Origin of the sequence: Pedobacter sp., from assembly GCF_039594775.1 — a bacterium.
Lineage (GTDB): Bacteria > Bacteroidota > Bacteroidia > Sphingobacteriales > Sphingobacteriaceae > Pedobacter.
This window is the reverse complement of the sequence record NZ_JBCNMT010000006.1, coordinates 57,672-173,014: the sequence shown is the minus strand read 5'-3', so window position 1 is coordinate 173,014 and position 115,343 is coordinate 57,672. Positions and strand designations below refer to the sequence as shown.

Genomic DNA, 115,343 nt, shown 5'->3' with positions numbered 1-115,343 from the left:
TTTGGGGATTGTAGAGAGAGGTGTAGAGAATTTTATATTTGAAGCTTTAGAGATTAAAACGTCAAGTATAGATGTTTCAATCTCTAAAAATGGTGAGACCATTACTACAGAGCTTTTAGATGGAGGTACAAGTATTTACAAAATACAGGAAAAAAATACATATTCGTCGCTATATGATATACATGTTAAGATTTTCTATTTAAATAAATCAGCAAAGTTGACATTCAGTCATAGAATGGGAGTTAATACTAAAGATTATGGTTCTATATTTCTCTACAAAAACAACATAAGAATTTATCCATTTGGAGAATCGGATGAAGATACATTAGGACTGGATTCAAGAAAGGCTCAAAAACCTACCCTTTATATTGGAAATAAAGATGTCATAGGTCGAATTGAAATTAATGGAGATAACAAAGGTTTTGTTGAGACATCAAGTAGAGGTAGCGGGTTTATTATAAATGATGTGTATTTGTTGTTTAAAGAGTTTGTTTGGGATAAGGCAATTGTTCGATTGGAGAAGTATGTCATTGATGTGCAAAAATGGGGTAATGGTTTATTCTTAAGTGTTGAGGACAATTTAAACACAAACGATAAGGAAATAGTTAATAACAGGATTACTACACTTGTTTCTAAATTAACTAACAATAGTGATATTATAGATATTGAATATAATGAGAATTTTTTAAGTATAATAAATGACAGCCAAAAAGATAGCGTAACTTCATTAATTAAAAATCTTTTTAAGATGGCAAAGGATACTGGGAATGATAAAATTCTTAGTGTTGCTAATACAACTGAAAAAAGAGTGGAGGAGCTATTGTTTGCATTGGAACAATCTAGAATAGCAGAGGATAAAGCCAAGGAGGCTTTGGAAGAGAAGGAAAGCGAAAATCTATTTTTGAAATCTATTAAATCTCAAGATCATGAAGAGGTCGTTAGTTTGTTGCATCATGCCGGTATATCTTCAAAAAATATAGATAACGAATTAAAATATGCATTTAAAAGATATAAAAAGGGAGACTTAAATATTGATTCTGAATTGTATTCTATTTTAGAATATATTTTGTTTGAAAACAAAAAAATTCTTTCTATATCTAGATTTGCATCTAAAGCAAATTTTAAATTATATACTGAGGAAATCGATTTGGATGTTGTTGAATATATTATAGAGTATATTAAAAATATACTGGGTTTGGTTTCTAACCAAAAACCTAATATTATATTTACAAACGATAGAAGAACGAAGTTTAATAGTAGAATAAAACCTTTAGAACTCAATATCGTAATTGATAACTTAATAAGCAATTCAAGAAGAGCTTCTGCGGAAAATATTTATATTTCGTTTTTGATAAAAGAGGGAAGCCTTTTTATCTCATTTTCGGATGATGGAAATGGAATTAAAGAAGAACATATTGGAAATTTGTTTAATTTTGGATTTACAACTACTGTAGGCTCAGGCATAGGCTTGTATCATATAAAAAAGATGTTGAATCAGTCTGGTAATGATATATTGTATAATTCTGATAATAAGCAGCTTACTGAATTTATTGTTAAACTAAACTAATTATATTAATGCTTATACACGACATACTGTGGATTGAAGATGATACGAAGTTTGTAGAAGGGATATTGAAAAATTTTGATGTAGATTCAGTTGACTTGGGTTATAAAATAAATCCATTTCATTATGTTAGCCTACAGGACTTTGAAAATGAGGCTGGTCTCGAGCTTTCTGCTTTAGCTTTAAAACTTGTTTGCGTCGACTATAATCTACCTAATGTAAATGGGGACGAAATAATCGAAAAAATACGCTCTTTCGAAGCTAATAAAACCATCAGGATTGTGTTCTACTCTTATGCAAAGAACGAAAAAGAATTAAGAGAAATATTATTGGAAAGGCTACCTAATTTAGATAATATCCACTTTATACATAAGTCTGAATTAGAAGATGCTATTATTGCGCATCTAAAATAGATTATATTTAAATCTTAAAATAATCTAAGTCCCCGTTAGTGTTTAGTTCATTTAATGCATTTCTTAAATCATTGCGTAAGTTTGTCCGTGAGCCGGAAGAATAGTTGTTGTTAAAAATTTCTTTAATAGATCTGGCAACCCCAAGAGTAGTTGCCTTTCCCCAGTAGTTCCCACCTGATAAATTAGTTACTCGTTTTACTGCGACAGATTGAGGGTTATAATTAGCTCTTGAATTAGATGGTACAGTTACAAATGAGTAAGTAAAATTTGGTGCATTCTGTATACTAAAGTTATTGCGGCCTATTGTTATATTTCTTCCTCTAAAGCCTCCAGCAGAATATATCATGTCCCAAAGCATTGGTATTTGGGCATTGTCATTCCAGTTAGTTTTACATTGAATTATACCTATTTCTGTTTGTGCGAAATCTCTTTCTGTTAAAAAATCTAAAATAGAGTTATTAAGTTTCCCTTGCTTTGTAATTGGAATCGGGATTCCGGAGGCATCATTTATTACTAGATGATTTATATCAGTATTATAGTCATAAGCATCAGGAAAGATAACTACTGTAATATCTGACTCGGTATTACAGGCAAAGTTTGAGTAATTTATTGTGGTTGCATCTTGTATAGGTTTGGGGACCATGCTCATGGTTTTTATAGCAACCACTCTACTCCCAACTGTGCATAAATTGATATACCAGCATACAAGAGATTCCCATGCAGTACCACCACTTGAAAGAGCTGCTTGGTCTCTCCCTGTCACGGAAGTAGATTGAAAAATTTCTGCAAGATGATCACCCAAATTAATTATATCATTTTCAGTATAATTATTTCCAAGTTTATTTTGAATTATATTTAACCATGTAGGCCAAGCAGCATTCATGGTATTGGTATTGAAAATAGCTTGAACAGCTTTTCTTCTTAATAAATCAGGTATAGTATTGTATGTCATTTTAAGAGTTTTAATTATAAATAGGTGATTACAATAAGAGATGTTATTTTCTTTTTATTCTCTTGAATAAAGTCTGATTAAGGGCTTTTGTATTTAAATCTTTTCTGAATGCATCTACAAGTATGCCAGCTTGTTCATAAAATGTGTCTAATGATTTTTCGTAAATTGGGATTTCGTATTTTTCTAAATCAATTAAAGGCTTAACATCAAATAGCTCAAAAACTAAGTAGTCCAATTTGTTTAAAATTTTGTTGGGAAGAATCGAGGAGTTAGCTTTTACCACATTGTCAAATTCATTTACTTTATCGTCTATTTCATCTGTAAATTCACTTATTTCTTCTATATCCTCCTCTTTTAGGGCTTTTTGCTTTATTTTTTCCTCGGTTAATTGAAGATATAATTGTATGGTATTCAGTAAATCGCTTAAAGAATACATTATGTCCTTGTAAGCATTTATTTTTTCTTGGTAAAGAATGTTTTCATTATTGATTTTGTGAGACTGCTTGTATGATCTAATTGAATATACCAAAGCTACTACTGATATAGCTATTGTAATTATACCGAATACTAATGGGCTTAATTCCTGTAGCATAGTTTTAATTGGAGAGAGTTTATTTCTTATATTTAGTTTATTCTATCTACCATGGAAACATTAAGAAAAATTCTTTCTGACTTATTTTCTCTAGTTGCTTCGAAGGAAAACAACGCCTATTACACTTGGGGTGAAATAGCTATTGCTTTGGTGATAAGTTGTTTTTTAGGTTTTGCTATTAGTTTGTTGCTTAGATAATATTAATTCTAAGTCTTGTTTATTCAGAAATCCAGTAATTCTTTAGGGTGAACACCTAGGCCTTTTGCAATCTCTAACAGCGTCGTAAAATTAAAATCCTTGTTACCGTTTTCAATATTACTTAAGTTTCCTTTGGTAACATCACAATTAGCAACTACTTGGTCTTGACTTAGTTTAAGCCTTTCCCTTATTTTTCTAACATTTTCGCCAAAGGCCTCTAGTCGTTTTCTATCCCTTGCTTCATTCATTTAATAAATACAGGAATTTTTTAAATATTTTTTGTTACAAGTTCTTGTAACAAATGATTTTAATTTTTATATTTGGGTAAGTATAAAGTTTAGGTATAATAAAGAGTCTCACGTCCTCAAGTCTAACAATAAATAATAAACGGGAGAGCGATATATTATGCCCACTTACCGTATTGTGCTATCTTTGCACAAGAGGGGGTGGGCACTATCGTTGAAAATCACGTTTATGGGCGTTAGACCCCGGGGACTGGTTGGAGGTAGTGCCGCTCCCTTTTTTATTAAAGCTCCATGGAGACTCGTATAACCAAATACGAGTATGAAAAACCGTTTTACCCATCTTTATACCAAGCTGCTCAGCTTGGTAAAACGTAACCCAGAATAATAGCGCCTACAAGCGGCTATATTTTTAGGTTAGTAATGCTATGGCCGCTTTTTTCCTACAGCCTGTAACCATTAAACCAAAAACTTATGATCATTAAAAAAATAGCGCTTTTGAGCGTACTGGCTCTGCTTTGCCTAAATTTTGGGGCAAATGGGCAAGCCGTATATATCCTTAAAGGCAGGGTATTAGATGGGAAAGGCCAACCACTGCCCAACGTAACGTTGAAAATTGCGGCACAAAATGTTGGCACCACCGATAAGGAGGGGCATTTCAATATCCAGACCTACATTCCCAAAGGCAGTCTTGTGTGCAGTGCCGTTGGTTATACTACGAAAAATTTGGCCTTCCAAGGAGGCGCCTCTAATTTAATGATTATACTAGTGGAAGAAACGACGGAATTAAATGAAGTAGAAATCAACGCTGGCTATTACACTGTAAAAGAGAAACTGCTTACTGGCAACATTACAACAATAAGGGCAGAGGATATAGGACGGCAGCCCGTAAGCAATGTGCTGTCGGCACTGCAGGGACGTGTGCCGGGAATGGTCGTAACCCAAACCAGTGGTGTAGCAGGCGCTTCTTTTAATGTGCAGATACGTGGCCAGAATGCCTTGGACCTTTCGCTATCTAAAAACAACCCGCTTTTCATTATAGATGGCGTGCCCTTTGAGCAGGGTAATGATGCTACCAACCGACTTACGTCGGCGGCAAATCTCGGCTCGGCGGGCGGTGGGCTCAGTCCACTAAATATGATTAACCCACAAGAAATTGAACATATTGAAATATTGAAAGACGCCGATGCTACGGCCATATATGGTAGCAGGGGAGCTAATGGAGTGGTATTGATCACCACAAAAAGAAGCAATGGCCAACAAACCAGATATAACATTACGGCTTATACGGGGCATAGCAGGGTGGGACGTACAATGCCGATGTTGGATACCGAATCTTTTTTGGCCATGAGACGAGAGGCTTTTAAAAATGATGGTGCGACAATGAACTTAGCCAATGCACCGGACGTACTGTTATGGGATAATAATAGATATACCGATTTTAAAAAAGAATTGGTAGGCCATAATGCTAGCGATAACAGATTGCAACTGGCAATTAGCGGCGGGAATGCACAAACAAATTTTAGAATAGGTGCTGGATATTTTAGACAAACCTCAGTTTTTTCACCGGATTTTGCCAACCAAATAGGCTCCTTAAACTTTAGCATTGCACATAGAAGCCATGATCAAAAATTGGCCCTCCAATTCTCAGGAAGCTATGCCCGTGACAATAATCGGCTACCAAGTAACGACCCCAGCCGTTACTTGGCCCTGCCGCCCAACATCAGGTTGTATAATGATGATGGTAGTTATGCGTGGGCAGATGGTGGAATAGTTTACAATACGCTAGGTAGCGATATTGTTAATCCATTTGCATTGAGAGAAGAAAGGTTTAGGTCATTAAGTCAAAACCTGATAGGCAATATGGTGTTGGATTATATGCCAATAAAAGCATTAAAGCTAAGTCTTAATTTAGGTTATAATAGTTTGGTTACCAATGAGTATTCAAGTAAGCCTACAGCGGCCATAGATCCCAACCTAACTGTTCTATTTGGGATTATGCCCTCCGCCTCTTTTGCCAATACCAGTTTGGGCAGCTACATTGCGGAGCCAAGGGCCAACTATGATTGGAACCATGGTCATCATCATATAAGTTTTCTTTTGGGAGGTGTTTGGCAACATAAGGGCCAAGCTCTGAGCTATCAATATGGTGCAAATTATAACTCTGATCTATTACTGGAAACTATTACGGCGGCGGGAACGGTTACAGCTTCCAACGAAGAAAGTGTATATCGTTATAGCGCCCTTTTTTCTAGGTTCAATTACAATTATGCCGACAGATATATCATTAATTTTACCGCACGGAGGGATGGATCTAGCAGATTTGGGCCAAACAGACGGATGGCGAATTTTTCGGCAATTGGTTTTGCTTGGCTTTTTGCAGATGAGAGTTTAGTACGCCGTAATCTACCTTGGCTAAGTAGCGGAAAAATAAGAACCAGCTATGGCGTTACGGGCAATGACCAAATTGGCGAATACAAATACCTTAATTTGTGGAGTGCCACCAATAATAGTTACGATGGCACGCCCGGGCTCTACCCCAGAAGTGTATTTAATGCCAATTATAATTGGGAACGTATCCGTAAATGGGAGCTTGGACTAAATCTAGGTTTTTTCAAAGACAGGCTTATGTTGGAAGCAGCCTATTATGTACATAGGAGTGGCAACCAACTGATCAATTACAATCTGCCTGCGCAAACGGGATTTTCACAGGTAGTCATGAACTTTCCGGCCTTGGTACAAAATAAGGGCTTGGAATTGATGCTCAATGGAAAATGGATAAGAAATAAGGTGTTAACATGGAGCACGTCATTTAATATCTCCTTTAATAGGAACAAACTGTTAAGGTTTCCAGATATAGAAAGTTCAAGCTACCGAAATACCTATATTGTTGGTAAGTCGCTCAACCTAATACAGGGACTCAGTTATCTTGGTGTTGATCCCCTAACGGGAATTTATAAGTTTAGGGATGTAAATGGTGATGGCTTGTTAAATACAGCTGATTATGGTTACATAGGGGAGCGTAGTCCAAAGTATACCGGTGGAATGCAGCAAAATTTAAGCTATAGGGGCTTTGAGCTCAATTTCTTTTTCCAATTTACAAAGCAGCTGGGATTGAGTTATATTCATCAGTTGTCATCATCCGTACCCGGACGCATTTACAACCAGCCTATAATTGTACTGCAACGTTGGCAGAGCGCTGGAGATATAGCCAACATTCAACGTTTTACCGCTCAAAGTGGGGCGGTAGCGGGAGCCCTAAGTTATTTGCGGCAGTCAGATGGTTCCTACGCCGATGCTTCATTTATCAAGCTAAGAAACGTAGATTTTTCCTACACTTTTAAGGAAATGCGGTTTGGTGGTATGTCTTTGGGTGGCTTAAAGATTTATATGCAGGCGCAAAATCTGTTTACCATTACCAACTATCTCGGGGCGGATCCGGAAACCCAAAACTTTTATAAACTTTCGCCATTGCGTACAATGGTGTTCGGTATTCAACTTAATATGTAAGCCATGAAAACAATTAAACTAATAATGGTCATTTTTGGCCTTACTCAGGTTTTTATATCCTGTAAAAAATACATCGCTGTTGCCCCACCAAAGAATTTGGCAGAGCTTAGTCGTATTTTCGAAACGGACCAAGCCGCTATATCTGCAGCGTCAGGTGTATACGCACAGATGGTGGCAGCAAGTCTTACTTTTTGCAATGGAGGTATTACGGTGTATGCGGGGTTATCTTCGGACGAACTACAAAATGTAAGTTCCAGCGCTACGGTAGATGCCTTTAAAAACAATACGCTACTTGCCGACAATCCAACAATTCTTTCTACTTTTTGGAATAACCCTTACAAGAATATTTTTCATATCAACGCTGTGATGGAGGGCTTGGTTAATTCTAAAAGCCTAAGCAGGCCTGTAGTAAAACAGTTAATGGCGGAAATGCGCTATGCGAGGGCAATCCATTACTTTTACATGACTAACCTATTTGGCGATGTACCTTACATCGAACATACCGATTACGAAGCTAATCGTGTTATGCCCCGTACTGACCGGAAACGAATTATCGAAAAAATCATTGACGAACTATTAAATTCAAGAAACGATTGGCCCTATGCCGATAAGCCGGAAATCAGTAAAAATAGACCGGGACTAAACGCAATTAATGCACTTTTGGCAAGAGCATATCTCTACCAGGGTAATTGGAATGAAGCTTATCATTATGCTTCCTTAGTCATTGAATCAAATAAGTATCAGCTGGAGCTGCCAAGCAGTGTATTTCTCAGTAATTCTAGAGAGACTATCTTTTCATTGATGAAGCCAAATGCGAATACGGCCGAGGGTGCATCGTTTATTCCATCAAGTGCAACAGTTAGACCAAATTATGTACTGTCAAGCTTTTTAATTAATTCATTTGAGCCAAACGACAAGCGTAGGTCAGAGTGGACAAAAAACAATTCAGTGGCTTGGCAGAATTATGTATATCCATATAAATATAGGACAAGAAGTGGTACAACAGTTACCGAACATTATGTGGTGCAGCGACTAGCCGAACTATACTTGATAAGGGCTGAAGCTAGTGCCGAGCTGGATAATTTACAAATGGCAATTAAAGATATTGATAAGATAAGGGGCAGAGCTGGATTGGCATTGATTAGCGAAACCAAGCCAGCTATATCAAAAAGGGAATTGATACAGCAGATATACAGGGAAAGGCAGATAGAGTTCTTCTGCGAATGGGGTACGAGATGGCTGGACCTCAAAAGAACTGGGATGGCAGACGAAATATTGGGGATAGAGAAGCATCCCAATTGGCAATCTTATGCTAAGCTTTATCCTATTCCATTAAGCGAGATAAGAAAGAATGTTTTTTTGACACAAAACGAAGGGTATTTTAATTAGTAAAAATCATGAAAAGTAGTGTGGTTGTTTTATTTGTATATATTCAATTTGTTGTTGTGGCTGTAGCCCAAAATGTTTATCCCATTGTAGATGAACCGTTGCCAACGGTTCATTTTTCTGATGTTCAATATCATGAAAAATCTAGGTTGTCCAATAGCGATTTCAAGGGCAAATGGACGGTGCTATATGCTTGGAATAGATATTGTTCGTTATGTTTGAAGAAAATGCCTTTATTGAGCCAGATGCAGGCTGATTTTCAAGATAAAGTGATTTTTTTGTTAGTGGGGTATAATGGCACTAGATATACCAAAAAAAGTGATGATAAGGATATAAGACTCCTGTACGAAAGAAACAGGATAGAAGAAAAACTCAAATTGTCAATAGCCTATGATTCGTTAATGTTCCATCAGTTTAATTTGGGGCCTAGTCCATATATCATCATTGTCGATCCAGGGGGTGTCGTACGTTACATTACTTCAGATATCAATGAAAGTCAAATGGAGGATATATTACAAGGTAAAGCAGTATGGCTAAGGAAGGCTTATCGTAGGGATGAACATTTAAAGCCAGATTAAGGTATTGGGGCAGCACATTTGTGCGACCCCAATGTTTCTAATTGGCAGGTTTCTGAATTTTGTTTTCAGTAAGAGTACCGTCTGGAAAATTGGTAATTGGACTATCAAATCCTCTTAAACAATCTAGCTCGGTTCCTACAGCACAAGGAGATTCAACCTGTTCCTTTTCTGCATGGTCATAAACAGGCGTACCCGATTTAATATAACCATCTGGATAATTTACAGGATCATCATATGAAACTTGATACCAATACATAGGTGCTTTTTTATTTGGTGCGCTTTGCTTAAAAGCACTTAAGCCAAGCACTAGGCCGAACGCCAATAGCAGCGCTGCAAGGCCATACATTAATTTACTTTTCATTGTAATTTTTGTTTGATGCCCGTTTTCGGGCGGTTAGGGTTTAGATTTCCCTGGCAGCCCGAAATCTGCACGGATATTTTTAATGGTTTAGGCTGGGCTGGGGCCTAGGCATGTGTTTCAACTGTTAATGGTGTTACCTCCTTTCTAATTGGTTATACCAAAATTAAAGGGTAATGAAAAGCGGGCTACCGCCCGATTTGTGATAAAAAGTGCCTATTTTTCGAATTTTATCACAAATCGGGCGGTCGGTGGGGGAATAATTGGCCTTGGGGATAGCTTTAAGAGGGAAAATGATGATGAATGATGAACGGTTAGTTGTTAATGCTTAATGAGGAAAGACCGATTATCCATGTATGGTGTTGATGGCCTTAATGTTCATTCTAAGTACAGGGAGGAATCTCCACGGGGGGTATAAATGAGGCCTTTCGCTACGTTCCCCGGTGGATCGGGACGGGTTGGATGACAAAGTTGAAAGACCTCTTCGCTGCGGTCGAGGTGACGAAAAGGAGGAGGGGTGGTGGGAATGATGAATGGTTAGTTGTTAATGCTTAATGAGGAAAGACCGATTATCCATGTATGTGGTGATGGCCTTAATGTTCATTCTAAGTGCAGGGAGGAATCTCCACGGGGGTATAAATGAGGCCTTTCGCTACGTTCCCCGGTGGATCGGGACGGGTTGTATGACAAAGTTGAAAGACCTCTCCGCTGCGGTCGAGGTGACGAAAAGGAGGAGGGGTGGTGGGAATGATGAATGGTTAGTTGTTAACGCTTAATGATGAATGATGAATGAACCGATGAACCAATCCATCTGCGGAAACATCAATACATAGTCCAAAGATTTGACTTCGTTGACTTTCAATTTACTTCGTAGCTGCTTCGCGGTCTCCGCTACGGTCGAGGTGACGTGGTAGGTACTGAATGAACAAATGAACAAATGAACCAAATAACTAAAAAACCAACCCCTAAATAACCTACCTTACAATGAGCACGGGTATATCCACTTTATGCCTTACCGAATCAACCGTAGTGCCAAAAATAAGGTCTTTAAGGCCCTTATGCCCATGGGCGCCCATTACCAAAAGCTCAATGTTGTTGGTATTGCTAATTTCGGCGATGGCTTTTGCGGCACCGCCGAAACCAATATGAGGGGTAGCCTGATAGCCCAATTGGGCCAGGTTTTCCTGATACTTTTTAAGATTGTCGATATCTGACTGTGTTTCGTGGTCCATGGCCGTTTTTCCGTGGTAGCGCGCAACGGCAGTTTCAACCACGTGGATGAGGTGGTAATGGGCCCCCTTTCCTCCCTGGATCAGGGCATGGCGAATCGTTTTTCTATCGTTCTCAGAAAAATCGACCGTAATGCCGATCTTTTCGTAACTGATTTTCTCCACCTGGCCTATGGAAAGCGCATCGCCATGGGGCACATTGCCCATATGCTGTTTTTGGCCCACAAAGGGATAAACGAAAATGTAGAGCAAAAGCAGGGCAACAAGTATGGCCACTGGTAATACAATGGCGTAAATATACCAGGCATGGCCAGATTCTTTGATCCAGCCACCAATTTCCTCAATCACCAATTTAATGTTTAACGCAACAATTACGGCCGCACTTAACCAGGCCAATATTTTTACCCAAAGCTTAATGGCGAATTCCTTCATTTCTTTTTTATCGGAATTGAGATGGATAAGCGGAATAATGGCAAAACCCAATTGCAGGCTCAATACCACCTGGCTTAAAATGAGCAGGCCGCCCAAGGCATCATCTCCGAAGTAAAGAATGGTGAAAAATGCAGGTACGATGGCCAAAAGACGGGTAATCAGTCGGCGTAGCCAAGGCTGTATCCTTAAATTTAAGTGGCCCTCCATTACAATTTGTCCGGCCAGGGTACCCGTTACGGTTGAGCTTTGCCCGGCAGCGATCAGCGCAATGGCAAATAGGGCGGGAGCAACGTTGCCAAAAATATTGTTCAACAGTTCATGGGCATCCTGTATTTCGGCCACCTCGTGGAAACCATTCTTGTAAAAAGCAGCTGCGGCCAGGATCAGGATAGCGGCATTGACAAAAAAAGCAAGGTTTAAAGCTACTGCCGTATCAATAAAATTAAATTTGATCGCCTCCTTGATGCCTTTGCGGTCACGCTCGAACTTACGGGTTTGCACCAAAGAGGAATGCAGGTAAAGGTTGTGCGGCATTACGGTAGCGCCAATGATCCCAATGGCAATATACAATGCTTCGCCACCTAACATGGAAGGTTCGAAACCTTTGGCAATTTCGCCAAGCGAGGGCTGTACAATAAACATTTCGGCCAAAAAGGAAATGCCTACAATAAATACCATGGATACGATAAAAGCCTCCATTTTGCGCATGCCCTTATTGAGCAGGAACAATAAAAGAACAGTGTCGAAAATGGTAATGGATATGCCCCATATCAACGGTAGCCCGAAAAGCAGGTTCAAACCAATGGCCATCCCAATAATTTCGGCCAGATCACAGGCAATGATGGCTGTTTGGGCCAAAACAAACAACGGAAAGTTGACCCATTTTGGGTAGGTGTTCCTAGAGGCCTGCGCCAGATCTAATCCTCTTACAATGCCTAAACGGGCACTTAACGATTGCAACAACAGGGCAATAAGGTTGCTCATTAACAGTACCCAAATGAGCTGATAGCCAAATTTACTGCCCCCCGCAATATCGGTTGCCCAGTTGCCCGGATCCATATAGCCTACGCTTACCAGATAGGCTGGTCCCAAAAAAGCCAATATTCTTCTCCAGCCTTTTCTTTGGTGGGTGGCTACGCTCTGGTGTACTTCGCTGAGGGATTGTTTTTCGGCCATTAGTTTTTGGTAATTAAAATGTGTTTGGCTACTTCTCTACTAATATTTAGTTTTTCCTGTTCCAGCAGGAGCTCCACCGAGCCATCAAACTCAACCACATCAACCACTGCTATGCGTTTGCCAAGCGTAAGCCCTAACTTTTCCAAATGTTTTAGAAAAGGGGAAGAGTGTTCGCTTACACCGGTAATAGTGCCCTTGTCGCCATTTTTAAGCTTGCTTAATTTCACAAGAGCCATTTCCGCGAAATTGCCATGCTTGTCGGGAATAGGGTCGCCGTGTGGATCAACCTTTGGGAAATCCAGAAACTCGTCTAAACGTTCGATGAGCAAGTTAGATTGGATGTGCTCCAATTCCTCGGCCACTTCATGTACTTCGTCCCACTTAAAGTTTAGTTTATCAACCAAGAATACTTCCCAAAGCCTGTGTTTTCTTACAATATTGATGGCGGTAACTTTCCCTTTTTCGGTTAGGGTTACCCCTTGATATTTCACATAATGCACCAGTTCTTTCTCCGATAGCTTTTTGATCATATCGGTTACAGAGGCCGCCTTGGTTTGAATACGTTCGGCTATGGCATTGGTTTGCACCGGATGACTGATTTCGGAGAGGTGATAGATGATCTTCAGATAGTTCTCTTCGGTGTATGATTGCATTTTTGGAATTCTAATTCTTAATTTAGACAAATCTAAAAATAATTGTATAAAATATTCTCTAAATTTTTACATTAGTTTTAGAATAAAATTTTGTGGATTGTGCTTTCTATTATACCTTTGAGTAAATCAAACAAAAAATATGGCACTAGAACTGGACAAAATAGATTTCAAGATTTTGAAGTTGTTGCAAGAAAATGGAAGGATTACCAACCTATTGTTGTCGCAAGAAATTGGTCTTTCTCCTGCACCTACTTTAGAACGCGTAAGAAAACTGGAGATGTCTGGTTATATCAAGAGCTACCATGCTTTGGTTGATGAAGAAAAATTAGGTCTTGGCATTAAGACTTTCATCCAGATCCAATTGGACTTTCACAAAAACAATACTATCCAGATTTTCTTGGATGAAGTGAACCAAATTAAGGAAGTAACGGAATGTCACCATGTAACAGGTCAGGCAGACTTTCTGTTGAAGGTTTACGTGAGCGATATTAAATCGTATGAGCGCTTGATCATGGATAAGATCAGTAAGATTTCAGTAGTGAAGACCTTCCAAACGATGATGATCATGTCGACGACGAAGAAGGAACCTATTGTGCCGTTGGAGTATTAGTAGGCTAGTTTATTAGTAGTTAGTTTGCATCACCTAAGACACCTTAGGGCATTTTAGTTTTTTGGTGGTTTTACCATCTAAGACATCTTAGTTTTAGCCGATCATCTTTTGCTAGATAAACACCTTAGACATTTTAGAGCATTTTAGTTTTTTATAGAGAACTTTCCTTTGGGATATTTTTTTCATCTCAGAGATCTTAGGATATTTAAGATTAAATCAAATCCCTGTAGAATTCATTGACAAAGGTTCTTTTTCCATTGTGAATAATATTTGTACAATTGAAATTGATTAATAGTCCTTTTGGGGCTTTTAATAGCTTCATATAGGTTAGAAGTTGTGCCTCATAGATTGGGTGGAACATTTCGACGGATTTTAATTCTATTGCTAAGCAATTTTCTATCACTAAATCTACTCGTAAAGCTGTATTCACAATAAGTCCTTTGTATTCAATGTCAACTTTATATTCGGAAATAAAAGATATGTGCTTTAATTGAAGTTCCCGCTCTAAGCAACGATGATAAACACTTTCTAATAATCCAGGGCCTAAAGCTTTGTGGATTTCGATACATGCGCCCGTTACTTCGTACTCTAAGCAGTCAATGAATGACTTGCTTACTATATTTTCCATAAGTTTTTAAAGATGATGTACCTAAAGATAATAAATGATCAGGTATTCTTTAATAAAAACCAAATGAAATATGCTGTTATAAACTAAGGTGCCCCTAAGGTGTCTTAGGTGTAAGAACTACGATTAAACGATTTGCCAATCAATAGGTGCTTTGCCTTCTTTCACCAAAATATCATTAGTCTTAGAGAAAGGTTTGGAACCAAAGAAACCGTTATAAGCAGAGAAAGGCGAAGGGTGTGCCGATTTAATGATGAAATGCTTGCTTTGGTCTATCAAGGCTTCTTTTTGCTTGGCGTAATTGCCCCATAGGATAAATACCAGCCCTTTTCTTTTTGCAGATAATTCAGCAATCACCTTGTCGGTAAACTGTTCCCAGCCTTTGTTTTGGTGCGAACCTGCGGTATGTGCTCTAACCGTTAGGGTTGCATTTAACAGTAATACGCCTTGGTCTGCCCAACTGGTGAGCTCCCCGTGGCCAGGTATTTTGAAATCAGGAAATTCATCTGCCAGTTCTTTGTAAATGTTTTTAAGGGATGGCGGAGGAACTACTCCTTTTTGCACGGAGAAGGAAAGGCCATGTGCCTGCCCCACTCCATGATAGGGGTCTTGACCTAAAATGACCACTTTTACCTTTTCAAAAGGCGTATGCTTAAAAGCATTGAAAATATCGGCACCTTTAGGGAAAATAGTAAAACCAGCTTGTTTTTCTTGCTGAAGAAAACTTTTTAGGCTCTTCATATAAGGTTTTTCAAACTCTTCCTTTAATACTTCAAACCAGCCAGGTTCTAGGTCTACAGCCATATTTTATTTTTTTGCCGCTAATATTTCAAGAAGGTCTAGCTCCAAAGTTTTTTTAGGGAATTCGGTAATGCGTCCAATTTCATTGCCCTTTTTATCGGTAACAATAAAAGTAGGTACACGTGTAATGTTCAGGTTGTCTAACAAACCGTTTTCTGCTTTTTTGGCGCCATCTACCGCAATAAAGGTTACATGGTCTTCTTTTACTTTGGCGGCATCGGTTACTTTCAGAAAGTGAGGTACTTGAAATTTGCTATCGCCGCACCAAGTTCCCAATACTACCTTTATTTTTTTATCCTTTAATAGTTTAGTAAGCTGGGCCATTGAAGCCGAGTCTACCGTGTAGTTTTCGTAGTTGGCATCATAGCTTGCCTTAAATTCAGGAAAGGTCACCAAACCTTCTCTTGAGCACTCGTTTAACATGATTTGCTTATGTTTTATCTGATCTTCTAATTTTTTATTGATTTCCTGTGCATTGGCCGAAAAGAAAAATAGGCCCAAAGCTATCGTGAATAAGTATTTCATTGCTGTTTAATTTTTGTTGAAATTATAAATTAAATCGTTATTTTCTGCTATATAAAACCGATATTTGCAGAAATATTGAAAAACTATGTCAAATTTGGTACGCCTAATTATAGGCTTTGCTTTACTTGGTGCGGCAGTTGCACTTTTTATTTTCGGTTATTGGGGCTGGGGTATACCAGCTGTTTTGTTTAGCATATTTATTTTCATCACTTATTTTTATAATGAGAATATGTTGATCGCACAATGGTATTTGCGTAAAGACAATATGCCTAAGGCCGAAGTTTTTTTGGGAAAAATTACCAACTACGAGAAGCAATTGAACAAAATGCAACACGGATATTTTAATCTTTTGCTGGGATTGATCGAATCGAGAAAAGCACCTATGAAATCTGAAAAGTACTTTAAAACTGCTTTGAATTTAGGTTTGCATATGGATCATAACGTAGCGATGGCAAAACTGAGCTTAGCGGGTATTGCCATGGCGAAACGCAACAAACGTGAAGCGCAGATGTATTTGGCAGAAGCGAAGAAAGCAGATAAAAATAAATTATTGGCCGATCAGATCAAACAAATGAAAGACCAACTTGGCATGTTAGATAAGCAGCAGCAGGTACGCTATAGCCACAGATAAAGATTTTTAAAAGTATAAAAAAAAGGTCTGGTTGCTTCACAGCGGCTAGACCTTTTTTATTTGTCGCAAAGGCGATCAAAGTTTTCTTCGAATGCTGAATCTGTCCTGCTGATCAGGTCATCTTCCTCTTCCATTCTTTTCTTGCTGAAAAATAATTCCTCAGCTTGGATGCGCTTAATTAACTGACGAATAAGCGACAGGTCAAATGTTTCTCTGCTTAGTTTGATGCAGTATTCGTTTTCTGTGATTTCGATACTTGAACTATTCATCTTATTTAGATTTTAATACAGGTCTAAAATAGAAAAGGCTTTTTAAGCGTAGGGTAACAAGCTTTTAACTTTTTGTTATGTTTATGTTAAGGGAGAGGGTGTTTTTGTTTTTTACTACCTTAGACAATTTAGTTCATTTTAGTTTTGAACCATTAAGGAGTTAGGGAACATAAAGGTTTTCATTTTTTAATGCTTTGTTTTAACCACCTAAGACATTTAAGTTCATTTTAGTTTTTGGACTGTTAAGAAACTAGGTAACATAAAGGTCTTTTTTGGTTTTAGTACTTAGATGAACTTAGGTGTCTTAGGTGGTTTTAAAAATGAGCCACCTTGGATATTTAAGCCCATTTTGGTTTTTGAACTATTAGGTAGTTAGGGGATATAAAGGTCTTCATTTCTTAATGTTTTTTGGTGTTTAATGCTTAGATGCCCTAGGTGGTTGATGTTTTATTTTGAAACAATCACCACATTTCTGCCAAGGGTTTTAAAACGATCTCCATTTTCCTGTACTACGGTAATGGTTAAATGCCCGGTTTTGCTGATGTTCAAATCTGTAGCTATGCCTGCCTTTCCTTTATGCGTACCTTTTATGACTTGACAAAAATCTCCATCTTTAAGTTCTGTTTCTTTCATAAGTTGATTTGTGGTTTTAATTAAAGTTAATAAATTCAGACAAAAAAAATCCCCAGCTATAATAACTGAGGATTTTTATATCAATAAAGGATATTCTTATTTATGCTCTAAAAACAAGCCATCATCGGTTTTGCTTACTTTCAAGATGTTTTTTCCAGTAAGTCCTTTAAGGGTAGTGTCCCATTTTTTGTTGCTCCAGTCTGCTAATTGTGCTCTTACTTCACTTAATAGCTGTTGTTCGCCTTCTTTTACCAAGCTAAACAATTCAGTTTCTTCGGCAGTAAGTTCAATCTTCTTTTTCTCCGGACGCATTTGAGGGAAGAACAATACTTCTTGAATGGTCGATTGATCGGTCATTAACATCACCAACCTGTCGATACCAATACCTAAGCCCGAAGTAGGAGGCATACCGTATTCTAGCGCACGTACAAAGTCATCATCCATGGCCATAGCTTCATCATCGCCTCTAGCTGCTAGTTTCAATTGCTCCTCGAAACGTTCTTTTTGGTCAATTGGATCGTTTAGCTCAGAGTAGGCGTTACCAATTTCTTTACCCATTACAAATAACTCGAAACGCTCTACCAAGCCTTCTTTGCTTCGGTGTTTTTTAGCCAAAGGAGTCATCTCTATAGGATAGTCGGTGATATAGGTAGGCTGAATTAGATTCGCTTCTACTTTCTCGCTGAAAAGCTCATCCACCAATTTACCACGTCCCATACTGTCATCGATCTCGATGCCTAAATCTTTACAGGTTTGTGCCAATTCAGCTTCGGTCATTTCCGAAACATCAATGCCTGTGTATTTCTGTATCGATTCGTACATGGTCAATTTTTCGTACGGACCAGCAAAGTCAATTTCATGTCCGCCTACTTTAACAATAGGTGAACCATGGATAGCTACTGCAATTTTCTCTAGACATTCCTCTACCATGCCCATCATCCATACATAGTCTTTGTAGGCTACATAAATCTCCATAGAGGTAAACTCAGGATTGTGGGTTCTGTCCATTCCTTCGTTACGGAACATTTTACCGAACTCATAAACGCCATCAAAACCTGCAACAATCAGTCTTTTTAAGTAAAGCTCGTTAGCGATACGTAAAAACAAAGGCATGTCTAAAGTATTGTGGTGGGTAGCAAACGGACGGGCCGCTGCACCGCCGTGTACTGCCTGTAGGATCGGTGTTTCTACTTCCATCCAGCCTTGGCTGTCGAAATAGTTGCGCATAGTGTTAATTACCTTGCTGCGGTTAATGAAGATTTGTTTGTATTCTGGATTTACGGTTAGATCTACATAACGCATACGGTAACGTAATTCAGGGTTGGTAAAACCGTCGAACACGTTTCCCTCATCGTCACGTTTTACAATTGGTAACGGACGCAATGATTTAGAAAGTACCGTTAATTTATTTACGTGTACCGAAATTTCACCGGTTTGAGTGGTGAAAACATAGCCTTCAACGCCAACAAAATCGCCAATGTCCAATAATTTCTTAAATACGGTATTATATAAGGTCTTATCATCACCAGGGCAAAGCTCGTCACGCTTCAGATAAATCTGTATACGACCGGTAGCATCCTGAAGCTCGGCGAAAGATGCTGCTCCCATGATGTTGCGGCCCATAATTCTGCCCGCAATCTTAATTGTCTTGTATGCCGTTTTATCTTTTTCGTAGTTAGCTAAAATGTCTGCTGCATTAGCATTGATTTCGTAAGCCTCTGCAGGATATGGGTTAATTCCCAGTTCGCGAAGCTGTTTTAACGAATCGCGACGTAATAATTCCTGTTCTGATAATCCTATACTCATTAATTGTATTTTTTGCAAAAATAGCAAAAAACTTGGCTTTTACGAGGTGTAAAGGCGATGAATCGCGTCGATTTTATTGAAGGGGAAATTTGAATGAAATATGTGGCCCCGAAGGTTTTGCAAGCCTTCGGGGTTTGAGTTATTAGGACCTTAATGGCAAATGCACCTCGGCAAGCATGCATCTGGCACTTCCACCACCATTTTGCTCAATGGTATAAAGCGGTGCGGTTACAATTTTGCTAAAGTTTTCTAGCTTGGTAATTTGGGTGCCATGTAAGGCTTTCAGTGCTTGTTCAGACATGACCAACAAACTTTGGCCTTCTTTGTTCTTGACCTCTAGCATGTTGCCGGCAAAGCGGTTCATTTGCTCAAAGTTGATTTCAACAATCTCTTTTCCACTGTTAGCTATGCTATCTTTTACGGTCTGTTTTTCTGCTTCATCTTTAATACTGTCCAAACATATCACGGCAAACTGTTCGCCTATACACATCATCACATTGGTATGGTAAATAGGGAAGTTGTTGGCATCAGTGGCCTGAAAAGCAACTGCCTTGTAGCCGGTTAGCATGGCGAAATTGTCGAGTACTTCTTGATCGGTACGAATACTCAAACAGGCGTAGGCAATTTTGTTGGTCCTGTCCAATACCATGCTGCCAGTTCCTTCCAAAAACAAATGCTGTTGTTCAAAAAAACTCAAATCGCTCAAATGGCTTACTTCAAAACGTTGTCCAAGTTCTTCAATAATGTCTTTTCTGCGCTCTTGTCTTCTGTTGGGCGAGTGCATAGGATATAGAAATACCGAACCATCTTCGTGGAAGGAGATCCAGTTGTTCGGGAATATCGAGTCAGGTGTTTCAGGTTGTAGGGTATCGTTAACAACGGTTACATCAACGCCGTTTTCACGTAGAATGTTTACAAATCCATCAAATTCGGCAAGGGCATTGGCCTGCACATGGGCCTGCTCGCCCGCAACCTGGAATTTATTGTCGCCCGCGGTTTGCTCGTTGAATTTAAAGTCAACAGGGCGTATCATTAATAGGTGTGAAGTTGTTTGCATAAATAATGATTGTGATCAACCAAAGTTAAGCTAAATAATAGCTTTGGGGGCTTATGAATAAAATATTTGTTTTGGTTGTTAACTTTTTTAAAAAAAAATCATATCTTCCCATCACACAAATGAGACATCATGAAAAAATACGTTCTGTCCGCAGCATTGCTGCTGTGCGGCGCACTAGGTGCGTACGCCCAAACCAAAGGCACAAATTCTATAGGCCTAGGTATTGAAAACTCTAAAAACAAGCATACCCTTGCAGATGGGAGTACCCTTGAAAACCGGTATTCCAATTACTCGCTTCGCTATGCAAATTTTGTTAAAGACAATGTGAAATTAGGCATAGGTTTATCCTATGGTGATGGTGAACAGGACGATAGGTCTGAGACAAAAAATTACGGAGCTTCATTTCTTTACCAAAAGTATTTTCCGGTATACAAAAAATTATATGTTTTTGTAGGTGGAGAAGCTGGTTATAGTTATACAAAGGCAAATAACTTTAATTATGTTGGTGGTGTTATTATGGAAACACAAACCAAGACTAATTTATACTCACTAGGTGCCTACGGTGGAGCTTCCTATTTTTTAGGGAAACATTGGGAATTGGAAGCAAGAATTTTGAACGCAAGTGCTGGATACATAAGTAGTAAAAATAGCCAAGCGGGTTACTCGCAGAAAAACACAAATTTCTCGCTTAAAACTGCCGGAGCCTTTACCAACTTAGGTTTCTCTATCAATTTCTTATTCTAAGATTATTTACTTCAAAAAATATATCAAATAAAAAAGCATCAGTTTTTACTGATGCTTTTTTTATGGAATGGCTGTTTGATTTTAGATAACCATCAACAATTAACCAATTTCAACAATTAAACGGTTAGTCCTAAATTTCATCCCTTAAAATAGGCAAGCTCATGCAGTGGAAACCACCTCGGGCTCTTGAGAGCTCTGCCGAAGGCATGAGTACCAAAGTATCAGTAAGGGTTTCGGGATCTACTTTTCCGCTCTCTAGGTCCTGGATCAGGTCTTGCACCTTAACCACGTTAAATCCGCTGGCTTTAAAAGCGTCTACGGTTTTGTCGTTACGGTCATAGCCTAAAACTACACCCTCTTTAATGGCCAACAAATTGCAGGAGTCGGTCCATTGTTCGCGGCTATCGTAAGGAAAGGTATTGCCACCGCTGTAAATTACTTTGGTAGGGCTAGTACTGCCCAAATCGTTTCTGCTAATATCATCTAACAGGGCTTCCACGTGCTCATAATATTTGGGCTGTCCCGGTTTGTCTTTATGGAACTGTATAGCGGTAGTTGCTTCCAGCTTTTCAGGTTCTTTTAAAAAGTGGATAGGTTCATTGGCATCGTAGGCGGGGCTATGCGCTATGCTATGTAAAATTACCCAAGTATCGCGCTTTACCTGTGTAAATACGGTATCGAGATGCATGTAATCACGCTTTGCAGGGATTTTCACTACCGTCACCTTGTCCACTACGTTTTTCTCGAACAACAACTTAATGGCTTCGTTAGCACCTTCTTCGGAGGTACGCTCGCTTACGCCAATTAGCAAATGTTTAGGGCTTACCATCATTACGTCGCCACCCTCCAAAGTAGTACGGAAAGCGGGTTCATCCCCAGGTCTTAAAAAATGTTGGGTAGGGTCCGGAATTTCGATGATGTTGTTTTGGTATGCTTCAAAAAACGGATGGTTAAAGAAGATATAGCGCATTAACATGGTTTCGCGAACGCGAGCTTTTTTGGCCGGTTTGTTCAGCAAAATGTGGTTGTTAATGGTGGTGCCCACATCGCGGGTAAAAATAAGGTTGGGTACTGGGGCAAAAATCATGGTGTCGTCGGCCATGGTACCCGATATGAAAATTTCCGCCAATTCCTTAGGGTTGGTAGCGGTAAGTTTTAATTGTAATTGGTAGGTGCAGCCTTCAATGGCACAAACCGCGGCAGTTAGTTTTTTACGGATGTACTCGTCGTCCAAAATATCCGATAGCAGGTTCTGCAGTTCTACTACATTTTCGGAGTTGTGAAAGTTTGGGTGGTTGGGTTTGTAAAAACCGCGATCGGCTTCTTCCGAATCTATTTCAGCAAGTTTGCCCTTAATTTTTTCGGGGTCCAAAAAGTACATTAGCAATTTGGTATAGTAGTCGTACTCGTCTTTTCTAATGGTGTCAAGGTGTACAATATCTTCAAATAGCCAATCTTGTGCTTTAGAGGGTACTACCTTGCCTAGGCCGCTGTCGGGGCTATGCACCAGTAGCTTTCTTAACCTTCCAATTTCTGTAGTTACGCCTACCTTAAATACTTTTTTAGGTCCGTTTCGTTGCATGTTCATATCATTTTGGTGTTGCCACAAAGCTATTCTTTTTTTTGAAAGACACAAGTTGGTTATTTAGGGGTTAGGGATTAGGAGCTGGTGGTTGGTGTATTTGGTTCATTGGTTATTCGTTTAACTGGTTAATTTTCCCGCAGATGGTTGATGCATTTGATTGTTTGTTTAGAGTTTTTGAAAAGCAGTTGTCATGGTACTTTTGATAGGATAGCCCCGCTTTACGCTACAAGCCCCGATAAATCGGGGACTTTCCACTACAATCGGGTTTATAGAGCAATTTTAGTGCAAGAAATAATGTGTCCTTCCGTTAACTTTCATAGCCCAGCTTACCCAATTTAATTAGGCAATCCTAATGCTATTGGTCATTAGTTTAGGCTGGTATATTTTTTCTTGATCCAACCGTAAATTTGGGTAGGCTGTTCCAAGAAAGATGGAAATTGCGTTTCTATAATCTTGTTTTCCTTATCCATTAAAACAAATAGCCAATCCGTTCCATTTTCATGCTTTTCGGCCATGGCCATACCTTTAGCATTTTTGGCATAAACGGCAATCATATTGCCCTTGTCCCCATAGGCCGGATGCTCGGCATTTAGGTCAAAGCAACAATCTCGTATTTCTGCGGTTTGCTCTTTAACGTGAAAAGGAAGAGGATTTTTGTATTTGGCCTTGGGTAATTCGTACGATCTGGTGTGGCCTATGGTATTGTTTAGTTTAAAAGAGGGCTGGTTGTCGGTCGTAAAGGTTACGGTATAATCATAATCAAGCACTTGGGCATCTGCACAACATCCGGGATTAGCGATGGATAATTGGGCTAATTTTCCATTCGCAAAACTCATTTTGGTAATGTCTTGCATGGTTTCAAATACTTTTTTAAAATCTTGGTTGTTATTCATGATGATCTTGGTAATATTGCCTTCTCCAAGGGTAACACCATTGTAAATGATGTCTTTTTGCCCATCGCCATTAATGTCTATTTCAAATAAATAGGGTAAAATTTCCTGATTGCTGTAGTGCCAAGCCTTATCGTTGTCACTAATTAAACCCAGATGATTAGCCAAAAAATAAAGGAGTGCGGTAGTATCTTTTTGTTTTACAAGTTTAGTGAGGTAGGGCGGGATGTTGTCTTTATATCTGTATCTCGGGAGTTTATCTGAAAATAGGTAGTCGTGATATTTTTCTAACAAAACCGAATCGGGAAGTCTAGCATTCTTTAAAGTATCAGTTTGTGGGCGCTCATTTCTTTGCTGATCAGATGGGGCAGATTGGCAGGAAAATAAACTGAGCAATGAAATCGTCGTAATTAGATGTTTAAGCTTCATGATGTTTTTTTATAAAAGTATAAAAAGAATGGTGGTGTGTAAAATGCTTTGTTAAAGATATACTGTACCTGTTTGTTAAACCCGATAGCAATGGAAAGCCCGCAAATGAGCACCTGCGCTAGTAGGTAGCGAGTGCGGACTTGCAATGGATAGCGGGACTACTTTATCAAAAGCATTACTGCAATTGCTTTTCAATCAATACGAACTTTTATAGGTCATTCGCTATCGAATAGTCGGTACAGGTATTGCTCCAGATGACAACGCAGATGGTTGATAATAACCAATGAACCAATATCCAAAAAACTAACCAACTAACCAACCAAAAAACTAAACATTCCAACAATTAGTGTATTTTTGCGATTATGAATTTTATTGTTGCTGGCGCAGTTAAGGCCGTTAAAGAGTTATATGGGCAAGATCTTGCCGAAGATGTAATTAACCTACAGGAAACACGTAAGGAATTTGAAGGACAGGTAACCATTGTGGTGTTCCCTGTGGTGCGGTTCTCTAAAAAGTCTCCTGAGGAAACGGGCAACGACATTGGTAGCTATTTGCAACAACACGTAGAAGAGGTAGTGGGCTTTAATGTAGTGAAAGGCTTTTTGAACTTGAGCATTGCCGAAAGCTACTGGGTAAATTTGTTTAACGATACTTTACTGGCATCTGACTTTTTGGTGGCCAAGCCAAACGGACAAAAGGTGATGGTTGAATATTCGTCGCCAAACACCAACAAACCTTTGCATTTGGGCCACGTACGTAATAATTTATTGGGCTACTCGGTGTCGGAACTGTTAAAGGCCGATGGTTACGAGGTGATCAAAACCAACTTGGTGAACGATAGGGGCATCCATATTTGTAAGTCGATGTTGGCTTGGCAAAAATGGGGCAATGGGGAGACTCCTGAAAGTACTGGACTTAAGGGCGATAAATTGGTAGGGAATTACTATGTACGTTTCGAAACTGAATTGAGAAAGCAACTCAAAGAGCAGGTTTACGAAGTTTTTGAAAATAGAAATCTTAGTATCTTTAATGAGACACAAAAAGAAGCGATAAGCCTTAATCTACAAAATATAGACTTGTTGGAGGAAAAATTAACTTCTATCCGTAATGGAATAACATTCTCCGTCGAAGCTATTCCAGGGGCAGTATTAGACAAGCTAGTTGAAGCCGCTTCTGATGGTGATGCAAAATGGAAGGATGTAAGTAAAGGTTTTGATGATACTGAATACAGCAATCTTTCGGAAAAGGAAAAATCGTCAAAGAAAAAGCAATTAGAAGAATTGATTAAGCCCTTAATTGATTTAGAAAAACAAATTGACGAGAAGAGAGATGATATTACGGAAAAAATAAAAGCCAACACCCCATTGATGAAGGAAGCACAACAAATGCTTTTGCAATGGGAGCAGGGCGATGCCGCAGTGGTAGGTTTGTGGGAAAAGATGAACGGATGGGTGTACGCTGGTTTTGACGTTACCTACAAAAAGCTGGGAGTTGATTTTGATAAATACTATTACGAGAGCAATACTTATTTGCTTGGAAAAGATACCATTGAAGAGGGCCTAGCCAAAGGAGTTTTCTTTAAAAAGGAAGATGGCTCTGTATGGATCGATCTAACTGCCGACGGCTTGGACCAAAAATTGGTACTGCGTGCGGATGGTACTTCGGTGTACATTACCCAAGATTTGGGTACGGCACAAATGAAGTACGACGATTTTAAGATGGACAAATCTATTTACGTGGTGGGCAACGAGCAGGATTATCACTTTAAGGTGCTTTTCTTGATCTTGGAGAAACTGGGCAAAAGCTGGGCTAAGGGTTTGTACCACCTATCGTACGGTATGGTTGATTTGCCTAGCGGAAAAATGAAAAGTAGGGAAGGTACCGTAGTGGATGCCGATGACCTGATTGCGGAAATGGTAGATACTGCCAAGCAAAAAACAGAGGAATTGGGCAAAACCAACGACTTTGCGGAAGCTGAAAAGGCAGCGCTTTATGATACGATTGGCTTAGGAGCTTTGAAATACTTTTTGCTAAAGGTTGAGCCTAAAAAACGTTTGTTGTTTGATCCTGCAGAGTCGATAGATTTTCAAGGTAATACAGGGCCATTTATTCAATATACCCATGCTCGTATCAAATCGTTATTGAGCAGGGCTGCCTACCAATTTGCAACAGCCGATTATGCCAACATTAAGTTAACTTCAACGGAGTTGGATATGATTATGCTGTTGGCCAAATATCCAACGGAGATCTCAAACGCGGCTAAGGCCTACAGTCCGGCATTTATTGCCAATTACCTGTATGAGGTGGCCAAGTTGTTCAATAAGTTTTACCACGAAGTACCCCCAATTATTAAGGAGGAGGATGCGGCGGTGAAGCAACATCGATTAAATATCTGCAAAATTACGGCTGATTTGATCAAAGCCGGAATGACAATATTGGGCATTAAGGTGCCGGAGAGAATGTAGGGAAAAGTTAAAAGTAAAAAATTCAAAAGTGAAAAACTGAGCGTTTGGAAATATCATCTAAACGCTCAGTTTTTAACCCACAACTCATAACCTGTAACCCATAACTTCAATTGGACCAAATCATCAATTTTCTCAGTACCAATAGCACCGACCTGGCTTTGCTTTGCCTCGCTGCTTTTGCGGCGGGCTTTATTGATGCCATTGTGGGCGGTGGCGGTTTGTTGCAAACGCCTGCCACCTTGCTGATCTTGCCCCAATACCCAGTAGCTACTTTATTGGGAACGGTTAAAATTCCCTCACTTGCGGGCACAGCAGTAGCAGCGGTAAAATATGCCAAGCAGGTGAAATTTAAGGTGGCAGTTTTAGCGAGCTGTACCTTGGCTGCTTTTGTGGCTTCGCTTTGTGGGGCCTACTTGGTAAGCACCATTAACAACCAGCATATTAAGCCTATAATTTTGGTGGTTTTGGTTGCCGTGGCACTTTATACCTATTTCAATAAGAAATTTGGCGAGCAACAGCATAAAAGCCACACCTTGGGCAAGCAGATTTTACTGGCCTGTTTGTTTGGCTTAATGATTGGGTTTTATGATGGTTTAATAGGTCCTGGTACAGGTTCTTTTTTGATTTTGGCTTTTGTAGGTATTTTAGGTTTCGATTTTGTGGGGGCCAGTGCGCATGCCAAAATTGTGAACGTAGGTACTAACTTGGCGGCATTGATCTATTTCAGTTCTACGGGCCATGTGTTATTCCAATACGCCATTCCAATGGCAATCTTTAATGTCTTAGGTTCTTTTTTAGGGGCTAAACTGGCTTTGCTTAAAGGCAATAAGTTCATTCGTATCTTTTTCTTGATCGTGGTGTTTGGTACCATTCTGCGCTTTGCGTACGATGTGTTTTTGAAAAATTAGGTGCTAGGAGTTAGGATTCAGTCAAAAAGTCCGAAAAGTCAGAAAGTCCGAAAGTGGGAATTTAGAGGGGAGTAGCTAAACGAATGAACCAATAAACAGTTAACCGATTAAACAGTGCTTAAGGAAATCCTTCGTACGCTCTGTAGACAAGTTATGTGAACTAACTATCAAACCACTAGCTACAAATTCCTAACCACTAGTTACTAAAACTACTTCTTATCTATCGTTCCAGATTTGGTTTTTACGGGACCTTTTTTTCTGTAAATAGCAAAGCTCATGGGGCTTTTGGCCGGACGTTCGTCGCCGAAGAGTACGCCCCAGTGTTTAAAGCCTTCGCTTCTGTCGAAAATTACTTTGAGTACCGCAATGATCGGCATAGATAGGAACATGCCCGAAATACCCGCGACCACGCCACCTATGACGACGCCCAAAATGGACACCAGCGCATTGATCTTCACTTTTGAACCTACAATACGAGGCATCAAGATATTATTGTCGAAAAATTGAACCACGGCGATCACCAATAACACGGTAATCACAGGGCCCAGTTCTGTAGAAGAAGTTAAAGTAATGAGTACCCCCAAAATGTTGCCAATTAAAGCCCCAACGTAAGGAATAAGATTAAGAATGGCAAAAATAACCCCAATAAGCAGGGCATGTTTAATGCCAAATAAAGTAAGTGCCCCACCCAATAAAACCGTCATGTACGTGATTTGTATCAATAAGCCTACCAGGTAATTTTTGATAATGGCTTCGGCCTCGTAAGCTGCTTCCTTTACTTTAGGGTGATGTTCGGCCTTGAACCACATGAACAAAAAACGCAACAGTATATCTTTATAAAATAGGATCAGGTAAATATAGATAGGGATAAGACCCAAAAACACAAAAATACTGCTTAAGGTTACGGCAGCACCACTGGCCGCTTTGCCAGCCATGTTCAGCAAATCGTCGCTCTTTTCGGTAATGAATTTCTTTTGTTTGTTGATTGAAAAATCGGTAAAACTACTGATCCATTCTTGCAGCGATTGCAAATGCTTGGCTACATTAGCTTTAATTTGTGGGAAATCGTTCACCAAAATGCCTATCTGTGCCGAAAAAAACCAGATAATGCCTGCTATAAAAATAAATACCAATAAAATAGGCAATATAATGGCCAATGCTTCTGGGAATTTGTACTTCCTTAAAAAACGGTAAATGGGCAATAGTAAAATACTGACGAAAAACGCCATGATGACCGGCATAATGATATCGCTAGCAATAGCAAAAATGCCAATACACAAACACAGGCCAAGTAGTTCGATGGAGCGCTTTACGGTTAGGGGTAGTTCGTTCATAATAAATGATGGTGTAAATTTTAATCCCTAACACTAAAGTAGACAAATTGTTTGGATGGTAGGTGGTTCATTGGTTTATTGGTTGGTTCTTTGGTATCTCCCATATTATTATCCAGCGTGCAACGAAGGATCTTGAAAGTGGTTACTGTTTAATGCTTCCCACAGATTACGCTAATTTTTCCGCAGGGTTTGTTCATTGATGATTGGATGTTGTCACTTATCGGCAACCCGTAACTCACAACCCAAAACTCGTAATCCATCGCCCTAACCCAAAAATCCGTACTTTTGCGACATGATGTTAACTAACGATACCATTATTGCTTTATCAACCCCTCCCGGCAGTGGCGCCATTGGCGTGATTCGACTTTCGGGACCTGAGGCCATTAGCTTAACCAACAGTGTTTTCAGTGGAAAGGATTTGGCCAAACAGCCTACCCATACCTTGCACTTTGGCTTAATTAAAGATGGCGACATTGTGGTAGATGAAGTTGTAGTGTCGTTATTTGTTGGCCCAAAATCCTATACCAAGGAGCATGTGGTCGAAATTTCTTGCCATGGCTCCAATTACATTATACAGCAGATCATTAGTTTGCTGATCCGTAAAGGCGCTAGGGCTGCCAAGCCGGGCGAATTCACCTTGCGTGCGTTTCTTAACGGTGCTTTTGACCTGAGCCAGGCAGAAGCTGTGGCCGATCTGATTGCTTCGGATAGTAAGGCTTCGCATGAAGTGGCCATGCAGCAAATGCGTGGGGGTTTTTCTAACGAGCTAAAAGATTTACGAGAACAACTGATCCACTTTGCAAGCATGATCGAGTTGGAGCTTGATTTTGCCGAAGAGGATGTGGAATTTGCCAATCGCGATCAACTGCGTGACCTTATCCAACGCATCAATAAAGTGCTGCAACGACTTATCCATTCGTTTGAGGTGGGCAACGTGATCAAAAATGGCGTGCCAGTGGTTATTGCCGGTAAGCCCAACGTGGGCAAATCGACCTTGTTAAATGCCCTATTGAATGAGGAACGTGCCATTGTGAGCGACATTGCGGGTACTACGCGTGACACTATTGAAGATGAAATCAACATCAATGGAGTGGTGTTTAGGTTTATTGATACGGCTGGAATCCGCGAAACTGCCGATGTGATTGAGGCCAAAGGGGTAGAGCGCAGCTTGGAGAAAATGAAACAGGCCAAACTGATCATTTACATGGTTGATGCACAAGAGGAGCGGGCCGAAGTGCTGAAACAATTGCAGGATTTAGCGCAACAACAAACGCCCTATCTATTCATCGTGAACAAAGCGGAGTTGTTAACGGCTCCACAAAAGGAGTTTTACTTAGAGCATGGGGCTTTACTTATTTCTGCCAAAACCAAGCAGGGAATGGATGTATTGGAAAATGCATTATTAGAAAAAGTGAATTTAAGCCATATCAATACCAGCGAAACTTTGGTGACCAATATTCGTCATGTGGAGGCTTTAAAGCAAACACAAAATTCCTTAGACCGAGTGTTAGAGAATATTCATAACCCTGTAACTTCTGATTTTCTAGCCATGGACATTAAGCAGGCTTTACATTACTTGGGAGAAATCACAGGTACGGTAACCACGGATGATTTGTTAGAGAATATCTTTACGAAGTTTTGTATCGGTAAATAATCTTGTAACTGCTTGTTTGTAAGGTTGTTGTTGATTGTAGTTTTAAATTGTTTTCTTGTTTGATGATTTAATAATCAGCTGATAAACAGTTTTTTGTGGTTTTGTTATTTTCTGGTTTTTAGATTTTTTGTCCCTGAGTTGTCCCTGAAATGTCCTTAATTGGGGACTTTTATAAGACCTTTCTTATGGGATAAGTATGGGAACATTATAAGGTTTAAATCGACAAACTACCTGTAGCTATCAAAAATATTTTTAGAATCATTAAATTGATTTTTATTTTTGATAAACATAGTGAATCATGTTAAGACATTTGGGGGCCAAGCGTACCCCGGGGCATAACCTTAAATTAGCGACACTTCTTGGCCTAACGGCGGGTTTCGTAAATGCAGCTGGTTTTTTGGCCTATTCGGTACTTACCACAAATGTTACCGGCCATGCAGCTTTGTTTGCCGAGCATATTGCCACTCAGGACTGGAAAACGGCCCAGGTTATTGCCCTATGGATGTTCCTCTTTTTAGCCGGGGCGTTTTTTTCCAGTTTGGTTTTAACCTATACTGGACCTAATCAACGCTTTTCTTATTCCATTCCGATACTTGTTGAAATTGTTGTCCTCTTGTTTTCGGCTATTTACGGGAACAGATACGATGCTACGCTCGTTTCCAAAGAGATTTTTGCCGGGAGTTTATTATTTGCAATGGGCCTACAGAATGCCCTGGTTTCTATGATTTCTGGATCTGTGGTGCGAACGACCCACTTGACAGGTACGTTTACCGATTTAGGAATAGAACTGGCGCAGCTGATTAAAAGGAACGAAAACGACCGCACAGTTGTTAAGTCCAAAATTAAGCTTAGAGTTGTGATTATTTTCTTTTTTATGATGGGTGCTATTGTTGGCGCTTATCTTTTTAGTCATTATAGGTTCAAGTCTTTTTTTGTACCAATATTTGTATTATGCTATGCTTTGCTTTACGATATTTTCAGAATAAAAATAAAACGGTTTTATCAAAAACAAATATTAAGGTGAAAAAATCGAGGGATATTTAAAATTATCAGGTGATGCTTGATGATTTTTAATCAGCTGATAAACAGTGTATCAGTACAATTCCTTCCCTTACTCGGATATTCTCATTATCTAAAAGATATTATTGATATAGATGTTCCGTAATTACTCCCTATTGCTTGGATGTTTATTTTACCGGCAGAAAGCTAAAAATCAATAAGACCGATTTGAATTTGGGGCCAGGGTGCAGGAGGTTTGAAAAGGAACTACAAATTTCAGACAGATTTGAAGCTTAATTATGTGGCAAAACTTTCCGCGTGTATATGAAGCTCATTCTGGTATTTATTCAATTAGCATTATTAACCTTCCTGGCAAATGCTCAGAACAATGGCACAGTTACCGGAAAAATAACCGATGCTACATCAGGCCAGCCTTTGGAATTTGTTACCGTGGCAATAATGTTTCAAGGCAATAATGTTACTTATAAGCAGGAAATAACCAATGCCAAAGGCATCTATAAATTTGCTGGCCTACCTGATGGACAATACTATGTCGTGGCTAGTTTTGTAGGCTACGACCGTTTCAAGTCGGACGAATGGCGAATTGATGCCAGCCACCGAAAAATAGACCTGAACATTAGCATGGGTGGCGGAGCCAAAAAACTAAACGAAGTAGAAGTGGTAGCCAAAAAGCCCCTGTACAGCAATTCTATCGATCGCAAGGTGTACCATGTTGACCAAGATATAATGGCCAAATCTGGATCAGCCAGCGAAGTATTGCAAAATGTTCCCTTGGTGCAGGTTGATATTGATGGCAACGTGAGTCTGCGCAACTCGACGGCTACCATACTGATCAATGGCAAGGTTTCGCCCATCATGGGTAAAAACGCTGCGGCGGCCCTACAGCAATTGCCGGCAAATAGCATTGAAAAAATAGAGGTGATTACTAATCCATCGGCCAAATATCAGCCTGATGGTACAGGAGGGATTATCAATATTGTGCTGAAAAAGAATGTTAAAAAGGGGTTAAATGGTAGTGTTACGGCTAATATGGGCAATCAGGAGCGGTATAACGCCAATGTCAACCTCAACTACAATCCAGGCAAGGTAAATATCTTCGGCAGCTATAGCATCAAGCAAGATGACCGCCTAAGACTGACCACCAATAGTCGTAGTCAAACAGATCCGACTACTTCGGCCCTGGCCTATTACCACGACGAAATCCGTGCAAGATCTAGGCCTTTTTCTAACACGGCGCTTATCGGTGTGGAGTATGCCATCGATGATAAAAACAGTCTTGGACTGTCGGGAAATTATTATTTAAGAAAGATGCACAAGAACGACCTCACTCTTAAAACAGTGAGCAACAGTAGCGGACTTCTTGCCGATTACGATCGTTTGCGCAAAAACTATGAATATGAAAGAGAAGCCGACGCTACTCTCTTTTTCCAGCACGACTTTAAGAATGAAGGACACCAAATAAGGTTGGAATTTAATGTCGCACATTCACCAGAAGTAGAAGATAACCATTATACCAATGCCTATCGAGTACCGGTTACGCCAAATCAGCTAGACAATACACTGATCAAGCAAACGGCCGATAACCAGCAACTGACTTTGGCCTACGAAAATCCGCTTTCTGAGAATACCAAGTTGGAATTTGGCTACGATGGTCGTTACAAGAGAGAAGACCTCGATTTTTATGGTGAATCTTATGATGCTGCCCAACAGCGTTTTGTGATTGATGCCTTAAAGACCAACCGTTTTATTTACAACGAAAATATCCATGCGTTTTATGGTACAATTGAACAGAGCTGGAAAAAGTTTGGGGCCATGTTGGGATTAAGGGGCGAATATGCCGATATCAAATCCCGACTGATTACCGCGGCTACAATCATTCCGAACCATTACTTTAAGATTTATCCCACCCTGCATCTTACTTATCAGCTTAACGATAGCCGACAGTTGCAACTTAACTACAGCAGAAGGGTACGCAGGCCAGAGGGCGATGATTTGAACCCTTTTGCGGAATATGCCGACCCAACCAATATCCGCGTAGGCAATCCGCACCTCTTGCCCGAAATTATCCATTCGGTAGAGCTGGGGTATCAATGGAAACGCAGTGGCTTTACCATTTTACCTGGAATTTACTATCGTTATAAGTACAATGGCTTTACTTCCATTACTACGCCTTTAAATAGCACTACCTTGGTAACCACACAACAAAATCTGGCTAATGATCAAGCTTGGGGAGTTGATGTTGTGTTTTCGGCCAGCATCAGCGATAAGCTCAATATCAATTTTACGCCAAATGCCTTTTATAATCAGATTGATGCTGCTAACTTGGGCTATAGTACCAAAAGAAATACGTTTACCTGGAGTGCCAATTTCAACTCGAGTTATGTAATTGCAAAAGGTACCATGTTGCAAATCAATTCCAATTACAAATCGTCCCGTTTAACGCCACAAGGGAAGTATCTGCCTAGTTTTGTACTCAATTTTGGCGCTAGACAGGATATTTTCCATAAAAAAGGATCTATTTATTTTACCCTTTCTGATGTGTTCAAAAGCCAAAGGCAAAAAGCCGAGCTGAGCAGTCCGCTTTTGGTGCAAAACATTTATATCCGGAGCAATTCGCGTATAGGCTATCTGGGCTTAAGCTATAACTTCGGCGTTATGAAGAAGAAAAAAGACTTGACCTTTGATAATTCACTATAAATACATTGTTTATCAGTGTTTTTAGGATTGAAATCGCTTGATGATTATGTTCCCAAAACGTTCCTAATTAGCATTGGAGGCCTACAACTTATCGAATATCTTAGGAATGAGTGATACTTGTTGAATGAAGCTTTCATCAATGATTTTTACTGTAGATTGCCAATTCAGAAATTTTTCGCCATCTTAGAAATTCAAGATGCTCAGATGAAATGGATTACCCGGGAAAAGCCCAAAATTGATAGAATTGCCTGTCCATGGTTGATCAAAAGATTTATCGATCCAGATGCCGAGATTTTATATGTACCGCATGAGAATGTACTGATAGAGGCAGAAAAGATGGGAGCTATTCCATTTGATATGCCCAACGTTGAATATACCCATTATCAAGATCGGTGCACGTTTGATTATTTTATCAAGAAACATCGGCTTAAGGACCCCGGGCTTGATCGGATAGCTGCAATTGTGCGAGGGGCCGATACTGATCGCCATGATTTTGCACCACAGTCTGCAGGTTTGGAAGCCATTTTTTCTGGACTTTCCTACAATAGTTCCGATGATCAGGAACTTTTGCAGTTGGGCATGATCATTTATGACGGACTATACAGTTGGGCCACCCATCTTTTTAGGAAAAAGCATACCAAGGATGGGCCAGTGGAGCAGCTTTTGTTACAGGTATATGACCAGTTCCTAAAACAGAAGAAAGGGCAGAAGACCCCTCAATGGGCCAAGGCGCTCAGGGAAATGATCCAAGACCAGTTGGATACCAATCTCACGATGAGCCTACGGGAAGTTTCACAGGAGCTTGAGATCAATCCCGCTTACCTTTCACGCGAGTTTTCAAAGCATTTCGATAACCTAAGCTTCGGCGACTACATGCGGAATGCACGCATTGAGAAGGCTAGGCAACTGATTGAAACCACTGGACATAGCCTGACCGAGATCGCCTATCTCACTGGTTTTTCCGACCAGAGCCATTTCAATAGGATATTTAAGAAACATACCGGGGAAAGTCCCTCGATCTACAGAAAATCTCTGAAAAGGTAAAATTCAGACTATTGGTCAAATCCGTTCTATTTTATCTTAGCTGACCTGGATAATATTGTAGTTTAAATACGATGTTATCCATGAAAGTTTTAAAATCAATCACGATTTTGGCTTCATTGCTGATACCTTTCAGCGGAGAAGCTCAAAGTATCCTACAACAAAACTATCCAAAAGTTGCGGGCTATGTAGGCATCCTCCATCCAATCGCAACATTCAGTAGCACTGGCACCGATACCAATTTCGATGGACATTACGTAGTGGGAATGCCTACGGGCATCAATATCTGGAAGAGTGCCAGGATTGGCTTCTCTGCGGAATTTGTTCCAACCATACGCGTAGAAAATGGTATCGGAAAAATGTCCAATTTCCTTTTCCATCCAGGTGTGTTGGTCGCCCTTGGCAACGGCTTTACCTTTGCTGGTCGGGCTGCCTTTGAGACCTCGGGCAGGTTCGGACTAACACCTGTTATCAACAAAACGGTGATCAGGAACAAAAGCTGTAGCTATTTCGTTGCATTGCCATTTCCTTTAAGGTTCGGAAATGATAGGCCATCAAGCTTTGGTATAGGTTTTCAGTTTGGCATTGCCTTTTAAAGATATGGGAGATAGAAAGTATACGCTATGGGAGCTTACGCTATATTTCCTAAGATTGGGCAGTTTGGGATTTGGAGGGCCGGTAGCACTGGTGGGATATATGTACCGGGATCTTGTAGAACAGAAAGGATGGTTTACGGAGGAAGAGTATAAAGAGGGACTTGCACTGGCGCAACTGGCACCGGGTCCATTAGCGGCTCAATTGGGTATTTACATCGGTTTTGTCCATTATGGCCTACTTGGAGCCACTTTAGTAGGAATGGCCTTCGTTTTACCTTCATTTGTTATGGTGGTGGGTTTGGGTATTGCCTATAGGGCTTATGGTGGCTTGCCTTGGGTTCGCGACGTGTTTTACGGTGTTGGAGCGGCAGTTATCGGTATTATTACCGTCAGTGCCTATAAACTCACCATTAAATCCTTGGGTAGGCCAAAGCTTGATTCCCTTAAAAGGTCGTGGATGCTGTGGCTATTCTATGTAATGGCTGTGGTAGTAACCGTAGCAACAAAGCAGGAACAAGTAATGATGTTCATTGCTTGTGGTCTACTTTACATGTTGGTAAAGGCACCTCCTGATTGGCTGGTCAGGCCTAAGAAATTTCCCATTTTTATTTTGGGAATAGCCAGCTTTTGGGATTATTCAAGAACCACATTGGTAGAACTTGGATTGTTTTTTCTCAAAGCGGGAACCTTTGTTTTTGGAAGTGGTTTGGCCATAGTACCCTTCTTACAGGCGGGGGTAGTAGTAGAACATGGCTGGCTTAACGAAGAACAATTTATTGACGCCGTAGCGGTTGCGATGGTAAGCCCTGGTCCAGTGGTTATTACCGTAGGATTTATCGGTTATCTGGTCAATGGCTTTCCCGGAGCTGCCATAGCCGCCCTTGCTACTTTCCTTCCCTGTTATCTGTTCACTGTAACGTTGGCACCTTTTTTCAAGAGAATAGCCCAGAATAACAGTGTAAAGGCTTTCGTGGACGGCATTACAGCTCCTGTAATAGGTTCGCTTGCTGGTGCTGTTATCGTCATTTCGGGTACATCCATAGTTGATGTTGCTACTGCCATTATCGCCATCGGTGTGGGTATAACACTGATCTATGTAAAGAACATCAAGGAGCCCGTGATCATTTTTATCGCTATGCTTTTGGGAATATTGATTAAGAACCTCTAGCACTTATTGGTGTTATTGTTTAATAAGTGTTGTGCTTGGAAATGGATACGTCTAGAAACCTATAGATAAGAAACACTCGATACTTACTCATGGTTCAACAGTTCTAGGGGGAAAGTTTGGAGGAAATATTAATTTTTAGTCACTGTCCATACTATACTAAAATGCCCGATATCAAACAAAATGTTCGATATCGGGCATTTTTTATGTTGCTAAATTTTATAATTATTTATAAATCAATGTATTGACTATGGCATTGCTCTTGTAAAGCAGATGGAGCGCTTACTAGAATCATAAAATTGTTAAATGGACACACTGATTGAAGAAAAGGTTATTAACCAAAAAAAGAAGAAACGGATACTGATTGGCTGCGTAGTGATTGCAATGCTCATTGCCACAGCGTGGTTAATCCGTTATTATTTTAAGCCCTCATTAACCACGGCAGATTTTACCACTGCCAAGGTAGAAACAGGCATCATTGAAAATACGATCAACGCCACAGGCGAGGTATTGCCTGAGTTTGAAGAAATTATTGCCAGCCCGATCAGTGCATCTATTAAGGACGTATTAATGGATGCGGGCAACAAAGTAAACAAAGGTCAATCCATCCTTACTTTGGACAAAACCATCACACAAACAGCCTATGAGAAACTTCGTTTCCAAATGGAATCAAAGGAAAATGAAATCCGTAAGTTGAAACTCGACCTTGAGAAAAGCTTTTTTGATATCAAATCCAATAATTCCATCAAGCAGTTGCGCATCAGTAATTTAAAAGATGCCGTTTCTTCTGCCAAGAGATTGCTCAATGCAGGAGGTGGTACCAAAGAAGATGTAGAACGTGCCCAGCTCGATCTAAAAGTTGCAGAGCTTGAGAAATTGCAATTGGAGAACGAAATCAAAAGCAAGCAACAAACGATGAAGATCGAAATTAGAGAAGCAGAAATTTCGCTGGCCATACAAAGAAGTGATTTAGATGCCTTAAAACGAAAACTCGATTTGGCCGAAGTGGTAGCCACCCGACAAGGGGTAATTACTTGGGTAAACAAAAATATTGGTGCAAGCATCAACGAAGGCGAAGCATTGGTTAGAATTGCAGACTTAAGCGGCTTTAAGGTTGCAGGCAGCATGTCTGATAGTATGCTGGAAAAAGTTAACAACCACATGGCTGCCATTATTCGTGTGGGAGATAAACTGCTTAGGGGAGCTATCGTTAATATTTCTCCGGCAGTAAACAACGGCATTATTTCTTTTGATATCCAATTGAACGATAAAAGTAATGCCACTTTAAGACCCAATCAAAAGGTAGACGTGTTTCTAATTACCAACACCAGAAACGGCGTTTTGCGCATTGCTAACGGTGCGGCATTTAACGGTTCCAATTTACAAGAAGTATTCGTGGTCAAAAATGGGATTGCCGAGCGTAGAACTGTAAAAACAGGTCTGAGTAATTTCGATTATATAGAGATTGTAAGCGGATTGAAAGAAGGAGACGAAGTCATTACTTCTGATATGGCCTCTTATAAAAATGTTAAAAAGATCACCATTGGAAACTAAGGATATGAGGAAGATAATTTTAGTTTTTGTGGTAGCGATGAGCACAGGCATCAACGCTTATGCAACTTTGGCCGACACCTTAACACTGTCGTTAAGTCAAGTGGTTGCCATGGCAAAATCGAACTCCATAGCCGCAAAGCAAGCCACTACCGTTAAAGAAACTAAATATTGGGAATGGAGAACTTTTAGGGCTAACTACCAGCCACAATTATCGTTGCAGGGAATTTTACCAGGTTACACTAAAACCTATACCCAGGTACAACAACCTAATGGAGCTATTCTATTTCAGCCAGTGCACAATGATAATTCCTCGCTTACCCTAAATTTTAGCCAAAGTATAGCGGCAACCGGAGGCACCATTTACGGCACCACGCAATTGCAAAGGTTTGATGATTTTGACCGAAATAATGTGCTATACAACGGTATACCTTATGGACTTGGCTATACGCAACCTTTATTACAGTTTAATAGTTTGAAATGGGACAAGAAAATTGAGCCATTAAAGTTTAACGAGAGTAAGCAAGCCTATATAGAAACGCAAGAAAAAATTGCCATTACAGTAACGGAGTACTTTTTTGACCTTTTACTGGCGCAGGTAAATTTGTCCATTGCCGAAACAAACTATGGCAATACCCAGCGCATATTAACCATTGCCGATACCAAATTTGAGTTAGGTAAGATTTCAAAGAACGAAATCCTTCAACTACAGTTAGAAGTATTAAATGCAAAAAAAGCGGTAGGCACAGCAAATCGGGATGTAGAAATTGCGACTTTAAATTTAAGGAGCTATGCCGGAATTGGTGGAAATGATAAGATCAAGCTCAATATGCCCGGTGTGGTTAAGCAAATGACAGTTGCTGCCGACAAGGTATTGGCAGAAGCTTTTGAAAACAGGTCTGATGCCATCGCATTTGTACGCCGATTGGCAGAAGCACGAAGAGATGTTGCTAAAGCCAAAGGGGAGAATGGCCTTACTGCCACGTTGAGAGCAAATTTAGGATATTCGAATGCGGCTACGAGGATTTTCGATGTTTATCGTTCCCCAAAAAATCAACAGGCGATAGAACTGCAATTCTCCATTCCCATTATGGATTGGGGAAGGTCAAAATCCAGAACAAAAACAGCATTGGCAAACGAGCAGTTTACCGTGTACACCGTTGAACAAGATAAACAAACATTTAAGCAACAGATCGTAACACAGGTAACCTTGTTCAATATGATGAAAGAGCAGATTCTGCTGACCGACTCGGCAGAAAAAATTGCTGCCGAAAAGTATAAAATTGCTAGTGAGCGTTATGTGCTTGGTAACCTAAGTATTACCGATCTTAGCATCGCCTTTCAGGAAAATGACCGGGCAAAACGCGATTATGTCTCATCGCTCAGAGATTTTTGGGCGGCTTATTATCAACTTCGCTATTTGTCATTATATGATTTTGAACAGAATAAAAAAATAACCTATTTATAAATCTTTATTTTAAAATACAACAAATGATACGTTTACAAAACATTGAAAAAGTGTACCGCACAGATACGGTCGAAACCCTCGCCATTAATAGTATTAGCCTGAATATTGCCAAAGGCGAATTCCTTTCTATTATGGGGCCCTCAGGCTGCGGAAAAAGTACCTTACTTAACATCATGGGTTTGTTGGACGAACCTTCAAAAGGCAGTATCAGCATCAACGATCAGGATGTGAGCCAATTTTCAGATCAACGACTGGCGAAGTTTAGAAACGAAAAACTAGGTTTCATTTTTCAGAGCTATCATTTGATCAACGATTTGCAGGTGCTGGACAATGTAGAGTTACCACTGTTATACCGCAATTCGACCGCCAAAGAACGTAAGCAATTAGCTACGGCTGCGTTGGAAAAAGTTGGACTAAGCAATCGTTTAAAGCACTTTCCAAGCCAGTTGTCTGGCGGACAACGACAACGTGTGGCCATTGCAAGAGCAATTGTTGGGAATCCGCAAATTATATTGGCCGATGAGCCTACCGGTAATTTGGACAGTGCCATGGGTAATGAAATTATGGAAATCCTCATCAATTTAAATAAAAATGAAGGGACCACTATTGTAATGGTAACGCACGACGAAAACATGGCGAACAAAACACATCGACTGGTTCGCCTATTTGATGGTTCACAAGTTCAATAAGCGCCTTATGTTAAAAAACTATTTTAAAATTGCCATTGCGGTATTGAAACGAAGAAAATTCTTCACGTTTATCAGTTTGTTCGGGATCAGTTTTACCTTAACGATCCTCATGGTAGGTGTTGCCTTTATCGATAAAGTGATCAGCCCAGATTATCCAGACTATAAAAGAGACAGGTCGTTGTATGTGACCACCATGGAAATGTCGAACGCTAAAGAAGGCTGGTTAAACAGGTCTGACGTTTCTTTTTATTTTTTAGACCACTATGTGTCTCGACTAAAAAATATAGAAATGATGGCCATTTCATCAAGCCCAAGATCATCCAATGCCTATGTGAACAACCAGAAAATTGTGATCGGCTATAAGTATACCAATGCTGATTATTGGAAAGTACTGGAATACCGTTTTTTAGAGGGGAAACCTTATACGCAAAGTCAAATCGATAATGCCGAGTACGTTGCGGTAATATCCATAAAAACAAAACAAGCGTATTTCGGAGATGAACCCAAAGTTGTTGGTAAATACATTTCTGCCGACAATATCAATTACCGCGTAATTGGCGTAGTTGATAACGTTCCAAGCACACTCCATACGCTTGCCGGTGACATGTACTTGCCCTATACCGTGGCAAAAGACAACTACAACAAGCCTGAATTATTGGGTGCCTTTAATGCCGTACTGTTAGCCAAAACAAAGGCAGATATTCCTAAGCTGAAAGCAGAATTTGACCAGATGGTGAAAAAAGTTCCAATCCCTACCAAAGAGTTTGACACCATCTATAGTCACGCCGATCCATATTTTGCCAGTATCACCAGAAAGTTGGCAGGTGACGGAAAAGATTCGGGAACTTCAACCGTAATCGGGGTAGCTGCTCTTTTCGTGCTCCTGTTTTTATTGTTGCCAACCATCAATTTAGTCAACATCAATATCACTCGTATTTTAGAACGTTCGTCTGAAATCGGCGTTCGAAAAGCTTTCGGTGCTTCTTCAAAAACACTGGTTTATCAGTTCATTGTCGAAAATATGATTTTAACCTTTTTGGGAGGGCTGATCGGCCTATTTCTTTCGGTATTTGTCATTTATTTCATCAATGATCTACAGTTGATCGAAAATGTCTATCTGAAAATAAATTTTGCCGTGCTGTTGTATAGCTTCATCGCCTGTTTGTTCTTCGGATTGCTATCTGGGGTGTATCCGGCCTGGCGCATGTCTAAATTAAATGTAGTTAAAGCCTTAAAAGCACAATAACCTAAAAAGAAATCATCATGTTCAAACATTTATTTAAATTAATATGGAATAAACGGAAGCAAAACTTCCTGTTTCTGTCCGAAATCCTTGTTTCGTTCCTAGTCATCTTTGCCGTATTTTCTTTCCTCACCTTTTACTATCAAAATTATACGAAACCTTTAGGTTTTGAGTATAAGCGGGTTTGGGCTATTAACTATGATAATGGAGGTTTAACGAAGAATTCCGACTCGCTACAAATATTTTATCGCAATTTGAGAAATTCGCTTAAGGCGATGCCACAAATTGAAGCAGTAACTTTTTCTGGTGCTAACTTTCCATATTCAAACAGCAACATAAGTACTAACCTCAATAAGGACGGGAAGACATTTGACTGGGTTAATGTGTATACCGATGCCGAAGATTATGTAAAAGTTTGGAATCTGCAACTCGTTGCAGGCAGATGGTTTAACGAAAATGACCAGCTGACAAAAAATAGAAGTATCATTATCAATGAAACCTTACAGACGGCCATATTTGGTAAGGGGAGTGCAGTGGGCCAGTTCCTTGGCGATTTTGAAGATAAGAACAGAATGAAAGTAGTTGGCGTAGTACAGGACATTAAGGCCAATGGCGACTATTGGCCAGCGGGCAATGCCATGTTCAAGAAATCAGATACTTCAGATTTACGATATACCCAAAATATTCTGATCAAAGTAAGCGAAGATGCAAATGCTGCTTTCGAGGGCAGGTTATACAAGTTCATGACCAATACTTTTAAGAATTCGACCATTGGCATTGAGCACCTTACCGAAATGCGTGATGCAAAAAACGAAGTAACGATCATCCCGATGATTATTTTTACCATCATAGCTGGTTTTTTGATCATCAATGTAGCTTTGGGGCTATTTGGGGTCATGTGGTATAACATTAACAAGAGGAGGCAGGAAATTGGACTACGACGTGCCATTGGTGCAAGTGGAAGTAATGTTTCCTATCAATTGGTACAGGAGGCACTAATTTTGGCAACTTTATCGTTAGCAGTGGGCTGTTTCTTTGCCGTTCAGTTTCCACTGCTCAACGTCTTCAATGTGCCATCAAGTGTTTACCTCATTGCCATGTTGCTGGCAGTGGCCTTCATTTACTTGCTGGTTTTTGCCTGTGCCTTATATCCGGGTAAACAGGCAGCGGCAATTCATCCCGCTATTGCATTGCATGAAGAATAATACTTTTAACTTTGTATATGATCCTAATTGTTGACGACGATATTGCCGTAAGAACTTCGCTAACGCTTTTGTTAAAAGGGGCCGGACATGAAGTGATGACAGCCAGTAATGCCAATCAGGCTTTTGAGCAGGTACAAACTCAAAAGCCTGAGTTGGTGATCCTTGACCTCAATTTTTCTATTGAAACTTCGGGAGACGAAGGCATGAGCCTGCTCCAGCAATTGAGGGCCTATGATAGCATTTTACCCATCATTTTAATTACGGGTTGGGCCAGTATAGATCTGGCCGTAAAGGGAATGAAGTTGGGTGCCAATGATTTTATACACAAGCCCTGGAATAACGACTATGTGCTGCAATCTATCGCCACTTTGCTACAATTGAACGGCAGCAAAAAAAGCACTGCCAAAACCAGAGCAGCGCTCGATAAAAAATATAGGTTCCAGCAAATTATTGGGGAAGACGCAAGCCTATTAAACATTTTGGAAGTGATTGGAAGAGTGGCAGCTACCAACGCCTCGGTATTGATTACCGGCGAAAGCGGTACCGGAAAGGAGTTAATTGCCGAAGCCATTCATGAAAATAGTACCAGAAGTGGAAAGCCTTTTGTGAAAGTAAACCTGGGCGGTATTTCTACCTCCTTATTTGAAAGCGAAATGTTTGGGCATGTTCGTGGTGCTTTTACAGATGCACGTTTCGATAGGATGGGACGTTTTGAAATGGCCCATAAAGGAACCATTTTTTTAGACGAAATTGGAGACCTTGAAGCCAGTAGCCAAGTTAAACTACTCAGGGTTTTGCAAGACAGAACCTATGAGGTATTAGGAAGCAGCCGAACAAAGACCGTTGATGCAAGAGTGGTGTGCGCTACCAATAAAAACCTAAATGAAATGGTGCAGATGGGTGCTTTTAGGGAAGATCTATTGTATAGGATAAATCTGGTGACCATTCACCTGCCAGCCTTAAACGAAAGGAAGGGCGATATTCCCTTGCTGGTTAATTTCTTCATCAACAACCTTAAGGAAATTTATAACAGGCCAAAATTAACCGTAGCACCTTCGGCAATGCGTTGGTTGCAACAATTGCCCTTGCCCGGTAACATTAGGCAACTTAAAAATCTGGTGGAACGCACCGTACTGATCAGCGACAAAGATGAGCTGAGTGTCGACGATTTTCAAGCACAAATACATCTTTCGCCCTTAAAAAACAATCACATCAAATTGCCTGGGGTGGGTACCATTACGCTCGACCAAATGGAAGCTGAAATGGTAAAACAGGCCATGAATTTTCATAAGAATAGGATCACCAAAGCTGCGGCATCGTTGGGCATTACCAGAAATGCCCTATACCGCAGGCTCGAAAAATATCAAATTCCTTTTAATGAAACTGAAGACTAAGTATATCATCTTTATGGTATCGCTCCACTTGGTCTGCCTGGTGATGAGCTACTTTATTTTTGAAGCCCATCAACTGATATTCATTTTGGCCGAAGCCATTATCCTTGTTTCTATCGTGATTTCTTTGAGTTTGTATAAACAGCTCATCAACCCGCTCGTGTATTTAAAACAAGGCGTTAATGCCATCAAGGATCAAGACTTTAACGTTAAGTTTTTGGCAACGGGGCAAAAGGAGGTTGATGAACTGGTGGATGTTTATAACCGGATGATAGACGAGCTCAGGACTGAACGTACCAAACAGCAGGAACAGCATTTTTTCTTGGAGAAGCTGATCCAAACTTCGCCAACAGGCATTGTTATTTTGGACTATGATGGCGAAGTGAAACAGATCAACCCCAAAGCAAAGGAAATCATCAGCGCTTCCCCAAATCTTTTAGCGCAGTTAAAAACCTTGCAGATAGGAGGGGAAAAAATCATTAAGATCGGTGGACTACGCTCTTATAAGGTGCAGAAATCTAAGTTTATTGACCGTGGTTTTGAAAGGGTTTTTATGATGATTGCAGAAGTAACTACCGAAATTTTTGAAGCGGAGAAAAATGTGTACAGCAAAGTCATTAGAATGATGGCCCATGAAGTAAACAATACCATAGGCCCCGTAAATTCTATCATGAACTCGGTATTGGCACATCAACAAAATGAGCCGATCACCAGTGATCCATTGTTGAACAACGCTTTGCAGGTAGCCATTGATAGAAACCAAAACCTCAATGTTTTTATGCGCAACTTTGCGGATCTGGTAAAGCTGCCAGAGGCTAATAAAAAGCAAATAGACCTGGTAAGTCTTGTAAAATCCCTGTCGGAACTCATGCTTTTTTCTGCCAAAGAGAAGCAGGTTCACATTGAATTGGTTTTGCCAAATGAACCTTATTACCTTCAGGCCGATGCACAACTGTTGGAACAAGCGCTGATCAATATTCTGAAAAATGCCATGGAGGCAATTGAACTTGAGGGATTGATCACCATTACACTCAACCCCGTGGAGCATCGGTTGGTGATTACCGACAATGGGGCCGGAATTGCAAAAGGTGATGCCGAACAATTGTTCAGTCCGTTTTTTAGTACCAAAAAAGATGGGCAGGGGATCGGATTAACCTTGGTGAGAGCAATCTTGTTGAACCATGGATTTGAATTTTCACTGCATACCGAAGGTGGGCTAACTAAATTTAGCATTATGCTTTAACTTACACTATGGAAACGATAACAATAAATGGTATATCAATAGCTTTAGATGCTAAGGAATCCTATTATGAAATAGATGATTTTTATTATGGAGATCCCATGATAAAAGTTACGCTAAATGAACTCAGTGAGAAAACAAAACAGAGAACACTGTTTCTTGGATTTCCAATGGTTTCGGAGATCAAGAATATAACCCTAGCCCATTTGCGCAAACAAAAAGTGAAGGGCAATAATGCCATGGGGGTGCTAAATATGATCGTATCCCAAAATTACAATTATGACTGCTTTTTTATTTCAACTGCAGGTATTGATCCCATTGGTGTAGATTTTTTAAAGCAATTGCCCTTAGCCTTTGAAACATTGGGTAAAAAAATATTTATCATAGGAGCGGTGAAGAGCGCAAATGATTTTGAGATCAATTATGGTAAATTCTCCTAGTACAATCTGTTACAGTCCTACACTTCTAAATAATGCTGCTAGTTCTTTCATGTCTGAGGGCCTGGGGGCATTATAGTCGATGATTTTTCCATCCGGGTCTAGAAAGATATACCTAGGGATTCCATACACCGCATATTCACGGGTGAAAGATTTATTGTTTGGTGTTTGGAGCAATTGTATGCCCGTTAACTTTTGTTCTGTGATGGTATTTTCCCAGTCTTTGGTCTTTTCATCTGTAGAAATACTTAAAAAAACGATGTTCTTCCCAAGATATTTTTCTTCTAGTTGTTTCAGGTATGGCATTTCGTTCCAGCAGTTGCCACACCAGGAAGCCCAGAGGTCTATATAAACGTATTTCCCTTTATAGTCTTCTAGTGAATTGGTCCCGCCATTAAAGTTTCGGTAGTCGGTGAATTTGGGAGATAACGTCCCCTTTTTAAGTTTTCCCAATCGTAAGTAAGTATCCTTCAATCGCTCTAATAGTTTCTCATCAGTGCCGGTGTAAGACTTAGAGAAATCTGTATAAAAAATGTCTATATCTTCTGCAGCTTTTAATTCGCTGATAGCCACTTCACCAATCATCACGTTACGTATGGTTTCATTCTGTATGGTTGAAGAGAAGAAGGCTATTTTTTTGCCTTTACCTAATTTCTTTTCTTCCCTTTGAAAACGCATAAAGTGATGTTCGGTTACCAGCCGCCAGTAAGGAGAGTAGCTTTTGAAAGCTATTTCATTACTGTAATCGATGTCCAGTTCTTTAACAGAAATGGCACTTGGTTTAAATTTGGGATCATCCATTTCCTTGTAAGCTAGGTATAAGAATAGGTCGAACAAGTATTTGTACTCTGTATTCTTTGTCTCAAATGATGCCAGTTTAGGTGGAAGGGCCGATTTTTTTATCTTTTCTAGGGCATTGGCCTTAAGCTCCCCAATAAACTGTCGCCATTCGGCTTCTGTTTTGCCACTTCCGGTAGGATCGAAAAATAAACGATGCTGGGATTTTTCTATATAATACCTATTGATAGCGGTGTCTGCACCACCTAATGTAACAGGTCTCTTTTTAAACTGGTCTGCATCGTAAAAAATGCTATATCGCTTAGATTTTTCCAGATACAGGCTAATCTGGTTCTTGTCATCCAATAGCATATATACTCCAGATACCCCTTTGATGGTATCCGTAAACGAGCCATCGTTTTGCAGCGGGATGATTTTGCTTGGGGTATTGCTTCCAAAAGGCCCCGTCAGTTCTATAGTGGTCTTTCCGTTAGTCTGTGGGGACACGTGGGTAATTTTTCCTGAAAGTATGATAAAATTGTCTGGTAATGGTGTTTTAGGTTCCGCGGACCAGGCAAACCATGAGAACAAAACGAGAGATAAGGGGGTAAGCATAGATCCAAGATATATGATCAAGAATGAAACGTTGTAATTCTAAAGTCAAATGTCATTAGAGATTTTAGATTCGTCAAAAGTAACCATCACCTTTCGTTCCAAATAGGCGAATTGATTTACATCTTGTTGAACCATGGATTTGAATTTTCACTGCATACCGAAGGCGGGCTAACTAAATTTAGCATCACGCTTTAATTAGCGAAACTTTAATGACCGACATTCGTGGATGATTTATTGGAGAATATCTTCACGGGGTTCTGCATCTGCAAATAGGTTTTATATTGGATAATTTTCCAAAAAAACTAACTCTAGCATAGCAACGTCGCTGAGTTCACCACCGAAATGATTGATATTTCTTATAAAATCAAAAAAAACTGGTTTCATTAGAAGTTCTTTCAGCAGACTATTTTTTAAGCAAACCCTCAAATTCAATCTGGAATGCCTGAGCGAAAACAGCCATATGCTGATTGATAGACTGTTGGTCTTTTATCCAATCTAGCTGAATCTCTAAAGGGACTTTAGAATTTTTCAGATTCAACACTAGATAATTAAAGGAGCCGCCCTCATCATCCTCCACACGAATCGCATAGCTGCGCAATCTATTCCAGCTATAGAAATACTTTCGATATTTAATGCCTTTAGGTCCCAGCTCCAATACTACCGCATTACGCTGTGCATTCCAGAAACAATAACCAGACAACAATAGGCCGCCAACCAGAAAAAGCCAGGATAAAGGAACAGTCTCCTCTTCCTCTCTAAAAATCCAATAGAACATTCCGGCAAGCACCAGTGATACAACTGCTGCGACACGGTATGCTACTTTATGTTTTTTAAATTGTACTGTTGTCAATGGTGTTGCGGTCATCGCATTTATAAATCTTAGCCCATTAGTCAGCATTTTTTTTAACCACTTCTACCATGTGGTCAAGATCAAATGGTTTCTCGATATAGTCATCCGCTTTACATGCTGTAGCCTCTTCAGGCAAGTTGAAAGATGTGGAGGTCAGCACCGCTGAAACATCCTGAGTTTGGGGATCAGATTTTAATTCCTTAATGACTGCAGATCCCTTCTTTTTCCCCTTAATGTGGTCATCTACCACCACCACATCTGGATCTATCTTATCAATTTTTTCTATAGGCTCGGTGGTCAGCGATGCTGTAACCTCAAAACCTTCTTCCTCCAATACCTGATCCATGATATCAAGTATATCTTCATTATCTTGAATAAGGACAACTTTCTTCTTCATAGCTACCAATTTGTAATAAATGTAGCAAAAAGAATAATCAATACAATGGCTTTATCAGTAAGCCCCGGCAACGGTTCTTTTGTACCAGTTTTTTTCTTATGATGAATGAGGATAGCCTATTTATTGATGCCAAAACTTAGGTCTGTTAAAAAAATAAGTAGTTTGCTATCTTTGGATTTATGGAAAGCATCAAATTGTCGTCATCAGCCGCCCGAAGGATCATATTGGATGCGGCAGGTCTAGCCAGGCCAGCCCAGTTCGGTCATGGGATCGAGGCAGCCTATCAGTTGATCGACAAACTAGGCTTTGTGCAGCTAGATACCAACTATGTGGTAGAGCGGGCACACCATCATGTGATGCATTCGCGTATTCCCGATTACCAGCCCAGCTGGCTTTCGGAGTTGAGTGATGATGGCCGTATTTTCGAATTCATGACCGCTGATGCAGGCTTCATGCCCATGAAGGATTTCAGATTTTCCCTTCCAATAAAGCAGGCCTTTGCCAACAAACCCAGGGCAGTAGATAGACGGATGGAGCACCTGATGACTGAGATATTGGACCAGGTGGAAAGGGACGGGCCGGTGATGCTCAGTGATTTCGAAAATGACCGCACCGAGGCCAGTACCGGATGGTGGGACTGGAGGCCTTCGAAAATTGCGCTGGAAAGAATGTACCTAGAAGGAAAGCTGATGATCAGCCGCGACCAAAAGTTCCATAAACGTTACGATGTACCCATGAATTTGGTGCCACCGGATATTGACCAGCGTATGCCAACGCCCGAAGAATTTGCCAACTTTACCATCCGCAGGGTTTTGGGTGCTTTGGGTATCTGCTCCGTAAAGGAAATGGCATGGCGGGCAAGAAGAATGAAGGGGAACTTAGTGAAGGCCGAACTTGCCAAAATGGTGCAGCAGGGCCAAGTGATCCCGGTTAGCGTGGATGGCATAAAGGGACCGCTGTACATGCTGCCCACGCAGGACATCAATCCCCCAATTTCGGGCGAGGTGTTTATTCTTTCTCCCTTCGATATTTTGAATGTCTTTCGTCACCGCTTAAAGGATTTTTTTGGATTTAACTACCAGATCGAGTGCTTTGTGCCGGCACCTAAGCGCTTGTATGGGTATTTTTCCTTACCTATTCTAGCGGGCGAGGTCTTTATTGCCAGAATGGATTCCAAAGCCGACCGCAAGAACAAAATCCTGCTCGTGCACAATATCCATTTTGAGGAGGTAGCGCTGGACAAAGAAACCATTGCTAAGCTGATCGTAGCGTTGATGGACTTTGTGAGGTTCAATGGTTGTCACCACATCAGGTTCGATAAAACCAATAGGAGGGATTATTTAAGTGCAATTGCTAAGGGTTTTGCTTAGCTGTTGTTATCCTATAGGGCTCGTTTGTTTTTAAAGTTTAGCGTAGGTGAAGGCTTGTGTTGGGATGAGGTTTTTCGTTTGCTTATAAATAATTCCTAACTTTAAAACATTAACGTTTTCTAAAATGACCAAAAAATTTATTACCCCATTACATCATTTCGCCTTCAATAGAACACCCTATATGGGAAGCCTTAACGTTGAATGGTTCTATTACGGCCTTAATCCAGCTTCAGAAGAAAATATTCGAGGATTCACTGATGAGGAAATCAAACTGTTTGAGCGATTTGTGTTGGCTAACAACCTGAATTTTGCAGGAGATAAGAATGTACACCCGACCAATGAGGGAGATGCGCCCATGGAATTCTACAATGACCGATTAGCTGATGAGTTTCTGAAGATGCCTTCCTACTTGCTTCTAACACCAAATCCTCAATTGATCAGAACAAATGCTATTGCTAACCTAATGGAGATAATTCTCCTTACCGATAAACAAAAACAGAACCACCAGTACGACCTGCCATTTGGAGCATTGGGCAAGGTTTCCAAGATTTATTAATATCTGAACATGGGTGAATTTAATTACATTTTTGACCAGAACAAACTTGAGCTGGGAGATATATTATTAATCATTTCCGATAGGGGCCTTAGCAAACAAATGGAGGAAAGGACTGGATGTAAATATCATCATGCAATGATTGTGGTGGCCTATTCCAGTTATATCCATTCCTATGGAGGCGGAGTGCAGTCGGGCAACTCTGCAAGAAGAACGTTTGAACGGGAAGACGATGTCGTGGCATTGCGCTTAAAAAGTAGCAGCAACGAGATTTTAATTAATGCAACTAATTTTGTTAGACGAAAGATAGGTACCCAGTATTCTTCGCTTAGAGAATTGCTTCGTGCAGAAATGGGTCTGGAGGTCGGGGCTGCTGAGGCCAATAGACAATTCTGTTCAAGACTGGTGGCACAGGCCTATGCCCATGCGGGAGTAGAGCTGGTTGAGAATCCTGATTACTGTACCTTACAGGATTTGATTGCTTCAGGAGAGGTCGAGATCATTTCTGGTATTTTAAGGATTGGCAATGAAGATGAACTAGAATATGCTCGCGAAAAAAGTCCTATATTATCAAAACAGGAAGAAATACAAAGCGGGATATTTGAACAGGCAAGAGTGCTGTGCGGAACGGATATACAGACCTTTGAACAATTGGAGGACTTTCTTATAACATATCCCGAATTCGATGAGGGGGCAGTGGCTATCATAGAACAGTCAGGCTATCTTTATCAATGGAAAGAGGAGATGGCGAAGAATCCGCAGTATTACGACTATGATGCATTTATTGCCTCCTTCCCTAATGAAGCCCACCAGGCAATAGCCTATAAGATACTCGGAAATTATAAGAGTGACCTGCTCAATTTTTCGGCCGAACATTCGCGATGGAAGGCATCATTTAAAAAGCATGGGCTAAGATATCACGAAATACACATAGATCTAATCGACAATCTAATTGGTATGGTCGTTCAAAGGAAAGAGGTAATGGAAAGGATACTTAATGATTTTTAGTCCTTAAGTATCTTCTCCTTTTGTTTTGCGTTCCTGTTCTTCCAAATATTTATCAGCGAGAAAATCCAACGGTTTTTGCCCTTCACTAGAGTAGTTGCGTGCTTTGAGTTATTTTGAACTTAGCAAGAGGAGACTCGTGCCTATTTAGCCTTCATTTGATTTATTGTCGCACAAGTTAGGTTATAGCTCTTTTCTTAGACGCTAAGAATTGCTCTAAATAAGCACCGCAATCCCCTGGAAAATATATCTATAAGCTTGTAGGTGAATCATCATAAATTGATTACCCTTTTTATATGATTGTAACTTCATTAGTTAACCTTATTGATATTTCTAAATAGCTAATTGTCGTAGTTTTTACGTTTTAACAATAAGTTTCATTCTTTTTCTTTACTAACATTTATTCATTTATTTGTGCCTTGTTTCTTTTCTCAATTTTGTTTCTTGTGTATTTATTTGTATGTTTTATGTGGATAACGCTATTATTTGTTAATAAAAAGTATTAATATGTTAGAAATGAAATAAATGTTAATAAGTTTTTAACTTCATCGATTTATTTGTTTCTTATTTTTGTGTAAATAGTTTGTATATGAGCATAAATTTAAAATTTATAGAAATAGACACCAATCCTGTAAAGCCTAAAGCTACAGTTCATGCAACAGGGAGATTGGGATTTAATCTGGATGCTATTAGTTTTATGGATTTAGCAAACAAAGAAAATTTTAAAGTGGCTACAACGGGAGAGGAAGGGGAAGAGCTTAAAAATATATACTTAATACATAGTGAAGAAGATAAATCAACAGCAAAGGTGGCAAAATCGGGAGATTATTATTACTTAAACGTAGGTAATCTCTTTGATGATTTGGATATTGATTATAAGAATTTTACAGTCATTTTTGATATAAAAAAAGATTATTACGATAATAACGAGATGTATGTACTTAAAATGAGGAGGTTGAAAAGAAAGAAAGGTTAAGATAGTTGCAGAGTTCCAGTCTGTAAAAAAATGCTTCACGAAGGTTCCAGCTTCGTGAGCATTATTGTAAAAAGGATGCAAGTTGTATGTACTAGGCACGAGTTGTAATTGCTCGTGGCATTCCTCTTTTGTTAAAAATAACGTTTGCAAAAGTATATTATTTTCGAGTTCCCGAAAATATTTTTCCAAAAAATATCCCTAGAACATTCCAAAGCATAATTCACTGTATTGTGAAATAGTAAAACGCTTTGAGCTATTAGAGAATGCTTGACAGTCTTGATTGTTAAGAAGTTTGTTAAAATTAAAATGTAAAAAATGGGAAGAATTATTAATGCGGAAAGCCACCTTAAAGATTTGTTAGTTGAAAATGTAAAATATTACATAGGTTTTGGGTTGAATACATTAACTGATGAAGGTAAAAATCACATAGATTTAAATGATTTAATTAGTGGTAAAATTAGAGAATTTATTGTTTCAGGAAAAAAAGGTCCATTAAGAGAGAATGTCAAAGGTAAGTTTGTTAGAAAGCAACCTGAAAGGAAAGAAACAATTGAAAAGCATATAGAATATTATAGCCATTATCACGGAAAGATTATTTCTTACGACAGGGAATTTCACGTATGGGAGAAGGAGTTGTCTCATAAATTTGAACTAAAATTATATCGCCATATTTCTCCCCAAGGAGAAGTAATAATTCACTTTCCGTTATTTACGATGGTAAGTGAAGAAAACCATTTTCTAAGGGCAAAGTCTGCAATGAATATCTCGGTAATTCTTGGGCAATATTTTCAGATTTACAATGAAAAATTTGAGCCAGTAGTTAAAATAACGGCTAGGCTAAATAAAAAAATACTTGAACAAGGGGTTGGTAGGTTAGAAGATAAAATAGAAGAAATTAAGGAACGCATCGTTAATGGAGACTACAATGCAACAGATGGAAGTGGTAATAGTTATAGATTTGCTATACTTCAAGATTACAGTTTCTCAGATATATTTGATGGTATCGGCGGGTTCAATGAATATCTGCAATTCGAATTTAAGGATGATAATGTTATAATACTTGAAAATCTTAGAACAGGTAATGCTACATATATTTTTGATTATTCTAAGTTTGATAGAAAGTTTGTATTGGATAAACAAAATGCAAAGTCACATCCAGCTTATTTAGATAGGGTTGTACATACCAATGTTGATGAGTGGGAAAGGTCGATGGTAAAATATCTTAAAAAGAAAACTAATTAAAAAGGTGATATGTCAATATTTACAATTTCATTAAATCAATTGGTAGAAGCTAGTTTGGGTACGAGTAAAGGCAAGACAAGGATAGTTAAACAGCAATTGCAGGTCAATAGAATTCTTATAATGTGGTATCGGCTTGCGAAGAAGAGAATGAAGGAATACTTCTCGGATGTGTCAAATATTACCGTTTTAGATAATGCTGTTGAAGAGATAAAGGCTTTGCCAGAAGAAAAGAAAAATGCGGCAAGGGATAAACAAGTTTCTATTGAAGCTATTCTTAAAGTCAGAAACATGCGCTTCGACAATATATTAGTGGAAGGGTATGAGATTATTAAAGTAAAAGATACGTCAATAGAAATCGAAGATATACGAATTTCTGTAAATCCTGACATGGTGTTTAGATATAGGGAAGATGGAATTACAAAAATAGGGGCTTTGAAATTTCATGTTTCAAAATCAAAGCCTTTCGACTTGCAACAGTCAAGATTGGTAGCCAACTTACTCAAAGTTTTTCTGCAAGAAAAAGTTGTAGGTGTTGATGAAATAGTAGATGAACAGCTTTGCTGGGCTTACGATGTGTTTTCTGATAGGCTACTTCATGCAGAGAAAGATGTAACTTTATCTAGGCAAGAAATGATGAAACTATGCCTAGAGCTAAAGGGTATATATAGAGAGCTTTAGAGGCTTTTTATGAGTAATTTCTAAATAACCCCCACTTGGCGCAAGTCTCGTGTTTTGGACTTAGCAGAGGTGACTTGTGCATATTTAATCTTATTTGGCTTAGTGTCGCACAAGTCATGCTAAGCTCTTTCCTTTGGCCCTAGGACTTGCGCTTGCATTTTTTTAATAAAGAAATTTTTTGCTTAAAATTTTTGATTTAACGCCTTTGTATGAACAGATTAATACTAATTGGCAATGGTTTTGACCTAGCTCACGGTTTAAAAACAAGCTATAAGGATTTTATCATTTGGTATTTGGCTGACTGCTTAAGTAATGTCGGGTTTGATCCTAAGATTTATGAGGATGAATTATTGAAGATTAGATTTAATGATACTAATTCTTTTATAAGTATGGTTAATGCTCATAAACCAGGTCGTTTTAATACAAACCTAGAGGAAGGTGATTTAGCTAATTTCATTACAAATCTATTTAAGGAACAAACTATAGATAAAATTTTTAATAATGAATTCATCAATGGTATCACTTCAATTGATAAAGATGGTTTTAATAAAAAATATAATACCAATGATCCTTTTGACATAAATATTAAATCTGCTTTTTTAAGGAGCTTAATTATTAATTGTCAAGATTGCAACTGGGTTGATATTGAAAATGAGTATTTCGATCAGCTTAAAAAATGCAGAAATAAAGACGACGTATTTAATGAGGATAAAGTAAAACAGTTAAATAGTGAGTTTACTTATCTAAAGCAAAAATTAGAAACGTATTTAACCTTACAACAAGAACAAGCAAATATTGAAGTTATTCAAGAGCTTTTTAAAGCAATAGATGAAAAATATGAAATTTCAGATTTTGAACCTATTATGGGATATGAAGCTGCCAGATTAAGCTTAAATTATGATAAGACAATACCGGAGATAAGGCATAATTTGTATTTCTTAAATTTCAATTATACAGATACGGTGCAAAAATATCTTGACAAGTTAAATACAACACCTACAGTTTTCTGGAAAAAAGAAGTAAATTATATACACGGACAATTAAATAACCTTGATAATCCAATTATTTTTGGTTTTGGTGACGAACATGATAAACAGTATACTACTTTTGAAGAGTACCGTAATAACCAGCTGTTTAAGCATATAAAATCTTATCAATATTTAAAAACACCTAACTACCGTAATTTAATAAATTACCTAAATAGTGGCGAGTACCAAGTATTTGTAATGGGACACTCCTGCGGTTTATCAGATCGTACCATGTTTAAAGAAATATTTGAACATGAGAATTGTAAATCTATTCGGTTATTTCACTACAATAACGATTTTCTTGACAGAGCAATTAATGTGAGTAAACACTTTAGCAATAAAGGACATATGCGTAAACTTATTGTCAATTATAGTGCATCAGATGCTTTTCCACAGGGTAAATAATCCACTTAACGCTAATCTTGTATTTTGGACTTAACAAAGTAATAGTAACTTTATTTGATATGGCGCAAGCTATGCTATAGATCTTTTGATATAGATTTGCGCTAAAGTAAAAGAGGATTACAAGGCTCAAACTTGAAAAGTAAAAGCCACAAGATATAAAATAATGACGATAGATTATTCGCCAAAATCAGGCTTCTCAATAGACAAGATTTCTATAAAATGGTCCGAAAGTAGAGAAGTGGTTAGAGAAAAACTAAATCAAAAACATAAAGAAGATGATAAAATCATCGAGCTAGCACAATTTTTCGATGGAGACAAAAGCTACGATATAAATCAGCTTAGAGATATTTATGAGAGTTCTAATTTATCAAAAAGCTATTTTTTCTTAAACTATGATAAAAATGGTGGTTTATCTGAATTAGAAATTCATGGTGGTGCTAAAATTATGTTGCATGGAATAATATTGGAATTTGAAATGCCTATTGAAATAGTATTAGATAAGCTGTCTGTTTTTAATGAAGCTTATGAAGCAAACGCAGGAAATTATTTGTTTCCAAATCTAAATATATCTATTTCTACTGATGAAGCGATGGGCGGTGAAGGAAAAAGACTTTCCTATTTCTATGCGGCGAAGGATATTCAAGACCTAAAAGACCTAAGATAATCATTACTACAAAGTAAACCCCATTATTCATAATTAACTCGGCGCAAATCTTGTATTCTAGACTTAGCTGAGTAAACTTGCGCATATTACCAATAACTTTATTTGCCTAGGTTTCGCATAGGTCATCCTTTCCTTTGGCCTTAAAACTTGCGCTAAGATGTGGGTGATGAATAATGCAACAACAATTCCAGTCTCGTCATCTCTGCACACTTTCTTTTGACGAGCGAAATTCTTTATCGTTTGCAATTACAAGGCCTAGCACTTATCTTGGTCATTAAATTAACTGCCCAATCTATTTGCTAAACGCTACCTTCAATACCATGGAAAACCAAACTATTGCCATTACGATGCAACAGGAAGAAACTGACGTAGAAACCCAGTATCTGATAGGTTTAAATAAAACCGTTTTGTTATGTTTTACAACCTTTGGGCTTTACCAAGTGTGGTGGGTTTACAAGGCCTGGCGGTTTTTCAATCAAAAAGATAACCTAAATCTATTACCCGCCGTAAGAACCATGTTTAGCATCATCTTTCTACCGTTGTTATTTACTAAAGTATTGCGCTATGCAAAGCAACAAGGTTATTCCCAGCACTATTATCCAATTTTGCTATTTGTCGGTTTCTTTGCTTTTAGTTTATTTTCCTACCTGCCACTACCATTTCTTTTCCTCTCCTTTTTGAGTGTGGTGTTTTTGATACCAGTATTTAAGGCCTTTGATTTTGCGAGGCGGCATACACCCAATTTAATAGTGATCGAACAAAATGCTTTCAACACCCGACAATTGGTTTTACTGATTATAGGCGCTGTCATTTGGGGTTTCATGTTGCTGGGCATAGCATTGATAACGCTTATGCCAGAAAACGTTTAACCTAACTCATTAGCTGATGAAAAAATATATCCTTACTTTATTTTTTAGCCTTTACGTTTATCATCAAGGCTTTGCATGCATTAATGGTGATTATCTTGAACTGGCAGATGCTAGTTTTTTATATGAAGATCCCATTAGAAATGTCCCTTATGGACATGAAATAAATCGAAAGGAACTGACTGCAACCTTGCTAAGAATGGATAGTCTTTACAAGCGCACCAACGATATCGCTTACCTGTCGGATAAAGGTTTGGTGCTCATCTTTTTGGGACGGTATCAAGAAGCCATCAACATTTATCTTGAAATAGAGTTGAGCCGCCCAGACCGATATATTACAGCTGCCAACTTGGGTACAGCTTACGAGCTCGCTGGCCAAAATGAAAAGGCACTACTTTGGATTAAACGTGCCGTAAAAATTGACCCAGGGTCGCATCATGGATCAGAGTGGATTCATGTAAGAATTTTAGAAGCTAAAATAAAAGGCGCAAACTATGTCAATAGCCAATACTTGCTTAAAACTAACTTTGGCGATGGCGCTATTCCGTACAGCACTTACAGCGAAGAGCAACTTTCCGACCTTTTTAATGCCCTATATTACCAGCTGAACGAAAGAAATACCTTTGTTAAGCCTAAAGATGACATTGTTGCCGTGCTACTTTATGATCTGGGAAATATTGCCTTTTTAATTAATAATTTTAAAGATGCCATGAGGATCTACCAATTGGCAAAAAAATATGGTTTTGATCCTAAACTTTGTGATGAAAGAATTATTGAGGCGGCAACCTACCTTAAATTGGGTAAAAAGGTAGACCGAACCCAAAAGGTGCCAATATCGAAACTAAGACAAAGCACAAAAGCTAACTACTATCTTGTGGGAGTTCCAATCGTCTTGATAGCGGTAGGAGTGGTAATCTATATCAGAAGAAAAAAGAGAAGAAGCATTTGATGTGTTTAGCATTTCATCCACTTGGCTCAAGTCTCGTGTTTTGTGCTTAGCAAGGAAGATTAGCTTAACCTTATTTGGTTTAGTGTGGCACAAGATCTACTATAGCGCTTTCCTTTGGCGCTAAAACTTGTGCTAAGGTGGGGTATTTAACAAATTAACCTGACTTTAGTATTTTAGAAAGAAAAAAAATTATGACAGTAAAAGAAGGAAAACGCACAAAACAAGCATTTCAAGAGTATAGATTCAAAGCATTGTTATCAGTATTAACAGACGAACAGCGTGAACATTTTAATGTTTATATAAAAGAACATCTTACAGATTATAAATCTACAATATCAAAATTATTAGCCCCAAGTGACGTAATGATGTTATGAATCAACTTAACAAAGTACAGAAGTTTGGTTAGGTTTGTATATAAATACCGAAATCATAACCTCGTTTGAAGAAATAAAAAATACCTCTTGTAAGTACTTTTATAAATAAAGAATGGTATTGTTAACTAGATGGTAGTATTGGCTACCTACAATTATAAAATGAAGAAGCACTACGATATCAATTGGTTAATTGAAAAGTTTGAAAGTGGAGACACTTTGAAATATATTTTCTTTTGGGGACATACCAATAAATATAATGAAGAGGCTGGAAAATTTTGTTTTAGCCAATGGTTCGAAAGCCCATTTACGGTAAATGATGTCGTTTTCAAAACTGCTGAGCATTGGATGATGGCTCAAAAAGCGTTGTTATTTAAAGACAAGGATATTTTTGACAAGATCATCAATTGTGACAAACCAGGGGAAGCAAAAGAACTTGGTCGACAAGTTTTAAATTATAATGATCAAATTTGGGATGAAAAGAAATTCGACATTGTAAAACTTGGTAACATTCATAAGTTTAATCAATATCCTCAATTTGCAGACTATCTGCTAAAGACCGAAAACAGAATATTGGTTGAAGCAAGCCCCTTAGATATCATTTGGGGTATTGGACTTTCGCAAGACAGCGATGATGTTGAAAATATTTATACATGGCGTGGCCAAAATTTATTAGGCTTTGCGTTAATGGAAGCAAGAGATTTTTTAAAAGAATTTGGGCACTTTAAACCGCTTGATAATTCATTTCAAGCACCGTGGATAAAATTCTCAAATATTGATAGTCAAGATGTGTTTTGGAAAATGGGACAAGGGGAGGACTATTTAATGGAATTTAGTAGTTATTACCAAAATTTAACTGACAGAGAAAAATTGGTTTATAAATTAATAAATCCTCAGCCTTATGAGTGGGATAGTTTTTATGACTAAACGAAGAAACTTGCACTGAAACCTATAATCTTTTTACACAAAAAAAGCAGGCTTGCCCTACACAAACCCGCTTTTCCATAGTTGAAACGTTTTACTGTACAATTCGAGACAGAATTTCAGAAGAGGCCTCTTGCCCCTTGGTACCTATGGCTTTGATACGGCCATAAATGCGGGTGCCACTGCGAAGCCCCCTAATGGTCAATTCTTTGGTGGAGGCCGAGAGGGCTGTCCACTTCGTCTCCTCGGCAGGGGTTTCGTCGGTATATTCAAATAGATAAGAAACTGCAGCGAGTACCTTTTTACAGGAGAATTTTAACTCGCCATTATTTAAACCTTCCGATATTTTAAAATCTGTTGGCGGGATGATCAAAGGATTGCTTTCGCCGGCGTTGGCGAGGTCGAAACCGCTGGACAGCAATTTGGCCCGGTCGCCATTGGCCTGTGCGTTCACTTCGAGGGCCAATTGGTACATGGCCTGTACCAATAATAAACGCGACTGGTTTTTTAGCGCTATTTTAACACGGTCGCGTGAGGTGACCAATGCCAATGCCGCTTCAAAATCTTCCTGTACGGTAGTGAAATTAGCGAGGCTGAGCAAAGCAACGTTAAAATTTGGATTGTTTGTTAAGGAGTTTTTAATGTCTATGGCCTTTTGGTTCAAATTAGCATCAGACAGTTTGCCATAGTTGGTTAATAGTTTTGAAATTTTCATAAAAAAATGTTTATCCTGAAAACCATTTTCCAGGCGGATAAGCAATTTACGCCATCCTATTTTACCCTTAGACAAGAAAGTCCAAAACTGGGCAGTATTGGCCAAAACAGGGAAAGAAGGGATAAAAAGAGGAAATAATGGCCTTAAATTGGCAAACTAGGGCAATAATGGCTGTGTTTGGGCATATTGATGGCCATTAAATGGCTGCTCACCCAAAAGAAAAGTACTCAGAAAAGCAAGAAAGGTTCTTGGAAAAAGAAGAAAGGCCTTTAGCAAAGGAAGAAAAGTACTTGGCAAAGGAAGAAGCATGCTTGGAAAAGGAAGCATATTGCTTAGCAAAGGAGGAAAGAGATTTGGAAAAGGAAGAAAGGGGCTAAGCAAAAGAAGAAAGCCGATTAAAAAAGGAAGAAAAAGTACTTTTACCCGAAAGAAAGATTTTTTCGGGTATGCAAAGGTACTTTTGGAATGCCCTTATTCTCCAAAAATAGCTTGGCGGGCATCCACTAGTGAAATGTTAAAATAATCTCGCAGGTGGTAAATGGTAATCCGCTTGGATTTAGGCAAGTTAAACTCTTGGCGTATATGGTTATAAAGCTTATAACGGGCCTTGTCGCAAGCACAAAAGTTATGAAGGTCATCAGGGTACAAAATTACCCGAGGTGTTTTCTTTTCCATAGGTAGCGTTTGAGATGAATTTAAATATGGAGGAAGAGGAGCTATTTCTATCGTAAGATCATCGCGTCATTTTTGTCGTATTTTAAAATGATAAGTGTTATAATCAGGTGTGGCTATGTGCTCCACAGGGTTTTGAGCCTATCTGTTTTCTTTAATGGAGCTAAGGTTTTGGGGTAGCCATCAGGTATTGATGTTAGTGTTTTTGTGAAATAGTTTCTCATTTGGTTTAATGGTTTGAAAAACTAATTTATGGTTTAAGTAATTAAAATACAAGAGTTTATGTGCAATTTTTTTCGTTTACAACCTGTATGTGTAACGAGGGTTTGGCATAACTTAGCCAAAATTGGGGAAAGAAAGTGCCTGGCAATAACGCCATCACAAATAACCCTAATTTCTACCCAGTAGAGAATTCTCAAATATTTTCTATCTTGGGGGATGTTCAAATCGCTTAAAACCCTCTCTATATGCTCGCTGCTGATCTTGTCATCTGCCGTTAGTGCGCAGCAGAGCTACCAAAATCCAGAAGACAAAATAGAAATCGATCCTACACAGATTTATCCTCAATTGGTGGTAAATAAGGCCTGGAAGCAAAAGGTGACCTTTATAAAAGGACGTGATACGCTTGATATCAATCGTTTTGATGGTCAGGGACGTAAAATTTATACCAAGAGCTTTTATGAAGGCAGGCCCGAATCGATCACTACCTATACCCATAGCAAGGATGGTAAAACATGGAGCTGGCGTTCAAACCGATTAAAGAATAAAACGGTTTGGACCAGTAAAACCACCTATCTATCGCCAGGCGTTCCATTACAATTTTACAACATGGACTATAATACCAAAGGCGATACCGTTGCCAGCCAACGTGCCCTATTCAGTTATGATGCTGCCGGGAACCTGTTGCAACGAAGTGATTTTACCGCAGGCAGGTTGACCATACAACGAAAATACCGATACAAAGGGAAATTAATGATAGAAATGACCAGCCAAATGACGGGTTCTATTTCAAAGAAGCGCATGCAGTATCGTTATGATGTCGCCGGAAATTTGATCGAATCAAAGGAATTCTATGAGCATCCCAAAGAAAATACCTTAATGAAAACCGTTCAATATGTATGGAAAAATGGCAAACTGGCTGAGAAAATCTCTAAGGAAGAGATTGGTGAAAAGCGAACCTTCCATTTCTCCTATAGCTATGATGCCAAGGGAAGACTATCGGGCTACACCGCAAAATCAGGGACCAACTTTAAAGAAGCAAAATTTTTGTATGAAGGTGATCACCTGAAGAAAATTACCATGGGTTTCAATTCCAACGTATCTTTTCCCGATGCCCTGCCGATATGGAATGCAGGAACATTTACGGGCACCATGGTATACCAAAAGATTTTTGACTACAATGAAAAAGGCGATCTGGTAAAAGTAGAAGATTTTTATGGGACCAGGCTCCAAAATTCGTGGAGCTATGAATTTAGTTATTGAGTACTGGGAATAGCTGTTGAGGTAACAGTAATCTTTATAAATATAGCGCGAATGCGGCATGGTAGAATTAGGATGGTTTGGCAATAACGCATCTATCTTAAGTTAACGGCAGTTCCACATAAAAAACTGTTCCATGATCTGCCTCGCTTTCAAACCAGATTTTGCCGCCATGGGCTTCCACAATTTGTTTGGAAATGGCCAAACCCAAACCAAAAGATTGTTCGCCAGTGGTACCTTTCCTTTTGGCATCGGTAAACATGTCAAAAACCTTAGCGGCAATTTCCTCGGGAATGCCAATCCCGTGGTCCCTAACGGCAATACATACCCGATCGGTTTTTTGCTGTAAAGTCACCTCAATAGCAGCACCTTTAGGGCTAAACTTAATGGCATTGGCAATCAGGTTGCTGATCACTCGCCATAACTTCTCCTGATTAGCTAAAATGCTGATCGCGGGAGCTGCCTGCAAACGGATCTGTTGTTGTTTTTGTGCTGCTTTGTGGTGCAGCAGTTCCACACAATAGTGTAGCATTTCGACCAAATCAACCGATTCCTTTTTCAGGTCATCTTTTTTGGTTTGGATCAGCAATAGATCATTCACCAGATCTAAAGAGACTTTTCCAGTGGTTTTGAGCATTTCCAAATACGCTTTGTCCTCGTCCGTACGGCCATCATCCGCTAACATCATAGATGCGATGGAGTACATGCCACCTATGGGATTGCGTAGGTCGTGTGCCACAATCTGCATCATGCGGGTATTATCCTCTTGGCTCTGCTCCAGTGCATGCAAGGTTTTCTGCATGGAAGCATTTTGTTCGCGAATGGTCTTGTTCAGTACCAATAAACGTTTTCGGTTATGCCATACCTTAAGCAGGGCCAACACCACTACGATCAGGCAAGCTCCAAAAACGATCAGGTAGCCTGTTTGTTGTGCATTTTTTTGATTCAGTAATCGGTTGTCGTCCTGTACGGCATTGTATCGTACATAATCGCTGATGAACTTTTTTGATTTTTCCCATTCGGCCGACATGGCCTCTTCCAACTTCACATGCACATTGATGATCGCATCCTTATCGCCCAGCTGCTTGGCCATTTCCAAAGCATTCGTTAACACATAAATTTCTATGGATTGGTCTCCGCTTTTCAATGCCACTTCATGAGCCTGATAAAGGTAATCAAGTGCTTTTTTGGGCTGGTCATCGTAATAGCCGGTCATGAGAAAAAGGGCATTAATTTCCATGCTGGTATTCCCAATGCGCCGACAATCGGAAATCAATTGCCTGATCAGCGGTAATGCTTCCTGTTTCTTGTGCTCCAAGATCAATAAACGTGTTTGCCACAACTGAATATAGATCAACATCCGTTCGTCTTTGTAGCGATGGGCAATTTCGGCAGATTTGTTCAGGTAATATTTGATGCTATCGGCGGTAAGATCAGAATTTCGGTTACAATAGCTGATATATACTTCCGACATGATGCTGTCTTTTTCCAATTCCTTTCCCGTTTGGATGGTGCTTTGTAAAAGCGATCGGATCTTTGCCCTGTCGGAAATTCCTTTGTTCAGCACCTCAATCTTATCCAGATTTACCCGAATCATTTTCTCGGTATCCTTGGTTTTCTGATAATAGGGTAATATTTTACCAAGCAAATCCAGCGATTCGGCATATAGCCCTCGTTTAAAAAAGGCATAGGCAATTAATTGGTCGGCATCTTTTTGACCTTTAAGGTAATGTAAACGAGCGGCAATGCGCTTGGCATTTAAGCCGTAATAAAAGCAGCTATCTGCATTTCTGCTACGATAGAGTGTGCCCAATCTGTTGAGGCCGTTCACCAGGCTAACACTGTCCTTAACCAAAGGCAGTGCACCAAGTTGCTGGTTGATCTGTTGGATTTGACTTTGTGCAATATAATGGCAAAAACAAAGCGAAAATACCAAGAGCAAACGGAATATCGGTTTGATATATGTCATGAGCGAAGGGTGAAAACTATTTAAAAATACAAATTTAGAAACGTTTAAAAGCGTTTTCTTCTAAAGTTTGGCTTGTATTTAAATATCCAACTTCGCACAGGTGCTGTATTTTGGGCTTAGTAGGGCAGGGCTTGATGCCGTAAATTGATAAGCTTATGGTATTTCTTTTTCCATGATGGCGATAGCTTTATCAGCATGTTGGAGATGTTGAATGGTTTTCCAGTTCATGGAAGCATAAAGGGCCTGGGCAGTGGCGGTAAATAAATGCAATTTAGAAATACCCCTTTGTTTGGCTATTTTCTCCATATGTTGGCACAGTAAAGTGGCATAGCCTTTTTTTCGATGTGAGGGTATGGTGTAAACCAAAGCTAACCAGTAGTCAAATTTTTTCAGTGCTGGGTAATGTTTCACTATGCCCACGGTTTGATGTAGGCCGGCGGTAGCCACCGGAAAATCATTTACGGTTAATACAAGTTGTAGCTGTAGTTTATGCGAGCTCACTTCCGTTAAGAGATGAAGTGTTTTTTCTACGGGAAGCTGCCATTCTTGTTGGTACCAGTTGGCTAAAGTTTGCCTTAAAGCAACATCATTGATGGTTAGAACGTGATATTTGAGCTTATTCATGTAGCATGTTGGCGGTAATATTGCTAAATTAATATCAGAAAGACCAACTGCATCATGCAGTTGGTCTTTATAAAGGTTATGGATTTTGAGGCCCAATGTTTGGATTGGCGTCAATTTCTGATCTAGGGATCAAAAACTGCCACTTATTGTCGCCAGCGGGGATCAGCATCACATTGGATACCGAAGTGCTGGTAAAGTTTGGCACTACGGTTCTGTCCAAGGCCAGGTTCAATCGCTTAAGGTCGGGATATCTAAAACCTTCGCCCCAAAGTTCTATCCGTCTGTTGAACAATATTTCGTTGATCAAACTGGCTCCTGTATTACTGCTCTTCACTGCGCTGGCATCTCTTTTGGAGGTTAATACAAATAGCGCATCCTGAGCGAGGCCATTTTGCGGAGTGGCCAATTTTGCATAGGCTTCAGCTAAGATCAAATACATTTCGGCACTTCTCATGAGCGGAACGTCGCCCAATGAAGGATCGCCCACATTTTTAACAGCGTATTTCCTGCTCATATAAGGTACCCTTGCAAAAGCGGTAGAAGGCAGGGGGAAATTGGTTGCGGTAGGTGCGGCCTCCCACATTTTCTTTCTCACATCTGTGGCAGGTATTTGATCATATAAAGCCTTGTTGATCAATTTTGGTGTGCCTCTTTGGTAAGAAGTATTGGCATTATAGGCAATTTGCGCAAAAAAGGATCCAAAGGTATCGCCCTGTTCGGCATTGGGCATCATTGCCCACATCACTTCAGAGAGTGCCGGAGCATTATTGAAACCACTTTGATAGGCCGTTTGGTCCATTAATGGAAAAGCACCACCATCAATCACTTGCTTGGCAAAGTCAATGGCCGTTTGGTAGTCTTGCATGGTGAGGGCTACTCTTGCCTTGAGTCCCTTTGCTATCCAAATATTCGAATGGCTTTTATTTAACCTGTTGGTTTGGTTAAGTGCTATGGCGGCATCCAAATCTTTATTGATCGCGGTGTATATTTCTTCTACAGATATCCTGGGCTTCTTGGTATCTGTTGAGGTTAATAATAAGGGTACCGCTAATTGGGCATTGGGTTTGTTGTTGGCATCGTAGCGTTTTCCATAAAGCTGCACCAAATAGGAGTAGGCATAGGCCCTTAGTACCAAAGCTTCGGCTTTTACCCGAGCTTTTCCATCGTCGGTTCCGGTTACGTTATCAATATGGTCTAAAATAAAGTTTGCATTACCGATCATGCGGAAAAAGGTCCTGTAATAATAGAGGTTGGAAGCATGGGTGTCGGTTCTGGGCGCAATCCAGTTTCCCTCACCGGTAGAGGTAAACCAGGTGGCATTCACCTGATGTAAATCTTCGCCCATAAAATCAAGGCCCAATAATATGCCTCCAACACCGGGTTTCCCCTGGGCGTTAGAAGTGGTGGCATCTGTTCTTTGGAACATGTACCTATATATGCCGTTAAGAACGGAGGTCGCATTTTCTACACTGGTAAATACCGCATCTGCCTTTACCTTGTCGGTTGGGGTAGTATTAAGGTAGTCTTTTTTACAGCTAGCGATAGCGAAGCACAGGGCAATGCCCGATAATAAAATTGTCTTCTTCATATTTTGTTATAATGAAAGATTAATACCAAAACTGATGATCCTGTTTGGTAGGTAAGTACTGCTGTTTACACCATCAAAGGCTTCTCTTGGATCAAGGCCCTTACGTTTAGAAAAAAGTAAGAGGTTTTCGCCGCCAACAAATAGCTTGGCACGGTTGATATTCACTTTGCTAAGCCATTGCCTAGGTAGTTGATAAGATAGGTTTACGTTGGTTAAACTTAAATACGAGGCATCTATCAGCCATCTGGTTGAAGCTGCGTTGATATTGGTCGTATTGCCCACATCCAAACGCGGAATATCACTTCCCGTATTGGTAGTGGTCCAAGCCTTTAGGGCATCTTTGTGCAGGGCGGCTCCGTAAGACAAGCTCATTAAACCTTGATAATTGCTATCATAAAATTTCCCGCCCAGTTGGTAGTTCACCAAAAACGATAGCGAAACATCCTTGTAGTTAAAGGTATTGGCAATAGACCCAGCTAGATCAGGTATTGCCGTACCCGAGTAATCAAACTTTGCAAAAGTTTGGTTGGTTACATATTGCTGGCCATTCACTGTTCTCATGCTGGTTGCTGCTGTACCCTCTGCCGGAATATACAGTGCCGAACCATCCGAAGGGTCTACACCGGCATATTGCCTTAACCAGTACGCATAAAAGTCTTTACCAACTTCTCTTCTTTTGGTTCCAGAAATAATGGTAGGCGTTTCAACTGGCATTTTGGTAATTTCATTTTTAAGAATGGTCCAATTGGTAATAAGGTCCCAACTAAAGTTATTGCTTTTAACCAATTGGCTACCCAATTGCAGCTCAAAGCCTCTGTTTTCCATAGAGCCAATATTGGCCAATCGTGAAATAACCGGATCCGATTGTGGAAGGGGCAAGCTGAAGATGAGCTGCCCTGAGCCTCGCTTGAAATATTCAAATTCACCATATAGCTTTCGTTTAAATAGGGAGAATGTTAATCCCGCATTGGTAGTCTTTGAAGTCTCCCATTTTAAATCGGGAGTGGCCAAAGAGCTCAGTAGCACCCCACCTTCAGAGTTGTTGTTCCATCCCAAATCGAAATAAGGATCATAGGCGTAAAAAGAAGATAGGGCATTGTTGCCTACCTCGCCATAGGAAATCTTTAATCTCAGGTCATCGATCCAGTTTTGCTTTTTAATGGCTTCCTCTTTGGAAATACTCCACGAAGCACCCGCCGAGAAAAATGTACCCCATCTGTTATTCGGATGAAATCTTGAACTGCCGTCTCTTCTCAATGAACCTTCCAGGAAATATTTTTCATCATAATTATAGGTCAGTTTGGAGAAATAGGATTCTATCGCATCTTTATTGGTTACACCACTTGCACCTAATATGGAAACAAAGTTCCCGAGTTCGGTAATTCCCAGGGCTACGATACCAGATTTGGCTACATTGAAGCTTTTGGCGGTATAATTATAATTTTCATGGCCTAAAGTAACGCCAAACGTGTGTTTGGTGAATGATTTATTATAGTTTAGGATCTGGTTGAAGGTGTAGGATCTAACGGTGCTGCTGGTATTGGAAGCATAGCCATTATACGATACTCCATCGCCAACCAAAGGGCTCCAAAATATATCGGCACCATTATTTCTGATGTCGATATTGATCGTAGGAGTAAAGGTAAAGTCTTTCAGAAACCGAAGTTCTACATACCCTCGTCCGCCGATCGAATTTCGTTTGGAGAGATTGTCATTTAACATAGTTTCGTAAATAATATGACGACCTGGTGAAGCACCTTGCGGACGATTGACTGCTCCGGGATGGAGTCCGTAATCGTACCAGTTCATTTTTTGCACGCTGTTATAGATCAGGTTCCCCGCGGCATCTCTGGCGTGTACCGGATAAATGGGACCAATTCCCCTAGTGAAGCTAAATACATTCACAAAGGAAGTAGCATTTCCGGTAGAACTATCGTAGGCATTGTTGAGGTCTGAAAGCGTGGCCGACAGGTTAAAGCCCGTTTTAAGCCATGGTTTAACCTGCGAATTGGCATTGATCCTGCCGGTAAACCTTCTGATATCTGATTTAAGGATATAACCTTTGTCGTCCAGATAGCCTAATGAAGCATAGTAGTCGGATTTTTCATTTCTGCCAGAAAAACTCAAATTAACATCGGTCCGTTTTCCTGTTCTTTCCAATGGCCCAAACCAATCGAAATCATCATATAGCAAAGCTGCGTTTGGGTTGATTTTGCCGTCGGTGCCTACAATGGCGTTATTGGCTACATTGAAAGGGTTATAAACCAACTGGGTTCTGATGTTGTTGGTCGCATTTTGAGCTGCGGTAGCTTCTGGTTGGGCCGGAGAGGCCGAGAACATATAATTGTTCTTTAAGGCCTGCCAAAAAGCGGGGTAATACTCAAAGGCATTCAGCCTTTCATATTCTGGAATTGACCTTTCAGAAAAGCCTTGGTTAATGGATGCGTTGAGCTGGGATGCGCCTGTTTTACCTTTTTTGGTGGTAATAATAATGACACCATTGGCCGCTCTGGCTCCGTATAGGGCCGAAGAGGAAGCATCTTTTAGAATAGATAGGTTGTCAATATCATTCACATTAATATCTCCAATGCTACCATCGTACTGCGAACCATCTAAAATGATCAAGGGCTCGCTAGAAGCAGCAAAGGAACCAAACCCTCTTAAGCGGATGGAAACTCCCGAGCCAGGCTGCCCGTTGGCAGATGAGGTACTGATGCCTGGTGAAGCTCCGGCCAATAACTGTGTAGCATTGGTAACGGTTCTTTTTTCGATTTCGGCAGTACCAATGGTGGCTACAGAACCGGTGATGGCTTGTTTTTTCTGGGTGCCGTAGGCCACTACCATTACCTCATTAAGGCTTTTTACATCTGATTCAAGTGAAATGTTAAGCACGCTTGCATTGGCAATGGGAACATTTTTTTTGATGAAGCCAATGGAAAAGAACTCTAGGAATTTGGTTTCCATATTCACCTTTAGAACAAATTTGCCATCAACATCGGTTTGGGTGCCTACATTGGTGCCGGTTGCGCGAATAGAGGCACCAGGAATAGGTTTTCCATCTTCCTGTGAAGTGACCGTTCCCGTAATGGTTCGCTGTTGGGCGAACAAAGACAGGCAACATGTAGCCAACATCACTAACAGTAGTAATTTTTTTTTCATGTTTTTGATTAAAATTTATGTGATAAATTAATTTCGAAAGTTAGGTGGCCTGTAAAACCTATAATGTTTCCCCATCACCTTTTTGAGATTTGGAAACCGAACTTGGAATGGTAAAAGTGAGCATTGCCAAGGCATGGGTGTTGCCCTAAAGGCGGGGAGTTTTATATGGGGTAAAAAAACTCCTAAAACCAAAGATCCCTTTCTATGTAGAAAGGGATCTTTGGTTAAACTTTAACAGCTATGTTTCTTTTTCTGGAATATTAATAATTGCAGAATCTTTCAATAAGTTGTTGATCGATTTTTTTCCGTTTGGCAACCTTGTTCAACAAAGTCATTAATGGAGACAGCAGTGACATGATGCCTGACTGGTTCATATCACTCATTTTACTGACTACGGCAAGTTCAAGCAAGCTGAGGGGAATGCCCTGATGATTTGTTTTTCCATCTGAAGCAAGCCCGTAAAGAATAGAAAGTGCATTTTCAAAACCTTGGTAGCCAGGTTTGATCACCGTAGTAAAATGCACTGGTTGATCGGATTCATTCGTAAAACGATGCGCTTTCCCTTTTTTTACCGTAAACAGTCCATGTGGTTTCAATTTGATCTTTTGATTTCTGAGGTATAAAGTAAGTTCTCCCTGGGTCACCATAAATACCTCATCAAAATTGCGATGGTAATGCATTGGTGTTCCGCCGCCGGGCATTAACTTGACTTCCAGTTCGCTAAATTCTCCATTCGTTTCGCTGGAGGTATGTACAAAGGTGACTTCATCCTTTATCACAGGGTTGATGATCGTTCTGTTCATGTTGTCGGTTCTATTAATTCGACAATTTTATAGGATTGATATGGTTTTTAAACCGAGCATAGACATACAACCGATTTTGAAGACAGAATGCATGTTTTTAGCTTAAATCATGTCTTTTTTCAAATGTCCCTTATTGTTAGGAGACTCCATCTGCACTGCTGTTAAAAACTAATGATAGCGTTTTTTTGAATTGCCCGCTTTACCCATAAAAAAAGCCGGCACCACATCCATGATGACGACTTTTAAATTAACTATTAACTATTCCTAAATTTTATAAAACTAGGATATACAAAAATAAGGCACTCCCATTACCTAAAATGTTCCTGCAACACCAAATGAACTTTAATTGGGAGGCTATTAAACGAAAGGTCATTTAGCATTGAATTAAAAAATAGTGTCGTTGGTCTGCATACTTAGTTGTCTATCTACAATTCTTCCTTATCAACTAATGTATGGTCAGCTTTGTAGGATGGTTTGATAGTGTACTGAACCATTGTTTCTTTACGAACATATGCTAAAACAAAGCAAGAATAACGAGATGAAAAAGAAAGTAAATTGGCTCTATGGGCTGCTGTTATTGGTAGTCATAGTTTCCTGTAAGAAAAAAAATGAAAATCCTGCCGATCCAACACCAGAAAAAGATATTCCGGGAGCGGTACGTACCAAGCATGGCGAAGTAGTAGGTACATCAACCAAACAGATCATTGGTGCAGATGGGGGTAGTTTGGAAATTCCCAATAGAGGGGTCAAACTAAGCGTTCCCGCTGGTGCATTAGAAACCAATATAGAATTCAGTATTCAGGAGGTAGAATATCTGTTGCCTTTTGGGGCCATTGGTAAAGCCTATCGGTTCCTGCCCGAAAATGTTACTTTTAAAAAGGATATAGAAATTACCATACCCTTCGGACAGTTATCTAATACCTCTTCAAAGGCACTTTCCCTAGCATATCAGGATAACAAAGGTTATTGGCATATGGTAAAGCAACCTATAGTTGATGAATATAAAAATACGGTAACAGCAAAGACACGCCATTTCAGTGATTGGGGAGTGGTATCAACGCTTTATATCAATAATTCTGGTAAGGAAGAACTCAGTGCTGGCGAAACCACCAAATTGGAAATCAAATTTATTCCAACTAAAGAAAGTCCAGATAATGATGACTTGCTGGATATTGTCGTTACGCTTGCAGATACGAAGGTAAAAAAATGGTATGCAAGTGCCACGGGTGCGGTAATATCAGGTGGACTTACAACCTCGGTAACCTATAAGGCACCAGAAAGCATTAACACGATGGGTTCTACGAGTATATTTGCCGTAGTGTTTGTTGATGGTCGTGAAATAACCTTAGCGTGTTCTTTAATGCTGCTTCCAGAACAATACTGTGCATTAAAGATTGCCAGTAACTACCTTACCTTTGATGATATTGACGTGCTATCTGCACAAGATATGTTTATCAACTTTTACGGAAATTACAAAGAATATAGGTTCCATTTAGAGGCTCCTGATCATAACGTAGGCAAAAAGCCTTTCGGCAGAGATAAAGCCTTGGTATCTACCTATATTAATGGCAAAGACTATTATACCTCTGCCTATACGCAATGCGATGGACCAGAGTTGTATTATACCGATGGTGAAATTGTAGTTACTGAGGTTAAAAACGGTCTTGTGAATGGAACAGCAAGTGGTGTTTTAAGATTGAAAACTTCTGGAACATCTTATTGCTTTGGCGGAGAGATTTCTTTTTCAGCCAAGTTTAGGTATAAAAAGCCTTAAAAGAACTTTAATAATCAATTAAATAAGTAAGGAACTGCTCATCAAAAGGGTGGTTTTTTAATGTTATGTAATAAATGGCCAATTGTCTCTTCAATGAGCTTTTGGTCATTTTTTTTGAAGGGAAAGTGATACAAAGTTTTAGAATATGCTGCTGTTATCCGCTTCAAGGTATCCCGCGTATTTGCATGGGTGAAGATTAGGAAGGAAAAGATAAATTAGAGCCCTCTGTCGATGATTGTATGCCTTCTATCTATGCTTCTTAGACCACCTTTCCTGGCACACTACTTTTACTTCATTAATAAGCGAAATGATATGAAAAGAAAAAATGTAAGGTACAAATTGCCGCTAATGTTATTGGTATTTGGAATGGTAATGGTGGGCTGTAAAAAAGATAAAGGAGATGCTGCATCTTTACAGGAAGCACCAAAGGATACTTTTATTCCACGCCTAAGTACAAAATATGAATATCGTATTGCCGAAGAAGGTGTAGCCGTTGCTACCGCTACCAAGTGGATCGATGGCGGAAAGGATTCCTCTGGTATTAAAGTATATAACCTTCATACCAATGTAGCCTCTCCTTATGGAGACATGGCATTAGACAATAGCCTCTATGTAGCCAATGGAAAAACTTATACCGGCTTTAATATGCCCGATGCATGGTATGCCTTGGTTACCGAATTGAAAAAGACCCCCGGCATTGAAGTTATTGAAGCAAGGACCACAGGCTTTCCAGGTTATATGGTGATGGAGAACAGTATTAAAGAGGGCAGTAAATTAACGTGGGAAATACCCGGCAAAACAGGCCAATACTTAAAGTATCTGCAAAAATCTTCCGGAAGCAATATCACTTTGGAAATGACACAGGAAATTACCCAGCTTCCGGGATCTGCGGTAATGGTAGAAACCATTACGGTGCCTGCGGGAACTTTTACCTGTAGCAAGTTTGTTTACAACTCCAGTCAACGGCAGGAAATAAAGATGGATAATGGTCTAAAAATGGTGAGGGTAGGTACTGAAAATGTGGCGCTTTGGATGGCACATGGCATTGGTGTGGTAAAACAAGAAAATACAACCGATTTTGATGGTGCTACCAGTACCTCTTCCATCGTATTAACCAACACTAAAAAATAGCCTCAAACTATATAGTGATCAAACAAGCGCCTGCGCTAAATGCCACCAGATTTAAAATTAGTTTAGTTTCATATGTTAAAATGTGCTCCAGTGATTTTCACTGGGGCTTTTTTTAGCTAATGGTTTTAAAAAGAGCTAGCGCATATCAATGCAGTTCGTCATTAATTATGGGGTTATTAGGGCCTAAATATGGTAGACTGTCGATGTTGGTTGCGGCGGAAACTACGGGGGCGCAATTTTGGGCCTTTAAAACGATATGATGTATAAAAGATTATTCCTTGCAACCTTAATATTTGCGGGTTGCTCAAAAAAGCCCGAAGGTGAACCCAATCAGGCCTGGGGCAAGCAGCCCGATCTTATTCCCATTGCTGGGCAGGTTACCTTAACGGTTGCCGCTGATGAACCATTTGTTAACGTAATGGGCAATGCTAAACCCGCTCTTCCTAACTTTCCCGCTATTGAAGTAAAAAAAGGATTTTTAAGAGGTTATGTTGCCGATATGACAGGTAAACCACTAGAAGGAGCCTATATTGGTATTAGATCTACCATAGGAACCACTAATGGTGCCCACGCAGTGAGCAATGCAAATGGATATTACGAAATTTCACTGCCCTATGGCGCCATTACCTACTATGCCACAGGTTATGAGAAGGAATATGGACAGGGCAAGGCAGTGATGGGACTTTTCCCGGCTGATGATAATACCACAGGCTTTGCTTCTGAAAATGGTCAGGTAAAGAATTTTGTACTCCAATCTTACGGACTGGGCAACAAATCGGAAGTTGCAGCACAGCCAGGTAATTCGACCAATTACTATGGTGGGGCCATTTCTTTCGACTATAGCATAGATTGGGACGGAAACATCCCAGAATATTTACCAAAAAACGGAACTATTGAAGTGACACTGGTACCTGAAGGACCAGGTATTTTTGGAGAGAACAGAACCTTTGTGATCAAGAAAAATATTGGCATAGCAGCACTTACCGCATTGAATATTCCCGTAGGTAAGTATGCCATTAGTGCCAAACTTTCGAACGGTACACCTTTAAAAATGCAAGAGGTAAGACCTTATGCCGGTTCATTTCCCTTATGGGGGCTCAAACCTTTGGGACCTACAGCTACAGCCACGGTAATGTTCACCCCAATTTTTCAATATACCACACAAATGGCGGTAGCGCACAAAAGCAATTGGCAAAGCTTAAATATTAAACTAAGCAGGTAATTGCCATCAAGATCGGCAATGCCACAAAAGCTAATTAAATGACAACGCTATAGATGGGCTTTATGCCAATCCAATTCGAAAAAAATAAAATCAATAATTATAATTTAAATGAGAAACTTAAAATCCGTTTTATGTTTGGTGGCTATTTTTGCGGCCACCGAAGTTAGTGCCCAAGTAAAAAAAGTTGCAACTGTTAAAAAGAGTACACAGGTACAGCAAAAGAAAGCTGAACCAAAACCCATTGGAGAGGCACCTGTTGCTGAACCAAAATTATCAACAGCTAAAGTTGAGTTAAAGGAAAAAGAAACAACCGAGCTTACACCCAAAGCTGCGGGAAAGGAAGCTGCCACTATTGTTAATGAGGCAACTGCTCCCTACAAAGCTGCCATTGGTGTTAAATTTATGTGGGGCATTGCCCTTACGGGAAAATATTTCTTTAAAAAAGATCAGGCATTGGAAGCTATTTTGCGCTACAGGGGATATAGTGGTTTGGGCAAAGATATTGCCATTACCGCATTGTACCAATATGAAAAACCTATTGTAGAAGTAGCTGGCTTGCATTGGTTGGTAGGGGCAGGGCCTTACTATAGCCATTTCTCCTATAAAGAATCTATTTATTCTTCCTACTATCCATCGTCGGGAAGTTCAAGCTACGGCGTTGTGGCAATGGCAGGTCTGGAATTCAAATTTCCAAAAGCTCCTATTGCCATTAGTGCCGATTGGATGCCAGCCTTTGATTTTAATGGAGGAGGTTTTGGTGCAGAAAGTGGAGGATTTGGAATTAAGTACACTTTCTAACCGCTCAAAATTTTAAGGGGAAGAGAGCCCCCTATTTCGTAGTAGTGTTGGCCGACACGTCATTGATTGACGTTGTCGGTTTTTTTATTGACATGCTGCTGCATAAAAGTCATACTGTGCCATTGATGAGCTAAAAAGAGCCGATGGAAGTTGAAGCGATTACCCTTGACGAAATGTTGGTTTATTGGATAGATAGCATTGTATATCAGTTTTACAGCCTGGTTGATGCTGCTCGTATTTATTTTTACTCATATCATAGATAATTGTAAGTATCAAGAAGGCAAAAAAAAAGCCCTGCATTTTCGCGGGGCTTTTTTTTAATGCTATTGAGCAATGCTTGAAGTAGGTATGATGAAGTGCCTACTTTTTATAGGTCCTAACTTCCACTTTGTTTGCAATGGGTTTAAGACTTTGTAGATAACTGTAGATTGCGGAAAGGTCTTGGGTGGTCATTCCACTGTACATTTTCCAGGGCATTGGGGTGTTGAGCTGGCCTTTTTCTACTTTTATTGGACCTTGATTGTTGTTGTCGTAGGACTTAAACTTGGCAATAAAAAGTTCAGGGGTCCAATTGCCAATGCCCAAGGTAGGATGTTTGGTAATGTTAGGTGCCCTGATAATTCCGGCAGGCTGCACGAACTCCATGCCGCCGCCAAAGGCAGTTCCTTCAACAATTTTTCCCTTATCTTGTTTACTGTGACAATCTACACAGCCAGCAGCGTTCACTAAATAGGCACCATATTTAAGGGTGTCCGAAGGCTCGGGACGAACTTCGTGTTCGGCAGGTTTTGGTCCCAGTTTGTTGAGCAAGCTCACGGGGAAATCTAATTCAGTTTTAGGGATATTTTTTTGAATAGGTTTGAGGGTTCTGATATATGCAATGATGCTTAAAACATCATCAATGCTCATTTTCCCAAAACGTGGATAGGACATTAAAGGAAATAAGGCGTGGCCGTCTTTTCCTACGCCGCTGGTAATTGCTCTATAGATTTCGCCATCTGACCAGGCCGAAAGTGCTGCGGGAGTAAGATTTGAGGAATAGATCTTACCAGGAAAGCCAGCATTTTGATCAAATACTTCGCCGCCGCCGCCCTCTGTGCCCGGTATCACCGGACCGCTAAAAAGGCTCCAGTCGCGTTGGCTATGGCAGTCTATACAAACCGCTACATGGTTGGCCAAGTATTTGCCCCTTGTAATGCTAATACTGTCGCCCTTGGCAAAGAGTTTGGGTGGTTCATTAACGGTTGGTTTGGTAAAATTAATATAGAGGCCAGCCCCTAAAATTACGAATAATACAATGGCAATAATAATGCCTAAAAACTTTAATATTTTCATTTAAAACCTTAATTAGGCTGCTAAAATGAAAATAGAAGCAGACATATACTTGTTTGGTAGATAGATGACGTAATATGATCGATATACACCATATTAACCCTCACAAGAAGTAAAAATTAAACGCCTATGGCCAATCTTTTTTTACATTCTGCTTTGTAGTTTCTTCCAATGGGCAACTCCTTGCCAAGGATTTCGATGGCATAGGAATGATAGCTTTCAATTTTATCCATAGACACCATAAAAGACCGATGGATCCTAATAAATTTATCTTCCGGCAGCAGTTCCTCCAGTACGCCAATCTTCTGTTTGCTAATAAGCGTTTTATCTTTCAAGGTAATTTTAATATAGTCTTTTAAACTCTCCATCCAGTAAATATCATTCACATTGATTTTGACCCTTTTTCTGTCTATCCTCAAGTAAAGGTAATCTTCTGCTCTTTGTTCATTTACATGTACTGGAGTGTCGTTTTTTTGATGTTGGAGTTTGAACAGGTCAAACACTTTGTCCATGGCCTTAAGGAAACGGTCAAACGGAATAGGTTTGAGTAGATAATCCACCGCATTTAGGTCAAATCCATCAAGGGCGTAATCTTGATAGGCAGTGGTGAAAATTACCTTTGGTGGGTTTTTTAAGGTCCTGATCAGATCGGTGCCCAATAGTCCGGGCATCTTGATGTCTAGAAAAATCAGGTCGATAGGTTTATCTTGAAGAAGCTGAAAGGCGTGCACTGCATTATTGCAGGTGCCTACCAGTTCCACCTGTGAAAAGTCGTTGATGTATTTCTGGATGATTTCTATGGCATGTGGTTCATCATCCACAATAAGGGTCTTAATTTTCATAAACCTTTATTTTCTATAGTTAATGCTGCAAATGATGGATCAATTGGATTGCTTTTTTCTTTTTTGGATACCGATGAATTGGACATGGATTCGATATGCAGAATAACGGCAAACATATCCTCCTCGTCATGTATCATTAAATGGTGTGTTTCTGGATAGATTAGCTCTAGGCGTTTCCTAACATTGGCCAGTCCTATCTTTCCAAAGTGGGAACGGTATCCTTGCTGATGCTCCATGGGTTTGCTATTGGATACTTTAAGCTTAATGGAAGTGGGCTCTACCTCAAGTACAATATTGATCCAGGCATCGTCGATCATCTCGCTAGCACCGTGCTTAAAGGCATTCTCAATCAAAGGAATCATCAGCAGTGGAGCAATATGCTGTCCGGTAATTTCTCCCTTAATTTTTAAATTAAGATCAAGCTTGTCTCCATAACGAAGTTGCTCAAGGGCAATATAATTTTTAATGATCTCTACATCTTTTTTGAGCAGTACATAGTCGGTATTACATTCATAGAGCATGTACCGCAGAATCTGTGATAAGTCTAATACAACATTGGGAGAGGCAGGAGAATTGTTCAAGGTGAGGGCGTAAAGGTTGTTGAGTGTATTGAACAAGAAATGTGGATGGATCTGTGCCTTAAGGAAATTAAGTTCTGAGTTGAGTGCCATTTGCTTACGGTCGTACCACATGCCTACAAACTTGATCAATAGTCCGCCCCAAATAATGGTATTGCTCTGTTCCAATGCATGGATCATATATTGACCATTAAAAAACTGCTCTGCAAAGGTTCCCTCAATTTTTTTCCATTTAAAATCTGGGTTGATAAGCTTCAGTTGTTTGAACAGGTAAGGGTCGGCAAAGAAAATTTCAATTAGCCGATAGCAACAGGTAAAAAAAGCACAGGCCAAAATGAATGAGACGCTTAGGGCAATAAAGTTCCGACGATAGAGGAACTTGGGGATAATGAGGGCACTAACGGTGTAATAGTAGGCAATATGTATGGGAAACAACATGAGCACTAACTTAAATGCCAGGGAATACCCAGATAGGCCCACGGAAAACATAAAAGTCAATACGGCAAGACATATACCCCAGAAAATGAGATGACGAAGAAGTCTTTTACGATGTAACCAAAGTTTAACAAACATGAGCTGCGGACAGGGCTGGGATAAAATTCATGGAAATGTGCTTGCGCTATAAAGATAGTGAACTGTTTTCGAAACTAAGAGCTTATACGCTTGGTTATGACCTGTTTGTAGACGGAATACATCAATTTGTAGATAGACGACAATTTACAGGCCCTAACGTTCTTTTTAAGCTTAAGCTACATTAATATTTAAAATTGAGGTATCTGTAGAAGAATATGGGGCTGCTATCGATGTTGGTTTTTTGCTAAATATAAGGGGGTCAATTTTAAGGTATTAACTAATACTTAATCACATGACCGATTCCATAAATAATACGGTAAACAACGTTGATGAGTTAACGCTAGAAGAAATTTCCAAGTGGCTATCGCTGCATTTGGCTGAAGAACTGCGCTGGGTAGAAGATCTTAATGAAAGTAATGACCTGATAAAAAGTGAATCTTTGCATCCCGTTCCTGGGAGGTCTTTTTTGGTGGCTACTAAAGATTGTATTGCTACTTGTTTTATGCTTAAATCCGAAGGTTTTTCGGCTATAACAACTCCATATTACGGCAAAGAGGGATTGTTTTCTAAGATGAAAGATGGTTGGGGCAATACGTATCTCATTAAAGAGGAGAGAAGCTATCGATTTGAGCTTTCAATATGAAAATTTGTAGAGTGTTAGCCAATAAAAATGTGGTGGAGTATGAAAAGACCGCTGAACAACGGCTACAGATTTTGGCAGATGATTACCAAATCAAGATTGTTTTCAATGGAAGACAGGAGGTGTTGATTGGGACTAGAAAATTTTCCATTTTTCCCGACTGCTTGGCCATCATTCCACCAGGATGTAGCTGTGAATGTTTGATTGAGGCCGACGTTCCGGTGCAAACTTTGTCCATTACCCTTAATGCCCATTTTATTGAAGCCTTTTTAAGGCTGCAGTACCCCTTTCAAAAACAGTTGGTTTGTGGTGAAACCCTTTTTGATTTGCCTGAAGCCAGTGTTATTCCAATGAATAGTGACATGCGACAAAATTTTAGGCACTTGTTGAACAGAACCGTAGCCGTAGATACACACGATGCCTTGCTCAACGAATACATCTCCCAGTTTTTATTGGATTATGTTAGCGGTCATCATAATAGGTTCAGGTTGGAACGCAAAAGGTTGTCTTTTGCCAGGCCAGCTACAAAAGCTGATATTTCAAGGAGGTTGCTACTGGCCAAAGAATATATCTCTAATAATTATAACCAGAAATTTCATTTGGCTGAGGTGGCCAATTCCTGCTACCTTTCCGAAAATCACCTTTTAAGGACTTTTAAAGAAATGTTTGGACTTACGCCCTACCAACATTTGGCATTGGTAAGATTAAATAGGGCCAAAAACTATTTGGAACAGGGCGGCTATACCGTAAACGAAATTGTTATACTCGTAGGGTTTGAATCGGTGAGTACTTTTATCAAGCTCTTTAGGTTGACCTTTGCGCTTACACCATTACAATACAGAAAACATTTTCAAAAGATGTATGCCGATTAATGTGCCAATTGGACCACATCGGCTATAATGGTCCATTTTTTCTCAAAACGCCATACCTGGGCATAAAAACCTTTGATTTTTTTAAGGTCTATGGTTGGGTTATGGTCGTAAAGATTGCCTACCTCATAATAAAATTTGCCACTTTCATCGTAACCGCTTTGTTTTTGGTGGTATAAAAGCGCAGCAGAGGTATCTGTATAATGTGCTTTGCCTAATCTGATAGGATGGTCAGCCCTTAGAATTAATACCTCTTTATCTAAATAATTGTATGCTTCGTGGGTAGTGGTCAAATCAGGTGGGGCTGGTTGTTGCATTTTTTTGGACTTTTTGAACTTCAGCAATTGAGTGTTTGAGCGCTCCACCGCTTGTGGATAATCTTCATTAATACTAGTGTGGTTTACACCTCCATCAAAAAGCAGCTTAAAGCGTTGGTTTTTATCTTTTTTCCATATAGAAAAATAATTACCGCTGGCTACGGCTTGCTCCCCACGGCGGCTATAATAAAGATAGGGACCTGTAGTGAAACCAAAATCTTCTGTAAGGTTGGTACGAGCAAATGTGGGATGCCAAACCAATAAGTCATTGTTCTCTGCCGTTACCTTGGCATAAGCCTTTAGCCCATTAACCAAATGTACCCCACTGGCAATCATTGCCGTTGAATCTAAGTTTTGTTCAAAGGCATATTTCAGCCCCATTTGTTTGGCAGTACGTGCAAAGTTCAATTCACTGGAAACTATTTCTTTTTGGGAGACAATAGGGGATTGAGCCTTCAGGATGTTCGTTCTGTTAAACCAAATAATGGTGATTAAAACAAGAATAAAGGTTTTTTTGATCATGATATTGCAATGGTTATGGAACCAAATATCTAGCTTCTATACCTCATTATGATAGGTCTAAGCGCCACAGTCGACATAAATCACTATATTGTCGATGAATGTTGGTATTGGAGCGATACAAGTCTTTAGCTTCTTTCCAATAGTTTGTTAGATTTTTGTGGGGCAGGAACTTAGGAACGCTTTTTCATCATTTTATATATTCGTTGGTAACGCATAAAATGATTAAGATATTAGTGTTTGGAATAAATTTATCACCTATCAAATCATCGGTGCAACATTGGGCTCATTTTTGGTGTCTCTTGTTTAATGCTTAATTAAAAATTTACACCAACCATAACCTTAACTTCATGAGACTACTTTTATTGATGCTATTTGCCCACTTTTCGCTAAGCACTTTGGCGCAGGAACAATTTGTGTTGAAGGGCTATGGAGAAAAATACAAGGATGGAGATAAAATTTTCCTTTCCTATAAAAAAGGGCAGCAATGGACCAACGATTCGGTATTGGTTAAAAATAAAACGTTTATTTTCTCGGGAACAGTATCGGCCCCTATAAAAGCCAGTGTTTATCGCAATCAAAATCCCCAGTTTGCGAATATCGTTTATGACCATGTCAACGTATATCTGGAAAAGGGAACCATTCATTTAAAATCCCCAGATACCCTAAAGCATAGTATACCTTCTGGTACACCTGTGAATGAGGATTTTGCGCAATTGAATGTCCTATTGATGCCTTTTTTAGATCAATTGTCGGCCATGCAAGACCCTACAGAAATTAGCGAAGAAAAGAAAAAAGATAGCGCCTATGTGTCACGGGTAACGCGGGAATATCTTTCGGTATTGAAGGAAATGGACGAGGCGAAATTCAAATTTATAGCGCAAAAGCCCTCGTCTTTGGTAAGCTTGGTGGCCTTAAATGAGCTTGTTAAAAACACGAAATGGCTCAAACGAGTTGAAGAGGCCTATCTGAAATTACCTGTGGCCTTAAAAGCAAGCGGAATGGGCAAGTTTGTGGAGCAAAGTATCAACCTGGGAAAAAAGATAAGCGTAGGTATGCAAGCCCCAAATTTCTCTCAGCCCGACACCTTAGGGAAAATACATCAATTAGCCGATTATAAGGGAAAGTACGTGCTACTAGATTTTTGGGCTTCCTGGTGTGGTCCATGCAGGGCCGAAAATCCGAATGTGTTAGCTGCTTACCAACAATATAAAAGCAAAAACTTCATGGTGTTGAGTGTATCTATAGACGAAGCAAAGGATAGGGACAAATGGCTAAAGGCAATACGCGAAGATCAACTGATCTGGCCCCAGCTTTCGGATTTAAAAGGAAGCCAAAACGCAGCTCATAAGCTTTATGGAATCACCACTATTCCTGCCAACCTGTTGATTTCGCCAGAGGGAAAGGTTTTGGCAAAGGATTTAAAAGGTGAGCTGCTGCATGCTACATTGAAAGAACTATTGAAATAAGCTTGGGAATAGGAGAGAAGCATCATTTGCAAAAAAAAAACACGGCCTGTATGCAAGTTAAGGCTTGCATTTACCACGGGATTTCTGTAGCATTGGTAGCCTTAAACCATATGGATGTTAAGGCAATATTCATTAAGCTTTTCAAACCTCAAAACACTAACAATGGATACCATTAAAGATGAACCAATGCCTAACCAAGTTACGCACAGCCCTTTTTCGCAGACATTTTTCCACGGCACAAAGGCTGATCTGAAAATTGGCGACCATATTGCTCCGGGCTTTCAATGCAATTATGCCGATAGGAAACTAAGCCATGTGTATGTAGCAGCTACCCTCACGGCGGCCATTTGGGGTGCCGAACTGGCCTTGGGCAACGGACGCCAAAGAATTTATTTGGTTGAGGCAACGGGAGAGGTAGAAAACGATCCAAACGTAACAGACAAGAAATTTCCGGGAAACCCAACCATGTCCTATCGGTCGGTACATCCCTTTAGGGTCATTGGCGAGGTAGCCACTTGGGTGCCTCATTCGGCCGAACAGCTACAGGCCATGAAAGAGGGACTTAACAAGCTGACAGCACAGGGGATCAATGTAATTATAGATTGATTGGTGGTTTAGCTTTCCTACGGCGGCAGATGATTATTGGGGCGGGCATATGATTAAAAGAAACGGGGACTTAGCATACCGCTTTGTCCCCGCCATCTAAATTAACGCTCTCAGTAATATAAACACCAATACTTCGCTTTTATTGTGCAGGCCGAAAATTTATTAAATAGGATATGGCTAATGAAAAAGGAAAGTGCTAATTCCCAACGTGATGAATGAATGGAATCACCAAGCCACTTTTCAGCTGTACGGGCTAATAAGTTCCTATGGCGTTAAATGACTATGTGTCTATGTGTTTGTTTTTTTTAATAATATAAATGAACCACATAGACACATAGTCGTATTGTTTTAAGATTATAGCGGATATCCAACCTTAAAGCGAATTTTTTAAAATAGCCTTGGCAGGGGCATGCATTACATTTGTGGTTAGTGTTATCACCAAGCCACTTTTCAGCTGTACGACTGATAAGTCCCTATGGTGTTAAACGACTAATTGCTATGGGATTTTTTTTTAATTGAGAAAATTAGTCTTAAGTTTATTAGGAAATAAGGTGTTGCTCACAAATTCTTGGTATAAAATTAAATCCCTTGCCATTACGGCAAGGGATTTATAATTTAATTGCACTAAGAAATATTGGAATGTTAAATTAGCAGTTAAATAGCCTTGAATTTCGTTGATCATCAAATCATGGACAGAATAGAAATCCCATTAAGTAAAAGTAAATTATTGTTGATATTACTTGGCGGACTTGCCTTTGTAATAATAGGCGTAATTTTTATCATTAACCCCGAAAGATTTGTTTCTGCTCGAATGAGCAATCCCGGACTATTGCGGCTGTTGGGGATAGCCAGTATTGTATTTTTTGGAGCCCTAACGATGTATGCGATTAAAAAGTTGCTTGGCAATCCCATTGGCTTAGTAATAGATGAAGAGGGAATCATCGACAATACCAATGCTGCGGGCATTGGATTGATCAAATGGGCCGATATTACGGGGCTAGAAAGAGTACAAGTGAAGTCGACCAAAATTTTATTGGTTCACATTTCCAACCCTGAAGAATATTTGAATAGGACAAAAGGATTTAAAAAACTATTGATAAAAGGTAATTACAACATGTACGGAACACCTTTGTCCATTACCTCAAACGCTTTGAAGTATAATTTTAACGATTTGGAGCGGTTGATTGCTGAAAGACTTTTAAAAAAGAAGCAGACTGAAATAGCCTGATCAAATATTGAAAATCAAAGTGAACTATGCCGAGTCGATTTTGAAAGAATTAATACCTAAAGATAAATTTGATATTGAGACCGCCGAAAAGCTAAATCAATATTCAATTGATGAGCTGCGTCCTATAGTTCCCGCTTTGTTGGAATGGTTGCAGGATGGCAATTGGCCAGTGGCCTATCCTGTTAAATTGTATCTTGAAAAGCATGTGAAGCATATTCAAAACGAAATTTTAGCGGTATTTAGAACCGATGATACCTATTGGAAATACTGGGTAATTTTATTGCTGGGAGAGGGCATAGACGATGAATGCTTGATCAATGAAATTAAGCGAATTGCTTTAGCCCCTACCGATCTAGAAAAAGAGGACGAAGTAGATCAAATGGCGCATGAGTTAATTGCTAAGAAAGGCTGGGGATAGCTTTAATAATGTAGTGTGGGATAATATTACACCTTTTGTTGGTGTTATCACTAACCCACTTTGCAGCTGCACAACTAATAAGCTTAAATGGCTATGTGCCTATGTGTTTGTTTTTTAAAGAGTGTAAATGAACCACATAGACACATAAGGGTATTTCTTTTGCCAATTATAGCCCTAAAGTAAATTTCTTAATATAACCTCTGTAGGGTTACACATTTTTATCACTTCTTTAACTTGTGGAAAATGAATAATACTTACATCATTGCTAGTAAAATGCCAAGGTGATGCGTAAAATTATCCAAACTACTTATCTACTCTATATTGCATGTACGATTTTGAGTTGTAATCACTATGATCGTGAAAATGATAATATCATCTTTCGACCACGATGGTGGATGGAGATAGACTTGAAAAACAGAAGCATATCTGTAGAGCTTACTAAATACAAAGGAAAACTAGTGCTTTCTGAAAAGGAAGAGAAAATCATTATCGACTCTTTCGAAAAGAATGAGATTGGAAGTTTAAAAGGAGAATATCATGTTGCCAATGAAGACGTGATAGCCCCAATTGTAGATTTTACGTTTGTGGTTTTTAAAAGAGATAAGAAAATTCTTGACGCCGCCATTAATGAAGGATATGATACACAATCAAACTCTAAGTCTATTGATGATAAAATAGCAAGTTTTAGAGATGATCTTAAATCGGTATTACGGAATAATCCAAGTTATAAATTGGCAGAAAAAAACCTTGAGGATTATATGGTTAAACATGATGTCTTTATGCTTTAATTATCTGATAGTATGAATTTAAAAAGCTTAATAAGACTTCTTGGTAAAACGACTTTTGCACTGATTATATTTATATTCTCCTGTACAAAAAATGAACAGATATGGAGGTATGACAAACAAATCATCTTACAAAGGGAAGATTTTCAAAAATCATGTGAGATATCAATTGATAGCACCTTTTTAGTGGAAGATATCTCGGAGTTTGATTTCCAAGGGCGCAAGAAAAAATTGAATGTTATTTGTACTGACAGCACCAACATTGGTAAATATTTGATGCAGCAACAAATAGAATCCGAGCTTTTCTATAACGGGAGCTTTAAATTAGCTGGACAGATGGTACATCTAATTTCTTTGCATGGCCATTCAAGAAGCTCCAGCGGAAAAACCCAAGGATATCTATTATTCAATGGCCAAAAGAGAAAACTACTTATCAAAGCGTTTTCTGTGCAGCCTGAATCCGAAATGGTAAAGTTTTATCTACGAAATGGTTATCTGTTAATTATGAGAATAAATGATTATAGAGATGAGGTTTATCCTTTTACCTATGCGGTTTTAAAACTCAACGATACAAGTTTAAATATTCTTGAAGAGGCCGAAGTAATAAAGATTTTTAAGGAAAAACTTTATAATATAAAATTTGAATATAGCCGCTCAGCAATGGAATAATAAGCAGTAAATGACTGACCTTTTACATCTATGGTTGGTGTTATCTCCAACCAGCTTTGCAGCTGCACAACTAATAAGCTTAAATGGCTATGTGTCTATGTGTTTGTTTTTTTAACATTATAAATAAACCACATAGACACATAAGAAATTCCCACTTTGGCGCAAGTCTTGTGTACATGGTTTAGTGTGGGGAGACTTGTGAGGATTAGAAATTAATAAAGCCCAAGTCGGGTCATAGCTCTTTCTCGAGCACTAAGACTTACGCTTAGGGGGAATCATTTGTCTATAAATTCCTTTTTGTTTTTCCTTATAAAGTCCACTTGAATTTGTTGTAAGTTTTCTATTTTGTAAAGATTGTAAAACTCATCATCATATCTATTTAATGGATTGCCATCATATGATTTATTGAAACCCTCTAATGTCCCATCTTGATGTTGTGTTATTTTGGGATTTTCCCTTTCAAAGGTTTCATTGGCTCTTTTGGTCAGGTCAGCAAACTTATTTGCGCCGATAAGCTTTAAAGCATCTGGTAAATGTTTATAAAATTGTCCACTTGAATTGGAGTAAAATTGGTTGTAACCACCATTATTTACTTCTGCTTCCAACAACCAGATCATATAAATTGCTTGTCTTGATTTATTCCAAGACATCGTGGTTTCGTATTCTTTTTTATAGTCGGTTGGTTGTTTTTCAGAAAGATTGTCAAAAATAACTTGTAATAGATTGTCGTTCGAAGTAGTGTCAATAATTTGTTCGGTCAATTTTTTATGTATCGGTCTGTTCTTAAATGCGTCAACTGAATTGGCAATTTGTTCGTCCAATTCTTCGGATAATTTGCCATCGTCTTTCTTTATTTGCCCGGAACAGCTAAACAAGTTTAAGGTTGCTGTTATAATTCCTATAATTATAATTCGTCTTTTTGACATATCGTTTTTAACTTAAGTTGCTCATATATGTTATTAATGGGTCACATATTAACCCAAAACTACGCCTATGGTTGGTGTTATCACCAACCTACTTTGCAGCTGCACAACTAATAAGCTTAAATGACTATGTGCCTATGTGTTTGTTTTTTAAAAGTATAAATGGACCACATAGGTACATAGATGGGTAATCTGTTAAAAGAAGGTTTGCTAATACTATTGAGTTGGCTATGTATCTATGTGTTTGTTTTTTAAACATTATAAATGAACCACATAGACACATAAGGGTATTCTTTTACCAATTTCCGACCCTAAAGCGAATTCCTTAAAATAACCTTTGCAGGGTCACGCATTTTAACCACTTCCTTTTTCAATATGGCTTTGGCCGCTTCTTCGCCCATTTTATTAAAATCGGTACTGATCACCGTAATGCCGTCTTCTAGCACTTCCTTAACCGCGGTGTCGTTGTACGAAAGCAGGCCAATATCCTTGCCCAATTTCCAGCCTTTTTTGCGAGCTATTTTAATCAGGGTCACATCATCCTGATCATAACGGCTAAAGGTGATGTAGGCATCTCCCTTTTTGGCAAAAGTGTCTTCTATGGTATTGACGATGGTATGTTTTTTCGAATTAAGTTTCGAGAACAGTTCAAAGCCATCAATCACTTCCTTGGCATGGAAAGCCTCCAAAGGAGCAACCAGCACCAATCTCGAATATTTTTTTAGCTGCGGAAGCAATTCGGTAAGTGATTCTTGGATGTCGGTTTTATAATCCTGGTAAATGCAGGTATAATCACCATCCAGGTTTTTCTCCTGATAGTCAATGATGATCCTTTTTTGGGGCGGAATACGATTTAAGACTTCCGTAGTATTGCCATGCAAAAAAGTGGTAATGACAAAGTGAGTATAATTGGGAAGATTTTCGTCAACTAGTTTCTCAAAAACCTTAAAGTTATGGTGATGGAAATAAACATCAACATCAGCTTTATCCTTAATGGTTTCTAAAAAGGAATGATAGATCCGGTCCCTCAAAACGTTCATCTTGTCAAGGATCAAACAGATACGATAGGGGTGGTACTGCTTTTTCTTTTTTACATAATACCCTTTTCGATACTCAGCCTCAATAATTCCTTTTTCCAATAGATAGTTTAAACCTTTTAAGGCAGTTTCCTTGCTGATTTTCAGTTGCTCTGTTAATTGATTTAATGAAGGCAAACGATCATTGATCTTTAATTTGTTGGTTTCGATCAAATGGTTAATATGTTCAGCAAGCTGAAGATACTTCATTCGGTGTGCAGAAACATTCGGGTTAGCTTCTTCTGTCTTTTTAGTTTGATCCACTGTAGTAGGTTTTTCAATGCAAAGCTAATGGATATTTCTGAAAAAAGCCCATACCATACCAAACTAATCATAAAGGGCCTACAGCTAGGTTTTACCGCTAATCTTTGGCCTTACAGGCAAAAAAAATAAAATGTTTGATAATTAAGAATATTTTATACTTTTGTTAAACAAATTAAACCAAACCAAACCAAACCAGTTCCTCAGCTGAACGTAACCAAGTATAATGATCAAACCATGATGCTGCCAGTGTAACCAAATTGTGCGGTTAGCGATAGTAAGATCACTATAAAAAAATATAAATTACTTCATCAATGACTAGATCCATTTCTTTTAAGCGCATATCCCTGTTCTTCATCGCAATTTGCTGTACCACCCATACCTATGCACAAGTGTATGCCAACAGTAAGGCTCCCGTAGAAGATCGAGTGAAAGCCATTTTGGCTCAAATGACGCTGGAAGAAAAACTAGATTATATTGGCGGATACAGAGGTTTTTACATTAGACCCATCCAACGATTGGGTTTGCCCGAAATTAAACTTACCGATGGGCCGGTAGGAACGCATAAAGACGGAAGGGCGGTAGCCTACCCCGCCAGCATTTTATCGGCAGCCACTTGGGACACCCAATTGATCACCAGATTGGGCAAGGAACTGGGCAGAGACTCAAAGGCACGTGGCGTGCACATCTTGCTTGCACCTGGCGTGAACATTGTGAGGGCACCTATGAGCGGAAGGAACTTTGAATATTTTAGCGAAGATCCATTCCTGAACTCGAGAATAGGGGTGAGCTATATTCAAGGACTACAGGGCGAAAACGTAGTGGCAACCGTAAAACACTATGCGGCCAACAATCAGGAGTGGGACCGTAACAATGTAAGTTCAGATATTGACGAACGTACCCTTCACGAAATTTATTTTCCCGCTTTTAAGGCAGCGGTTCAGGAAGCAAAAGCGGGATCGGTAATGAACAGCTACAATTTGGTAAATGGCGTTCATGCTACCCAAAGCGGTTATTTGAATAATGAAATTTTAAAGGGACTTTGGGGCTTTGATGGCTTTGTCATGTCAGACTGGTCATCAACCTATAACGGAGTAGAAGCCGCTAAAGGTGGTTTAGACCTGGAAATGCCCAGGGCAGTGCGCATGAATAAAAAGGACCTTGATTTGGCCATTAAAAACGGTGTGCTCAATGAAGAGGTAATCAATGATAAGGTGAGAAGGATGTTACGCATCATTTTCAGGTTTGGTTTTTACGACAAGCCACAGCTTGATACTTCCATTCCAAAAGATAATCCCGATGGCGCAAAGGTAGCTCTTGATTTGGCCAGAGGCGGTATCGTGCTGTTAAAGAATACCAAACAAGTATTGCCATTATCGGCAAATATTAAAACCTTAGCGGTAATTGGTCCCAATGCCGATGCCTATGTATCAGGTGGTGGTAGTTCCTATACTTTCCCATTTCATTCTGTTTCGGTGCTTAAAGGCATCCAAGAATATTCAAAAGACATTAAAGTCATTTCATCTACGGGTTTGCCCGTACTTTCAGATCAGGTGGCCAAGTCGGTGTTTTACCATAGCCCAAGTGCGCCAATACGTGGCTTAAAGGCAGAATATTTCAACAACACCAAATTGTCTGGAACGCCTTTTAAAACAACTATAGATACCATTGTGAGTATCAATAACGGTTGGCACATTGCGGCCGAGAATAGAGGTTTTCCTTTTGATCACTGCTCTATGCGCTGGACAGGTTTTGTTAAACCAGAAAAAAGCGGAAAATATAAGTTCACCGTAAAAGGTTTTGATGGTTTTAGACTTGAGGTAGGGAACGAAAAAGTGATTGACCTTTGGAAAGACCAAGGCATTACCACTAAAAGTGTAAGCCTGCAGTTAGAAGCTGGTAAAGAATATGCCGTAAAACTTGAATATTATGCGGGTCCACATCCGGTAGACATTAATTTTGCCTGGGCGCCAGATGTGCTCGATTTTTCTGAAGCCATCAATGCGGCAAAAAGTGCCGATGCTACCATTGTTTGTGTGGGTTTTAATGAAAGTAGCGAGCGTGAGGGAAATGACCGCCCGTTTGAATTACCCGATCACCAAGATAGCCTGATCAATGTAATTGCTGGTCTTAACCCTAAAACCATTGTGGTTTTAAATGCAGGTGGCAACGTAGCCATGGAAAAATGGATTGCCAAAGTGCCGGGATTGTTGTTTGCTTGGTATCCTGGGCAAGAGGGCGGAACGGCCATTGCAGAAATACTTTTTGGGAAAACCAATCCAAGTGGGAAGCTCCCGATCAGTTTTGAGAAAAAATGGGAAGATAACCCGGCTTTTAACTATTATTACGACGAGGCTAATAGCAAAAGGGTGAGTTACAAAGAAGGTATATTTATGGGCTATCGTTATTACGACTCAAAGCAGGTAGCCCCTCAGTTCCCTTTTGGTTTTGGATTGTCCTACACCTCTTTTAAATATAGCGACTTAAAAGTTACAGTAAGTAGCAAAGGTAAATCGCCTCAGGCTACGGTAAGCTTTAAGCTTAGCAATACGGGAAATAGCGATGGTGCAGAAGCGGCGCAGCTTTATGTAAGAGATGTGGTAAGTCCTGTGCCACGTCCTTTTAAAGAGCTTAAAGGCTTTTCGAAAGTGTTTTTGAAAAAGGGCGAAACAAAAACCATTACCCTTAAGCTGGACGAATCGGCTTTTGCCTACTACAAAACCAAGCTTAAAAAATTTGGATATGATCCAGGTGCATTTGAAATCCTGATCGGGTCATCATCCGCAAACATTCATTTAAAGAAAGCGATCATTTTAAAATAAGCCGCCTTATTGAACAAGGCAAAAGGCAAGATTTTTAACCAAATATGTTGTACTAACCAAATTATGTAATGAAATTTTATGTTGTTTTACTCTGTGCCGTTTTGAGTTTTCAAAACGTGAATGCACTAAAGCGCCTCAAATCCAATACCACCCCCGCACCGGTATATATTACGGGTACGGTAACCGATGATATGGGTGAACCATTACCAGGTGTTAACGTTAAATTAAAGGGAACCAACAGTACAACACAAACGAATAATGACGGAACTTTTAAGTTCTCCATTCCAGAACTAAAAGGCACCTTGGTATTCTCTTACACGGGCTTTATCACTAAAGAAGTAATTATTACCGCTGCTACCGTTTACCGTGTAAAACTTGCCAAGGATTTAAAGGTTTTGGATGAGATTGTAGTGATTGGCTATGGCACCACTACCAAAAGAGATTTAACTGGGGCCGTAAGTCAGGTGAGTATAGAGGATTTACAAAAAGCGCCTGTGGCCTCTTTGGAAGATGCTTTAGCAGGTAGAGTTGCAGGGGTTCAGGTAACGGCATCAGACGGTCAACCAGGAGCGCCCATGCAAATTTCCATCAGGGGAAATAACTCCATCACCCAAAGCAATTCACCTTTGTACGTCATTGATGGTTTTCCGATTGAAGACCCAACCAATAACGTGATCAACCCTAACGAAGTAGAATCGATCGATATCTTGAAAGATGCTTCGGCCACCGCAATTTATGGTGCCAGGGGCGCAAATGGGGTAATCATCATCAACACCAAAAAGGGGAAAATAGGTGATCCTACCATTTCTTATCAAAATTATTTCGGAATTCAGCAAAACCTTAAACAACAGGAGTTATTAAGTCCTTATGAGTTTGTTAAGTATCAACTGGAATTTAACTCTGCCGTTTACACACCCATCTATCTTAAAGATGGAAGAGATTTAGAATACTATAGAAATGTACCAGGAATCAACTGGCAGGATAAAGTATTCAGGACGGCGCCTATGCAAAACCATTTCTTATCTATCAATGGTGGTACCGATAAAACCAGATATTCTATTTCGGGCTCTGTGTTAAATCAGGATGGCATTATCATTAACAGTGGTTTTAACAGATATCAAGGCCGAATTGTATTAGATCAGACCATTAATCCTAAATTTAAGGTAGGGGTCAACCTTAATTATTCGAGTACTAAAACCTATGGTACCATTGCCACTGAGCAAAATGGTAGTGCCACTGCCAGCTTAATGTACAGCGTTTGGGGATACCGCCCTATTACTGGCGATGCCCTGACCGATGAACAATTGGTAGAGCAACCTTTTGATCCAGATGTGAACCCTACGGCCGAATATCGTATCAATCCAGCCATTTCGACCAGAAATGAATATAACCCTGCTTTTGTGAGCGCCATATTGGCCAATGCCTATGCCGAATATAAGTTCTCGAACTATTTAACCTTCAGGGCTTCTGGCGGTATAACCAAAAGAGATACCAGAAAGGAAATCTTCAACAATTCAAATACAAGATCGGGTAATCCGTTGTCAAGTAGTAATGGGGTAAATGGTTCCATCATGAATTACGACTTGAATAACTATTTAAGTGAAAATACCCTAACCTTTAAACGGAATATCAATAAAGTGCATAACATTACGGCACTTGCAGGTTTTACCCTTCAACAAATCTCAGCTTTCAGCTCTGGTTTTGCGGCTACGCAGGTACCTAATGAATCGTTGGGCATTAGTGGGCTAGAAGAAGGAGTGCCTAGTCGTGTATATTCCACCAGTTCAAAATCGGCGTTAATGTCGTTCCTAACCAGGTTGAATTATAGCTACAAGTCTAGGTATTTGTTCACGGCTTCATTCAGAGCTGATGGTTCTTCTAAATTTGCTTCTGGCAACAAATGGGCCTATTTCCCTTCGGGCTCTTTTGCCTGGGTAATGAGCGACGAATCTTTTATGAAAAGCATTAAGCCCATCACCAGTGCTAAATTAAGGCTTAGCTACGGTTTAACCGGAAACAACAGGGTAAATGATTTTGCTTATCTATCCTCATATCAAATTATTTCCAACTCTGGCTACAACTTTAACAACAGCCCAGTGAACGGATCTATTCCTAATCTTTTAGGAAACAGAAACTTAAAATGGGAAACCACCTCTCAAGCTGATATTGGTTTGGACGTAAGTTTATTAAAGAACCGTATTTCTGTAACGGCCGATTACTACGATAAAAAAACCTACGATTTGTTGATCAATTCATCATTGGCACCTTCGCAGGGCTTTTTAAACGGCATGCGCAATATTGGTAAGGTTGGTAACAAAGGTTTTGAGTTTACTTTGAATACTACCAATGTGAAGAATAAAACTTTCTCATGGAACAGTAGCTTCAACATTTCCTTTAACCGCAACAAAGTATTGGAATTAACGGAAGAAGATCCATCCATTTTATCTAGGATCAACTGGGGCAATTTCAACAATGCCTATCCATACATTGCTATTCCAGGGCGTCCAATAGGACAATTTTATGGTTACGTTTGGGATGGCGTATATCAGTATAGTGATTTTAACCAGTTGGCCAATGGCAGCTATGTGCTCAAAGACAATGTGCCTAATAACGGCCAGTCAAGAGCAACCGTACAGCCCGGTTTTATTAAATACAAAGACATTAACGGCGATGGGCAGGTAAACAGTTACGACCAAACCATTATTGGCGATCCTAATCCAAAGCATACGGGCGGTTTTTCTAATAATTTCACCTACAAGGGATTTGACCTTAACGTCTTCTTTCAATGGTCGTACGGCAACGAATTGTTGAATGCCAACCGCATTGAATTTGAAGGTGGCGAAAATAGAAATTCATTAAACATGTTTGCTTCTTATGCCAACCGCTGGACACCAGAAAACCAAACCAACGAACTTTATAAAGTGTACGGACAGGGACCATTGGTTTATTCTTCCAGAACTATTGAAGATGGCTCGTACCTCAGGTTAAAAACGGTTTCTTTGGGCTATACCCTTAGCCAATCGCTGCTTAAAAAGCTAAAGATTAAAAACTTTAGGGTTTATGCTTCTGCTCAGAACTTATATACCTGGACCAACTATTCGGGACTTGACCCAGAGGTTTCTACCTACGCTTCGGCACTTACACCAGGCTTTGATTGGTCGGCCTACCCGAAAGCGAGAACAATCATTTTTGGACTTAACCTTACACTATAAATCATAATCACTTAAAAAATTGAACATGAAAAGGATTATTTATTTGATGTGCATCTTATTCACCTTGCCGCTTACTTCCTGCAAGAAATTTTTAGAAACAGAGCCAACTGATTTTAAAACACCAGAAAATCATTTTAATACCGAAAGCGAATTAAATACCGCTTTGGTGGGTGTATATAATAAATTGGCCGATGAAAGAACTTACCGCAGAGGTTTGTTTACCTACTTGGCCATTAGCGATGAGTTTTTTTATCGCAATGTTTCTACGGCTTCCATCTATGTGTTAGATTTTGATGCGGCACATGTCGACATTGGCAGGTTTTGGGAAGCACTTTACCAAGGCATTGACCGTGCCAATGCAGTGCTTGAAAACATCAACAAACCGGTAATGGATGAGCAGAGGCGAAACAATGTGCGTGGCGAAGCATTATTTTTAAGAGCCTATTACTATTTTTTATTGGCCGATAACTTTGGTGGCGTACCCTTAAAACTAGCTTCTACCAAAAATCCAACCGAAGTGCCATTGCCTAGAGCAGCACTTAAAGATGTGTATGCCCAAATTTTAAAAGACATGACAGAGGCGTATCCTTTGGTATTGGATATTAAAAAAGACCCTGCCGACAAAACGGATACAGGTATTGAATACAGCGAAAGAATCACAAAATCTGCAGTAGCGGGCATATTGGCCAAGGTTTGCTTAACCATGGCGGGACAGCCCTTAAATGACCAGTCGAAATATACCGAAGCCCTGCAATGGTCTGAAAAAGTGATCAACTCAGGTCGACATGCTTTAAATACCGACTACAAACAGATTTTCATTAACGCTGCCAAAGACCTACAAGATCCTAAGGAATGTATTTGGGAAGTTGGTTTTTATGGGAATAATACGGGTACTTTTATGCAAGGAGGTACTTTGGGAATTAGCAACGGCATCACCAGTACAGATTTGGTTGACCCCGGATATTCTACGGGAAGTATCAACACTACTGCACGTTTGTATAATTTGTACGATGCAACGGATGTGCGACGCGACTGGTGTATTGCACCATTTAGATACACTACTACTAATAACGTAACTACCCAAACCGCTTGGACAGCGGCACAAATTTACGACCGTAACATTGGCAAATGGCGTAGAACTTATGAAAGCGTAATGCCTAAAACAAAAGATTTTAACGGGGTTAATTTCCCTGTACTGCGCTATTCGGATGTGTTGTTGATGTATGCCGAAGCGGCCAACGCCATTAATAACGGACCTAATGCTTTGGCAGAAAACTACCTGAACCAAGTACGAAGAAGAGGACATAATAAGCCCGTAAACGTAACAGATCCCACCGTGGATGTGGCAACAGGCTTAGCGCCAGCTAGATTTTTGGAAGAAATTCAAAATGAAAGAGCCAGGGAGTTTGCTTTTGAGGGAATGAGACAACATGATTTAAAACGTTGGGGTATTTACGTGACCAAAATGAATACCTTGGCAACGGAAATCACGGCGAGTGCACCATCTAACTGGAGATATGCGAGCTCGGCAGGTAAAAACACCTCGGCCAGAAATCTCCTTTTCCCAATTCCAAATTCCGAATTGGTGCTTAACCCAGGTATTGGCGTTCATGATCAAAATCCTGGCTGGTAAAATTTGATGACCATAAAAATTAAAAAAATGAAACACTTGATTTTTGCGATAAGTACTTTATTGGTTGTCTTATCGGGATGTGCAAAAGATAAAGTAGAAACGCCTGAATTTGAGGTGAAAACTGCCGCCCTAACCTATAAAGTTGGCGAAGAAATAACCTTTAAATTTTCAGGAAACCCAGATAACATTACCTTCTTTTCTGGCGAAGACGGAAAGAAATATGAGTTTCGTAACCGTACCTCGTTGCCTGGTAAGTTACAAGTTCAGTTTACCTCTTTGGTAGATAGGGGAGTGAGACAAAACCTTCAGTTATTGGTTACTTCAGACATTATCGGAGCCATTAATGCCACTACCGTTAGTGCCGCAAAATGGACCGATGTTTCCAGTCGTGCGGTATTTTCTACTGGTGCGGATAATACGCCTTCTGGGGCCATCGATTTATCTGATTTTTCAGATCTGGGGAAACCAATTTCTGTAGCATTCAAATACACTGATGTGAAAACCGCCGCCCAGCAAAACCGTTGGGTAATCCGTACTTTTAATGCCAATTCGGTTCGTGGTACCTCGGTAACCCCATTAGCCGTGATGGCAGATGCAGGTTGGGTGGGAATCAACTATAAGAACCCTACAGCAGTATGGACCATTACCAGCGCACAATTATTAATGTATGGTGGTGCGGTAGGTTCAGATGATAACGAAGATTGGGTGGTGTCTAAACAATTAGATCCAAATTTCATCAAGTCAGACGTAGGTTATGTGCTTAAGAACATCAGTACGCAGCCTTCTGATTTTATTTACAAATATGATAAAGCAGGTGTATATAAAGTTTCCTTCTTGGTTTCAAACAGGTTGGGTTCATCTGTTAAAGAAACTGTAAAAGAACTCACGTTAAATATTGTTCAGTAACATAAAACAATGACGCTTTAAAATACATCACTTCACGTTAAAACAAAAATCCCCATTGCTTAGCCATGACTTTTAAGAAAAAATATGCGTTTTACACTGGCCTTTTGAGCTGTCTTGCCATCATCGCCTTCAGTAATATTGCTTGGCAAAGTAGAGAGGAGGTGATGCTGAAAGGATCAAAACTAGATCTCCGTTGGAAAAAGGGAGAGAAAGGATGGCGCATGACCAATATTGCAGTTAAAGGTCAGCAGAACTGGATACAAGTACCCAATCCAGAGGGCAGTTATACCATACTTTATACCGCTATTAAACCAGATACGGTAGAAGCACCATTGTTTGATAAAGATGGCAAAAAGTCAAATTTCCCAGAGCCTATTTATAAGTACATCACTTCTCATTGGAGTCAGGTTACGCAATCGGTGCAGTTAAATACTGCGGGAGAGGCTATACAGTTCTACCCTGATCAGATTACCAAAAATAAAGATCAGTCCCTCAACTTCTCTAAAGAAACAGGAACGGCAAGCATCAATGCCTTATGGCAAATTGATCCAAAATTCCCTACAGATATTACGGTTAAAATAGCCCTAAAAGCCAATAAAGACGGCTATTATTCTATCGCAAGTCCAACCTTGGCAACGGTTTCAAATGATCAATTATCTTGGGGCTTAATGCCAGGATATTTTCAGGGTGCAACGGTGGAAAAAGACTTGGTGAAAGCCTATGCCTATGGACAAGGGATCCCCGATAGGCCAATTGTGGTAAGAGAACGTACCGCAAGTACACTTTCGCCATTGATCAGTTCAAAAAATGGCGTAACCATGGCAGTTATTCCAGAACCAGGTAAAGGAAGAAACCCTTGGAGCAAAGACAAAAACACCCATAATGAATGGTTGTTGGGGCTTTCGCTCATGAATAGAGTGGCAAAACTTTCGCCAACGGCTTATCATCCAGTACTGGGACAAAAAGGATCATTCCTTAAAAAGGGAGAAACCACCAGCTTTACTTTTAGATACTCGCTTCAAGCAGCTGATTGGTATACCGTATTTAAGCATGCCGTTTATGATATTTATCGTTTTAAGGACTTTTTGGATTTAAAGCAAACCTCGCAATCGCTCACAGATCGTATTTTGGCCATGCATAAATACGTGGTCGATGATAAAACGTCTATGTGGCGCACCGAACAGTATAAAAACCTAACCATTGGTGCACAGGCCTATCTTGGTGGCGTGTTGGGATCGGATAAAGATGCGATGAAAAACTCCGATTACGGTGCCATGTGGATGCTTTCGAACATCATGAAAGACTCAGTTTTACAAAAACAACGTTTACCGTTTGCCCGTAACTTTAAATTGCTTCAACAAGAAGATAAACCAGGATTTTTTGAAGGGTCTGCTGCCGGGCAATATTATTTGTCCAAAAGCAAAAAGTTTACAGAAGAGTGGGGGCCATATGTGGAACCTATTGGTGTAACCTACTACACCATGATGGATATCGGTAACATCTTGCTGTTTGAACCAGGTGATGCCGAATTAAAAGAAAAATTAAGAAAAGGTGCAGAGCGATTATTGGCTTGGCAAGGACAGCAGGGCGAATGGGCGGTAGCTTACGACCATGCCTCCGAAAAGCAACTCTTTACCGAACTTCAAGATTTACGACCAACGTTTTACGGATTGCTGATTGCCTATAGAGTTTTGGGTGATCAAAAATATTTGACAGCCGCTTGTAAAGGTGCCGATTGGTACATTAAACAAGCTATTGATAAGGGACATTTTCTCGGGGTTTGTGGCGATACCAGATTTGTGCAGGATTTTGCTACGGGACAAAGTATCCAAGCATTATTGGATCTTTACGAACTCACCAAAAAAGACCCTTATCTAAAATCGGCCATTAAAGCGGCTAAGTTTTATACCACTTCTATTTATACGCACCCCATTCCTACCAAAGAGGTGAAAACAGTAAAAGGCATTAGCCGACAAGATTGGGAAATTAGTCAAGTAGGTTTAAGCTTTGAGCATGGCGGAAGCATAGGCTCTGCCAATTCCATGGGACCAATTTTATTGGCCAGTCATGCAGGTTTGTTTGTACGTATTTACGAACTCACCAAAGATCCTATTTATTTGGATATGGCCAGGGCTGCCGCATGGGGCCGCGATGCTTTTGTAGATAAAAAAACAAGCGTAGCTTCTTATTACTGGACGGCCATGAATGCTGGGCCAGGTTCATTCCCTCATCATGCTTGGTGGCAAATTGGTTGGATCACCGACTATCTTTTGTCTGAGGCAAAGCTCCGCTCTAATGGTGAAGTTTCCTTTCCGAGAGGATTTATTACCCCAAAAGTAGGGCCGCATCAAAGTTATGGCTTTGCCCAAGGGAAAATCTATAACACTCCCGTTTCATTAATGCTTAGTGATGGTTTGCTCAAAGCAGACAGTCCTTACCTCGATTATATCGAAGCCATTAATACAAATCAGAAGAAATGCTTTTTGGTTTTGCTCAACAACAGCAACAAGCCGCTAAACACACAAATCCATATCAATCCCGAGAAAATCCAAGGAGCTTCGGTAAGCAAAATTAAAAGTGCAATGTTTATGGACCCTGCTTCAAAAAAGCAAAAATTAGCCGCTACCGATCAAACATGGAATATCGAAATTGAAGCTTATGGTTTAAAAGTGATTGCCTTAAATTATTGATGATGAAACAAGGGGTTAATACTGATAGAAAGTATTTGAAAATAAGTTTTACCATATTGCTGGCTTGCTTTTTTGCAGTAAATACTCACGCACAAGCACCAACAAACTATTTGATAGAAGCCGAAGATTTTCAATTTCCAGGCGGATGGGCTTTGGGTAAAGAAGCAGGGACAAATGTTTCAGGAAAAGGGGCGCTCATTGGGTCTGCGGCTGCAGAGCCTACTACTGATGCATTTACCGTAGTTAAAATAGCCAACAAAGGCAATTACGTTGTTTGGACCAGATCAAGAGACTACGCTGAAAATAAACCGGGAACAAGAAAATACCTTTTGATTTGCAATGATGAGCCAGTGGGCACAGAATCTGGCGCCCATTTAAAAGAAGGCTATCATTGGGAAAAAGTAGGCAAAGTGACCTTAAATGCTGGCGAAAATCTGCTAAGGTTAAAAAATACCAAGTTAAGTTTTGCCCGTTGTGATGCTGTTTTTTTTACCACCGATGAAGCCTTTGATCCTAACCAAAAAGAGCAATCGCTCAATAGCTACTATTTAAAACCTGTTCAGGTGGTAGCAAGCCAAGCGCAGGTCAATATCACCACGCCAATTCGCTTCACTAAAAAAGAAAAAGTACTTGGTACCTTAACCAATGGCAAACTAAAATTGACCATACAGGAAGTTTTGGATGCCAAGACAAACCAAAAACACATCGTTACCCTCACCGAAGTTTTTCAGGATAACAAATGGGTAAGCCTTAGCCAAAATGCAGAAGAAAATAGAATTTTCCTGTTAAGAGCTAAAAAACCTAAAATTGAATTTGGACCCTATTATGCCTCGTGGAAAAATGCGACAAGCATCACGACCTTTTCTGCTAATGGAAAAACTTATCAGGTAATGGATCCAAATGGGGCTAAAAATCCATTTTTTGCTGGCGATTTGCTTTTGTGCAAACCAACAGCTGTTACACAAGTATCATCCGAAGAAATTAAAATTACCTATTTAACCGAAGAAGGAAATGAGGTGAAAGGCACTTGGAAACTAAAACCCGAGTCGGCCAATTACGAATTGAGTTTGGAATACGCAGCCAAAGAAGATGGTTTTTACAGTTTTGTGGTTTCGGCTTTTCAAGCTGTTGCCGCCAATAGCGTAAAAAATGTGCAGTTGCCTCCCATGTTCAATTATACCCGCATTCCGCAAGAGCCGCTGTTGGTACCTAGTGCCATGACGCCCCAACCTTTGGTCATTGTAGAGGTAGCCAATACAGGCAAACCCTTAAGTTTATTTGTGTCGGGCGTAGCCGATGAGTTTCCTTTGGACTGGGCAAAAGACGTGAGTTCACGCATGGGCTTTTCACTTAAAAATGAGTTGAATGAAGTACAGCCCGTGGCCTTTGCGCCAGTGCTGGGATTGAGCGATTCGAAATTGCTGAAAGGGGCAACGTTAAAAAGAAAGTTTAACATTGGTGCTGTTGCTGGCAATTGGAACGAGGCTTTGGTCTATGTATCTACCCATATTTATCAGGTAAAAGATTATCGCCTACAAGATTCTACCTCCTTAACCAATGCAGTCTTTAACATCATCGATTTGATCAAAAATGAGGATGCTTCGGGATGGAATCCAAAGTTGAAGGGTTTTTATGATATAGAAGCCGATCCTAAAATCGCACCAACCGTAGCACAATCATCGCCTTTGGCCATTATTTCAGCTTCGGTATTGAGCAAAGATGAAGATTTATATTTGACCCGTGCATTGCCAACCATCGAATATACCTTGTCTCGTAGTGCCTTCAGATGGGCAACTGGTGTAGGGGCTCCATATAACCCTACAAAGCAGTCGCTTGAATTAAATCCTTATAAAAACGTACAATTTAACACAGCTTATTTCGAATCCCTTAACCAACTGTTAGGGCACAAAAACCCTTGGTTGTTGCAAGTTGCCATGCCTGATCAGTTGCCCCGAAAGCTTTCGGGCTACTCGGTAAACATCCCCGCATGGACGCAGGAATTGGCGGCATATCGCCTTACGAAAGATAAGAAATGGCTTAATGAGGCCGTTTCACACGCCAAGGACTTTGTGCAAAGTGAGGTGTATGGAACCAAAAGCAATTTGCTTACCGCTCAACCATTTTATAACACCTCGTTTTATCCCTACTGGTGGGATTTGATGGACCTTTACGAAGTGACTAAAGATGCTTCGTTTGCAAGGGCTGCTGAGTATGCTTCGTATTTTACCATCGCGGGCATCCGTTCGTATCCAACCGTTGAAGATAAAATGCAGTTGATCCACGAAGGAAACCAATATGAAGGCAATACCAATTTATGGTGGAAAAATGGCGATAAATTTCGTTTGGGCTTTCCCCGTCGTGCTGGAGATGTGAAAGAAAAAGAAGTCCCGCAGTCGTTAATTTCTCCCGTGGGGCTTGGCTTAGAGCAACCCAGTACCTTCTTTTTGCCGAATAAAAATGTTCGCCATATTTTCATGTCAACTTGGGCACCGCATTTGTTAAGGATGGCTGAATATAATAAGCGTGATATTTTTGAAATATATGCTCGTAACTCCATTATTGGACGTTTTTCTGGTTATCCTGGCTACTATGCCACAGGCTACACAGACCTTACTTACCGTGCCGAATATCCTTACAAAGGCCCAGATATCAATTCCATTTATTATCACCATATTTCTCCGCACCTTGCTTTTACCTTAGACTTTTTGGTGACCGAAGCCGTACAAAGATCGCAGGGGCGTATCAGTTTTCCTTGGGGCAAGCAAGAAGGCTTTGTTTGGTTTAACAACCGAATTTATGGTGGTGGAAAAGGAGCCATTTACGACGATAACAATGCCAGTATCTGGTTGAAAAAAGGCTTGGTGAGCATTGATATTCCAGAGATCAATTACCTTACCGCCAAATCAAAGGACCGTTTTTGGGTTATCTTATTAAACGAATCTAGCAAGCAACAACAGTTTAGCCTTACGCTTAATGCCAATGAAATAGGGATTAAAAATACAGGGATTAAACTTTATCAGGGCCAAACTTCTGAACCAGTAGGCACACTATCTGCTGAGCATCAAATAAAAGCAACAGTAGCTGGAAAAGGTATGGTGGCTTATGCTTTCCCGCTTCAAACCAACACAGTAGAAAAAGAACTGTTGCCAGTAAAAGAGGGAATGAAAGAAATTAATTTAGGTGCACCTTGGGGCACCCTTTATGCTTTCAGAATTCGTTCCCCATTTGGTTGGGATTCTATTTATACCTATTTGAGTACTTCGCCACTAACGGGCGCCGAGGCAGAATTAGTCATCAACGATGATGCTTCTACATCGGTTAAATGTTTGGCTTATCCCTACGAATGGTCCTTTAATAAAATCGATCCACATCAGCCTGTGAATATTAGTGTGCACCTAAAAACTAAAGATAAGGATGATGTACGCCAGGTTCATCTTACTTTGGAAGGCGTAAAACCATAAAATCAAAAATGAATTTGACGATGTTTTATAAAAAAGCTTGTTTAACACTCGGATTGATGCTCTCTTTAGCTAGTTATGCGCAAAAAAATACAACCGTGAGTAAAGAAACTCAAGAACGGGAACGACTTATTGCTGCCAGTCAAGCGGGGGCATTACCCTTGTTTTTTGATCCTTCAGTACCCGCAACCCCTACAATTACACCTGGTACTTTTAATGATCCAAATGATTTTTTTGTGAGAAAGGGGCTTCCTAATTTTTTTAACAAGGCGAAAAAGAAACAGCCAGTGGTGATAGGATACATAGGTGGAAGCATTACCCGTGGTATTAATTTGTACAGGATGCAATCGGCTAAGTTTATCCAAGAAATGTACCCCAATACCAAAATGCAGTTTATTAATGCAGGGATATCAGGTACAGGAACTGATTTGGGTGCTTGTAGAATTCAGGAGCAAGTATTGCAGTACAAACCCGATTTGGTTTTTGTGGAGTTTGCTGTGAACAATGCTTTTGCAGAAGGCATGGAAGGCATCATTAGACAGATATGGAAAGCCAACCCCCAAACGGATATTTGTTTGCTATACACTATTTACAGCGGGCAGACCAAGATTTACGTCAGCGGAAAAATCCCACCGAATATTCTTGGCCTTGAAAAACTAGCAGATTACTATCAAATACCTTCGGTACACATGGGCTTTGAAGCAAGTATGCTCGAAAAGGAAGATAAGCTCCTTTGGAAAGCACCAGCAGGAACCAAAACAGACAAGATCATTTTTTCTAACGATGGCACGCACCCGGTGGAAGCAGGAGGGAATTTATATGCACAGGCAATTGCACGGTCATTCCTTAAAATGCAGGACTACGCCGAAAATAAAAAGCACGAATTGCTGAAGCCTTTGTTGGCAGATAATTGGGAAGAAGCGAAAATGCTTGCCCCGTCTGTCGCTCAGTTTAGCAAGGGCTGGACTAAGTTTGACCCTAATGGACTAGCAGATTTTAAGCAGTTTGCAGGTTGGTTTCCTTATGTAATGAAGGCCGAAAAACCTGGAGAATACTTCACGTTTAAATTTAAGGGCAACATGATTGGTTTTTTTGACATCGGTGGCCCAGAAGTGGGGCAGCTCACTTTAGAAATTGATGGGAAGAAAACAACCATCCAAAAACAGGCGGGAACATTGGTGCTAAAAACCCAAACAGCAAACAATACCGAAGACCTGATCAACAGATTTAATGCTTTTTGCAATAACAGGTACAGGGGGCAGGCAGAATTTTTTGAATTACCATATGGGATACATACAGTGAAGTTTACAGTGTCTGATATTATCCCCGATAAGAAGCAGATTTTGGGAGAAAGCCAGTTGGCCGATATAACGGCTAATCCGGCTAAATACCATAAAACAGTGGCCTACATTGGGAAAATATTGATCAAAGGTGAGCTACTTCCTATGAATTGATTTTGATAATTAGAAATAATTCATAAATTTGATTTTTAACCATACCAGACCAAACCAGTTTGCTTTTTGTTGAGGACTTCAATGGACAAGCTACGTATTGAATTCGAAAATTATTACACAAATGAACTACACAAAAATGATCGTACAAAAGATCGAGCGTGCCAAAAAGATTTTCTTTTGGGCAATTGCCCTCCTGCTGTTAAGCAATTTCACCTACGGGCAAACCAAAAATGATACCCTCCGCATATTTCTGATTGGCAATAGCTTTTCTCAAAATGCATCCGCTTACCTACCTGAAATGGCTAAGGAAAAAGGAAAGCACTTGATCATTGGTAGGGCCGAGTTGGGAGGCCATTCATTGGAGCAACACTGGAAGTACGTGGAGGCTGCGGAAGCCAATCCTGAAAGTGCAGAAGGCAGGCCTTATAAAGGAAAATCTTTACGTACGCTCCTGTCAGAAGGGAAATGGGATGTGGTTACCTTACAGCAAGCTTCTTACCTTTCGGCAGATAAAGAAAGCTATACACCCTATGCCCAAAAGCTTTATGACTTTGTTAAGTCCATTCAGCCAAAAGCCGAGGTGGTACTGCACCAAACTTGGGCCTATCGTGCTGATGCAAAAACTTTTGGTAGGGTAGCTGCTGGACAGTTGGCGCAAAATCAGGCTGAAATGTGGCAAAAATCTAGAGAGGCCTATCACGCAGCAGCCAAGCAATTGAAAGTAAGACTAATCCCCGTAGGAGATGCTTTTGAGGAAGTAGCTACGGGTAAGGAGTATGCTTATCAAAAAGATACTGCATTTGATTTTACCAATCCTACTTATCCTAATCTTCCAAATCAGATCAACTCGTTGAACATGGGGTATTCTTGGAAAAACAATAAAGAATTTACTTTTGATGCCAACCATGCTAACGAAGCTGGAAGATACTTAGGCGGATTGATCTGGTATGCTTTTCTATTTAAAGATTCCCCTGAAAACATCCAATTTGTACCGAATAAAGTTCCTGCAGATTTTGCCAAGTATTTGAGAAAAGTAGCTGCACAAACCATTAAGAACTCAAATAAAAAATAACGAAGAATAAAGTCCAAACCCTCTATATATCAATGCTTAATTAAGAATGAACTCGCTAATAGATACCTCCGTTATAGTTGTTTTTTCAGTATTTATCATGGTGATTGGTCTGCTATTTTCGCGGACTGGTCGTAACCTCAAATCATTTTTCGCGGGTGGCGAAGCAGTGCCATGGTTCATCGGAGGTTTATCGCTGTTTATGAGTTTTTTCTCTGCAGGTACCTTTGTGGCTTGGGGCTCAATCGCTTATAAGTATGGTTGGGTGGCTGTGACCATTCAGTGGACCATGTGTATCGGTGGCCTGGTTACAGGTTTGTACCTGGCACCCAAATGGAAAGCCACTGGAAGTTTAACAGCAGCCGAATTTATCAAAGAAAGACTTGGCGAGAAAGTCCAAAAAAGCTTCATCTACATCTTTATGTTGGTGTCACTATTCATCAAAGGATCGGTATTATATTCAGTTTCTAAATTAGTGGGCTCCTCTCTTGAATTTCCATTAGTGCCTGTAACCGTGGTGCTGGGTATCTTGATGATTGCCTATACCGCCGTAGGTGGTTTGTGGGCAGTAATGGTGACCGACATCTTGCAGTTTGTGATTTTAACGGCAGCGGTGCTACTGATCATTCCTTTGGCTTTTACGGAAGCGGGGGGTATACAGAATTTCCTAACCAAAGTTCCCGATGATTTTTTCCAACCCGTTAATGGCGAATACACTTGGGGGTTTATTGGCGCTTTTGCCCTATATCACATTTTTTATATTGGCGGTAACTGGACTTTTGTGCAACGTTACACCAGTGTGGATACTCCAAAATCGGCTTCTAAAGTGGCCTTTCTTTTTGCTGGCTTGTATATCCTAAGTCCAGTATTGTGGATGTTGCCACCGATGATCTACCAAACCATTAATCCTGGTTTATCAGGTATCGAAACCGAAAACGCCTACCTTATGGTTTGTAAACAGGTACTACCGGCAGGCTTAATGGGCTTGATATTAACGGGTATGTATTTTTCTACTTCGGCCTCTGCAAATACGGCATTAAATGTGGTTTCTGCGGTGTTTACCAACGATATCTATAAAGGCAATATTAATCCTAAAGCAAGCGATGAAAAGTTAATGAAAGTGGCCCGTACTTCTTCTTGGTGCTTCGGTTTCGGGATGATTGCCATTGCCTTAATTGTACCTTATATCGGCGGTATTGTCGAATTTACGTTAAGTGTTGGCGCCATTACTGGTGGTCCATTGTTAGCGCCACCGATATGGGCTTTGTTCTCTAAACGCATCACAGGAAAGGTAACTATTTTGGTAACCATGATCAGTCTGGCCGTCAACCTGATATTTAAAATAATGCTCCCATTGGTGTTTGACTATAAATTAAGCCGTGGAAGTGAAATGCTGCTCGGTGTATTATTGCCATTTGCTTTGTTGCTTATTTACGAAATCTATGCCGCATCAAAAGGATTGGTCAGTAAAGAATACTTGCTATTGCAGGAGCGCAAAGCAGAACGTAAAGCAACGGTTATACAGGTGGATGAAGCCGAACTTGCCGAAACCAGAAAGCAGAATAAATTTGGTTTACAGGTCATCTCATTTTCATTGGCATTTATAGCATTGTTGCTGTTTGTACTCTGTGCTTTTACGACAAAAGCAACCGGAATGGTAGCAGTCATTGCAACCATCATTTTGTTAAGCGCATTAATTCCATTTAGAGCTTCCAGAAAAGCAGTGGTGAGGTAATATAAGTTGTTGCTTAAATAATTTCAAAGCCTGGTTATTAGCGAATAACCAGGCTTTTAAGTACATAAACCATTCATCAAAACGTCATTCCCGCATAGACCTACGTGTGCAAAATGCTTAAGCGCTATGTGTCCCCCTTGGGAGGGGGATTTAAGGGGGAGGAATGAGATGTGTCCACACGATAGGCATAGGTTGGAACCTTAAAGCTTATCCCACTGCCCCTCCGAAAATTATCGGAGCAGGCTCTCAAAGAGGGGATATACAAAATACTTAAGCGCTATGTGTCCCCCTTGGGAGGGGGATTTAAGGGGGAGGAATGAGATGTGTCCATACGATAGGCATAGGTTGGAACCTTAAAGCATATCTCTCTGCCCCTCCGAAAATTATCGGAACAGGCTCTCAAAGAGGGATATGCAAAATGCTTAAGCTATGTGTCCCCCTTGGGAGGGGGATTTAAGGGGGAGGAATGAGGTGTGTCTACACGATAGGTGTAGTCGGGACCCTTAAAGCCTTATAAAACCTGGCTCTAGGATCCTGAAATAAATTCAGGATGACGACCGATCGAAGTTAGCAATGATGAAAGACAGTACCGCTTCCCCTCACCAGCCCATCAAAACAAAAAGTTTTTTCAAAAAAAATTGCTTTTACAAAAATAACTGATACTTTTGGTTAAAATATAAACCAAACCAAACCAAACCAATATAAATCTTTAATTCAACTCACTTACGGGTTTTGCACAAGCTCATCATCGAATGCTCCACTTAAAGCGTGGTATTTTCAAAATAGTTTTAGATGCTTCTTAACCAACCCGTACGCTTTAAAAAACGGATATGAATAAAAAACTTTTACTAACCTGTTTATTTGCCATCGCTGTACGTACCGCTTTTGCTCAAACCGCATTTACGCCTGGCAGTTTGTCGGTGTTGAGGGTAGGAGATGGAACAACAGCTTTGGGAACGGCTGCGCTACCGGTATTTATTGACGAGTATTCTACCAGTGGAAAGTTGATCAGAAGCATTTCCTTACCAACCGCATTGGTAGGAAAAAACAAAAGACTCACCTTAGATGGTAATACACCTGGCGTTTCTTCCTTCGAAGGGCTTTTATCGCTTTCTCAAGATGCCAAGAAACTTTCATTAGCGGGCTACGATGCCGCGGTGGGTACAGATGCTGTAGTTGCTTCCGAAAGTGACCAAACTAACAGAGTGATTGGGATAATAGATGGAGCGGGTAATGTAAATACCACTACCTCCTTAAATATTTATTCGAGGGCTTATATCAGTTCGGCAGTTACCGATGGAAATAATGTATGGGTTGCTGGTGGAAGTGCTAATATCTATACCACTACAGTTGGTTCAACTGATGCAACTTCTATCATTGGACGTTCTGGAAGGTCAATTCGTATCTTTAAAAACCAATTATATGTTTCTCAATCCTCTGGTTTAGTAGGCCCTTTAGTAACCATTGGAACAGGTTTGCCAACTACAGCTCCTCAAACGGCCGTTGCGGTTGCTGGCCTTACCATTAATGGCACTAGCCCAACTGGGCGAGAATTTTTCTTTGCAGATATCAATCCAAATATCCCTGGTTATGATGTGCTATACATTGCTAATACAGGAATTACCGATGGGATTACCAAATATTCTCTGGTAGATGGTTCTTGGGTTTCAAATGGAACGGTAAAAGGACAATACACTGGTCTTACCGCTACCGTATCTGGTACCGAAGTAACCGTTTACGGAATTAAGTATGGAGCCACTTCATCGGAACTGTTTAAAATTACCGACAATACAGGTCACAATGGATCTATTGCCGAATTAACCCGATCGGTATTGGTCAAAACTGGAGCCAATACAGTATTCCGTGGTCTTTCATTATCGCCTCAAAAACCCTAACCATTTAAACCAAACTATGATGAAAAGAAAACTACTATTAAGTTGTTTGTTTGCCGTGGCCGCCCATACAGGGTTTTCACAAGTTGCATTCACCGCAGGCAGTTTATCAGTCCTACGGGTTGGCGACGGTTCGGCAGCCTTGGGAACAAGCGCTACGACTGTATTTATTGATGAATATGCTACCACTGGGACATTAATTAGAAGCATTGCTTTACCTACTACGGTGGTGGGGCTTAATCGACGACTAACCTTAGATGGTAATACCTCGAATGTTTCCTCAGCTGAAGGACTTTTATCGCTTTCGCAAGATGGGAAAAAGCTTACCTTAACAGGTTACGATGCGCCTACGGGCACAGCTACGATAGCAACCTCGTCCAGTGCAACTTACAATAGGGTGGTAGGGGTGATAGATGGAACGGGTAATGTAAATACAAGCACGGCACTAGATATTTTTAACTTACAATTGATTTCCTCGGCTGTTGCGGATGGAAACAATTTATGGATATCGGGAGGAACGATAAATATTTATCATACTACCATTGGAGCTACTACGGCAACATCAATAGCTGCTCGTACCGGAAGGTCTATGCGTATTTTTGATAATCAGCTATATGCCTCACAAGCAACAGGTACAAATACTGGCCCAGTAGTTTCTATCGGTACGGGCTTGCCTACAACTACTGGACAGACTGCTACAGGATTGCCAGGATTGGCAACGACAGCATCTAGCCGAGAGTTTTTCTTTGCCGATCTTGATGCTACGGTACCTGGATACGATGTCCTATATGTTGCTAATACGGCGAATGCCGATGGGATTTCTAAATATTCACTGGTAAATAACAATTGGGTGCTAAAAAGTAATATTGCAGGACAGTATACAGGTTTAACAGGAGTGGTTTCTGGAAATGAGGTAACGCTTTATGGGGTAAGATTTGGTGCATCAGCCAATAAATTATTTAAAATTGTCGATGCCTCGGGTTACAATGCCGCAATGACGGCTACCGCTACCGATATTGCTACGGCAGCAGCTAATACGGTATTTCGTGGGGTATCTCTATCTCCAACCGTAACCACCACGCCAGTAAAGCTGCTTTCTTTTACAGGTAAAGAAGCTACCAATGGTGTGCGTTTAAATTGGTCTACAGCTTCTGAACAGAATAACTCACATTATGAGATTTACAGGTCTTCCGATGGACAGAGCTTTACCAAAATAGGTAGCGTTAAAGGAAATGGAACTACCAATGAAGTCCTGAATTATTCGTTTACTGATTTATCACCATTATCGGGAACGGCTTATTATAGATTGCGTCAAGTAGATTTTGATAATCGTTTTGAAGATTATGGCCCAATTCCAGTAAAATCGAGCCTTCAGAAAAACGATTTAAAAGTTCAGGTGAAAGATAACAGCTTACAGGTTTCTGTATTTGCTTCAACCAACTCAACTTCCGAAATTAAGGTCTACAACATTTCAGGAAATACCTTGGCAAAAGTAAGCGCAAACTTAACCAGCGGATGGAATACCGTTGAAGTGCCATTTACCGCTAGCAGAGGCGTATATATCGTTGCTTCTAAAATTGGTAATGAAATCACCAAAACAAAAATTGCAAAATAAATAGGAGAGGATGGTATGCAAATACCATCCTTTTACTTTATAAAAAGAACTGCTGCTATCAATCATTTCAGCAGTACAGAATGCCCCTTGCTTATACAATAAGTTAAACTAACCAAAACTGTAGTATGAAACGATATGGCTATTTACTGCTGCTGCTCATCTGCTGCACGGTACTGGAGCTGCATGCTCAAAATTTATCCGACAGAAACATTTTCGTAGTAAGAATTGGCGACGGCAGTGCCTCGCTCACCACTGCTGCAACCCCGGTTTATCTGGATGAATACAATACCTCTGGAACTTTAATCAGGACCATTGCAATGCCTATTGTCAACTCGGGAACTCATAAAAAGTTAACCCTGTCTGGCAAATATGCTTATGAAGGTTATCCCGTACTATCTCCCGATGGGCAATCCGTTTGCTTGTTTGGTTATGATGCCGCCCTTGGAACAGCCTCCATTGGCACTTCTGTAAGCAGTACCATCAACAGAACTGCGGGTATCATTTACGCCAACAATACCATCAATACTTCTACCAGTGTTATCGATGCCTTCTCGGCCGTAAATGCCCGTTGCGCCGTATTTGATGGAAATAACGGTATTTGGATGACGGGTGGAACCACGGGGGTTCGTTACGCATCATTAGGGGCTACCACCTCTACCGCATTAACCACCGTGACGGGGCGTGCCATCAATGTTTTCGATGGACAGTTGTACATGTCTTCTACCAGTGGCGATACCAGAATTGCGACCGTTGGACCAGGCGTATTGCCTATTACAGGACAAGTGGTGGCCAATTTACCCGGTTATCCATCAACAGGTAGCCCTTGCCAGTTTTTTTTGGCAGATGTATGCAATATCGTACCTGGACCAGACGTGCTTTATGTGGCTGATAATACCGCTGGAGTTTTTAAATATTCGTTGGTTAATGGAACATGGGTAAGTAATGGAAAAATAGGAGTAGCCAATGACCAATATGTGGGAATAACAGGCAATGCCACTAATGGCAGTGTGGTGATGTACGCCACTCGTAAAAGTGGTACTGCCGATGCAGGTGGTGGCGAGTTGGTGAGCATTACCGATAACAGCGGTTTAAATGGAACATTCTCGGCCACACCAGTAGTTTTAGCAACCGCTGCCGTAAATACTGTCTTCAGGGGCGTTTGTTACTCGTTTACCCCCGTTCCGCCAAATGAGGTGTTGCCTATTTCATTACAGTCATTTTCAGTGCAAAAAAATAACCTTAGCACCACACTTAACTGGTCTTCATCTTCAGAAAAAGAAAGCGCCTACTTTGAAGTACAACGGGCGCAGGACGATGGACAATTTAAGGAAATAGGGAAGGTTTTGGCCAATGGTTATTCCGATAAGCCCATTCATTATAGATACGTAGATGCCAATCCGCTCAAAGGGCTAAACTACTATCGCTTGAAATCGGTAGATACTAACGGGCAGTTCAGTTTATCAGATGTTCGTTTCATGCAATTCACCAATACGGCTACCGCTACTATCCAGGCCATCTATCCCAATGATAAAGTGCTGGAAATGCTCATCAACATGCCCGAAGCCGTTTTAACCACCTTAAGGATTATTGATATAAGCGGAAAAATAGTAAGTACCGAGCAGCTCAAGCTAGACGCAGGCTTTACCAAGATAAAGCCAAGGGTTAGCCTTATTCCAGGAACCTATATCGCTAGCATAAGCACTACGCAAGGAGAGATCAGTACAAAATTTATTAAACAATAATGTTTGAGGTATGAAACAACTTAAAGTATTGTTCACAGGCTTTCTTTTGTTGATCAGCTGTCTGATACAAGTTAAAGCACAAACAACTACCAATACCTTTTTGGTGGAAGCTGAAGATTTTCAATTTCCCGACAGGTGGGTGAGTAGCAATGAAATTGGCGTTTCGGGCGGTGCCATTTTAAGTGTGGGACAAACCGCTACACCAAATGCCAATGCCTATACGGCGATTAGTGTTAAAACCGCAGGCACTTATGATATTTGGACCCGCTCTAGAGATTATCCTGATAATAGACCTGGTACACGACGGTTCTTAATTTATGTAAATGAGGTAGCCATGAGCCAGGAATCTGGCATACACGGACAAGATGGCTATTACTGGGAAAAAGTAGGAACCGCTACACTTGATACTAACGAAACGCTTTTGCGCATCAAAGACACCAGAGGTTATTTTGGACGCTGCGATGCCCTGTTATTAACCACCGTTACTTCTTTTAATCCTAACCTGCAAAGTTTAACCGCATTACAGGCCTTTAGATTAAGTCCTAAAAAACTGGAATCAATTCCGCCCTCAGCTTTAGTGGCAGCGCCGTATCTACCCATCACCAGCTCCGCAACCACCAATGCCGAAATGAACAACGGCAAGTTAAAACTGCAGTTTGTGACGGTGGTAGATACGGCCACTAATTTACCTCGTATCGTGAGCACCACCAGTTTGTATAACGGTGGTCAATGGACTGCCGTGAATACAGGAGTGGAATCCAACAGGGTTTTTTTACTGCATGAAGCCACGCCCGATGTCAACTTTATCGGGGTTAACCCCGCTTGGGAAAATGCAGCAGGAATGAGTACGTTCCAAAGCATGGGGCAAACCTTTTCGGTGTTTGACCAAGCCAACGGTAAAAATCCGTTTAGTGCTGGCCAATTGCTATTGTGTAGGGCTACAGCAGTGACCAAAATATCCGACGAGCAAATAAATGTGACCTATGCCAGCGATAGTGGATACACCTTAACGGGAACATGGAAATTGGCAGCAGGAGCCAATCACTTAAGTTTAACGCTTAATTACCAGGCAAGCGCAACAGGTTATTACAGTTTTGCCGTGGCGGCCTTACAGCCCATTACCACAAGTGCGGTAAAAAATGTGCAGTTGCCGCCCATGTTTCAATACCAGCGTTTGCCCAGCCAGCCGTTGATGGTTCCAAGTGCGCTCACCCCACAACCGGTAAGTATTGTTGAAACTACGGTGAACAATACGCCATACAGTTATTTTGTGGCAGGTGCATTATCAAACTTTCCGTTAGAATGGGCCACCGGCGAAACTTCTCCAATGGGATTTTCGCTTAAAAACGAAAGCAACCAGGTACAGCCCTTAGCTTTCGGACCTATTTTAGGTTTTGCCGATTCAAAGCTGAACTCGGGACAATCCATCACTCGCGAATTTATGATAGGGGCCTTGCCAAGTACTTGGGATGGTGCTTTAGAATATCTGTCCAACAAAGTTTATGAGGTTAAAGATTATCGGAAGCAAGGCACTACATCCCTAACTAATGCGGCCTTAAATATGGTAGACCTGATTAAAAACGACAATTCATCAGGTTGGGATACCACCATGAAAGGATTTTACGACATTGAACAAAACCCTGTCATTGCCCCAGTAGTGGTTAATACTTCGACCTTAGCGTTGCTTTCGGCGGCCGTACTTGGACAAGATGAGGATATGTACCTTAAAAGAGCCCTCCCCGCTATCGAATATACCCTTTCACGACGTGGCTACAGGTGGTCTAACAAGCTTGGCACTTTGTACACACCTACTGAAAGCTCGCTCAAACTAAGTCCATACAGTAAGGAGTTTAACGTGGCCTATTTTGAAGGATTGGATAAGTTGACGAAAGGGGCTAACCCTTGGCTGGTTGACTTGGCCTTACCCAATGGAGAACTGCGGACCACCACCAATAGTTGGACCGAAAAATTGGCCGCTTACCGCATGACCCAAAGCGCATCGTGGTTAAGTGATGCCATTCGGGGTGCCGATTTGTTTCTCACCAACGACGTATATGCTACCAAGACCACTGCCCTAGATGAAAATGGTTTTTATAATACTTCATTTTACCCTAATTGGTGGGATTTGATGGATATTTATGAGCTCACAAAATACAGCCGTTATTTAACGGCTGCAGAGAAATCGGCTTTTTATACCATTGCAGGCATCAGGTCTTATCCTAAAGTAACCACCAATCTGCAAACCATTCACCCAGGCAATAACTACAGTGGAACCACCACTATTTGGTGGAAAGGCACGCAGCAATATCGCTTGGGCTATCCTCGTGTGGCTGGCGATGTGCAGGAAAAGCAGGTTGCTCAAGACCTCGTTTCTCCTGTAGGTTTAGGATTCGAACAACCAGTGACGCTTTTTT

Annotated in this window: 96 protein-coding genes (2 of these 96 cut by a window edge); 64 read left to right on the top strand and 32 right to left on the bottom strand. The window is 40.0% G+C overall.

Features of this window, described 5'->3' with window-relative positions; translation table 11 throughout:
- Window positions 1-1,567, top strand: partial view of a sensor histidine kinase gene (locus tag ABDV71_RS15245; protein WP_343534036.1) — the 3' portion only. Its footprint begins 665 nt before the window's first position; only the last 1,567 of its 2,232 coding nucleotides appear in the window; the start codon falls outside the window, past its left edge; its stop codon occupies window positions 1,565-1,567.
- Window positions 1,568-1,575: 8 nt separating this feature from the next.
- The gene (locus ABDV71_RS15240) at window positions 1,576-1,977 is read left to right on the top strand and encodes a hypothetical protein (RefSeq protein WP_343534035.1); all 402 of its coding nucleotides are present in this window, start codon (window positions 1,576-1,578) and stop codon (window positions 1,975-1,977) included.
- Window positions 1,978-1,984: 7 nt separating this feature from the next.
- On the opposite strand, the gene ABDV71_RS15235 is transcribed toward ABDV71_RS15240, so the two are convergent.
- The 3 genes from ABDV71_RS15235 to ABDV71_RS15225 all read right to left on the bottom strand — a co-directional run bounded on the left by ABDV71_RS15235 (window position 1,985) and on the right by ABDV71_RS15225 (window position 3,967).
- Complete coding sequence (locus ABDV71_RS15235) at window positions 1,985-2,929, bottom strand: hypothetical protein (protein ID WP_343534033.1); 945 nt, start codon at window positions 2,927-2,929, stop codon at window positions 1,985-1,987.
- Window positions 2,930-2,972: 43 nt separating this feature from the next.
- A complete protein-coding gene (locus ABDV71_RS15230; RefSeq protein ID WP_343534031.1) occupies window positions 2,973-3,521 on the bottom strand; it encodes a hypothetical protein in 549 nt (182 codons plus the stop codon).
- Between the two features lie 221 nt (window positions 3,522-3,742).
- Window positions 3,743-3,967, bottom strand: coding sequence for a helix-turn-helix transcriptional regulator (locus tag ABDV71_RS15225; protein WP_343534029.1), 225 nt, complete (start codon window positions 3,965-3,967; stop codon window positions 3,743-3,745).
- Window positions 3,968-4,435: 468 nt separating this feature from the next.
- On the opposite strand from ABDV71_RS15225, the gene ABDV71_RS15220 reads away from it, so the two are divergent.
- Genes ABDV71_RS15220 through ABDV71_RS15210 form a run of 3 tightly spaced genes read left to right on the top strand, consistent with a single transcriptional unit; the run spans window position 4,436 to window position 9,435 of the window.
- A complete protein-coding gene (locus ABDV71_RS15220; RefSeq protein WP_343534028.1) occupies window positions 4,436-7,471 on the top strand; it encodes a SusC/RagA family TonB-linked outer membrane protein in 3,036 nt (1,011 codons plus the stop codon).
- A 3-nt stretch (window positions 7,472-7,474) separates the two neighbouring features.
- The gene (locus ABDV71_RS15215; protein ID WP_343534027.1) at window positions 7,475-8,860 is read left to right on the top strand and encodes a RagB/SusD family nutrient uptake outer membrane protein; all 1,386 of its coding nucleotides are present in this window, start codon (window positions 7,475-7,477) and stop codon (window positions 8,858-8,860) included.
- A gap of 8 nt (window positions 8,861-8,868) precedes the next feature.
- Window positions 8,869-9,435 carry a redoxin domain-containing protein gene (locus ABDV71_RS15210; RefSeq protein ID WP_343534025.1) on the top strand — a complete coding sequence of 189 codons (567 nt, stop codon included), beginning with the start codon at window positions 8,869-8,871 and terminating at the stop codon, window positions 9,433-9,435.
- Window positions 9,436-9,472: 37 nt separating this feature from the next.
- Here ABDV71_RS15210 and ABDV71_RS15205 read toward each other — a convergent pair whose 3' ends face one another.
- The 3 genes from ABDV71_RS15205 to ABDV71_RS15195 form a co-directional block, all read right to left on the bottom strand.
- Window positions 9,473-9,796, bottom strand: coding sequence for a hypothetical protein (locus tag ABDV71_RS15205; RefSeq protein WP_343534023.1), 324 nt, complete (start codon window positions 9,794-9,796; stop codon window positions 9,473-9,475).
- Window positions 9,797-10,767: 971 nt separating this feature from the next.
- A complete protein-coding gene (locus tag ABDV71_RS15200; protein ID WP_343534021.1) occupies window positions 10,768-12,630 on the bottom strand; it encodes an Nramp family divalent metal transporter in 1,863 nt (620 codons plus the stop codon).
- On the bottom strand, window positions 12,630-13,283 hold the full coding sequence (locus ABDV71_RS15195) for a metal-dependent transcriptional regulator (RefSeq protein ID WP_343534019.1): 654 nt from the start codon (window positions 13,281-13,283) through the stop codon (window positions 12,630-12,632). The genes ABDV71_RS15200 and ABDV71_RS15195 overlap by 1 nt, the downstream gene beginning before the upstream one ends.
- A gap of 139 nt (window positions 13,284-13,422) precedes the next feature.
- Here ABDV71_RS15195 and ABDV71_RS15190 point away from each other — a divergent pair, with 139 nt between their 5' ends.
- Complete coding sequence (locus ABDV71_RS15190; RefSeq protein WP_097127375.1) at window positions 13,423-13,893, top strand: Lrp/AsnC family transcriptional regulator; 471 nt, start codon at window positions 13,423-13,425, stop codon at window positions 13,891-13,893.
- Between the two features lie 211 nt (window positions 13,894-14,104).
- On the opposite strand, the gene ABDV71_RS15185 is transcribed toward ABDV71_RS15190, so the two are convergent.
- The 3 genes from ABDV71_RS15185 to ABDV71_RS15175 all read right to left on the bottom strand — a co-directional run bounded on the left by ABDV71_RS15185 (window position 14,105) and on the right by ABDV71_RS15175 (window position 15,844).
- Window positions 14,105-14,521, bottom strand: a complete 417-nt coding sequence (locus tag ABDV71_RS15185) for a GxxExxY protein (RefSeq protein ID WP_343534018.1) — start codon at window positions 14,519-14,521, stop codon at window positions 14,105-14,107.
- Window positions 14,522-14,644: 123 nt separating this feature from the next.
- Window positions 14,645-15,322, bottom strand: coding sequence for a uracil-DNA glycosylase (ung, locus tag ABDV71_RS15180; RefSeq protein WP_343534017.1), 678 nt, complete (start codon window positions 15,320-15,322; stop codon window positions 14,645-14,647).
- 3 nt (window positions 15,323-15,325) lie between these two features.
- Window positions 15,326-15,844: a thioredoxin family protein gene (locus ABDV71_RS15175; protein WP_343534015.1), complete on the bottom strand. Its 519-nt coding sequence runs from the start codon at window positions 15,842-15,844 to the stop codon at window positions 15,326-15,328.
- Between the two features lie 85 nt (window positions 15,845-15,929).
- On the opposite strand from ABDV71_RS15175, the gene ABDV71_RS15170 reads away from it, so the two are divergent.
- The gene (locus ABDV71_RS15170) at window positions 15,930-16,475 is read left to right on the top strand and encodes a DUF2892 domain-containing protein (RefSeq protein WP_343534013.1); all 546 of its coding nucleotides are present in this window, start codon (window positions 15,930-15,932) and stop codon (window positions 16,473-16,475) included.
- Between the two features lie 56 nt (window positions 16,476-16,531).
- On the opposite strand, the gene ABDV71_RS15165 is transcribed toward ABDV71_RS15170, so the two are convergent.
- The 4 genes from ABDV71_RS15165 to ABDV71_RS15150 all read right to left on the bottom strand — a co-directional run bounded on the left by ABDV71_RS15165 (window position 16,532) and on the right by ABDV71_RS15150 (window position 20,240).
- The gene (locus ABDV71_RS15165) at window positions 16,532-16,744 is read right to left on the bottom strand and encodes a hypothetical protein (RefSeq protein ID WP_113645279.1); all 213 of its coding nucleotides are present in this window, start codon (window positions 16,742-16,744) and stop codon (window positions 16,532-16,534) included.
- Window positions 16,745-17,191: 447 nt separating this feature from the next.
- On the bottom strand, window positions 17,192-17,377 hold the full coding sequence (locus ABDV71_RS15160) for an RNA-binding protein (RefSeq protein WP_343534008.1): 186 nt from the start codon (window positions 17,375-17,377) through the stop codon (window positions 17,192-17,194).
- A gap of 96 nt (window positions 17,378-17,473) precedes the next feature.
- A complete protein-coding gene (gene lysS / locus ABDV71_RS15155) occupies window positions 17,474-19,183 on the bottom strand; it encodes a lysine--tRNA ligase (RefSeq protein WP_343534006.1) in 1,710 nt (569 codons plus the stop codon).
- Between the two features lie 142 nt (window positions 19,184-19,325).
- Window positions 19,326-20,240, bottom strand: a complete 915-nt coding sequence (locus ABDV71_RS15150) for an arginine deiminase-related protein (RefSeq protein ID WP_343534004.1) — start codon at window positions 20,238-20,240, stop codon at window positions 19,326-19,328.
- A gap of 129 nt (window positions 20,241-20,369) precedes the next feature.
- Between ABDV71_RS15150 and ABDV71_RS15145 the strand changes: the two genes are divergently transcribed.
- Window positions 20,370-20,984, top strand: coding sequence for a hypothetical protein (locus tag ABDV71_RS15145; RefSeq protein WP_343534002.1), 615 nt, complete (start codon window positions 20,370-20,372; stop codon window positions 20,982-20,984).
- A 130-nt stretch (window positions 20,985-21,114) separates the two neighbouring features.
- Here the strand turns inward: ABDV71_RS15145 and ABDV71_RS15140 are convergent, their stop codons facing one another.
- Together ABDV71_RS15140 and ABDV71_RS15135 are read right to left on the bottom strand one after the other, a co-directional pair.
- Entirely contained in the window at window positions 21,115-22,566 is a 1,452-nt protein-coding gene (locus ABDV71_RS15140) for an arginine deiminase family protein (protein WP_343534000.1), read from the bottom strand.
- Between the two features lie 368 nt (window positions 22,567-22,934).
- Window positions 22,935-23,888 (bottom strand): hypothetical protein, encoded by a 954-nt coding sequence (locus ABDV71_RS15135; protein WP_343533998.1) that lies wholly within the window; start codon window positions 23,886-23,888, stop codon window positions 22,935-22,937.
- A 362-nt stretch (window positions 23,889-24,250) separates the two neighbouring features.
- On the opposite strand from ABDV71_RS15135, the gene argS reads away from it, so the two are divergent.
- Both argS and ABDV71_RS15125 read left to right on the top strand, forming a co-directional pair.
- Window positions 24,251-26,353, top strand: a complete 2,103-nt coding sequence (gene argS, locus ABDV71_RS15130; protein WP_343533996.1) for an arginine--tRNA ligase — start codon at window positions 24,251-24,253, stop codon at window positions 26,351-26,353.
- A gap of 110 nt (window positions 26,354-26,463) precedes the next feature.
- Complete coding sequence (locus ABDV71_RS15125) at window positions 26,464-27,261, top strand: TSUP family transporter (RefSeq protein ID WP_343533994.1); 798 nt, start codon at window positions 26,464-26,466, stop codon at window positions 27,259-27,261.
- A gap of 209 nt (window positions 27,262-27,470) precedes the next feature.
- On the opposite strand, the gene ABDV71_RS15120 is transcribed toward ABDV71_RS15125, so the two are convergent.
- A complete protein-coding gene (locus ABDV71_RS15120) occupies window positions 27,471-28,595 on the bottom strand; it encodes an AI-2E family transporter (protein WP_343533992.1) in 1,125 nt (374 codons plus the stop codon).
- Window positions 28,596-28,890: 295 nt separating this feature from the next.
- On the opposite strand from ABDV71_RS15120, the gene mnmE reads away from it, so the two are divergent.
- The 14 genes from mnmE to ABDV71_RS15050 all read left to right on the top strand — a co-directional run bounded on the left by mnmE (window position 28,891) and on the right by ABDV71_RS15050 (window position 45,995).
- Window positions 28,891-30,249 (top strand): tRNA uridine-5-carboxymethylaminomethyl(34) synthesis GTPase MnmE, encoded by a 1,359-nt coding sequence (gene mnmE / locus ABDV71_RS15115; protein ID WP_343534151.1) that lies wholly within the window; start codon window positions 28,891-28,893, stop codon window positions 30,247-30,249.
- Window positions 30,250-30,547: 298 nt separating this feature from the next.
- The gene (locus ABDV71_RS15110; protein WP_343533990.1) at window positions 30,548-31,273 is read left to right on the top strand and encodes a YoaK family protein; all 726 of its coding nucleotides are present in this window, start codon (window positions 30,548-30,550) and stop codon (window positions 31,271-31,273) included.
- A gap of 299 nt (window positions 31,274-31,572) precedes the next feature.
- Complete coding sequence (locus tag ABDV71_RS15105; RefSeq protein ID WP_343533988.1) at window positions 31,573-33,966, top strand: TonB-dependent receptor; 2,394 nt, start codon at window positions 31,573-31,575, stop codon at window positions 33,964-33,966.
- Window positions 33,967-34,170: 204 nt separating this feature from the next.
- Window positions 34,171-35,010, top strand: a complete 840-nt coding sequence (locus ABDV71_RS15100) for a chromate resistance protein ChrB domain-containing protein (RefSeq protein ID WP_343533986.1) — start codon at window positions 34,171-34,173, stop codon at window positions 35,008-35,010.
- A gap of 80 nt (window positions 35,011-35,090) precedes the next feature.
- Complete coding sequence (locus ABDV71_RS15095; protein ID WP_343533984.1) at window positions 35,091-35,603, top strand: hypothetical protein; 513 nt, start codon at window positions 35,091-35,093, stop codon at window positions 35,601-35,603.
- A 4-nt stretch (window positions 35,604-35,607) separates the two neighbouring features.
- Window positions 35,608-36,771 carry a chromate transporter gene (locus tag ABDV71_RS15090; protein ID WP_343533982.1) on the top strand — a complete coding sequence of 388 codons (1,164 nt, stop codon included), beginning with the start codon at window positions 35,608-35,610 and terminating at the stop codon, window positions 36,769-36,771.
- Window positions 36,772-37,074: 303 nt separating this feature from the next.
- Window positions 37,075-38,322: an HlyD family efflux transporter periplasmic adaptor subunit gene (locus ABDV71_RS15085; RefSeq protein WP_343533980.1), complete on the top strand. Its 1,248-nt coding sequence runs from the start codon at window positions 37,075-37,077 to the stop codon at window positions 38,320-38,322.
- 4 nt (window positions 38,323-38,326) lie between these two features.
- Window positions 38,327-39,787, top strand: a complete 1,461-nt coding sequence (locus ABDV71_RS15080; RefSeq protein ID WP_343533978.1) for a TolC family protein — start codon at window positions 38,327-38,329, stop codon at window positions 39,785-39,787.
- A gap of 23 nt (window positions 39,788-39,810) precedes the next feature.
- Complete coding sequence (locus ABDV71_RS15075) at window positions 39,811-40,476, top strand: ABC transporter ATP-binding protein (RefSeq protein ID WP_343533976.1); 666 nt, start codon at window positions 39,811-39,813, stop codon at window positions 40,474-40,476.
- Window positions 40,477-40,483: 7 nt separating this feature from the next.
- Complete coding sequence (locus ABDV71_RS15070) at window positions 40,484-41,722, top strand: FtsX-like permease family protein (RefSeq protein WP_343533974.1); 1,239 nt, start codon at window positions 40,484-40,486, stop codon at window positions 41,720-41,722.
- Between the two features lie 17 nt (window positions 41,723-41,739).
- Window positions 41,740-42,924: an FtsX-like permease family protein gene (locus ABDV71_RS15065; protein WP_343533972.1), complete on the top strand. Its 1,185-nt coding sequence runs from the start codon at window positions 41,740-41,742 to the stop codon at window positions 42,922-42,924.
- Between the two features lie 17 nt (window positions 42,925-42,941).
- Window positions 42,942-44,318, top strand: a complete 1,377-nt coding sequence (locus ABDV71_RS15060; protein ID WP_343533970.1) for a sigma-54 dependent transcriptional regulator — start codon at window positions 42,942-42,944, stop codon at window positions 44,316-44,318.
- On the top strand, window positions 44,302-45,558 hold the full coding sequence (locus ABDV71_RS15055) for an ATP-binding protein (protein WP_343533968.1): 1,257 nt from the start codon (window positions 44,302-44,304) through the stop codon (window positions 45,556-45,558). Before ABDV71_RS15060 ends, ABDV71_RS15055 begins: the two co-directional genes overlap by 17 nt.
- Window positions 45,559-45,566: 8 nt before the next feature.
- Window positions 45,567-45,995, top strand: a complete 429-nt coding sequence (locus ABDV71_RS15050) for a hypothetical protein (protein ID WP_343533966.1) — start codon at window positions 45,567-45,569, stop codon at window positions 45,993-45,995.
- Window positions 45,996-46,004: 9 nt separating this feature from the next.
- Here ABDV71_RS15050 and ABDV71_RS15045 read toward each other — a convergent pair whose 3' ends face one another.
- The 3 genes from ABDV71_RS15045 to ABDV71_RS15035 form a co-directional block, all read right to left on the bottom strand.
- Window positions 46,005-47,384 carry a TlpA disulfide reductase family protein gene (locus ABDV71_RS15045; RefSeq protein ID WP_343533964.1) on the bottom strand — a complete coding sequence of 460 codons (1,380 nt, stop codon included), beginning with the start codon at window positions 47,382-47,384 and terminating at the stop codon, window positions 46,005-46,007.
- 403 nt (window positions 47,385-47,787) lie between these two features.
- The gene (locus tag ABDV71_RS15040; protein ID WP_343533962.1) at window positions 47,788-48,249 is read right to left on the bottom strand and encodes a hypothetical protein; all 462 of its coding nucleotides are present in this window, start codon (window positions 48,247-48,249) and stop codon (window positions 47,788-47,790) included.
- Between the two features lie 22 nt (window positions 48,250-48,271).
- Window positions 48,272-48,631: a response regulator gene (locus ABDV71_RS15035; protein WP_343533960.1), complete on the bottom strand. Its 360-nt coding sequence runs from the start codon at window positions 48,629-48,631 to the stop codon at window positions 48,272-48,274.
- Between the two features lie 179 nt (window positions 48,632-48,810).
- Between ABDV71_RS15035 and ABDV71_RS15030 the strand changes: the two genes are divergently transcribed.
- The 12 genes from ABDV71_RS15030 to ABDV71_RS14975 all read left to right on the top strand — a co-directional run bounded on the left by ABDV71_RS15030 (window position 48,811) and on the right by ABDV71_RS14975 (window position 59,665).
- Complete coding sequence (locus tag ABDV71_RS15030; RefSeq protein WP_343533958.1) at window positions 48,811-50,001, top strand: crosslink repair DNA glycosylase YcaQ family protein; 1,191 nt, start codon at window positions 48,811-48,813, stop codon at window positions 49,999-50,001.
- A gap of 124 nt (window positions 50,002-50,125) precedes the next feature.
- Window positions 50,126-50,557, top strand: a complete 432-nt coding sequence (locus ABDV71_RS15025; RefSeq protein WP_343533956.1) for a hypothetical protein — start codon at window positions 50,126-50,128, stop codon at window positions 50,555-50,557.
- Between the two features lie 9 nt (window positions 50,558-50,566).
- Window positions 50,567-51,562, top strand: coding sequence for a YiiX/YebB-like N1pC/P60 family cysteine hydrolase (locus ABDV71_RS15020; RefSeq protein WP_343533954.1), 996 nt, complete (start codon window positions 50,567-50,569; stop codon window positions 51,560-51,562).
- A 586-nt stretch (window positions 51,563-52,148) separates the two neighbouring features.
- Complete coding sequence (locus ABDV71_RS15015; RefSeq protein ID WP_343533952.1) at window positions 52,149-52,535, top strand: hypothetical protein; 387 nt, start codon at window positions 52,149-52,151, stop codon at window positions 52,533-52,535.
- Between the two features lie 315 nt (window positions 52,536-52,850).
- Complete coding sequence (locus ABDV71_RS15010) at window positions 52,851-53,777, top strand: hypothetical protein (protein ID WP_343533950.1); 927 nt, start codon at window positions 52,851-52,853, stop codon at window positions 53,775-53,777.
- Between the two features lie 9 nt (window positions 53,778-53,786).
- Window positions 53,787-54,455, top strand: coding sequence for a hypothetical protein (locus tag ABDV71_RS15005; RefSeq protein WP_343533948.1), 669 nt, complete (start codon window positions 53,787-53,789; stop codon window positions 54,453-54,455).
- Window positions 54,456-54,664: 209 nt separating this feature from the next.
- On the top strand, window positions 54,665-55,888 hold the full coding sequence (locus tag ABDV71_RS15000; protein WP_343533946.1) for an AbiH family protein: 1,224 nt from the start codon (window positions 54,665-54,667) through the stop codon (window positions 55,886-55,888).
- Window positions 55,889-56,051: 163 nt separating this feature from the next.
- Entirely contained in the window at window positions 56,052-56,552 is a 501-nt protein-coding gene (locus ABDV71_RS14995; RefSeq protein ID WP_343533944.1) for a hypothetical protein, read from the top strand.
- Between the two features lie 320 nt (window positions 56,553-56,872).
- Complete coding sequence (locus ABDV71_RS14990; RefSeq protein WP_343533942.1) at window positions 56,873-57,421, top strand: hypothetical protein; 549 nt, start codon at window positions 56,873-56,875, stop codon at window positions 57,419-57,421.
- Between the two features lie 16 nt (window positions 57,422-57,437).
- Window positions 57,438-58,367 carry a tetratricopeptide repeat protein gene (locus ABDV71_RS14985; protein ID WP_343533941.1) on the top strand — a complete coding sequence of 310 codons (930 nt, stop codon included), beginning with the start codon at window positions 57,438-57,440 and terminating at the stop codon, window positions 58,365-58,367.
- A 191-nt stretch (window positions 58,368-58,558) separates the two neighbouring features.
- Window positions 58,559-58,741 carry a hypothetical protein gene (locus tag ABDV71_RS14980; protein ID WP_343533940.1) on the top strand — a complete coding sequence of 61 codons (183 nt, stop codon included), beginning with the start codon at window positions 58,559-58,561 and terminating at the stop codon, window positions 58,739-58,741.
- Between the two features lie 216 nt (window positions 58,742-58,957).
- Complete coding sequence (locus tag ABDV71_RS14975; protein ID WP_343533938.1) at window positions 58,958-59,665, top strand: NADAR family protein; 708 nt, start codon at window positions 58,958-58,960, stop codon at window positions 59,663-59,665.
- Window positions 59,666-59,756: 91 nt separating this feature from the next.
- On the opposite strand, the gene ABDV71_RS14970 is transcribed toward ABDV71_RS14975, so the two are convergent.
- On the bottom strand, window positions 59,757-60,377 hold the full coding sequence (locus ABDV71_RS14970; protein WP_343533937.1) for a hypothetical protein: 621 nt from the start codon (window positions 60,375-60,377) through the stop codon (window positions 59,757-59,759).
- A gap of 6 nt (window positions 60,378-60,383) precedes the next feature.
- On the opposite strand from ABDV71_RS14970, the gene ABDV71_RS14965 reads away from it, so the two are divergent.
- Together ABDV71_RS14965 and ABDV71_RS14960 are read left to right on the top strand one after the other, a co-directional pair.
- Complete coding sequence (locus ABDV71_RS14965; protein ID WP_343533936.1) at window positions 60,384-60,515, top strand: hypothetical protein; 132 nt, start codon at window positions 60,384-60,386, stop codon at window positions 60,513-60,515.
- A gap of 62 nt (window positions 60,516-60,577) precedes the next feature.
- Entirely contained in the window at window positions 60,578-60,754 is a 177-nt protein-coding gene (locus tag ABDV71_RS14960; protein ID WP_343533935.1) for a hypothetical protein, read from the top strand.
- 94 nt (window positions 60,755-60,848) lie between these two features.
- Here ABDV71_RS14960 and ABDV71_RS14955 read toward each other — a convergent pair whose 3' ends face one another.
- Entirely contained in the window at window positions 60,849-61,052 is a 204-nt protein-coding gene (locus ABDV71_RS14955; RefSeq protein WP_343533934.1) for a hypothetical protein, read from the bottom strand.
- Window positions 61,053-61,487: 435 nt separating this feature from the next.
- On the opposite strand from ABDV71_RS14955, the gene ABDV71_RS14950 reads away from it, so the two are divergent.
- Complete coding sequence (locus ABDV71_RS14950; RefSeq protein ID WP_343533933.1) at window positions 61,488-62,531, top strand: hypothetical protein; 1,044 nt, start codon at window positions 61,488-61,490, stop codon at window positions 62,529-62,531.
- Between the two features lie 97 nt (window positions 62,532-62,628).
- Here the strand turns inward: ABDV71_RS14950 and ABDV71_RS14945 are convergent, their stop codons facing one another.
- The 5 genes from ABDV71_RS14945 to ABDV71_RS14925 all read right to left on the bottom strand — a co-directional run bounded on the left by ABDV71_RS14945 (window position 62,629) and on the right by ABDV71_RS14925 (window position 70,671).
- Complete coding sequence (locus ABDV71_RS14945) at window positions 62,629-64,497, bottom strand: HAMP domain-containing sensor histidine kinase (protein ID WP_343533932.1); 1,869 nt, start codon at window positions 64,495-64,497, stop codon at window positions 62,629-62,631.
- Window positions 64,498-64,650: 153 nt separating this feature from the next.
- Entirely contained in the window at window positions 64,651-65,121 is a 471-nt protein-coding gene (locus ABDV71_RS14940; RefSeq protein WP_343533930.1) for a GNAT family N-acetyltransferase, read from the bottom strand.
- A gap of 76 nt (window positions 65,122-65,197) precedes the next feature.
- Entirely contained in the window at window positions 65,198-66,709 is a 1,512-nt protein-coding gene (locus ABDV71_RS14935) for a RagB/SusD family nutrient uptake outer membrane protein (protein ID WP_343533928.1), read from the bottom strand.
- Window positions 66,710-66,715: 6 nt separating this feature from the next.
- Window positions 66,716-69,868 carry a TonB-dependent receptor gene (locus ABDV71_RS14930; RefSeq protein ID WP_343533926.1) on the bottom strand — a complete coding sequence of 1,051 codons (3,153 nt, stop codon included), beginning with the start codon at window positions 69,866-69,868 and terminating at the stop codon, window positions 66,716-66,718.
- 260 nt (window positions 69,869-70,128) lie between these two features.
- The gene (locus tag ABDV71_RS14925; RefSeq protein WP_343533924.1) at window positions 70,129-70,671 is read right to left on the bottom strand and encodes a cupin domain-containing protein; all 543 of its coding nucleotides are present in this window, start codon (window positions 70,669-70,671) and stop codon (window positions 70,129-70,131) included.
- A 538-nt stretch (window positions 70,672-71,209) separates the two neighbouring features.
- Here ABDV71_RS14925 and ABDV71_RS14920 point away from each other — a divergent pair.
- The 4 genes from ABDV71_RS14920 to ABDV71_RS14905 all read left to right on the top strand — a co-directional run bounded on the left by ABDV71_RS14920 (window position 71,210) and on the right by ABDV71_RS14905 (window position 75,596).
- The gene (locus ABDV71_RS14920; RefSeq protein ID WP_343533922.1) at window positions 71,210-72,445 is read left to right on the top strand and encodes a hypothetical protein; all 1,236 of its coding nucleotides are present in this window, start codon (window positions 71,210-71,212) and stop codon (window positions 72,443-72,445) included.
- Window positions 72,446-72,757: 312 nt separating this feature from the next.
- Complete coding sequence (locus ABDV71_RS14915) at window positions 72,758-73,576, top strand: hypothetical protein (protein ID WP_343533920.1); 819 nt, start codon at window positions 72,758-72,760, stop codon at window positions 73,574-73,576.
- A gap of 256 nt (window positions 73,577-73,832) precedes the next feature.
- Window positions 73,833-74,798 carry a carboxypeptidase-like regulatory domain-containing protein gene (locus ABDV71_RS14910; RefSeq protein ID WP_343533918.1) on the top strand — a complete coding sequence of 322 codons (966 nt, stop codon included), beginning with the start codon at window positions 73,833-73,835 and terminating at the stop codon, window positions 74,796-74,798.
- A 108-nt stretch (window positions 74,799-74,906) separates the two neighbouring features.
- Complete coding sequence (locus ABDV71_RS14905) at window positions 74,907-75,596, top strand: hypothetical protein (RefSeq protein ID WP_343533916.1); 690 nt, start codon at window positions 74,907-74,909, stop codon at window positions 75,594-75,596.
- 360 nt (window positions 75,597-75,956) lie between these two features.
- Here the strand turns inward: ABDV71_RS14905 and ABDV71_RS14900 are convergent, their stop codons facing one another.
- The 3 genes from ABDV71_RS14900 to ABDV71_RS14890 all read right to left on the bottom strand — a co-directional run bounded on the left by ABDV71_RS14900 (window position 75,957) and on the right by ABDV71_RS14890 (window position 78,786).
- On the bottom strand, window positions 75,957-76,931 hold the full coding sequence (locus ABDV71_RS14900) for a cytochrome c (protein WP_343533915.1): 975 nt from the start codon (window positions 76,929-76,931) through the stop codon (window positions 75,957-75,959).
- Window positions 76,932-77,047: 116 nt separating this feature from the next.
- On the bottom strand, window positions 77,048-77,770 hold the full coding sequence (locus ABDV71_RS14895; protein ID WP_343533914.1) for a response regulator transcription factor: 723 nt from the start codon (window positions 77,768-77,770) through the stop codon (window positions 77,048-77,050).
- Entirely contained in the window at window positions 77,767-78,786 is a 1,020-nt protein-coding gene (locus ABDV71_RS14890) for a histidine kinase (RefSeq protein WP_343533913.1), read from the bottom strand. The genes ABDV71_RS14895 and ABDV71_RS14890 overlap by 4 nt, the downstream gene beginning before the upstream one ends.
- A 427-nt stretch (window positions 78,787-79,213) precedes the next feature.
- Here ABDV71_RS14890 and ABDV71_RS14885 point away from each other — a divergent pair, with 427 nt between their 5' ends.
- Together ABDV71_RS14885 and ABDV71_RS14880 are read left to right on the top strand one after the other, a co-directional pair.
- Complete coding sequence (locus ABDV71_RS14885) at window positions 79,214-79,564, top strand: hypothetical protein (protein WP_343533912.1); 351 nt, start codon at window positions 79,214-79,216, stop codon at window positions 79,562-79,564.
- Window positions 79,561-80,433, top strand: coding sequence for an AraC family transcriptional regulator (locus tag ABDV71_RS14880; protein ID WP_343533910.1), 873 nt, complete (start codon window positions 79,561-79,563; stop codon window positions 80,431-80,433). Before ABDV71_RS14885 ends, ABDV71_RS14880 begins: the two co-directional genes overlap by 4 nt.
- On the opposite strand, the gene ABDV71_RS14875 is transcribed toward ABDV71_RS14880, so the two are convergent.
- Window positions 80,430-81,269 carry a hypothetical protein gene (locus ABDV71_RS14875; RefSeq protein ID WP_343533908.1) on the bottom strand — a complete coding sequence of 280 codons (840 nt, stop codon included), beginning with the start codon at window positions 81,267-81,269 and terminating at the stop codon, window positions 80,430-80,432. The genes ABDV71_RS14880 and ABDV71_RS14875 overlap by 4 nt on opposite strands.
- Window positions 81,270-81,616: 347 nt before the next feature.
- Here ABDV71_RS14875 and ABDV71_RS14870 point away from each other — a divergent pair, with 347 nt between their 5' ends.
- The 6 genes from ABDV71_RS14870 to ABDV71_RS14845 all read left to right on the top strand — a co-directional run bounded on the left by ABDV71_RS14870 (window position 81,617) and on the right by ABDV71_RS14845 (window position 86,441).
- A complete protein-coding gene (locus ABDV71_RS14870) occupies window positions 81,617-82,735 on the top strand; it encodes a TlpA disulfide reductase family protein (RefSeq protein ID WP_343533906.1) in 1,119 nt (372 codons plus the stop codon).
- Window positions 82,736-82,921: 186 nt separating this feature from the next.
- Window positions 82,922-83,341: an NAD(+)--rifampin ADP-ribosyltransferase gene (arr, locus tag ABDV71_RS14865; RefSeq protein ID WP_343534149.1), complete on the top strand. Its 420-nt coding sequence runs from the start codon at window positions 82,922-82,924 to the stop codon at window positions 83,339-83,341.
- A gap of 688 nt (window positions 83,342-84,029) precedes the next feature.
- Window positions 84,030-84,569: an STM3941 family protein gene (locus tag ABDV71_RS14860; protein ID WP_343533904.1), complete on the top strand. Its 540-nt coding sequence runs from the start codon at window positions 84,030-84,032 to the stop codon at window positions 84,567-84,569.
- Between the two features lie 7 nt (window positions 84,570-84,576).
- Entirely contained in the window at window positions 84,577-84,987 is a 411-nt protein-coding gene (locus ABDV71_RS14855; protein ID WP_343533903.1) for a DUF5071 domain-containing protein, read from the top strand.
- 335 nt (window positions 84,988-85,322) lie between these two features.
- Window positions 85,323-85,775 carry a hypothetical protein gene (locus ABDV71_RS14850; protein WP_343533902.1) on the top strand — a complete coding sequence of 151 codons (453 nt, stop codon included), beginning with the start codon at window positions 85,323-85,325 and terminating at the stop codon, window positions 85,773-85,775.
- Between the two features lie 12 nt (window positions 85,776-85,787).
- Window positions 85,788-86,441 carry a hypothetical protein gene (locus ABDV71_RS14845; protein WP_343533901.1) on the top strand — a complete coding sequence of 218 codons (654 nt, stop codon included), beginning with the start codon at window positions 85,788-85,790 and terminating at the stop codon, window positions 86,439-86,441.
- Between the two features lie 275 nt (window positions 86,442-86,716).
- On the opposite strand, the gene ABDV71_RS14840 is transcribed toward ABDV71_RS14845, so the two are convergent.
- Together ABDV71_RS14840 and ABDV71_RS14835 are read right to left on the bottom strand one after the other, a co-directional pair.
- Window positions 86,717-87,367, bottom strand: a complete 651-nt coding sequence (locus ABDV71_RS14840; RefSeq protein WP_343533899.1) for a DUF4375 domain-containing protein — start codon at window positions 87,365-87,367, stop codon at window positions 86,717-86,719.
- Window positions 87,368-87,675: 308 nt separating this feature from the next.
- The gene (locus ABDV71_RS14835; protein WP_343533898.1) at window positions 87,676-88,704 is read right to left on the bottom strand and encodes a GntR family transcriptional regulator; all 1,029 of its coding nucleotides are present in this window, start codon (window positions 88,702-88,704) and stop codon (window positions 87,676-87,678) included.
- Between the two features lie 311 nt (window positions 88,705-89,015).
- Between ABDV71_RS14835 and ABDV71_RS14830 the strand changes: the two genes are divergently transcribed.
- The 13 genes from ABDV71_RS14830 to ABDV71_RS14770 all read left to right on the top strand — a co-directional run.
- Window positions 89,016-91,523, top strand: coding sequence for a glycoside hydrolase family 3 C-terminal domain-containing protein (locus tag ABDV71_RS14830; RefSeq protein ID WP_343533896.1), 2,508 nt, complete (start codon window positions 89,016-89,018; stop codon window positions 91,521-91,523).
- 68 nt (window positions 91,524-91,591) lie between these two features.
- On the top strand, window positions 91,592-94,735 hold the full coding sequence (locus ABDV71_RS14825; RefSeq protein ID WP_343533894.1) for a TonB-dependent receptor: 3,144 nt from the start codon (window positions 91,592-91,594) through the stop codon (window positions 94,733-94,735).
- 25 nt (window positions 94,736-94,760) lie between these two features.
- The gene (locus tag ABDV71_RS14820; RefSeq protein ID WP_343533892.1) at window positions 94,761-96,368 is read left to right on the top strand and encodes a RagB/SusD family nutrient uptake outer membrane protein; all 1,608 of its coding nucleotides are present in this window, start codon (window positions 94,761-94,763) and stop codon (window positions 96,366-96,368) included.
- 27 nt (window positions 96,369-96,395) lie between these two features.
- Complete coding sequence (locus ABDV71_RS14815; RefSeq protein WP_343533890.1) at window positions 96,396-97,274, top strand: DUF5017 domain-containing protein; 879 nt, start codon at window positions 96,396-96,398, stop codon at window positions 97,272-97,274.
- Window positions 97,275-97,339: 65 nt separating this feature from the next.
- Window positions 97,340-99,964 (top strand): glycerophosphoryl diester phosphodiesterase, encoded by a 2,625-nt coding sequence (locus ABDV71_RS14810; protein WP_343533888.1) that lies wholly within the window; start codon window positions 97,340-97,342, stop codon window positions 99,962-99,964.
- Between the two features lie 2 nt (window positions 99,965-99,966).
- Window positions 99,967-103,425 (top strand): hypothetical protein, encoded by a 3,459-nt coding sequence (locus ABDV71_RS14805; RefSeq protein WP_343533887.1) that lies wholly within the window; start codon window positions 99,967-99,969, stop codon window positions 103,423-103,425.
- Window positions 103,426-103,520: 95 nt separating this feature from the next.
- A complete protein-coding gene (locus ABDV71_RS14800) occupies window positions 103,521-104,876 on the top strand; it encodes an SGNH/GDSL hydrolase family protein (RefSeq protein ID WP_343533885.1) in 1,356 nt (451 codons plus the stop codon).
- 121 nt (window positions 104,877-104,997) lie between these two features.
- Complete coding sequence (locus tag ABDV71_RS14795; RefSeq protein WP_343533883.1) at window positions 104,998-105,948, top strand: DUF4886 domain-containing protein; 951 nt, start codon at window positions 104,998-105,000, stop codon at window positions 105,946-105,948.
- A 46-nt stretch (window positions 105,949-105,994) separates the two neighbouring features.
- Window positions 105,995-107,680 (top strand): sodium:solute symporter family protein, encoded by a 1,686-nt coding sequence (locus ABDV71_RS14790; RefSeq protein ID WP_343533881.1) that lies wholly within the window; start codon window positions 105,995-105,997, stop codon window positions 107,678-107,680.
- An 830-nt stretch (window positions 107,681-108,510) separates the two neighbouring features.
- Window positions 108,511-109,575: a hypothetical protein gene (locus ABDV71_RS14785; protein ID WP_343533879.1), complete on the top strand. Its 1,065-nt coding sequence runs from the start codon at window positions 108,511-108,513 to the stop codon at window positions 109,573-109,575.
- Between the two features lie 19 nt (window positions 109,576-109,594).
- Window positions 109,595-111,187 carry a T9SS type A sorting domain-containing protein gene (locus ABDV71_RS14780; RefSeq protein ID WP_343533877.1) on the top strand — a complete coding sequence of 531 codons (1,593 nt, stop codon included), beginning with the start codon at window positions 109,595-109,597 and terminating at the stop codon, window positions 111,185-111,187.
- Window positions 111,188-111,312: 125 nt separating this feature from the next.
- Window positions 111,313-112,929, top strand: coding sequence for a T9SS type A sorting domain-containing protein (locus ABDV71_RS14775; protein ID WP_343533875.1), 1,617 nt, complete (start codon window positions 111,313-111,315; stop codon window positions 112,927-112,929).
- Window positions 112,930-112,939: 10 nt separating this feature from the next.
- Window positions 112,940-115,343 carry the 5' portion of a hypothetical protein gene (locus ABDV71_RS14770; protein ID WP_343533873.1) on the top strand. 1,007 nt of this gene lie beyond the right edge of the window, so the window shows 2,404 of its 3,411 coding nt (coding positions 1-2,404); the start codon lies at window positions 112,940-112,942; its stop codon lies beyond the right edge, outside the window.

What these genes read in the sequence shown, in the direction of transcription:
- ABDV71_RS14830 (WP_343533896.1), top strand. Translation starts at nt 89,016, where the DNA reads ATGACTAGATCCATTTCTTTTAAGCGCATATCCCTGTTCTTCATCGCA.
- ABDV71_RS15030 (WP_343533958.1), top strand. Translation starts at nt 48,811, where the DNA reads ATGGAAAGCATCAAATTGTCGTCATCAGCCGCCCGAAGGATCATATTG.
- ABDV71_RS14945 (WP_343533932.1), bottom strand. Translation starts at nt 64,497, where the DNA reads ATGACATATATCAAACCGATATTCCGTTTGCTCTTGGTATTTTCGCTT.
- ABDV71_RS15050 (WP_343533966.1), top strand. Translation starts at nt 45,567, where the DNA reads ATGGAAACGATAACAATAAATGGTATATCAATAGCTTTAGATGCTAAG.
- ABDV71_RS14970 (WP_343533937.1), bottom strand. Translation starts at nt 60,377, where the DNA reads ATGAAAATTTCAAAACTATTAACCAACTATGGCAAACTGTCTGATGCT.
- ABDV71_RS15015 (WP_343533952.1), top strand. Translation starts at nt 52,149, where the DNA reads ATGAGCATAAATTTAAAATTTATAGAAATAGACACCAATCCTGTAAAG.
- ABDV71_RS15075 (WP_343533976.1), top strand. Translation starts at nt 39,811, where the DNA reads ATGATACGTTTACAAAACATTGAAAAAGTGTACCGCACAGATACGGTC.
- ABDV71_RS14985 (WP_343533941.1), top strand. Translation starts at nt 57,438, where the DNA reads ATGAAAAAATATATCCTTACTTTATTTTTTAGCCTTTACGTTTATCAT.
- ABDV71_RS15120 (WP_343533992.1), bottom strand. Translation starts at nt 28,595, where the DNA reads ATGAACGAACTACCCCTAACCGTAAAGCGCTCCATCGAACTACTTGGC.
- ABDV71_RS15230 (WP_343534031.1), bottom strand. Translation starts at nt 3,521, where the DNA reads ATGCTACAGGAATTAAGCCCATTAGTATTCGGTATAATTACAATAGCT.
- ABDV71_RS15005 (WP_343533948.1), top strand. Translation starts at nt 53,787, where the DNA reads ATGTCAATATTTACAATTTCATTAAATCAATTGGTAGAAGCTAGTTTG.
- ABDV71_RS15165 (WP_113645279.1), bottom strand. Translation starts at nt 16,744, where the DNA reads ATGAATAGTTCAAGTATCGAAATCACAGAAAACGAATACTGCATCAAA.
- ABDV71_RS15000 (WP_343533946.1), top strand. Translation starts at nt 54,665, where the DNA reads ATGAACAGATTAATACTAATTGGCAATGGTTTTGACCTAGCTCACGGT.
- ABDV71_RS15205 (WP_343534023.1), bottom strand. Translation starts at nt 9,796, where the DNA reads ATGAAAAGTAAATTAATGTATGGCCTTGCAGCGCTGCTATTGGCGTTC.
- ABDV71_RS15060 (WP_343533970.1), top strand. Translation starts at nt 42,942, where the DNA reads ATGATCCTAATTGTTGACGACGATATTGCCGTAAGAACTTCGCTAACG.
- ABDV71_RS14820 (WP_343533892.1), top strand. Translation starts at nt 94,761, where the DNA reads ATGAAAAGGATTATTTATTTGATGTGCATCTTATTCACCTTGCCGCTT.
- ABDV71_RS15065 (WP_343533972.1), top strand. Translation starts at nt 41,740, where the DNA reads ATGTTCAAACATTTATTTAAATTAATATGGAATAAACGGAAGCAAAAC.
- ABDV71_RS14895 (WP_343533914.1), bottom strand. Translation starts at nt 77,770, where the DNA reads ATGAAAATTAAGACCCTTATTGTGGATGATGAACCACATGCCATAGAA.
- ABDV71_RS15095 (WP_343533984.1), top strand. Translation starts at nt 35,091, where the DNA reads ATGAAAGTTTTAAAATCAATCACGATTTTGGCTTCATTGCTGATACCT.
- ABDV71_RS14925 (WP_343533924.1), bottom strand. Translation starts at nt 70,671, where the DNA reads ATGAACAGAACGATCATCAACCCTGTGATAAAGGATGAAGTCACCTTT.
- ABDV71_RS14775 (WP_343533875.1), top strand. Translation starts at nt 111,313, where the DNA reads ATGAAACGATATGGCTATTTACTGCTGCTGCTCATCTGCTGCACGGTA.
- mnmE (WP_343534151.1), top strand. Translation starts at nt 28,891, where the DNA reads ATGTTAACTAACGATACCATTATTGCTTTATCAACCCCTCCCGGCAGT.
- ABDV71_RS14995 (WP_343533944.1), top strand. Translation starts at nt 56,052, where the DNA reads ATGACGATAGATTATTCGCCAAAATCAGGCTTCTCAATAGACAAGATT.
- ABDV71_RS15195 (WP_343534019.1), bottom strand. Translation starts at nt 13,283, where the DNA reads ATGCAATCATACACCGAAGAGAACTATCTGAAGATCATCTATCACCTC.
- ABDV71_RS14840 (WP_343533899.1), bottom strand. Translation starts at nt 87,367, where the DNA reads ATGTCAAAAAGACGAATTATAATTATAGGAATTATAACAGCAACCTTA.
- ABDV71_RS14815 (WP_343533890.1), top strand. Translation starts at nt 96,396, where the DNA reads ATGAAACACTTGATTTTTGCGATAAGTACTTTATTGGTTGTCTTATCG.
- ung (WP_343534017.1), bottom strand. Translation starts at nt 15,322, where the DNA reads ATGGCTGTAGACCTAGAACCTGGCTGGTTTGAAGTATTAAAGGAAGAG.
- ABDV71_RS14980 (WP_343533940.1), top strand. Translation starts at nt 58,559, where the DNA reads ATGACAGTAAAAGAAGGAAAACGCACAAAACAAGCATTTCAAGAGTAT.
- ABDV71_RS14825 (WP_343533894.1), top strand. Translation starts at nt 91,592, where the DNA reads ATGAAATTTTATGTTGTTTTACTCTGTGCCGTTTTGAGTTTTCAAAAC.
- ABDV71_RS14950 (WP_343533933.1), top strand. Translation starts at nt 61,488, where the DNA reads ATGTTCAAATCGCTTAAAACCCTCTCTATATGCTCGCTGCTGATCTTG.
- ABDV71_RS15175 (WP_343534015.1), bottom strand. Translation starts at nt 15,844, where the DNA reads ATGAAATACTTATTCACGATAGCTTTGGGCCTATTTTTCTTTTCGGCC.
- ABDV71_RS15170 (WP_343534013.1), top strand. Translation starts at nt 15,930, where the DNA reads ATGTCAAATTTGGTACGCCTAATTATAGGCTTTGCTTTACTTGGTGCG.
- ABDV71_RS14960 (WP_343533935.1), top strand. Translation starts at nt 60,578, where the DNA reads ATGGCTGCTCACCCAAAAGAAAAGTACTCAGAAAAGCAAGAAAGGTTC.
- ABDV71_RS15135 (WP_343533998.1), bottom strand. Translation starts at nt 23,888, where the DNA reads ATGAAGCTTAAACATCTAATTACGACGATTTCATTGCTCAGTTTATTT.
- ABDV71_RS15040 (WP_343533962.1), bottom strand. Translation starts at nt 48,249, where the DNA reads ATGACCGCAACACCATTGACAACAGTACAATTTAAAAAACATAAAGTA.
- ABDV71_RS14805 (WP_343533887.1), top strand. Translation starts at nt 99,967, where the DNA reads ATGAAACAAGGGGTTAATACTGATAGAAAGTATTTGAAAATAAGTTTT.
- arr (WP_343534149.1), top strand. Translation starts at nt 82,922, where the DNA reads ATGCCTAACCAAGTTACGCACAGCCCTTTTTCGCAGACATTTTTCCAC.
- ABDV71_RS15145 (WP_343534002.1), top strand. Translation starts at nt 20,370, where the DNA reads ATGAAAAAATACGTTCTGTCCGCAGCATTGCTGCTGTGCGGCGCACTA.
- ABDV71_RS15105 (WP_343533988.1), top strand. Translation starts at nt 31,573, where the DNA reads ATGAAGCTCATTCTGGTATTTATTCAATTAGCATTATTAACCTTCCTG.
- ABDV71_RS15110 (WP_343533990.1), top strand. Translation starts at nt 30,548, where the DNA reads ATGTTAAGACATTTGGGGGCCAAGCGTACCCCGGGGCATAACCTTAAA.
- lysS (WP_343534006.1), bottom strand. Translation starts at nt 19,183, where the DNA reads ATGAGTATAGGATTATCAGAACAGGAATTATTACGTCGCGATTCGTTA.
- ABDV71_RS15080 (WP_343533978.1), top strand. Translation starts at nt 38,327, where the DNA reads ATGAGGAAGATAATTTTAGTTTTTGTGGTAGCGATGAGCACAGGCATC.
- ABDV71_RS14910 (WP_343533918.1), top strand. Translation starts at nt 73,833, where the DNA reads ATGATGTATAAAAGATTATTCCTTGCAACCTTAATATTTGCGGGTTGC.
- ABDV71_RS15140 (WP_343534000.1), bottom strand. Translation starts at nt 22,566, where the DNA reads ATGCAACGAAACGGACCTAAAAAAGTATTTAAGGTAGGCGTAACTACA.
- ABDV71_RS14780 (WP_343533877.1), top strand. Translation starts at nt 109,595, where the DNA reads ATGAAAAGAAAACTACTATTAAGTTGTTTGTTTGCCGTGGCCGCCCAT.
- ABDV71_RS14990 (WP_343533942.1), top strand. Translation starts at nt 56,873, where the DNA reads ATGGAAAACCAAACTATTGCCATTACGATGCAACAGGAAGAAACTGAC.
- ABDV71_RS14930 (WP_343533926.1), bottom strand. Translation starts at nt 69,868, where the DNA reads ATGAAAAAAAAATTACTACTGTTAGTGATGTTGGCTACATGTTGCCTG.
- ABDV71_RS14880 (WP_343533910.1), top strand. Translation starts at nt 79,561, where the DNA reads ATGAAAATTTGTAGAGTGTTAGCCAATAAAAATGTGGTGGAGTATGAA.
- ABDV71_RS15070 (WP_343533974.1), top strand. Translation starts at nt 40,484, where the DNA reads ATGTTAAAAAACTATTTTAAAATTGCCATTGCGGTATTGAAACGAAGA.
- ABDV71_RS14860 (WP_343533904.1), top strand. Translation starts at nt 84,030, where the DNA reads ATGGACAGAATAGAAATCCCATTAAGTAAAAGTAAATTATTGTTGATA.
- ABDV71_RS15025 (WP_343533956.1), top strand. Translation starts at nt 50,126, where the DNA reads ATGACCAAAAAATTTATTACCCCATTACATCATTTCGCCTTCAATAGA.
- ABDV71_RS15210 (WP_343534025.1), top strand. Translation starts at nt 8,869, where the DNA reads ATGAAAAGTAGTGTGGTTGTTTTATTTGTATATATTCAATTTGTTGTT.
- ABDV71_RS15150 (WP_343534004.1), bottom strand. Translation starts at nt 20,240, where the DNA reads ATGCAAACAACTTCACACCTATTAATGATACGCCCTGTTGACTTTAAA.
- ABDV71_RS14890 (WP_343533913.1), bottom strand. Translation starts at nt 78,786, where the DNA reads ATGTTGTTTCCCATACATATTGCCTACTATTACACCGTTAGTGCCCTC.
- ABDV71_RS15035 (WP_343533960.1), bottom strand. Translation starts at nt 48,631, where the DNA reads ATGAAGAAGAAAGTTGTCCTTATTCAAGATAATGAAGATATACTTGAT.
- ABDV71_RS14785 (WP_343533879.1), top strand. Translation starts at nt 108,511, where the DNA reads ATGAATAAAAAACTTTTACTAACCTGTTTATTTGCCATCGCTGTACGT.
- ABDV71_RS15020 (WP_343533954.1), top strand. Translation starts at nt 50,567, where the DNA reads ATGGGTGAATTTAATTACATTTTTGACCAGAACAAACTTGAGCTGGGA.
- ABDV71_RS15010 (WP_343533950.1), top strand. Translation starts at nt 52,851, where the DNA reads ATGGGAAGAATTATTAATGCGGAAAGCCACCTTAAAGATTTGTTAGTT.
- ABDV71_RS15100 (WP_343533986.1), top strand. Translation starts at nt 34,171, where the DNA reads ATGAAATGGATTACCCGGGAAAAGCCCAAAATTGATAGAATTGCCTGT.
- ABDV71_RS14875 (WP_343533908.1), bottom strand. Translation starts at nt 81,269, where the DNA reads ATGATCAAAAAAACCTTTATTCTTGTTTTAATCACCATTATTTGGTTT.
- ABDV71_RS14915 (WP_343533920.1), top strand. Translation starts at nt 72,758, where the DNA reads ATGAAAAGAAAAAATGTAAGGTACAAATTGCCGCTAATGTTATTGGTA.
- ABDV71_RS14810 (WP_343533888.1), top strand. Translation starts at nt 97,340, where the DNA reads ATGACTTTTAAGAAAAAATATGCGTTTTACACTGGCCTTTTGAGCTGT.
- ABDV71_RS15225 (WP_343534029.1), bottom strand. Translation starts at nt 3,967, where the DNA reads ATGAATGAAGCAAGGGATAGAAAACGACTAGAGGCCTTTGGCGAAAAT.
- ABDV71_RS14905 (WP_343533916.1), top strand. Translation starts at nt 74,907, where the DNA reads ATGAGAAACTTAAAATCCGTTTTATGTTTGGTGGCTATTTTTGCGGCC.
- argS (WP_343533996.1), top strand. Translation starts at nt 24,251, where the DNA reads ATGAATTTTATTGTTGCTGGCGCAGTTAAGGCCGTTAAAGAGTTATAT.
- ABDV71_RS15085 (WP_343533980.1), top strand. Translation starts at nt 37,075, where the DNA reads ATGGACACACTGATTGAAGAAAAGGTTATTAACCAAAAAAAGAAGAAA.
- ABDV71_RS14795 (WP_343533883.1), top strand. Translation starts at nt 104,998, where the DNA reads ATGAACTACACAAAAATGATCGTACAAAAGATCGAGCGTGCCAAAAAG.
- ABDV71_RS15190 (WP_097127375.1), top strand. Translation starts at nt 13,423, where the DNA reads ATGGCACTAGAACTGGACAAAATAGATTTCAAGATTTTGAAGTTGTTG.
- ABDV71_RS15160 (WP_343534008.1), bottom strand. Translation starts at nt 17,377, where the DNA reads ATGAAAGAAACAGAACTTAAAGATGGAGATTTTTGTCAAGTCATAAAA.
- ABDV71_RS14955 (WP_343533934.1), bottom strand. Translation starts at nt 61,052, where the DNA reads ATGGAAAAGAAAACACCTCGGGTAATTTTGTACCCTGATGACCTTCAT.
- ABDV71_RS15055 (WP_343533968.1), top strand. Translation starts at nt 44,302, where the DNA reads ATGAAACTGAAGACTAAGTATATCATCTTTATGGTATCGCTCCACTTG.
- ABDV71_RS14870 (WP_343533906.1), top strand. Translation starts at nt 81,617, where the DNA reads ATGAGACTACTTTTATTGATGCTATTTGCCCACTTTTCGCTAAGCACT.
- ABDV71_RS15200 (WP_343534021.1), bottom strand. Translation starts at nt 12,630, where the DNA reads ATGGCCGAAAAACAATCCCTCAGCGAAGTACACCAGAGCGTAGCCACC.
- ABDV71_RS14920 (WP_343533922.1), top strand. Translation starts at nt 71,210, where the DNA reads ATGAAAAAGAAAGTAAATTGGCTCTATGGGCTGCTGTTATTGGTAGTC.
- ABDV71_RS14900 (WP_343533915.1), bottom strand. Translation starts at nt 76,931, where the DNA reads ATGAAAATATTAAAGTTTTTAGGCATTATTATTGCCATTGTATTATTC.
- ABDV71_RS15090 (WP_343533982.1), top strand. Translation starts at nt 35,608, where the DNA reads ATGGGAGATAGAAAGTATACGCTATGGGAGCTTACGCTATATTTCCTA.
- ABDV71_RS14965 (WP_343533936.1), top strand. Translation starts at nt 60,384, where the DNA reads ATGTTTATCCTGAAAACCATTTTCCAGGCGGATAAGCAATTTACGCCA.
- ABDV71_RS15220 (WP_343534028.1), top strand. Translation starts at nt 4,436, where the DNA reads ATGATCATTAAAAAAATAGCGCTTTTGAGCGTACTGGCTCTGCTTTGC.
- ABDV71_RS15045 (WP_343533964.1), bottom strand. Translation starts at nt 47,384, where the DNA reads ATGCTTACCCCCTTATCTCTCGTTTTGTTCTCATGGTTTGCCTGGTCC.
- ABDV71_RS14940 (WP_343533930.1), bottom strand. Translation starts at nt 65,121, where the DNA reads ATGAATAAGCTCAAATATCACGTTCTAACCATCAATGATGTTGCTTTA.
- ABDV71_RS14885 (WP_343533912.1), top strand. Translation starts at nt 79,214, where the DNA reads ATGACCGATTCCATAAATAATACGGTAAACAACGTTGATGAGTTAACG.
- ABDV71_RS14790 (WP_343533881.1), top strand. Translation starts at nt 105,995, where the DNA reads ATGAACTCGCTAATAGATACCTCCGTTATAGTTGTTTTTTCAGTATTT.
- ABDV71_RS14935 (WP_343533928.1), bottom strand. Translation starts at nt 66,709, where the DNA reads ATGAAGAAGACAATTTTATTATCGGGCATTGCCCTGTGCTTCGCTATC.
- ABDV71_RS15240 (WP_343534035.1), top strand. Translation starts at nt 1,576, where the DNA reads ATGCTTATACACGACATACTGTGGATTGAAGATGATACGAAGTTTGTA.
- ABDV71_RS15215 (WP_343534027.1), top strand. Translation starts at nt 7,475, where the DNA reads ATGAAAACAATTAAACTAATAATGGTCATTTTTGGCCTTACTCAGGTT.
- ABDV71_RS15235 (WP_343534033.1), bottom strand. Translation starts at nt 2,929, where the DNA reads ATGACATACAATACTATACCTGATTTATTAAGAAGAAAAGCTGTTCAA.
- ABDV71_RS15185 (WP_343534018.1), bottom strand. Translation starts at nt 14,521, where the DNA reads ATGGAAAATATAGTAAGCAAGTCATTCATTGACTGCTTAGAGTACGAA.
- ABDV71_RS14845 (WP_343533901.1), top strand. Translation starts at nt 85,788, where the DNA reads ATGAATTTAAAAAGCTTAATAAGACTTCTTGGTAAAACGACTTTTGCA.